Genomic DNA, 82420 nt, shown 5'->3' with positions numbered 1-82420 from the left:
CATGGTAGGAATGCAGCGGCCATTCGCATGTCGAGTCGTGTTTAGCTGCACTGCGCCCTTCATGGCGGAGTGCTTTTCAACAGCCTGCTAAAGGCGACGCGTTTCTTGCCACGCCCGGCGGCGCCTGGCTCCGCTACAAGGACGAACCGCAGCGACTACCAAGGCAACGAATACGTCTTGGTATTGGTGAAACTCTTCATCGCCTCCAACACCCCTTCCTTGTACCCCAGCCCAGAGTCCTTGATCCCACCGAAAGGCGTCAGTTCCAGCCGATACCCCGGCACCTCCCGCACATTGACGCTGCCAACCTTCAGCTCCCGCACGAAGCGCGTGATGTAGTCGAGCCGGTTGGTGCAGACCGACGAAGACAGCCCGTACGCAGTGCCATTCGAGATGCGGATCGCATCTTCAATGTCCCTGAAGCGGATCACCGGCGACACCGGCCCAAAGGTCTCATGCCTGGCCACCGTCATTTCGGGATCGACATGATCGAGCACCGTCGGCGAATACAGCGCGCCGCGCCGGATATTGCCGTAGCGCAACGTGGCCCCGGCGGCAATCGCCTCATTGACCACCATCTCGAACTGGATCGCGGCGGCTTCGTCGATGACCGTGCCCATGTCCACCTTCGGGTCCATGGGATCACCATAGCTGAGCGCTTCGGTCTTCGCCACCAGCAGATCGACAAAGCGGTCCGCCACCGACTCATGCACCAGCATGCGCTTGATCGCCGTGCAGCGCTGCCCGGAGTTCTTGTAGGAGCCGCTGGCGGCGAGCGTGGCGGCCTCCTCCAGGTCCGCGTCTTCCATCACGATGATCGGGTCGTTGCCCCCCAGCTCCAGCACCTGGCGCTTGTAGGTGGCCGTGGCGGCAATGTACTTGCCGATCGGCACGCCGCCGGTGAAGGTCACCAGGTCCACGTCCGGGTGCGTCAGCATCTCGTCGGCGATCTCGCGCGGGTCGCCGGTGATGACCGACAGCATCTGCGGCGGCAGTCCGGCCTCATACAGGATATCGGCCAGCAGGTAGGCCGCCAGCGGCGTCTTCTCGCTGGGCTTGAGCACCATGCGGTTGTTGGTGGCCACTGACGGCGCCACCTTGTGGATCACCTGGTTCAACGGGTGGTTGAACGGCGTGATCGCGGTGATCACGCCCAGCAGCGGCTCGCGCAGCGTATAGACCTTGCGGCTCTTGCCATGGTGGGTCAGGTCGCACGAGAACACCTGGCCGTCGTCGACCAGCGCCTGGTTGGCGGCAAACAGCAGCACGTCAGAGGCACGGCCCACCTCGTACAGCGAATCCTTGCGGCACAGGCCGGATTCCCGCGTGATCGTGCGCGAGATCTCGTCGAGGCGCGAGGCGATGATCTCGCCGGCGCGCATCAGGATCTTGTAGCGTTCATAGCGCGTCAGCGTGGGCTGGTAGTCGCGCGCGATGCGGTAGGCGCGGCGCACGTCGTCGAGCGTGGCCTTCGGCACGGTGGCGATGACTTCGCCGGTGTACGGATAGGTCACCTCGATCACGTCTTCGCGGTAGATCTTCTCGCCGGCGATGCGCAACGCTTCGTGGCGAATTTCGGGGATGGCTTGCAATGCGGTCATGATCTTGCCCTCTCGGGTCTTGAGCAGTGTCGGGAAAAGGGTTGCAGCCGTGGCGGGCGGGCAGGAGTCATGCCGGCCCTGCGCACTCAGCGGCGAATGAATGCCGCGATGACGGCGCTGATGATGCAGCTGGTCGCCACGATCGGGAACACCAGCGAGGTATTGCCGGACTGGTCCAGGATGCGGCCGATAAGCGGCTCGCCCAGGCCCGCAAGCAGGTACGAGAAGAAGTTCAGGATGCCGGTGGCAGTGCCTGCGCGCTTGGCGCCCACCAGGTCCGGGCACAGCGCCCAGAACGACGAGGCCGGGCCGTAGACGAAGAATCCGGCAAGGAACAGCGCGACGATGGCGCCCATGCCCGTGGGCAGCTTGTACATGACCATTGACGCCACGGCACCCAGGACCATGTACAGCATGATGGCCTTGCTGCGGCTGGAGCCGAACAGCCGGTCGGAAATCCAGCCGTTGGACAGCGCGCCGAAGGCCATGCCCACCGGCAGCGCCACCGAGATCCACGCCGGGTCGATCAGCGTCTCGGCGCTTTTCCAGTTCTTGCCCAGGAAGTGGACCGGTACCCAGACGATCAGGCCATAGCGCGCGGCATTCTGGAAACCGATCGACAGGCCCGCGATCAGCAGCCGCGGGTTGCGCAGCACGGCCTTGTAACGCGACCAGGAGCTTTCGTCGGCATCGGTCTCTGCCGCTGCGGCCTTGTCCGCATCCTCGGCCTTGGCGACGCCGGTGTCGGGTGACTTGAAGCCCAGGTCTTCCGGCCGCTCGCGCACGATCAGGAAGAAGGTGATGCCACCCACCAGCATCAGCAGCACCGGCAGGCGGAAGATCCAGCGCCAGTCCAGGTGCAGGATATTCACAACCACGATCGAGGTGACGAACGACAGCACCGAAGCGCAGCCGGCCGCGAACACATAGAAGCCATAGACTTTGCCGCGTTCTTCGGCGCCCCACCAGTTCGACAGCAGCCGGCTGCCGGGCGCCCAGCCGAGCGCCTGGAAGTAGCCGTTGATGCCCCATGGAATCGCCAGGCTCTTGAAGCCCACGGCGAAGCTGACCACCCAGTTGGCCGCGCACGACAGGATCGCGCCGGCGGTCATTACCCGGCGCCCACCGAACTTGTCGCCCAGGTTGCCGTTGATGGCCTGCCCGATGGCGTAGCACCACAGCAGGCAGGTCGAGGCCCATCCCAGTGCCTCCTTGGAAAGCCCAAATTCCTGCTGGATGCCGGGAATGGCGAAGCCGAAGGTCTGCCGCCCCGTGTAGAAGAAGAAGTAGCAGAACATCGCGGCCAGCAGCATGCGCCACTGTGCCCGCCGGAACGATAGCTCGGCCGGGGCGACGAACGCCCCGGCCTGGATGCGATCGGCAGTTTCCATTTTTGTCTCCTCTTGTATTGTCGGCCCGTATTGCGGGCTCGTGTTGGCCGGCGGTACCGTCGGCCGGGGTCGTGCCACTAGGCCGACACAGCGCCGATGAAGTTCTTGCCACGGGCGCCGTCCAGCGCACGCGCGATCATGGCGCCGGCCTCGTCGTCGGTGACGCCGTAGTCGGCAAACTCGGTCTTCACGCCCAGGCCCTGCAGGAAGGCGCGCAGCCGTTGCTGCCCGTGGTCCAGTGCGGGCCCGAACAGCCTCTGCAGGGTGCGGTCGCGGTCGGGCCGGCGTGCCCACGCTTTTTCGAGCACCAAGGGCAACGTGAACGAGCAGGCGATGCCGTGCGGAAGGCCATGGCGCAGCGTCATCTCGTAGGAGATGGAGTGCGCAAGTGCCGTCTTGGTATTGGAGAACGCCAGTCCGGCCTTGAGGGCGGCCAGCGCCATGCGCTCACGCAAGGCAATGTCGTCCAGGTTGCGCACCAGTTCCGGCAAGGTGTCGAAGATGTCTTCCACCGCCGAAATGGCGAAGGTGTCGGAAATCGGGTTGGCGTTGACATTCCAGATCGATTCCAGCGCATGAGACAGGGCGTCAAGCCCGGTGGAGATCGTGGTGCCACGTGGCACTGACACCATCAGCTCCGCATCCACGATGGCCGCTTCGGGCCAGGTTGCCTCCAGGTGGAGCGAGTACTTCTTCTGGTTCGCGGCGTCCCAGATAGTCGCCCAGGGCGTCACTTCGCTGCCCGTTCCGGCCGTGGTCGGCACGGCGATCAGCGGCTTGACCCGCGCCGGCGTGAACGCCTTGCCGGTCGCCAGCAGGCTGATCAGCGAATCGAACCGCCCCGTCCTGGTCCCGACCATCAGCGCCTTGGCGGTATCGATGGCGCTGCCGCCTCCGACCGCAACGATGGCGTCGCAAGCGTCGGCGTCTTCCCAGAAGCGGTCATACAGGCCGGACAACTGGGTTACGTCGGGGTTGGGGTGCACGTCTTCAATCATCCCGACAAGGTCTGCACCCAGCAGGGCTTCAAGCCGCGCCACCAATCCCAGCGCGCGCGCTTCGGGAAAGGTCACGACGACGGCGCGCCGTCCGTGCAGCAAGGCCGGAAGCTGGTCAAGGCTGCCAGCCCCGCAATGGATCGACACGGGGTTGTGGTAGGCATGGATCATGGGGTCTCCTCACTTCTTTCCTGGGTAGCCTGGGCGGCGGCTTGAGCCGCGTTCCTTGGTGCCTGAAGTGTGGGAGACGCCAAACCCCCGATCCAATCGCATCTTTGACGGCGAGGTGCGCCAAAACCGATGGATCGCCGGGACGCTGCCGGCCTCGGGGAAACCCTGTACGCATCGGCACGCGTCTGTGGGAGACTCGCCGCACACGCCGCGCAGAACGGCGGCCAGCCCCCATCGAGACCCCATGTTCCACCAGTACTACAAGTCGATCCGCTGCTTCCATGCGGTCGCCCGGACGGGCGGCTTCACTGCCGCGGCGCAGTACCTGCATATCGGGCAGCCGACCGTGACCGACCAGGTCAAGGCGCTGGAGACGCGCTTCGGCGTGGAGCTGTTCCTGCGCGCAGGCCGCACCGTGCGCCTGACCGACACCGGCGAGCGGCTCTACGCCATCACCCAGGGATTGTTCGGGCAGGAAGACGAGGCCATGCAGTTCCTGCAGAGCGCGCACAAGCTCAAGACCGGGCTGGTGCGCGTGGGCGCGGTCTCGCCGCCGATCGCGCTGGGGCTGGCGCGCAGCTTTCGCACCGCGCACGCTTCGCTGGAACTGACAGTCACCATCGGCTCAGAGGCATCGGTGCTGCGCGGGTTGCAGGATTTCGACATCGACGTCGGCATCCTGGCGGAACCCGATCCCGTCGAGGGCCTGCATATCGCGCCCTATCGCCGCGAGCGCATCGTTGCCGTGATGCCGGCCGGCCATCCGCTGGCCGCGCGCCCTTCGATCACGGTGCAAGACGTCGCCGGCGAAGCCGTGATCCTGCGCGAGCCGGGATCGAAAACCCGGCTCCGTGTTGAACGCGCGTGCGCACAGCATGGCGTAGCGCTGAACTGCGTGATGGAAATCAACAGCCGCGAGGCCATCCTGCATGCGGTGGCCAATGGCATGGGCATCAGCTTCGTCACGCAGATCGAATGCATCCCGCTGCCGGGCCTGCAGGTGGTGCCGGTCGACGAGCCGCTGTTATCGATCGACTATTCGCTGTGCTGCCTGGAGGTGCGCAAGGAGCGGCCGCTGATTGCGGCGCTGTTCGCGGTCGCGCTGGGCGAGCACCACCCCGTCATCCGCCCCAACCTGCCTGCACCAGCGTAGCCACGCCCACGCCGACCAGGACGGCCCCGGTAAGCCGTACCGCAAGCCTGGTCACGCGCGCACCCGCCGGCATCCATCGTTCGAGCGTCATCGCCAACGTCACCGCTGCCATCACACGCAGGTCCATCACGCCCATGACGAGCAATGCCGCGGTCAGGCCCGCACAGCACCGGGTGCAGTGCAGGCCCAGCCGCAGGCCATGGCGCCACGCCGAGCCGGCATCCGCCGGCAGGGCGCGCGTGCGGCCCGCTGCGTTGGTGCAGCAGGCAAGCTGCCGTGCTTTCCACGCGGTGAACTGCAGCACGCCTGCCATCACCAAGACCACCGCAGCAGCGAGCGGCGCCGCGCGCGCCAGGCCCTGGGCCTGCGTGGCGATTGCTGCCAGCGCAGCGCCAACCGGGAAAACGGCGAGGCCCACCATGCCCCACACGATGAAGTAGCCGGCGCCCGCGAGCGCCATCGACATGCCCGGGCGGACCTGCCCTGCCGCCGCCAGCGCCTGGCGGTAGCGCCACAGCATCGGTGCCAGCGAGGGCAGCATCATCGGCACCATCATGGCGATCCACATGCCGAGGAAGACCATTGCCGTGCGGGCCCAGGTCTGGCCGCACATCCGCATCCACGCCATCGACATGGTCCAGCCGCCGGGCATCGGCGTCGCGCCCATTGCCGGCATGGACGCATGCCAGGCGAGTGTCGCCGCCACGCCGGCGATGAACAGCACGGCCAGGACGCCAAGGAAGGCAAGGCGCGGGCCGGCGCTGCGTGAGCGCGCCGGCCTGTGCGCGGTGAGTACGCTGGACACGGCCTGCCTCAGCCCTGCTCGTACTCATCATGCCGGCGCCACCAGACCCCGGCCTCGTTGCGTCCGCGCGGCGCGCGATCCAGCCACTGGTACATGCCCCACAGGCCATCCAGCCCGCGCGCATAGGTGGAATAGGTGTGGTACACAACGCCATCTTCCAGTGCGAAGGCGCTCATGCCGGGCCGGTCGCGCTGGTACGTCGCGGCATCGGTGCCGCACATGGCAGCAAACCTGGCCTCGGCCGCTGCGCCGCCGGCCTCCAGCTCAGGGCGCCAGGCGAATGCCGCCTCGCGCCGGTAGTTGTAGTCGATATCGCCCTGGCGTTGTTGTGCTTCGCTGAACCAGACGTTGAAGTCCGTGTTGAAGTCGCTGCCCTGCGACGACGCCCACGGGAAGGTCCAGCCCATGCGCCGCTGGTACGCCTGCAATTTCGCCAACGGTGCCCGCGACACCGCGGCCAGCGTGACGTCGTGATGCGCCAGGTGGACGGTGAATCCGTCAAACCCGTCTGCAATCGCGGAGCAGGACGGGCAACCTGCCTGGTAGTCCGGGCCGAACATGAAGTGGTAGACCAGCAGTTGCGAACGTCCCTGGAACAGGTCTGCCAGCGAGGCGCTGCCCGCCGCGGTCTCGAACCGGTAGGGCTTGTCGATTCGAACCCACGGCAACGCCTGGCGCTGCCGTGCCAGTTCATCGCTGCGTCGGGTGAGATCCTTCTCGGCCTCGAGCAGTTCACGCCGCGCGGCGAGCCATGCTTCACGGGTTCCGGTGCTGTGTGTGGTCATCGTGCATCCCTCCGTTGGTTGGTGTTCGTGTGCTAGATTAGGCGCCGGCTTCCAACGGTGGGAGTGACAAGTGTGGCGGGATTTCTGGCGGGATTCGGATGGACTCACGCATTGCCGCCGCGGCGCTCGCGCTTGCCGCGGGTGATCCGCTTGGCGCGCTGAACCGGGTTGCCCTGCGCGACGATCCGCCGGCGCTGGCGTTGCGCGGCATCGCCATGGCGCAGCTGGGCGACTTCATCCGCGCCCGGGCACTGTTGCGCAGCGCGGCGCGCGCCTTCGGTCCGCGGGAAGCCGTTGCGCGCGCCAGGTGCGTGGTGGCCGAAACGGAGATCGCCTTTGTCTCGCGCGACCTGGGCTGGCCGGCAAAGACGCTGGACAGCGCGCGCGCCACCCTTGAAGCGCACGGCGACTGGGTCAACGCCGCCCATGCGCGGTATCTGGCGATCCGGCGGCTGCTGCTGATCGGCCGCATCGACGACGCCGAGCAGGCGCTTGCCGGGCTTGACCCCACCCCCTTCCCGCCCGCGTTGCGCACAGCCCATGCCCTGATCGTGGCGGGCATTGCGATGCGGCGCGTGCAGACCAGGCCGGCGCGCAACGCGCTGGCACAGGCCGCGCGCGCGGCGCAGCGCGCCGGCATCCCATCCTTGAGCGCCGAGGTTGAAAGCGCGGCCCTGGCGCTGCACAGCCCCGCGGCACGCCGCATCGCGCGCGGCGAGGAACGGCCGCTGCTGCTCGAGGAAGTCGAAGCGCTGCTGGCGTCGAAAGCGTTGGTCGTGGATGCGTGCCGCTATGCCGTGCGCTGCGCGGGCACCGCGGTCTCGCTCGCCAGGCGACCGGTGTTGTTCACGCTGGTGCGCGCGCTGGCCGAGGCCTGGCCCGCCGACGTGCCCCGGGACACGCTGATCGCGCACGCCTTCCGCACCAGGCACGCCGATGCTTCGCACCGCGCGCGGCTGCGTGTCGAGATCGGGCGGCTGCGCACAGTGCTTGGCGCATTTGCCGGCGTCACCGCAACCGGGCGCGGCTTCGCGCTGGTGCCGCACCGCGCGCGCGAGGTGGTGGTGCTGGCGCGGCCCGTGGAAGAGAAGCACGCGGCGGTGCTAGCCTTGCTTGCCGATGGCGAGTCATGGTCCAGCTCTGCCCTCGCGCTGGCGCTGGGTGCCAGCCAGCGCTCGGTGCAACGGGCACTTGAAACGCTGGCGGCCGCGGGCAAGATCCAGTCCCTTGGCCACGGGCGCGCGCGCCGCTGGATGACGCCGCCGGTGCCGGGATTCACGACGACCTTGTTACTCCCCTCGCCGCTGCCGATTGACTAGCATGTAGCCATCCCCAAGCCACCAGGACGACAGCATGAAACGATCACAAGCCGAAGTGCTTCGCGAGTATGGTCCCTTCCCCGGGGTCGAGAACGTCCACGGTGTCAGCTATGACGGCCAGCGGGTCTGGTTTGCCAGCGGAGACAAGCTCAATGCCCTGGACCCGGTCACCGGCAGGACACTGCGCTCGCTCGATGTCGCCGCCCATGCCGGAACGGCTTTCGACGGCCAGCACCTGTACCAGATTGCCGAGGACCGCATCCAGAAGATCGATCCGCAAAGCGGCCGCGTGCTGGCCACGATCCCCGCGCCGGGCGGCGGCGGCGACTCGGGGCTTGCCTGGGCCGAAGGCACGCTGTGGGTAGGCCAGTACCGGGAGCGGAAGATCCACCAGGTCGATCCGCAGACGGGGGCGATCCTGCGCACCATCACGTCCGACCGCTTTGTCACCGGCGTCACCTGGGTCGATGCCGAGCTCTGGCACGGCACCTGGGAAGGCGACCAGAGCGAGCTGCGGCACATCGACCCGCAATCGGGCGCGGTGCTGGAATCGGTCACCATGCCGGCCGGCGCGGGCGTGTCGGGGCTGGAGTCCGACGGCGGCGACCAGTTCTTCTGCGGCGGCGGCAACAGCGGCAAGATCCGCGCGGTGCGCCGGCCCAGGCCAGCCGGGAAGCGCCCCGCCGACGCCGCGGGCAAGTAGCCGGCATTCACCCTGAGCGGACAACTTTCACTATTCCTTACAGACAACGGCGCTGCCACCATCTATTCTCCTGTCGCAAACGGAATCCCCCACAACAAGGAGAATGCGATGAAATCCGCTCTGGCCCTTCTGGTCGCCTGCAGCGCACTGCTGGGCGGCTGCGTGGTAGCCCCTTATGACGGCTATGGCAGCGGCCCCCAGGGCTGCCCGCCGGGGCAGGCAAAGAAGGGCAACTGCCGCGTCGACCCGTATGGCAACGAGTCCTTCTGCCCGCCGGGCCAGGCCAAGAAAGGCCGCTGCTGAGCCAGCGCCAGCGCCGCACTGACCGGCCGGTCCCGGCTGGCGCCCCCCGGCGCCAGCCGGTGTTGCACGGGCCGGCCTGACGGACGGAGAATGGCGGGATGCGGGCATCTCGTCCGCAGGAGAGCGCCATGCAATCCCGCACGCCATCCCGGTATATCGGCAAACTGTGCGTTGCCGCTGTCGTGCTCGCCTCGCTCGGGGCCTGTGCGACCTTGCAGCCGGAACAGACCGGCAAGCAAATGATCGGCAGCCCTGAAAGTGCCGTACGCAGTACATTCGGATCCCCCACCGAGACCTACCGCCTCGCCGACGGCACCACCCGCTGGATCTGGTCGCGCCAGCCCCTCGGCCATGAGGTCTATGCCGCTGATTTCGACGCCGGCGGCAAGCTCACCAACTATCGCCAGATGCTGACCGAGACGGAGATCTACCGCGCCCAGGTCGGGACCTGGACCAAGAAGGACGTGCAGGAGCGCTTTGGCCTGCCACGCGAGCCCATCCAGTACTACTCCCTGATGAAGCGTGAAGCCTGGTCCTGGCGCATGTACAAGGATGGCTTGCAGACCGCGCATTTCAGCTGCTACTTCGATGACGCCGGCGTGCTGCGCCAGACCATGATCATCGTCGACCCGCTCGGCGGCGACTCGCGCCCCTCGCGCTGAAGCGAGGCCGGCAAGGCAGCCGGTGCCATTGCCGGCAGCAGGGGCTCCCCGGCCCACGGGCCTTTTTGCGCGCAGAATGGTGGCGATGCGGCAACCGCCGCCAACCCTCCATGCGGAAAACGAACGTGACCACTGCGATCCTGCTCGAGAACATCCACCAGAGCGCCAACGCCCGGCTGGCTGAAGCCGGCCTGCAGGTCGAGCGCCGCACCGGCGCCCTGGCCGGTGCCGAACTGCGCCAGGTGCTGGCCAGCCACGACGTGGTCGGCATCCGCTCTGCCACCCACCTGCGCGCCGACGACATCCGCAGCGCGCCCGGGCTGCTCTCGGTCGGCTGCTTCTGCATCGGCACCTCGCAGGTGGACCTGGAAGCCGCCACCACCGCCGGCATCCCGGTGTTCAACGCGCCCTTCTCCAACACCCGCTCGGTGGCCGAGCTGGTGGTGTCCGAAGCGGTGATGCTGCTGCGCCGGATTCCGGAGAAGAACACCCTGGCACACGCCGGCAAATGGGCCAAGGGCGCCGCCGGCGCATTCGAGGCGCGCGGCAAGACCATTGCCATCGTCGGCTACGGCAATATCGGCTCGCAGGTGGGCGTGCTGGCCGAATCGATGGGCATGCGCGTGGTCTACTACGACGTGCTGGCGCGGCTCTCGCACGGCTCCGCGCGCGCTGCGGGATCGCTGGAAGAAGCCGTGTCGCAGGCCGAAGTGGTGACCCTGCATGTGCCAGCCACGCCGCGCACGCGCAATATGATCGATGCGCGCATCCTGGCCGCCTGCAAGCCGGGCGCGATCCTGATCAATGCCTCGCGCGGCAGCGTGGTGGACATCGCCGCGCTGGCCGCGGCGCTGCGCGAGAAGCGCCTGGGCGGTGCCGCCATCGACGTGTTCCCGGAGGAGCCGAAGACCAACAACGACCCCTTCGTCAGCGAACTGCAGAACCTGCCCAACGTACTGCTGACCCCGCACGTGGGCGGCAGCACCGAAGAGGCGCAGGAGAATATCGGCACCGAAGTGGCGGCCAAGCTGGCGCACTTCCTGGCCACCGGCGGCACCATCGGCGCCGTCAACTTCCCCGAGGTCGATCCCGGCCCGCTGCACGCGCCGGCGCGGCTGCTCAACGTGCACGGCAACGCGCCGGGCGCCCTGGCGGCACTGAACACGCTGCTGGCGCAGGAAGGCGTGAATATCACCGGCCAGCACCTGCAGACACGCGGCCACACCGGCTATGTGGTCACCGACCTCGACCGCGTGCCGTCAGACCAGTTGATGCAGGCGCTGCGCACCCATGCAGGCTTTGCCCGCTCGCGGCTGATCCTGCGATAGGACAGCGGCCGTCCCCAAGCTCAATTGTCACAAGAGTGTCACAACTCTTAAGAATGTTCTGAAACCGTCGCTATGATGAATGTGGCAGCCCACGCGCGGATCCGTGGGCCTGCACTGTGCCGGTTCTCAGTGGCGGCCTGCCTCAGCGCCACGCTGACAATAAGAGAGAGTAGCCATGAAAGCGGTCGAACTCAGCAGGAAGGCCGCCGGCGTTGCCGGCAGGCTGGTCGCAGCAGGTCTTCTGGCAGCCGCGGGTGCCGGCCCCGCTGCCGCGCATACCGGCACCATTACGTTCCTTGGGGGAATCTCGTACCCGTCCTGCGGCTTCAGTCCGTCCGCCGGACTGTTGCAGGCGAGCTGCCAGCAGCCGTCGGGGCAGATCGTCTCGGCCCCGTTGCCGATGTCGCCTGCGCGGATGCCCGGGCAAGCCCGCATCGGCGTGGCAAGGCTGGACGTCGAGCCCGCCCGTGCCGGGCACCGCGGCACGCCGGACGCGTACGTGGTGGTAGTGACCTACCAGTAAACGGCACGGCAGGCAGGTGCCCGCACAAGCCGGCCCTGCCTGCCGCCATCCCCTGCCGGCGCCGCGTCAGTCCAGGCGGATATTGGACGCCCGGATCGCTTCAGCCCAGTAGGTCTGCTCCACCTTCACCACATCGGCAAAGGCCGCGGGGGAGCTTCCCTTGACGATAATGCCGAGATCGACCAGCCGCGTGTGCAGCTCGGGGTTCGCCAGCACGCGGTTGACGTCGGCAGACACCTTGTCGACCACCGCGCGCGGCGTCGCCGCCGGCGCGAACAGGCCCAGCCAGCCCTGGCGCTCCAGCCCTTGCACGCCCGCCTCCTGGAAGGTCGGCACATCCGGCAGCAGCGGCGAGCGCGACTGCCCGGCCACGGCGACTACCTTGAGCTTGCCGGCGCGCGCATGCTGGCGCGCGGTGACCGCGGCCACGATGCCGGCTGGCAGTTGCCCGCCAAGCAGGTCGTTGACCAGCGGACCCTCGCCCTTGTAGGGCACGTGGGTCAGCTCGACCCTGGCGTTGCGGCCGAAGACCTCCATCTGCAGATGCCCGCTGGAACCCAGCCCGTAGGTGCCGTACGGCAGCGGCTTGCCCAGCTTGCGGATGTAGTCGATCAGTTGCTTCACGTTGGCCGCCGGCACGTCGGGCTGGACCACCAGCGCCAGGTTGGAGGTCGCCAGCTCCGAGATCGGCGCGAAGTCACGCACCGCGTTGTAGTTTGCCTTGCTGTACAGGAGCGGGGCCTGGACCAGGCCGGTCAGCGCGAACAACAGCGTATAGCCGTCCGGCTCCGCCTTGGCCACCATGTCCGCGCCGATCATGCCCCCGGCGCCCGGCCGGTTGTCCACCACCACGGCCTTGCCCCATGCCTTGGCAAGGCCGTCCGCGACCATGCGCGCGACCACGTCGCCGGTCCCCCCCGCGGCGTACGGCATCACGATGCGCACCGTGCGTGCCGGGAAATCCACCCCCGCACCACCCTGCGCCCGCGTGCCCAGCCCAACCCCTGCCAGCGCCGCACCCGCGACGCCCAGACCCATTTGCTGCAAAACCCTGCGCCTGCCGTGCTGCATACCTTGTCTCCTGTGTCTCGTCTCCGGCAGCCGGCCTCGTGCCGTGCCGGCATCCTGCCACGCCATGCCCGGCCAGCCTCTGCGGGCCGCTGCCGGGAGCGCGTGCGGGCCACTGTAGGAGGCTCGGGCGCCGGTGTCGTCTGCCAAAGGGAGGAAATTCGGCAAGCCGCCAGAATCGTCCAAACGAACTAGGACGCAACCCTTAGGGCCATGGAACAATCGCCCGGACCTGATGCCCTTGCGCCAAAATATTGCCGATACAGCACTTATGATCCTGTCCACCGCATGCGGGCCAGGGTGGCGGTGACGGGCATCGCCCCACCCCAGGAGAGTGCATTGCATCCCTTTGCCAACCACGCCGTGAGCGGCGGCCCACTGCCGCTGCCGACGGTGCTCGCCTCCAAGCTCGCGCCCCCCGTGGCGCACCCCGCCACGATCGGCCGGCCGCACCTGGTCGCGCGCATGGCGCAGGACCGCGCGGCCCGCGTGATCCTGGTGCGGGCCGCGGCCGGCTTTGGCAAGACGACGCTGATGCAGCAATACGCGGAGTATTGCGCAGCGCAGCAGCAAGCCACGGTGTGGCTGCGCCTGGATGCGGGTGACAATGACCTGGAACGGCTGCTGGTCCACCTGGACGCCGGCCTGGCCGCGCTGCGCGGCGGCAAGCGGCGCGGGGCCGCAACGCAGGAGCCGGCCAGCGGACCGCGCCTGGCGCACCGCATCCTGGGGCTGGTGGGCGCCGCGGCGCAGCCGTTCGCGATCGTGCTGGACGATTTCGAGACCTTGCAGAGCCCGCCGGCGCTGGATCTGGTGCAGCAGCTGATCGAGGCGATGCCGCCCTGCGGCACGCTGGTGATCGGCTCGCGCACCGCACCGGAAATCGGCCTGGGCCGGCTGCGCGCGCGCGGGCAGTTGCTGGAGATTCCGCCCGCCGCCCTGCACTTTTCTGTCGACGAGGCCGCGCAGCTGCTGCGCGGGCGCTGCGGCCTGCCGCTGCGCGACAGCGACATTGCCACGCTGCACCGCCGCACCGAAGGCTGGGCCACCGCGATCTACCTGGCCGCGCTGTCGCTACAGCAGCGCAGCGACCACGCCGCCTTCGTCGCCGCGTTCTCCGGCACCCACCTGGAGCTGGGTGAATTCCTGGCCGAGGACATCCTGGCGCGGCAGTCCGACGCATGCCGCGCCTTCCTGCTGGAAACCAGCGTGCTGGGCCAGCTGAGCGCGCCGCTGTGCGACGCCCTCACCGGCCGCGCCGACGCGCGCGAGATGCTGGATCACCTCGAACGCGCCAACCTGCTGCTGTTCCCGCTCGATGCCGAACGCACGTGGTACCGCTACCACCGGCTCTTTGCCAGCTTCCTGCAGCACCGGCTGGCCGTGCAGGCGCCGGAGCGGGTCGCGCCGCTGCACCTGGCCGCCGCGCACTGGTACCTGGAGCACGGCTACCCCATCCCCGCGGTGGACCACCTGCTGCAGGCGGGCCGGCATGACGAGGCGCTCAGCGCCATTGCCAGCCAGTCCGACTCGCTGCTGGGCACTGGTCGGGTGCGCCTGCTGTTGCGCTGGTTCGACCAGATCCATCCCGCAACGCTGGCGCGGCAACCGGCGCTGGCGCTGACGCGCGCGTGGGTACTGCTGCTCAACCGGCGCCACGCCGAGGCCATGGCCGCACTGGCCTCCTTCCAGCCCGAACTTGAGCAACTCGGCGACGACAACCAGCGCGCGCGCCTGGGGGTGGAAGCACAGACCATCCACTGCGTGCTGCTGGCCATGACCGACCAGGTCGAGACCTGCCGCGATGCCGCCGGCGCGCACCTGCGCCGCCTGGCGCCGGACGAGCCCTTCCAGTACCGCATCCTGGCCAATTCGCTGGCCTACGCGCTGATCTGCACGCACCGCTACGACGAAGCGCGCAGCGTGCTGTCGCGGGCGACGCTGCGCGCGCAGCAGCCGCAGTCGGTACGCGGCCTCAGCGACACGCTGGAAGGCGTGATCGACCTGGTGCAGGGACGCCTGGGCAACGCGCTGGCGCGCCTGCGTGCAGCGTCCGGCGACAGTCCGGGCAGCGACGTGTTCTGGGCACTGGCGCTGTATGAGCACGATGCGCTGGAAGAGGCCGGGCGCCTGCTGGCCAATGCGCTGCCCTACAGCAAGGGCAACGGCCCGCCCGATTCGATGATCGCCTGCCACGTGCTGAGCGCGCGGCTGGCGCTGGCGCGCGGGGACCGCGGCCAGTGGCTGCAGCGCCTGGCTGAACTGGAGCAACTGGGACAGCAGTCCGGCACCGCGCGCAGCGTGTGCTCGGCCTGGCTGGAGCGCGCACGCGTCGCCACGCTGGAAGGCAAGCTGGAAACGGCATTGCAGGCATTGCAGGCGGCCGACCTGTACGGCGGCTGGGAAGCGCTGGACGCCACCGGCCATGCCAACGATATCGACCGGCCTTCCATCGCGCGCTGCCGGCTCGACATCGCGCGCGGCAATATCGCGCCGGCGCTGTCCGCGCTGGATGCCGCCATCGCGGCCGCACTGGCATGCCAGCGCTACTGGCGCCTGATCCGGCTTCGCATCCTGCGCGCCACCGCGCTCGACGGCATGCAGCAGCGCGATGCCGCCCTGCAGGAAATCACCGAAGCCCTGCGCCTGGCCAGCCATGAAGGCTTCCTGCGCTCCTTCCTGGAAGAAGGCGAACGCGTTGCCGTGCTGCTGCGGGCCTGGGCAGGCGCCCATCTGGCACAGGCAGCAGCGCTTGGCGTGGCCGAGCCTTTTGTCGCCAGCCTGCTCGCGCGGCTCACCGGGCCAGGCTCAGCGAAGCCGGCCGCAGAACAGCCCGCGGAAACGGCGCACCAGCCCGACCCGCTGACCGGGCGCGAACTGGAAGTGCTGCGCATGCTGTCCGCGGGCTACCGCAATCGGGTGATCGCGCAGAAGCTGTTCCTGTCCGAGCTGACCGTCAAGTCGCACCTGCGCCGCATCCATGCCAAGCTGGGCGCGCAAAGCCGCACAGAAGCGGTGGCACTGGGCCGCGCGCGCGGCCTGATCCCGTGAGCCGTGGGCACGGGCAAGCGAGTGCAGTCTTGACACCCTGGTTCCTGCTTCCTTTAATGGTGTAACGCATCAGGTGCCGCGCCTGATCACTTTTGCCGATTACTTCAAACCATGATGGAAACCGGTGAAGCCCGCGATCCGCAGCGCAAGCAAGAAGAACTGCGCAGTTTCCTTTTCCTGACCGCCGTGATGGTGCCGGTACTCTCCGTCATCATCGTGGCAGGCTATGGGTTCATTGTCTGGATGACCCAGCTGATCAGCGGTCCGCCGTCACATTGAGCGGCCCGGCAAGCCCGGTGCGCAATACTTGCCGCGACCGGGGCGGCATTTGACAGATAAAAAAAGCTGCAGCACAGACTGAAACGGCATCGAACCGGAGCTTGCGCATGCCCGCAGCAAGACGTGCCATCCCCATCCAGCCGCTGCCCGCGAGCGAAGAGTGGCATATCGCCGGCATCGTCGTGCATGCCATTCCCGACAGCCTGGCGCAGGTACGCGCCGCGATCGAAGCCATCACCGGTGCCGAAGTCCACGCAGCCAGCGATGCCGGCAAGCTCGTGGTCACCATCGAAGCCCCCACCTCGCGCGCCATTGCCGCGCACCTGACGTACCTGCACCAGCTCGAGGGCGTGCTGTCGGCCGCGCTCGTTTACCAGCACAACGAAGACGCCGAGGCGATGCACGAAGCAATGGACCCGGCAATGAACGAGGAGGCAGGCACATGACCATCTCTCGTCGTGATTTCATCAAGCAGACCGCTGTCGCCGCGACCGCATCGGTTGCCGGCGTGACGCTGCCGGCCGGGGCCGCCAACTTTGTCACCGACAGCGACATGACCAAGCTGAAGTGGTCCAAGGCGCCCTGCCGCTTCTGCGGCACCGGCTGCGGCGTGACCGTGGCGGTCAAGGACAACAAGGTGGTGGCCACGCAGGGCGATCCGCTGGCCGAGGTCAACAAGGGCCTGAACTGCGTCAAGGGCTATTTCCTGTCGAAGATCATGTACGGGCAGGACCGGCTGACCAAGCCGCTCTTGCGCATGAAGAACGGCAAGTACGACAAGAACGGCGAATTCGCCCCGGTCACGTGGGAGCGCGCCTTCGACGAGATGGAACGCCAGTTCAAGCGCGTGCTGAAGGAAAAAGGGCCGACCGCGGTGGGGATGTTCGGTTCCGGCCAGTGGACGGTGTGGGAAGGCTATGCCGCCTCCAAGCTCTACAAGGCGGGCTTCCGCTCCAACAATATCGACCCCAACGCGCGCCACTGCATGGCATCGGCCGTGCAGGGCTTCATGCGTACCTTCGGCATGGACGAGCCGATGGGCTGTTACGACGATTTCGAGGCCGCCGATGCCTTCGTGCTGTGGGGCTCGAACATGGCCGAGATGCACCCGATCCTGTGGACCCGCATCACCGACCGGCGCCTGAGCTACCCCAAGACGCGCGTGGCGGTGCTGTCCACCTTCACGCACCGTTCCTTCGACCTGGCCGACATCCCGGTCATCTTCAAGCCGCAGACCGATCTGGCGATGATGAACTACATCGCCCACTACATCATCAAGAACAACAAGGTCAACAAGGACTTCGTCAACAAGCATACGGTCTTCAAGGAAGGCGTGACCGACATCGGCTATGGCCTGCGCCCGGAACATCCGCTGCAGAAGGCGGCCAAGAACGCTGCCGATCCCGGTGCCTCGCGCCCGATCACCTTCGATGACTTCGCGCGCTTCGTGGCCAAATACGACGCCGACTATGTCAGCAAGCTGTCGGGCGTGCCCAAGGCCAAGCTGGACCAGCTCGCCGAGCTCTATGCCGACCCCAACATCAAGGTGATGTCGCTGTGGACCATGGGCTTCAACCAGCATACGCGCGGCAGCTGGGCCAACAACATGGTCTACAACCTGCACCTGCTGACCGGCAAGATCGCCACGCCGGGCAACAGCCCGTTCTCGCTGACGGGGCAGCCGTCGGCGTGCGGCACCGCGCGCGAAGTGGGCACCTTCTCGCACCGGCTGCCGGCCGACATGGTGGTGACCAACCCCAAGCACCGCGAAGAGGCCGAGCGCATCTGGAAGCTGCCGGCGGGCACCATCCCCGACAAGCCGGGCTACCACGCCGTGCTGCAGAACCGCATGCTCAAGGACGGCAAGCTCAATGCCTACTGGGTGCAGGTCAACAACAACATGCAGGCCGCTGCCAACCTGATGGAAGAAGGCCTGCCGGGCTACCGCAACCCGCAGAACTTCGTGGTGGTGTCCGATGCCTATCCCACCGTGACCGCGCTGGCCGCCGACCTGATCCTGCCCAGCGCGATGTGGGTGGAAAAGGAAGGCGCCTACGGCAATGCCGAGCGCCGCACGCAGTTCTGGCACCAGCTGGTCGATGCGCCGGGCGACTCGCGCTCTGACCTGTGGCAGCTGATGGAGTTCTCCAAGCGCTTCAAGGTCGAGGACGTCTGGCCCGCCGAGCTGATCGCGAAGAAGCCGGAGTACCGCGGCAAGACCCTGTTCGACGTACTCTACCGCAATGGCCAGGTCGACAAGTTCCCGCTCAAGGAAGTCAACGCCGAGTACCACAACGCCGAGGCCAAGGCATTCGGCTTCTATGTGCAGAAAGGCCTGTTTGAAGAGTACGCAACCTTCGGCCGCGGCCACGGCCACGACCTGGCCCCGTTCGACGCCTACCACGAGGCGCGCGGGTTGCGCTGGCCGGTGGTCAACGGCAAGGAGACCCGCTGGCGCTACCGCGAGGGCAGCGACCCTTACGTGAAGGCCGGCACCGGCTACCAGTTCTACGGCAACCCCGACGGCAAGGCGGTGATCTTCGCCCTGCCCTACGAGCCGGCCGCGGAATCGCCCGACAAGGAATACCCGTTCTGGCTGGCCACCGGCCGCGTGCTGGAGCACTGGCATTCGGGCTCGATGACGCGGCGCGTGCCGGAGTTGTACCGTTCCTTCCCCAATGCAGTGGTGTTCATGCACCCGGAAGACGCCAAGGCAATGGGACTGCGCCGCGGCGTGGAGGTGGAAGTGGTGTCGCGGCGCGGGCGCATGCGCTCACGCGTGGAGACCCGCGGGCGTGACGCGCCGCCACGCGGGCTGGTGTTCGTGCCGTGGTTCGATGCCAGCCAACTGATCAACAAGGTGACGCTGGACGCCACCTGCCCGATCTCGCTGCAGACGGACTTCAAGAAGTGCGCGGTCAAGATCGTCAAGGTCTAGCCCGGAATCGAACAGGGAGACGCCATGAAACCAAGCCGATCCTGGATGCCCCTGCTGGCCCTGTGTGCGCTGCTGCTGGCCGTGCTGGCAATGCCGGCGCACGCCCAGGGCCTGGTCGACGCGATGCGCGGGCCCACGCCCATCGCCAGCGAGAGCAAGGCGCCGCTGCTCTACCCGACCGAGAACAAGGACATCCGCCGCACCCGCAACTACACCATGCAGCCGCCGACGATCCCGCACAAGATCGACGGCTACCAGGTCGACAAGGACTTCAACCGCTGCATGTTCTGCCACGCCCGCACGCGCACCGAGGAAACCCAGGCGATCCCGGTCAGCATCACGCACTACATGGACCGCGACAACAACGTGCTGGCCGACGTCTCGCCGCGCCGCTACTTCTGCACGCAATGCCACGTGCCGCAGGCCGACGCCAAGCCGCTGGTGGGCAACACCTTCATTGACGTCGAGCAGCTGCTCAAGCGCAAGCCCGGCGTCAAGGGCTCGTCCAACTAGCGGATGCGCGCCATGCTCGACCTGATCAAGCGTTACTGGCGAACCATCAACCGGCCCAGCGCGTATTTCAGCCTGGGCTTCCTGACCCTCGGCGGCTTTATCGCCGGCGTGGTGTTCTGGGGCGCGTTCAACACCGCGCTGGAACTGACCAACACCGAGCAGTTCTGCACCGGCTGCCACGAGATGCGCGACAACGTCTACCAGGAGCTGCAGGGCACCATCCACTTCACCAACCGCAGCGGCGTGCGCGCCAAATGCTCGGACTGCCACGTACCGCACAACTGGACCTCCAAGATGGCGCGCAAGATGCAGGCGTCCAAGGAGGTGTGGGCCAAGATCTTCGGCACGGTCGACACCCGCGAAAAATTCCAGGCGCACCGGCTCACCCTGGCCCAGCACGAGTGGGCGCGCTTCAAGGCCAACGATTCACTGGAATGCCGCAACTGCCACGACTACCAGTCGATGGACTTCACGCGCCAGAGCCCGCGCGCGCAGGCCATGCATTCCACCTACCTGGCCAACAAGGAGAAGACCTGCATCGACTGCCACAAGGGCATCGCGCACCACCTTCCCGACATCTCCAAGGCCGAGGAGAAATGACGCGTGCAAGTCCGCTCGCCCGCGCCGCCATCCGAGCTTCTGCCTGAATCCCCACGTTGCGCCGCCCCCGTGCTGAGCGCCAGCGGGCTGGCCATCTCGCGCGCCGGACGCCCGGTGTTGCGCGGCATCGACCTCGACCTCGCCCCCGGCGGCTTGTTGCAGGTACTCGGCCCCAACGGCAGCGGCAAGACCAGCCTGCTGCGCGTGCTGTGCGGGCTGGCCATGGCCGATGCCGGCACGCTGCACTGGCGCGGCCGCCCGGTGCGCGCCGCCGACCCTGACTATCAGCACGCGCTGGCCTATGTCGGCCACACCAACGGCATCGACCCTGACCTGAGCCCGGCAGAAAACCTGCGCTTTGCCGCGCGACTGGCCGGATCGAACGACAGTGCCGATGGCGTCGCGCGCGCCCTCGCCGCGCAAGGGCTGGAGCGGGTCGCAAACGCGCCGGTGCGCACGCTCTCGCAAGGGCAGCGGCGGCGCGTCGCGCTGGCGCGCCTGTCGCTGGCGCAGCGCGCCCTGTGGCTGCTGGATGAACCGGTCATCGCGCTGGATGCCGATGCCTGCGCGCGCTTCGATGCCCAGCTCGACGCGCACCTGGCCGCCGGCGGCATGGCCGTGATCGCCACGCACCAGCTGCTGCCCGCGGGCGGCGCGGTGCTGCACCTGGGGGCGCCGGCATGATGCGCACGCTCGCCGCCATCGTCGCGCACGATGTCTCGCTGTCCTGGCGGCGGCGCGGCAGCCTGCTTGGCGGCGTGGTGTTTTTTGTCATTGCCGCCAGCCTGTTCCCGCTGGCGATCGGCCCCGAGCCGCAGCAGCTGCGCGCGCTGGCGCCGGGCATCCTGTGGGTGACGGCACTGCTGGCGTCGATGCTGTCGCTGTCGCGGCTGTTTGCGCAGGAGCACGCCGATGGCAGCCTGGACCAGCTGCTGCTGTCGCCGCATCCGCTGGCACTGCTGGTGCTGGCCAAGATCGCCGCGCACTGGCTCACCAGCGGCCTGCCGTTGCTGCTCCTGACGCCGCTGCTGGCGCAGCAGTACGGGCTGCCCCTGAGCGCATCGCTGCTGCTGGCGGCGTCGCTGCTGGTCGGCACGCCGGCGCTGAGCCTGATCGGCGCGGTGGGCGCGGCGCTGACGCTGGGCGTGCGCGGCGGCGCGGTGCTGCTGTGCATCCTGGTGCTGCCGCTGTGCGTGCCGGTGCTGGTGTTCGGCGCCAGCGCAGCGGCCGCTGCCGATGCGGGGCTGGACGTGATGCCGCAGTTCTCGCTGCTGGGCGCCTGCCTGGCGCTGTCACTGTTCCTGTGCCCGTTGGCCACCGCCGCCGGGCTGCGCATTGCCATGGAGACGCCGGCATGAGCCAGCCGCTGCCATCCGTCCACCCCGCTGCCGCGCCGCGGCCCCCCGTCCGCGGCGGCTGGCTGGCCTATGCGGCGCCGGTGCGCTTCTATCCGCTGGCCGGGCGCATGGCGCCATGGTTCTTTGCCGCGGCGGCGCTGTTCGCGGTGGCGGGACTGTGGCTCGGCTTTGGCGTGGCCCCTACCGATGCGCAGCAGGGCGAGGTCTACCGGATCATCTTCATCCACGTGCCGGCGGCGTGGATGTCGATGTTCATCTACCTGGTCATGGCCGGCTACTGCGCGCTGGCACTGGTGCTGCGCACGCGGCTGTCGTCGATGATGGCCTCGGCGCTGGCGCCCACCGGGGCGCTCTTCACCGCGCTGGCGCTGTGGACCGGCGCGCTGTGGGGCCAGCCCACCTGGGGCACCTGGTGGGTCTGGGATGCGCGGCTCACCTCCGAGCTGATCCTGCTGTTCCTGTACCTTGGCTTTATCGCGCTGGAAGCCGCCATCGACGAGCCGCGCCGGGCCGAGCGCGCCTGCGCGGTGCTGGCGCTGGTGGGGGTGATCAATATCCCGGTGATCTATTTCTCGGTGCAGTGGTGGAACACGCTGCACCAGGGCGCATCGGTCAGCCTGACCGCGGCGCCGTCGATGGCGGCCACCATGCTGGCTGGCATGCTGCTGATGACGATGGCGTACTGGATGTACACGGTGGCGGTGGCGCTGGTGCGCGTGCGCTGCATCCTGCGCGAACGCGGCGAGGTGCCGCACGGCCCGGCCATGGTTCCCGGAGAAACCTCATGACGCTGTCCTCGCTGCTGCCCTACGGACATCACGGCTTCTTCATCGCCGGCGCCTTCGGCGTGAGCGCGGTGCTGCTGGCGCTGGAGCTGGTGCTGCTGGCCCGCCGCTGCCGTGCCACGCGCCAGGAAGCCGGCCAATGACACCACGCCAGCGCCGCTTCGGGCTGCTTGCCGCGGCGCTGGCCTGCTGCGGCATCGCGGCGGCGCTGGTGCTCAATGCCTTCCGCTCCAACCTGGTGTTCTTCTTCAGTCCCAGCCAGGTCGCCGCGCAGGAGGCGCCGGTGGCACGCAGCTTCCGGCTGGGCGGGCTGGTGGCACCCGGCTCGATCCGGCGCGAGGGCGACGGCATGACGGTGCGCTTCGTGGTCACCGACACGGCGCGCCAGGTGCCGGTGCTGTACCGCGGCCTGCTGCCCGACCTGTTCCGCGAAGGCAAGGGCGTGGTGGCGCGCGGCCAGCTGCAGGCGGACGGCACCTTCATCGCCAGCGAGGTGCTGGCCAAGCACGATGAAAACTACATGCCGCCGGAAGCCGCCGACGCACTCAAGCAGGCCGAACAGGTGAAGCGCCGCATGGCCGAGGCTGCGCCGGCCCAGGGAGTGCGCCAGTGATCGCGGAACTCGGCCATTTCGCGCTGATCGTGGCGCTGCTCGTCGCGCTGGTGCAGGCCGTGGTGCCGCTGGCCGGGGCCGCGCGCGGCCAGCTGGCGTGGATGGCGCTGGCGCGCCCCGCCGCGCGCGTGCAGTGCCTGCTGGTGGCGCTGTCCTTCGCCGCGCTGACCTGGTCCTTCGTCAGCAACGACTTCAGCGTGCGCTATGTCGCCGCCAACGCCAACAGCGCGCTGCCGCTGGCCTACCGCGTCGCCGCGGTCTGGGGCGGGCACGAGGGCTCGATGCTGCTGTGGACGCTGATGCTGGGCCTGTGGTCGCTGGCCGTGTCGCTGTGCAGCCGGCAGCTGCCGCTGGCCGCCGTGGCCCGCGTGCTGGCCGTGATGGGCGCGATCAGCGCCGGCTTCCTGGCGTTCCTGCTGTTCGCCTCCAACCCCTTCGTGCGGCTGCTGCCGCCGGCGATGGAAGGCCGCGACCTCAACCCGCTGCTGCAGGACCCGGGCATGGTGTTCCACCCGCCCCTGCTCTACATGGGCTATGTGGGCTTCTCGGTGACCTTTGCCTTTGCCGTGGCGGCGCTGCTGGCCGGGCGCGTCGATGCCGCCTGGGCACGCTGGTCGCGGCCGTGGACCACGGTGGCGTGGGCCTTCCTGACGCTGGGCATCATGCTGGGCAGCGCCTGGGCTTACTACGAGCTGGGCTGGGGCGGCTGGTGGTTCTGGGACCCGGTCGAGAACGCCTCGTTCATGCCGTGGCTGGCCGGCACCGCGCTGATGCATTCGCTGGCGGTCACCGAGAAGCGCGGCGCCTTCCGCGCCTGGACCGTGCTGCTCGCCATCTTCACTTTCTCGCTGAGCCTGCTGGGCACCTTCCTGGTCCGTTCCGGCGTGCTGACCTCCGTCCACGCCTTCGCCGTGGACCCGAAGCGCGGCGTCTTCATCCTGGCGCTGCTGGGGCTGGTGACCGGGCTGGCGCTGGCGCTGTATGCATGGCGCGCGCCACGGCTGGCGCGGCGCGTGGCGTTTGCGGCGGTCTCGCGCGAGTCGATGCTGCTGGCCAACAACGTGCTGCTGGCGGTGGCCGCCGCCACGGTGCTGCTGGGCACGCTCTACCCGCTGCTGGTCGATGTACTGGGGCTGGGCAAGATCTCGGTCGGCCCGGCGTATTTCGAGCAAGTCTTCGTGCCCTTGATGGCCCCCGCGGTGCTGCTGATGGGCGCCGCGCCGCTGGCGCGCTGGCGCCACGGCAGCCTGCCCGACATGGCGCGCCGCCTGCGCTGGGCCGCCATGGCCAGCGCGGCCATCGGGCTGGGGCTGCTGCTGGTGCTGCGCAATGCGTCGGCGCTGAGCGGGCTGGGGCTGCTGCTGGCGGCCTGGTGCGTGCTGAGCGCCGTGGCCAGCCTCGCGGCGCGTTTGCGCCAACAGCAAGGGCGCCGCCTGGCCGCGCTGCACCAGTTCACGCCCAGCTACTGGGGCATGCTGCTCGCCCACGCCGGCGTGGGCGTCTTTATCGCCGGCGTGACGCTGGTATCCGGCCAGGAAAGCTTGCGCGAGTTGCCCATGCGCGCCGGCGACAGTGTCAGCGTGGGCGGCTATGACTTCCGCTTTGCCGGCGTGACCCAGGCCGGCGGCCCCAACTACGACGCGCTGCGCGGCACGCTGGTGGCCTCGCGTGACGGCAAGCGGGTAGCACTGCTCCACCCGGAGCGCCGCATCTACCGCAGCCAGGACATGCCCACCACCGAGGCCGCGATAGACAGCGGCCTGGCGCGCGACCTCTACGTGGCGCTGGGCGAGAATGTCGATGGCAGCGCCTGGGCCGTGCGCATCCACGTCAAGCCCTTTGTCGACTGGATCTGGGCCGGCTGCGTGCTGATGGCGCTGGGCGGGCTGCTGGCCGTCTGCGACAAGCGTTACCGGCTGCGCCGCCGTGCCGCCAATCCTGCCGCCGCGCCAGCCGCGCCGGATGCGCCCGCAGTGCCGGCATTGGCCTCCGTCCATGAGGAGACGCCCGCATGACGCGCTTCCTGCTGCCGCTGGCCGCCTTCCTTGCCCTTGCCGTCGCGCTGGCCGCCGGGCTGCGCCACGACCCGCGTGAACTGCCCTCGCCGCTGGTCGGCAAGGCCGCGCCGGCGTTCCGCCTGCCGCTGCTCGAACCCGAAGGCCGCACGCTGGCCAGTGCCGACATGCGCGGCAAGGTCTGGTTGCTGAACGTGTGGGCGTCGTGGTGCGCGGCCTGCCGCACCGAGCATCCGTTGCTGGTGGATTTTGCCGCGCGCTCGCCGGTGCCGCTGTATGGCCTCAACTACAAGGACGAGACCGGCGCCGCGCGCGACTGGCTGCAGCGGCTGGGCAACCCCTATGCGGCTTCGCTGGTCGATGCCGACGGCCGCGTCGGCATCGACTACGGCGTCTACGGCGTGCCCGAGACCTTTGTCATCGACCAGCACGGCGTGGTGCGCTACCGCCAGGTGGGCCCGGTCACGCGCGAGGTGCTGGAGCGCAAGCTGATCCCGCTGATCGAGCAGCTGGAACGGCAGGGAGGCAGCCATGCGTAGCCGGATTCGCGCAACGCTTGCCGTGTGGCTTTGCTGCGTTTCGCTGCAGGCGATGGCGCTGACGGAAGCCGAACTCGATGCCCGCGTGCACGCGCTCTCCAACGAGTTGCGCTGCCTGGTCTGCCAGAACCAGACCCTGGCCGACTCCAACGCCGACCTGGCGGTCGACCTGCGGCGCCAGATCCGCGCGCAGTTGCGCGGCGGCGCCAGCGACGAGGCGGTGAAGGACTACCTGGTCCAGCGCTATGGCGACTTCGTGCTGTACAAGCCGCCGCTGCGGCCGCTGACGTGGCTGCTGTGGTTCGGCCCGCTGCTGCTGGTGGCCGGCGTGGCGGCCGCGATCCTTCGCGCGCGCTCGCGCAATCGCCAGGCGGATGCGACGCTGGACGCCAGCGCGCAGCGCCAGCTTGCGGACTTGCTGGACGAATCGGCCGCAACACCCGTACAGCACCGCCAGCCATGACCACCTTCTGGCTGCTCGCCGCCGCCCTGATCGCCGCCGCCACGGCCTGCCTGCTGTGGCCGCTGCTGCGCCGCCAGGCAGCGCCAGACCCGGGCACGCCGGAGCGCACCTTGCTGGTTGACCTGTACCACGACCAGCTGCGCGAGCTGGACACCGACCTGCGCGGCGGCACCCTCACCGCGGCGCGCCACGCCGAAGCCCGCGACGAACTCGGCCGCCGGCTGCTCGATGACGCCGCCGTCGCCGCCACCGGAACGGGACGGGCCGGCACCTCGCCCCTGCTCGCCGCGCTGCTGCTAGCATTGCTTCCCAGCGCCGCCATCCTGCTGTACCTGCACCTGGGCAACCCGGTCGCCCTCTGGCGTGCCGACGACCTGCCCGAAGCCAGCGGCAGCCAGCACCAGCTGAGCGGCGCGCAGGTCGAGGGCATGGTGAACCAGTTGGCGCAGCGCCTGCGCGAGTCGCCCGGCGATGCGCAGGGCTGGGCCATGCTGGCGCGCTCATACAGTGTGATGGAACGCCATGCCGACGCCGCCGCGGCGTACGCGCGCGCCGTCGAACTGGCGCCGGACGTGGCCGCGCTGCGCTCCGACTACGCCGATGTGCTGGCCAGCCTGAACGGCGGCTCGCTGGAAGGCCCGCCCATGGCGCAAATGCGCCAGGCCCTGGCGCTGGACCCGGACGACCCCAAAGCACTGGCGCTTGCGGCCAGCGCCGCGGCCGAACGCGGCGACAAGCAGGCGGCGATCGGATATTGGGAACACCTGTACCGGCTGCTGCCGGCGGATTCGCAGACCGCGGCGCGCATCGCCGCCAACCTCGCCGCCGCGCGCGGCACGGCTGCCGCGGCGCAAACCCCGAAGATCACCGGCATGGTCACGCTCAGCGAAAAGGCCGGGCGCACGCCGCAACCCGGCGACACGCTCTTTGTCTATGCGCTGCCCGCTAACGGGTCACGCATGCCGCTGGCGGTGCTGCGTCGCCAGGCGCGCGACCTGCCGCTGTCGTTCACGCTGGATGATGCGATGGCGATGCGGCCCGACCACCGGCTGTCAGGGCAGCAACAGGTCATGCTGGAAGCGCGGATTTCGGCCAGCGGCAGTGCCTTGCCGAAGGCCGGGGACCTGGTGGGGCGCACCGGACCGGTGGCAGTCGGCACCGAGGGCATCCGCATCGCCATCGACGGCGCGATTGCCCCGTAGCGGCTCAGGCGGGCAGCGTCGCCTTCAGGTTGGCCAGCATGTCCGCCACCATCTCCTTCAAGCCGTACTCTGCCTTCCAGCCCCAGTCCGCGCGCGCGACCGAATCGTCGATCGAATCCGGCCAACCCTGCGCAATCGCCTGGCGATAGTCGGGTTCATAGCGGATCTCGAAGCCCGGCACCTGCTCGCGGATGGCCGCTGCAATCTGCGCGGGCGTGAAGCTCATGCCGGCGATGTTGTAGCTGCCGCGCTCGCTCAGCTTGTCGGCCGGCGCTTCCATCAGTTCGATGGTGGCGCGGATCGCATCGGGCATGTACATCATCGGCAGGGCCTCGTCTTCCTTCAGGAAGCAGGTGTAGGGCTCGCCCTTCACCGCCGCATGGAAGATGTCGACCGCATAGTCGGTGGTGCCGCCGCCGGGCGGGGTCTTGTGCGAGATCAGGCCGGGATAGCGCACGCTGCGCACATCCACGCCGTGGTTGGCGTGATACCAGCGGCACCAGCCCTCGCCCGCCTGCTTGGAGATGCCGTAGACGGTGGTGGGCTCCATCACGGTCTTCTGCGGTGTCTGTCCGGCAGGCGTGGTCGGGCCGAAGGCTGCGATCGAGCTTGGCCAGAACACCCGCTCCAGCCCGGTCTGCCGCGCCAGTTCCAGCACATTGAGCAGGCTGGTCATATTGAGGTTCCAGGCCCACTGCGGCGCCTTTTCACCGGTGGCGGACAGCGCGGCCGCCAGCAGGTAGACCTGCGTGATGCCATGGCGCTCGACCACGGTCGCCAGCTCGCCGCGGTCGGTGGCGTTGAGCATCTCGTGCGTCAGGTGCACATGGCGGCCGGTGGGCACCACGTCGGAGGTGATCACATTGGTGCGCCCGTAGCGCTCGGCCAGCGCCAGTGCCAGCTCGGACCCGATCTGGCCGTTGGCGCCGACGATCAGGACCTTCGGTTTGCCATCTTCCATCAGATCAGCCCCAGTTCGCGGCCAGCCTGGCCAAAGGCATCCAGCGCCGCCTGCAGCGCGGCCTCGTCATGCAGCGCGCTCATCTGCACGCGGATGCGCGCCTGGCCCTTGGGCACCACCGGGTAGAAGAAGCCCACCACGTACACGCCCAGTTCCAGCAGCCGCTGCGCGAGCTGCTGCGCCTTGTCGGCGTCGTAGACCATGATCGGGATGATGGGGTGGTCGCCCGCCTTGACGTCGAAGCCCAGCTGGTCCAGCCCCGCGCGGAAGAACCTGGTATTGACCTCCAGCCGGTCGCGCAGCTCGGTGCTGGCCTCCAGGATATCGAGCACCGCGATCGACGCGCCCACGATGGCCGGCGCCACCGTATTGGAGAACAGGTACGGCCGCGAGCGCTGGCGCAGCAGCGCCACGACTTCCTTGCGCGCGCTGGTGAAGCCGCCGGAGGCGCCGCCCAGCGCCTTGCCCAGCGTGCCGGTGATGATGTCGATCTTGCCGAACACGCCGCGCGCCTCATGCGTGCCGCGCCCGCGCTGTCCCATGAAACCGGTGGCATGGCATTCGTCGATGCCCAGCAGCGCGCCGTACGCATCGCAGATCGCGCGCATCTCGTCCAGCCGCGCCACGGTACCGTCCATCGAGAACACGCCATCGGAAAACACCAGCGTGTAGCGCGCACCGTCGGCCCGCGCCTGCTCCAGCTGCACGCGCAGGTCGTCCATGTCGTTGTGCTGGTAGCGGTAGCGGCGTGCCTTGGACAGGCGGATGCCGTCGATGATCGAGGCATGGTTGAGCGCATCGCTGATGACCGCGTCTTCCGCGCCCAGCAGCGTTTCGAACAAACCGCCATTGGCATCGAAGGCCGAGCCATAGAGGATGGTGTCCTCGGTGCCGAGGAAGGCCGACAGCCGCGCCTCCAGCGTCTTGTGCAGGTCCTGCGTGCCGCAGATAAAGCGCACCGAGCTCAGCCCGAAGCCATGCGTGCGCAGCGCTTCGTGCGCGGCCTCGATCACCTGCGGGTGCGACGACAAGCCAAGGTAGTTGTTGGCGCACAGGTTGATGACCTCGCGGCCGTCGGTGGTGCGCACCCGCGCACCCTGCGGCGTGGCGATCACGCGCTCATTCTTGAACAGCCCCGCCGCGCGGATGCTTTCGAGTTCAGTACGGATGGATGCATAGAATGCCTCGGCATTCGACATGGCTTGGCTCCCGGTGGTGGCGGTGTGCTAGGCGGGCGTGCTAGCATCTGATCGATAAATCGAACACGTTCTGTATATCGAACATTTTGCGCAATATAACGAACATTCTCCCATGACGCAAGCCCTTGCCCAGATGCCACAGGCCGACGGGCCGCCCGCCGTCGGCATGGCGCTGCAGGCGCTGCGCCAGCAGCAGCGCCTGTCGCTCGATGAACTGTCGCGCCGTGCCGGCGTATCCAAGTCGATGCTGTCGCAGATCGAACGCAACCTGGCCAACCCCACCGTGGCGGTGCTGTGGCGCCTGGCCAATGCGCTGGGCGTGAGCCTGACGGATTTCCTGGCCGGCGGCGCGGCAGAGCGGCCGGGCGGCGGCATCACCGTGATCCAGCCGCATGCCACGCCGTCGCTGAAAAGCCCCGATACCCGCTGCGACCTGCGCATCCTGGGCCCGATTGACCTGGCCGGGCGCTTCGAGTGGTATGAGCTGACCATCCAGGCCGGCGGCGTGCTGGCCTCCGAGCCGCACGAGGCCGGCACCCAGGAACACCTGTCGGTGCTGAGCGGATCGATGACGGTGCGCGCGGGCGCCGATGAGAAGAAGCTGAGGCACGGCGAGACCGCGCGCTATGCGGCCGATGTCGCACATGCGATCTCCAATGGCGGCAAGACCACTGCCACCGCACTACTGGTTGTAGTGCATCCGGGCTGACGCGGGCAAGGGTTGCGACAGCCCGGCGGGCGGGTTCAGCGGGCGCCGAACCACCGTTTGACCCGCTCCCACAGCACGCCGAAGAACATCGCCACGGGATTGAGGCGTACCGCCTGGTTGCGTTCGGCATCGCTCAGCGTCGGGTCCATCCGGCGCGCCACCGACTTTCCAAAATCGGCGATCATGCGCCGCACGAAATCCCGCACCAGCCCCGACCGCGAAAACTGCGCCAGCGGCCCTTGCAGCGAATACTGCAGGTCGACCGCGACTTCGGTCTCGCGCGCGGAGAGCGCCTTCAGCTGGTAGGCGATGTCGCCCGCGGCCTTGGAGTTGCTGAGCGAGTCCTGACCCGCGCCCTTCAGCACGCCGCGCTTGAGCGCGTCGTCGCGCTGCAGGCGCGCGGCGCCGTCGAACCTCGCGGACATCGGGCCGAACTTGATGGCAATATGGCCCTTGACCTTCTCCCCCGCCATTTCAGTGAGCACCGCACCCGGCAGGCAGCCCGCCACGGCCGGCAGGTCAGCCATGAAGGCCCATACCGCGTCGAGCGCGTAGGGGACGGTGAAGCTGCCTTCGATGCGCGACCAGCCCTTGCGGTCGGCTGACCGTTCCGCCTCGGCGCCGGTGCCGGCGGCCAGGTGCGGCAGCGTGCCGAGCGCTTCGTCCGCAACGGCAAAACCGGTGAACGGCGCTTCGGCCGGCGCCGCGCCCGCGACGTGCCGCGCAATCACGCCGGCTGCGTCGCGGCGTGCGTCCAGTACGGAGCGGATGGCGGCGACGATTCCCATATAGCCAGTGCAGCGGCACAGGTTGCCCGACAGCTCATGGCGGATGGTGGCGTCGTCCGCATCGGGCAGGCGCAGCACGATGTCGCGCGCGGTCGCCAGCATGCCCGGCGTGCAGAAGCCGCACTGCAGCGCGTGATGCTGGTTGAACGCGGCGCGCAGGTCGGCCATGACGGCATCGTCCTGGTAGCCTTCGACGGTGACGATGTCGGCGCCCTGGCAGGCGGCGGCGAAGGTGATGCACGACCGCACCGGCTTGTCGTCGAGCAGCACGGTGCAGGCGCCGCACACGCCGTGCTCGCAGCCTAGGTGGGTGCCGGTCAGCCGGTGCGTGTCGCGCAGGAAGTCGCCCAGGTGCGTCCGGTCCGCGCACGCGCCGGAAACCCGGCGGCCGTTGACATTGAATTCGATGGTCTGCACGGGCACTCCTCAGTTCAGCATTTGCGTGACGCAGCGCATCACGACGGTACGGTAAAGCTTGCGGTCGATGGCGTCCTTGCCCGGCGCGGCCTGCGCCACCGCTTCTTCCACGGCACTGGCCGTGAGCGCCGCTGCGCCTTGTGCCGCAACCGCGCGCGTGAGTCCGGGCAGCACCACCGGCGGCCCGTCCAGCGCGCCGAGCACGATGCGTGCGAAGCGGCGGCTGGCATCGAAGTACGCGGCGCAGCTGGCTTCGGCAAACTCGCCGGTCTTGCGGCACAGCTTCTGGTAGCCCCAGCGGCTGTGCGCGCTGGCATGCGGCACGCGCACGGCGGCGATCAGCTCGCCGTCGGCCAGCACCGTGGTGTAGGCGCCGATCATGAAGGCCTCCATGGGCACCTCACGCGTGCCGGTGCCGGATGCTATCTCGATGCGCGCACCCAGCGCGGTCATCGCCACCACCCAGTCCGCGGCCGGGTCCGCATGGGCCAGGCTGCCGCCCACGGTACCGCGGTTGCGGATCGCGCGGTAGGCAATGCCGCCCGCCACGGCCTGCAGCATGGTGCCGCGCAGCGGCGCGAACACGCCGTCCTCGATCTGCGCATGGGTCACGCAGGCGCCGATGCGGATGCCATCGGGGGTGGACGCGACTTGCCGCAGTTCGGCCAGCCCCGACACATCGACCACCGTGTCGGGACGGGTCAGCCGCAGGTTCAGCATCGGGCCGAGCGACTGGCCTCCGCCCATGGCCTTGGCCACATCGGTGCCCGCGCCAAGGCGGGCCAGCGCCTCCGGCAGCGAGCCGGGCTCATGATAGGAAAAAGCGACGGCTTTCATCGGTCAGGCTGCCTTCTTGCTTTGTGCGCCGGCTACTGCCGCATCCAGCGCTTCAAGGATCTTTCTCGGGGTCAGCGGCGTTTCCTGCAGTTCGACGCCGAAGTCGCGCAAGGCGTCGTTCACCGCGTTGAAGATCGCCGCCGGCGGTGCGATGGCACCGCCCTCGCCCATCCCCTTGGCGCCGAATTCCGTATGCGGCGACGGCGTCTCGAAATGATGGATGCGGATCGACGGAATCTCGGTCGGCCCGGGCAGCATGTAGTCCGCCAGCGTGGAGGCCAGCGGCTGTCCGTTGCCGTCATAGCGCATCTCTTCGAACATCGCGGTGCCGATGCCCTGCGCCACGCCGCCATAGGTCTGGCCCTCGACCACCATCGGATTGATCATGGTGCCGCAGTCTTCCACCACCACGTAGTCCAGGATCTCGACATGGCCGGAATCGATGTCAACTTCCACCGCGACCGCGTGCGTGGCGTAGGTGAAGCTGCCGGTATCGACCGCGGGCTTGAAGCCCATGGTGACCTCCAGCCCTTGCGCATCCACATCGGGCGGCAACAGGTGGGGATTGATGTACCAGGCGTCGGCAATGCGGCCGATATCGATGGCGGCGTCGCTCGCGCGCACCTGGCCGGCGGCGAACGTCACCGCCTCCGCAGGCTGCCCGAGCATATGCGCGCCAATCTTCCGCAGCCGCGGCAGCAGTGCCTTGCATGCCCGCGATACCGCGCCGCCCGACATCACCAGCGAGCGCGAGGCATAGGTGCCGGTGGAGAACGGCGTCAGCCCGGTATCGCCGTGCACCAGCTTGATCCGTCCGATATCGATGCCCAGGATCTCGTGGGCAATCTGCGCGAACGTGGTCTCCATACCCTGGCCATGCGAATGCACGCCGACACGCACTTCGAGCCCGCCGTCCGGCGTGATGCGCACCGTGGCCGAGTCAAAGCCGGGGATCACCGGCGTGCCCCAGGCCGCGAATACCGAGGTGCCATGCGCCGACTGCTCGGTGTAGGTGCCAAAGCCCACGCCGACATAGCGGCTGCCCTGCGGACCCGCCTGCTGCCGCGCGCGGATCGCGGGCAGGTCGATCATCTCCATCGCCTGGCGCACGCTGGCCGGGTAGTCGCCGCCGTCGAAGTGCTTGTTGGTCACGTTGACGTAAGGCATGGCCTGCGGCGGCACCAGGTTTTCAATGCGCACTTCCCACGGCTCGCGCCCCACCTCGCGCGCGATCGCATCGATCATCAGTTCCATGGCGAAGCAGACGCCGGTCCGGGCCACGCCGCGATACGGCACGAAGCCCGGCTTGTTGGTGGCCACGCAAGTGGTTTCGCAGCGGTACCCGTCAAAGGCATAGGGCCCGGGCAGGTTGCCGATCGCCTGGCCTGGCTCGAGCCCGATGGTGAAGGGCCAGACGGAATAGGCCCCGCCGTCGATGGCGATCTTCGCGTCCAGCGCCAGCAGGCGGCCGCGGGCATCAGCATAGGCGGTCAGATCGTAGTGGTGCTCGCGCGAGTTGGCGCCGGCGGTCAGGTGCTCGCGTCGGTCCTCGATAAAGCGGAACGGCCGCTTGTAGGTCAGCGCCAGCCAGGCAATGCAAAGCTCTTCCTGCTGCAGCACGCATTTGTAGCCGAAGGCGCCGCCCACGTCCGGCGAGATCACCCGAACGCGCGCCTGGTCCAGGTCCAGGCAATGACTCAGGATGGTCCGGATCATATGCGGCACCTGGGTGGCGCTGTACACCACCAGCTGGTCGAACTGGTGGTCCCAGTAGGCCAGCACCGCCTTGCCCTCCATCGGCACCATGCACTGGCGCGCCAGGTTGACCTTGCGGTGGACGACGACGGATGCCTCGCGCTGGCGCGCCTCGAAGTTCTTGTCGACATTCAGCGTCAGGAAGGTGTTGTCGCGCCAGTGTTCGTGCACGCGCACCTCGCCGGCGAGCTGGCGGGCCTGCGCCACGTCGGTCAGCGCGGGCAGCTCGTCGAACTCGGCCGCCACCTGCTCGGCGATGTCCTCGGCTTCGGCGCGCGTGGGGGCAAACGCCATGGCAACGGGCTCGCCGACAAAGCGCACCTTGCCGCTGGCCAGCGGCGCCTGCGCCGACGGCTGGTAGGACGGGAACGCCGAATCCGCGACGATGTCCCGCGCCGCCGCCATGTCTTCGCGCACGATCACCGCTTGCGCGTGGCGCGCGGGCTTGGTCACGGACAACAGCCTGGCATGCGCCACGGGGCTGCGCAGGAATGCCACCTCCTGCAGGTCCGGCATGGCAATGTCCGCGACAAAGCGCCCCTTGCCGTGCAGGTGCCTGGCGTCTTCCTTGCGCGCCACCCGGGCTCCCACGCCCTGGCCGCGCCCTGCCTCTGAATGATCCGGTTCCGTCGAACATGTCATGGTTTTGTCCGCCCTGATGACGCCGTCTGATGATTCACGCAAGCGCTCATTCGCGCACCCCGATGGCCGCCAGCCCTTCTGCGCGCGTGGTGACCGTCGCATATTTCTGTTCCATGTCGAACAGGTTGGCTTCGTGCGGTCCAAGCGCCCGGTCGCCGACGCAATCCGACAGCACCAGCGGCCGGAAGCCGTACTGCATGGCGTCCACCACGCTGGCGCGCACGCAGCCGCTGGTCACCGCGCCGGCCACCACCAGCGTGCGCACGCCGCGCTGCGTCAGCCAGGCGGCCAGCGACGTGCCGAAGAATGCCGACGGCACGGTCTTGCGCACCACCAGCTCGCCGGCCCGGGGCGCCAGTTCTTCGACGATGGCGCTGTTGCGCGCGCGCTCCTTCAGCGACAGCATGTTCGGCACCTTCATGGAGAAGATGTTGTGGTCCGATCCGTCGTCTGCAAAGACGATGCGGCTATGCGCAATCGCCCAGCCTTCGCGCCGTGCCACGGCCAGCAGCGGCACGGTGTTGGCGATGGCCTCGCGGATATTGCCGCCGCCGAACACCTCCGGATCGGCAAAGCCGTTGACGAAATCGACCACCAGCAGCCCGAACGGGCCCGCCAGTTCCAGGTCGTTGCCGAAGCCCTGGCGCTGGTACGCGCCGATCTCCTTGTCCATGGCTACTTCTCCTCCGGGTAGCGGAACCCGTCCGTGACCTTGCCGCGGGTCACCACATCCACGCCGTCCAGGCGGACGGTGCAGTTGCGCACGGGAATATCGATATGGCAGGCCGTGGTGCGGCTGCCGCCGGCTTCGTTATTGGGGCCGAGCGAGAACAGGAAGTTGCCCTCGAAGGCGCGCGCGTCCATGCCGATGGTGGCCTCGCGATCGTACAGCCCCAGCGTGGACCAGTGCGCGCGCGGCTGCAGCCCCCAGCCGATATGCGAGATGGCATAGGCCTGCGGGTCGTTGAAGGAGGCCATGTACTCGCTCAGCAGTTCGGCGTGCAGGCCGCCTTCGATGCGCGTGGCGAAGCCGCCCTCCACCGTCAGCGTGACCGGCTCGGTGACGTAGGTCTTCTGCGGCAGCAGGATGTCGCCGCGCTCCAGCACGATGGTGCCGTTGGCAGCGCCTTCGTTGGGCCAGGTCAGCGCGAAACCGCTGGGCCAGTGATCCCAGCGCCCGGGCTCGTCGACAAAACCGTACTCGCTGATGGCCGGGAACTCGCCCAGCGGGCAGCGCAGGTCGGTGCCGGCCGGCGACACCACATGCATTTCCTTTGCGCGGGCGAGCCGCTCGGAGGCGGCCTTGACGCGCTCGCGGTCGGCCTCGCAAGGCACCAGGCGCACCAGCACCTCGGGCGGCTCGACGGCCAGCAGGATCCTGGTGCCGCCCTTCAGGATGTCGTGCTGCTCGGGGGAGAACAGCAGCGTCATCAGGTCCAGCACCAGGTCGCTTTCCCTGAGCGCGGCAATCGCGGCACGGTTGCCCGTGAGCGGGGTCGTGCCCAGGTAGGCCAGCGCGTCGCGGCTCAGCGCCTTCTCGCCGTTGACGGGCGGCAGGTCGAGCCGGTTGACGATGGCACCCATCGCCTGCGTGGCGATCAGCGCGGTGGAGAGCGTCTGCGGGTGGGTAGCGGCACTGGTCAGGATGGTGACGGTCTGTCCCGGCTCCAGCCGGGACAGCTTCAGCACCTTGCGCCAGGCCTCGATCATCTGGTGGTCACTTACCGGCATGTCGGCTCCTTGAGGGTCATCGCGTCAGCGGCGCGCCGAGGAAATCCCCCAGCGCCGCGTAAAAGCCCGCTTCGTCATCCCACGGGATCATGTGGCCGGCGCCGGCAACGTGGCTGACCAGCACCCCCGGCAGCAGCGTGCGGATCTCCGCCACGTCTTCAGCGCGCACCACGTCGCCACGCCCGGCGGTCACCAGCAGCGTCGGCACGGTGACCCGGGGCATGTCCGCATGGATGTCGTCGCGATGGAAATCCTCGAAGCTGCGCACCACGGCGTCTTCGTTGCAGGTATGCAGCCATTCGGCGCGCAGGCGCAGCTGTTCGTCGGTCCAGGTCGGGCAGAAGCGGCGCATGCCTTCCACATCGGTGCCCTGGCGCGACAAGCGGATGGAATCCACATACCACGGCAGTTGCGCGGGATATGCGCGGCGCCCGGGCCCCGACACCGGCGGATCGACCAGCACCAGCCTGGCCAGGCCGTCAGGCCGGCCCGCCGCGGCGCGCACGCCGATGCGCGCGCCCATCGAATGGCCGACCACGCTGTAGCGGCGCAGGCCGAGCGCCTCGGCAAGGGCCACCACGTCGCGGGCCTGGGCGTCGAGGCTGTAGTCCAGCCCGGCCTCGGCCGACGACAGGCCACGCCCGCGCACGTCCAGCACATAGGTATCGAAGCTGGAGCCAAAGCGCTCGCCGACGAAGCCCCAGGTGATTGCCGGGCTGGTGATGCCCGGCACGATGATCACGGGATCGCGCGCGGCGCGTGCGCCGTCACTTCCGCCATAGCGCAGGTAGTGCTGGCGAATGCCGTTGGTATGGACGTGGCCGCCATAAAGGAAGGTGGTCATGGCATGCCCTCAGTAGGCGCCCGACAGCAGCGCGCCGGCGCCAGGCACGACCGGCTCCAGGTCCAGCGCCTTGAGCATGGCGTAGGTGGTGGCGATGGCCGCGGTGATGACCGGCTTGCCCGTCATGGCCTCCACCTTTGCCACGGCCGGCAGCGACGGCATCTGCACGCAGGCCGACAGCACGATCGCATCGACATCCGCCAGGTTCATCTGCGACACGATGCCCGGCAGCCGCGCCGGGTCGTGGCGGCCCACTTCCAGGTTGTCCGGGATCTCCAGCGCGCGGTAGTCCACCACCTCATAGCCTTCGTTGCGGATGTAGTCCACCACCAGCTCTGTCAGCGGCTTCATATACGGCGCCACCACGGCGATACGGCGGGCGCCGATCACGCGCAGCGCATCCACCAGCGCACCGGCACTGGTGATGACCGGTGCGTCGCCGCCATTCTCGATGGTGTGGGCCTTCAGCCGCTGCTCCGACTTGCGGTGATAGCCGTGGCCCATGGCCATGATCGCGACCAGGCAGGCGTAGCCGAGCACGTCGACGCGGGCGTCGCTGAGCTCCACCGCGCAGCGGTCGGATTCGGCATCCATGGCGGCCAGCTCTTCCTTGACCACCTTCTTCATGCGCATGCGGCTGGAGTGGAAGGTAAAGCGCTCGGGGCGGATCTGCTGGCGCGCCAGCAGCATGGCGGGAATCTCGGTTTCCATGGTCGTATTCGAGCTGGGAACGATCTGGCCGATGCGAAAGACTTTTTGCATGAGGGTCCTCGGATTGTACGGTTACAGCTTGAGCAGGCGTTGCGCGTTGCCGTGGCAGACCAGCGCGCGCGTGGTGGCGTCGAGCGGCGCGTCTTCGATGAACTTCGCCGCGGCTTCAGTGGATTCGTACGGATAGTCCACCGAGAACATCACCGCCTCCGGACCAAGTTCCGCAATGGCGCCGGCCAGCGCACCGTGCGAGCACACGCCCGAGGTGGTGATAACGATGTTGGTGCCGATATATTCCGAAGGCGCGCGCGCCAGCCGGACGCCGTGCGAATAGACCGCAAAGCGGCTGTCGAAGCGCCAGCGCTGGTACGGCAGGCCCTCGCCCATATGGCCGAGGATGATCTTCAGACGCGGGAAGCGGTCGAACACGCCGCCGAACAGCAGCCGCAGCGCGTGCGATGCGGTCTCCACGCCCCACCCCCACGCGGCACCGGTCAGCTCGGGGTGGCCGGCCAGGACCTGCGGCTGGATGAACGCATCGGTCGGGTGCAGGTACATGGGCACGTCCAGCGCCTGCATGCGCGCCCAGAAAGCATCGTACGCAGGATCATCGTAGTAGCGCCCATGGGTATGCCCGTTCACCAGCGAGCCCTTGAAACCGAGCTCGCGCACGGCGCGCTCCAGTTCGCACGCGGCCTGCTCCGGGTCATGCATCGGCAGCGCGGCAAAGCCGGCAAAGCGCGTCGGGTGGCGCGCGATCTGCGCGGCCAGGAAGTCATTGCTCTCGCGCGCCCGCGCCACGGCAAGGCCGGCATCGGGCTCGCCCTGCACGCCCGGACCGGTCTGCGACAGCACCGTGATATCGATGCCGGCGCGGTCCATCTCGGCGAGGCGGTCCTCGTCGAAATCGGCGAGGCGGCGGCCCAGCTCGGCAAACACCGCCGGATCGATATGCTGCGTGAACGCCTTGGAATAGACCTGGAATCCCGGCGTCATGAAATGCTCTTCGAGGGCGATCTTCTTCACTTTGGTCATGCTGGTGGGGGCTCCTGATTGGTGAAATCGCTTCGCTGCGGGCGCGTCCTGCATGGCATGCGGCGTGCGCCAATGCAATTACTCAGTACACTGATTAGTTTCGGATTCTAGTCAGCGAAATTCCAAAAGTCTAGAAGCGGCGCGGAGGGTTAACACCTATAACGATGGCCATATACCCTCAGTACACTGAGCCCAGATGCTCAGTATGCTGACGATATTAAAAGACCATTTAAATAGGCGATTTCGGGCACTCCGGCACATTGTGGACTGGCCCACATTTTGCTCAGCATACTGCGCTTCTCATCAGCATACTGACTGATGCACCGGAAGGATGCGGCGCTGCACTACGCGAGGGACCGACAAGCCCTGGCCAGCGGCGCCGGCACCGCCGGGACGAGCAGACATATAGAGACAATAGCTACACCAAAGGACCCCCGCCATGACGATCAGCCTGACTCGCAGCGAGACGCGCGCCCCCGCTTCCGGCATGACTGCCGAGGAACGCAAGGTCATCCTTGCCTCTTCCTTCGGCGCCCTGATGGAGTGGTACGACTTTTACATCTACGCCGCACTGGCGGTGTACTTCGGCGCACTGTTCTTCCCCAAGGGCAATGAGACTGCCGCTTTCCTGGCCAGCCTGGCCACCTTCGGCGCAGGCTTCCTGATACGGCCGGTGGGCGCGCTGCTGTTCGGCCGCCTGGGCGACCTGATCGGGCGCAAGTACACCTTCCTGGTCACCATCCTGCTGATGGGTGTTGCCACCGTCGGCGTCGGCGTGCTGCCCACGTATGAGCAGATCGGCATCACCGCCACCGTGCTGCTGGTGTTGCTGCGGCTGCTGCAAGGCCTGGCGCTGGGCGGCGAGGTCGGCGGCGCGGTCACCTACGTGGCCGAACACTCCCCCGTGCACAAGCGCGGCCTGTACACCAGTTCGCTGCAGACCACGGCAACCCTGGGCCTGCTGTCCTCGTTGCTGGTCGTCTACCTGCTCAAGAGCTTCCTGACCGAGGCCGAATTCCGTGACTGGGGCTGGCGCATTCCGTTCATCGTGTCGCTGGTGATGCTGGTGATCTCGGTCTACATCCGCGGCAAGCTGCACGAATCGCCGGTCTTTGCCCGGATGAAGGCTGCCAACACCACCTCCAAGGCGCCGATCCGCGAGAGTTTCACCAACTGGAAGAACCTCAAGTCCGTGCTGCTGCTGTTCGTGGTGGCGGCGGGCCTGGGCGCCATCTTCGGCACCGGCCACTTCTACTCGATGTTCTTCCTCAACAAGACGCTGCATGTGCCGCTCGAAACGGTCCACATGCTGATCGGGATCGCGCTGGTCGTGGCCACCCCGTGCTACCTGCTGTTCGGCTGGCTGTCCGACCGCATCGGCCGCAAGTACATCATGATGGCCGCCTGCCTGCTGGCGGCGGTGTGCATCCAGCCGGTGTTCAAGGGCCTGACGCACTATGCCAATCCGGCACTCGAGCAGTTCCAGCAGCAAGGCGCCGTGCAGGTGACGGCCGGCGACTGCAAGGCGCGCCTGTTCGGCGAGCCGGTGTCCGCCTGCGACAAGATCCGCGGCTACCTGACCGACCTGGGCGTGGGCTACACCTTCGTGCCGGCCACCAATCCGGCGCAGGCCGAAGTGCGCATCGGCGACCGCACGCTGCAGGGCTTTGACCGCGACGCCATCAAGGGCGCCCTGGTGGCGGCCGGCTGGCCGGAGCGCGCCGACCCCGCGAAGATCAACACGCCGATGGTATTCGTGCTGCTGCTGGTCCCGATCCTGTTCCTGGCCATGGTGTACGGGCCGATGGCGGCCTTCATGGTGGAACTGTTCCCGGCCCGGGTGCGCTACACCTCGCTGTCTCTGCCCTTCCACCTCGGCGCCGGCTGGGTCGGCGGCATGCTGTCCTTCGTGGTCACGGCCATGAACGTGGCCAGCGGCGACGTCTACTTCGGCCTGTGGTACCCGGTGATCATCGCCGGCCTGGCCTTCGTCATCGGCATGCTGTTCGTGCCAGAGACGCGCGGCCGCGACCTGGCCACCTGAACCGCGCAACCGCGCGCGGCTGAAGGGCGGAGAGATCCGCCCTTTTTCCCGGCCAATTATTCAGCATACTGAGTTTATCAGCGGGACCGCGGTGCAGCGATGGCGCCGCGGTCTGCCGACGCAGCCATCGCAATCATTCGAATCCTTCGCGTAGACAACCTGGAGCCCCTGATGTCCACCTCTCGCATCCTCCGCACCCTCGCCGCGTCTTCGGCCCTGCTGGGCATGGCTGCCGCCACGCCCGCACTGGCCGACGCCAACGGCGTGAAGATCGGCGTCATCACCGATATGTCCGGCTCCTATGCCGACCTCTCCGGCAAGGGCTCTGTGCTTGCCGCGCAGATGGCAGTGGAAGAGTTCGGCGGCAAGGCCCTCGGCAAGCCGGTGACAGTGCTTTCCGCCGATCACCAGAACAAGGCGGATATCGCCTCGTCGCTGGCGCGGCGCTGGTTCGATACCGACGGCGTCGACATGGTGATCGACTTCCCCAACTCGTCGACGGCGCTGGCCGTGCAGGAAGTTGCGCGGCAGAAGCAGAAGATCGACATCGTCTCGACCGGCGGCGCCATGGCGCTGACCAACCAGAACTGCTCGCCCACCGGCTTTCATTGGGCCTGGGACACGTATTCGGTGTCGTATCCGCTGGTGCGGCGCATGATCGACCAGGGCCGCAACAGCTGGTACTACATCACCGTGGACTACGCCTTCGGCCAGTCGCTGGAGGCAGATTTCCGCAAGGCCGTGGACGCCGGCGGGGGCAAGAACGTGGGCGCCACCCGGCATCCGCTCAACGCCAGCGATTTCAGCAGCCCGGTGGTCGCCGCCTCGGCTTCCAAGGCCAAGGTCGTGGTGCTGGCCAACGCCGGCAATGACATGATCAACGGCGTCAAGGCGGCCGGCGAATTCGGTCTGATCAAGGCGGGCCAGACGGTGATCACTCCCTCCACCTTCATCACCGATCTCAAGAGCCTGGGCCTGAACGCTGCGCAGGGGCTGACCTATGTCGACCCGTTCAAGCTCGACCTGGATGGCAAGTCGAAGGACTTTGTCGAGCGCTACTACAAGCGCCACAAGGCCTATCCCACGCACGGCCAGATCGGCGTCTATTCCGGCGTGCTGCATTACCTGAAGGCGGTGGAAGCCGCCAAGACCGTGGAAGGCCCGGCCGTGGCGGAAAAGATGCGTGCGCTGCCCGTGAACGATGCCTTTGTGCGCAACGGCAAGGTGCGTGTCGACGGCCGCATGGTGCATGACATGTACCTGGCCCAGGCCAAGACGCCGGCCGAGTCCAGGGGCCCGTGGGACCTGGTCAGGTACATCGGCACGATCCCCGGCGACGAGGCCTTCCGTCCGCTGTCGGCCAGCGAATGCCCCCTGGTAAAGAAGTGAGCGCGCCATGCCTGACACCGATGCAATCCTGCAGACGCGGGGACTGACCAAGGCGTTCAAGGGCTTTACCGCGGTCAGCGATGTCAGCCTGTCCGTGCGGCGGGGCTCGATCCATGCGCTGATCGGCCCCAACGGCGCCGGCAAGACCACCTGCTTCAACCTGCTGACGAAGTTCCTTGCCCCTTCGTCCGGCTCGATCCACTTCAACGGCACCGACATCACCGCGCTGCGGCCGGCCCAGATCGCCCGCATGGGGGTGATCCGCTCGTTCCAGATCTCGGCGGTGTTCCCGCAGCTGACGGTGCTGGAGAACGTGCGCATCGCGCTGCAGCGCAGGCTGGGGACCTCCTGGCATTTCTGGCGCGGCAAGCGTTCCCTGTCGCGACTGGACGCGCGGGCGATGGAGCTGCTGGATGCGGTCGGCCTGGCCGGCTTCGCGCACTTGGGCACGGCCGAGCTGGCCTACGGGCGCAAGCGCGCGCTGGAGCTTGCCACCACGCTGGCGACCGATCCGGAACTGATGCTGCTGGACGAGCCCACGCAGGGGATGGGCCATGAAGACGTGGAGACTGTCACCGCGCTGATCAAGCGCGTCTCCGCCGGGCGCACCGTGCTGATGGTCGAACACAACATGAGTGTGGTGTCGTCCATCGCCGACCGCATCACGGTGCTGCAGCGCGGCGCGGTGCTGGCCGAGGGGACGTATGACGAGATCTCGCGCAATCCGCAGGTAAGGGAAGCCTATATGGGAACCACCGAAGAACCCGAAGACCGCCCCGCAGCCGCGGCGGCGACCACCATGGAGGCATCATGAGCCTGAGTGCCTCCCCTGCCCTCGAACTGCGCGGCCTGCACGCCTGGTACGGCGAGTCGCACATCCTGCATGGCGTGGACCTGGCCGTCAACCCGGGCGAGGTGGTGACACTGCTCGGCCGCAACGGCGCCGGACGCACCACCACGCTGCGCGCCATCATGGGCCTGGTCGGCACGCGCAAGGGTTCGGTGCGCGTGCACGGCCAGGAAACCATCGGCATGAAGACGCACCGCATCGCGCCGCTGGGCCTGGGCTACTGCCCGGAAGAACGCGCGATCTTCGCCAGCCTTTCCTGCGAAGAGAACCTGTTGCTGCCGCCGGTATTCGAAGGCGCTGCGGGTGCCGTGGGACTGCGCGAGCCGATGACACTCGGCGAGATCTACGAGATGTTCCCCAACCTGCATGAGCGGCGCAAGAGCCAGGGCACGCGCATGTCGGGCGGCGAGCAGCAGATGCTGGCAGTGGCGCGCATCCTGCGCACCGGCGCCAGCGTGCTGCTGCTGGACGAGATCTCGGAAGGCCTGGCGCCTGTGATCGTGCAGAAGCTGGCCAGGATGATCGCCATGCTGCGCCGCCGCGGCTACACCATCGTGATGGTGGAGCAGAACTTCCGCTTTGCGGCCCCGCTGGCGGACCGCTTCTTCGTGATGGAGCACGGCCGGATCGTGGAGGCGTTCGCCGCCGATGAGCTCGAACGAAAGATGCCCACGCTCGGCGCATTGCTGGGCGTTTAAGGAGATTTTCCATGGAACTGTTTGGAGTGCCCCTGCCCGCGCTGCTGAGCCAGTTGCTGCTGGGGCTGGTCAACGGATCGTTCTACGCGATCCTGAGCCTAGGGCTGGCCGTGATCTTCGGCCTGCTCAACGTGATCAACTTTGCGCACGGCGCGCTGTTCATGCTCGGCGCGGTGCTGGCCTGGATGGGCCTGAACTACCTCGGGCTGAACTACTGGCTGATGCTGGTGCTGGCACCGGTGGTGGCCGGGGCGCTGGGCGTGGTGCTTGAACGCACCATGCTGCGCCACCTCTACCGCTTCGACCACCTGTACGGGCTGCTGCTGACGCTGGGCATCTGCCTGCTGATCGAAGGCGCGCTGCGCTCGGTCTACGGCGTCTCCGGCCTGCCCTATCCCACGCCGGAAGCATTGTCCGGCGTGAGCCACCTGGGCTTCATGGTGCTGCCCAACTACCGCGCATGGGTGGTGCTGGCGTCGCTGGCGGTGTGCTTTGCCACCTGGTTCATGATCGAGAAGACCCGGCTGGGCGCCTACCTGCGCGCCGGCACGGAGAATCCGCGCATGGTCGAGGCCTTCGGCGTCAACGTGCCGCTGCTGGTGACGCTGACCTACGCTTTCGGCGTGGGCCTGGCGGCGCTGGCGGGCGTACTGGCCGCGCCGGTGATGCAGGTCTCGCCGCTGATGGGCCAGAACCTGATCATCACGGTCTTCGCCGTGGTGGTGATCGGCGGCATGGGTTCGATCCTGGGCTCGATCTTCACCGGCCTTGGGCTGGGTGTCTTCGAGGGCATCACCAAGGTCTACTACCCCGAAGCCTCCGCGACGGTGGTCTTCGTCGCCATGGTGTGCGTGCTGCTGGTGCGCCCCGCCGGGCTATTTGGAAAGGAAAAATGATGGCAAGCGGAAATATGGCAAGCGCAAGGCGCGCAACCTTGGCCTACGGACTGCTGCTGGCGGTCCTGCTGCTCGCGCCCTGGCTGGGCGCCTACCCGGTGCTGGTGATGAAGCTGCTGTGCTTCGCGCTCTTTGCCTGCGCCTTCAACCTGCTGCTGGGCTACACCGGGCTGGTGTCGTTCGGCCATGCGGCCTTCTTCGGCGGCGCCGCCTATGCCTGCGGCTATGCAATGAAGTTCCTGCAGCTGACACCGGAACTGGGCCTGCTGGCCGGCACCGCGTTCGGGGCCCTGCTCGGCCTGGTGTTTGGCGCACTGGCGATACGCAGGCAGGGCATCTACTTCGCCATGATCACGCTGGCGCTGGCGCAGATGTTCTACTTCTTCTGCGTGCAGGCGCCCGCAACCGGTGGCGAAGACGGGCTGCAGGCGGTGCCGCGGGGCGACCTGTTCGGCGTGCTGCCGCTGGCGTCGGACCACACCATGTACTACGTCGTGCTGCTGATCACCGCCGCGGCCTTCCTCGGCATCATGCGCATCGTCAACTCGCCGTTCGGGCAGATCCTGCGCGCGATCAAGGAGAACGAGCCGCGTGCCATCTCGCTGGGCTATGACGCGGACCGCTTCAAGCTGCTGGCGTTCGTGCTGTCATCGGCGCTGGCCGGGCTGGCGGGCGCGCTCAAAACCCTGGTGCTGGGTTTTGCCACGCTCACCGACGTGCACTGGATGATGTCGGGCACGGTCATCCTGATGACCCTGGTCGGCGGCATGGGCACGTTGTCGGGCCCGCTGGTCGGCGCGCTGGTGATCGTGGCACTGGAGAACAAGCTGGGCGATGCCGGCAACGCGCTCGCGGCCATGACCGGCATCGGCTGGTTCGAAGCCCTGGGAGAATCGGTCAGCATGGTGACGGGGCTGATCTTCGTGGTGTGCGTGCTGACGTTCCGCCGCGGCATCATGGGCGAGATCCTGGCTCGCTGGCAGGCCCGCCCGTCGCTGCAGGCCGCGGCCCCCGCGGTCGGAGCGGCCAGGCCCGGCGCGGCCAACCCCGGCCAGGGTTAACCAGAATACTTCGTGCCCAAAACATCAGTACACTGATCTTATATGCTCAGCATACTGACAAATTATATTCACGGAGATCGCCATGGCATGGATTGAAATCGACGCCGCGCACGGCCTGCAGAACGACGAGGTGATGCCGCTCACGCTGGGGGACCGCCAGCTCGCCGTCTATCGCAGCGACGATCAGTACTTCGTCACCGACAACGTCTGCACGCACCAGTACGCGCTGCTGTCCGACGGCTACCTGGAAGACGGCTGCATCGAGTGCCCGCTGCACCAGGCCCGCTTCGACATCCGCTCCGGCAAGGCCATGTGCGCGCCTGCCACCAGCGACATCCGCACCTACCCGGTCAAGTTCGAAGACAGCCGGGTGTGGGTCGAGCTTTGAAGGAGCCGAGCATGCCGCAAGACACGCCCATCCTGATTGTCGGCGCCGGCCAGGCTGGCGCGATGGCCGCTGCCGAACTGCGCAGGCTCGGCCATCGCGGCCGCATCGTCATGGCCGGCGGCGAGCGCCATGCACCGTACGAACGCCCGCCGCTGTCCAAGTCCGTGCTCGCCGACGCCGCGCAGGACGGCAAGATCGGCGTGCACCCCGCCGGCTTCTATGCCGGGCAGGAGATCGAACTGCGGCTTGGCGCCACGGTCACCACGCTGGACCCCGCGCACGGCGTGGCGCACTGCGCCGATGGCGAGGCCATTCGCTACGCCGCCTGCCTGCTCGCCACAGGCGGCAATGCGCGCGTCCTGCCCGCGCTGCCGCCGGGCACGCCCCACGTGCACTACCTGCGCACGCTCGACGACGCCGCCCGCCTGCGCGATGCGATGCAGCGCGCGCGTGAGGTAATTGTGATCGGCGGCGGCTTCCTTGGCCTGGAAACGGCCTCGACCGCGGCCGGCCTCGGCCTCCAGGTCACGCTGATCGAAAGCGCCGACCGGCTGCTCGGCCGCGCGCTGCCGCCTGAGCTTGGCAGCTGGCTGGCGCAGCGCGTGCTTGCGCAAGGCGTTGAGCTGCGGCTCGACTGCGGCATCGCGGCCCTGGTGCCGCAAGCCGATGGCGTGCAGGTCCGGCTTGCGGATGGCGCGGCGTTGCAGGCGCCGCTGGTGGTAGTCGCGATCGGGCTGACGCCCGAGGTGGCGCTTGGCACCGCCGCCGGCCTGGCGCTGGACCCCGCCAACGGCGGCATCCGGGTCGACCAGCAGGGCCGCACCAGCGCGGCCGGCATCTATGCCGCGGGCGACTGCTGCAGCCAGTACCAGCCCCAGTTCGGCGCCCACATGCGGCTGGAATCCTGGCAAAGCGCCAACGAGCAGGCGCGCATCGCCGCCGCGGCCATGCTGGGAGTGCAGGCCGAACCCGCGGCGATGCCGTGGTTCTGGACCGACCAGTTCGGCTGCAACGTGCAGATGCTCGGCGCGGCCACTCCCGATACCCGCTATGCCTGGCGCGGCATCGCCGCCAGCGACGCGCCCTCCCCCAGGTTCATGCTGCTCGGCACCCGGCACGGCCGGCTCAGCCACGCCATTGCCATCAATGCCGGCGGCGACTTGCGGCCGTTGCGCGCGCTCTTCGGCCATGCCGTCGAAGACCTGCTGCCACGGCTGTGCGACGACGCCTTGCCGCTGCGACAGCTGGTGCGCGACCTCCCGACGCCAGCGGCCAGCCCCACTACATTCTGAAAGGACTCCCACATGTACCAGACACAAGCGGTGATCCAGCACACGCTGGGCAAGAAAGACGCCAGCCTGGCCGACTGCCGTTGGCCCGAAGACAGCCTGCACTACATCCCGGACTGGGTCTACACCAGCAAGGAGGTGCATGACCTGGAGCTGCAGAAGATCTTTCGCGGACGCTCCTGGAACTACGTCGCGCTCGAAGCGGAGATCCCCAACGCCGGCGACTACAAGCGCTCCTATGTCGGCGCGACGCCGGTGGTGGTGTCGCGCGCCGAAGACGGCTCGGTCAACGTCTTCGAAAATCGCTGCGCGCACCGCGGCGCCGAATTCTGCCGCCACAGCCAGGGCAATGCGAAGGAATTCGTCTGCCCCTATCACCAATGGTCCTACGACCTCAAGGGCAACCTGCAGGGCGTTCCGTTCAAGCGCGGCGTCAATCGCGCGGGCGGCATGCCCAAGGACTTCCGCAACGAGGACCATGGCCTGGTCAAGCTGAACGTGGCCACGCGCAACGGCGTGGTCTTTGCCTCATACGCGGCTGACATGGAGAGCCTGGAAGACTACCTGACGCCGGAGATCCTCAAGGACTTCGACATCGTCTTCAACGGCAAGCCACTCAAGGTGCTCGGGTACTACAAGAACGAACTCCCGTGCAACTGGAAGATGTACCACGAGAACCTCAAGGACCCGTACCACGCCACGCTGCTGCACTCCTTCCTGGTGGTGTTCGGGCTGCTGGTGGCGGGCAATGAAAGCGCCATGATCGCCGACCCGGTGCACGGGCGGCACGGCACCATGGCGTCGGCGAAAAAGGAAGACAAGTACGCGGCCGTCAGCGACGAGAACAAGAAGGAGATGCGCTCATACCATGAAGGCATGCGCCTGGAAGACGAACGCTTCCTGGAGTATGTGAAAGAGTTCGATTCGCCGTGGTCGGTGACGATGCAGACGATCTGGCCGAACCTGATCGTGCAGCGCGAAATGAACACCCTCGGCGTGCGCCAGATCGTGCCCAACGGCCCGGACAGCATGCTGATGCTGTGGACCATGTTCGGCTACGAGGACGATACCGAGGAGATGACGCAACACCGCCTGCGCCAAGGCAACCTGATGGGCCCCGCAGGTTTCCTGGGGCTGGAGGACAACGAGGCGATGAAGTTCGTGCAGGAAGGCGTGCGGCGCTCCAGCAGCGACCTCAACGTGCTCAAGCTCGATCCCGGCCAGATCGGCACATCCAGCTCCCTGATCTCCGAATCCGCCATCCGCGCGATGTACCAGTATTACCGCGGCGTGATGGGGTTCTGAAGGACCAAACAACGGGATTTCCCGAACATGAAACCGATGAACTACTCCCTGTATCGCGAAAGCGCGCTCGGTGCCGCACGCGCCATCGAGCTGCGCCTGGAGATCGACGCCTTCCACGCAGACTACTGCGCCGTGCTCGACGCCGGCCTGGTCGAGCAATGGCCCCGCTTCTTCACCGAAGACGCCCTCTACCGGATCACCGCGCGCGAGAACGCCGAACGCGGGCTGCCGGTGGGGCTGGTCTATGCGGAGGGCATCGGCATGATGCGCGACCGCGCCTCAGCCATTGCCAATACCCAGATGTTCGCGCCGCGCTACAACCTGCACCTGGTGACCAACACGCGCGTCAGCGACGAAACCGCGGACGGCGATATCCTGGCACAGGCCAACTACATGCTGCTGCAAACGCTGGTGGAGGGCCCCACCACGATCCACCTGGCGGGAACCTACTACGACCGGTTCCGACGCCAGGGTGGCAGGCTGCTGCTGCGCGAGCGGCAGGTCGTCTACGATACCACCATCATCGCCAACGACCTGGTCTACCCGGTCTAGGCCACTTTCCCGCGGCGGGCCTTGCGCCCGCCGTCGGGCTTACATGCTGCGCAGCACGGTGCGGCTGTACTGGTTGTTGGCTTCCACCAGCGTCGCCAGCAGGTCCATGAACACTTCGCGCTGAGCGGGCTTCAGCGGCGCCAGCATGCGCTCCTGCGCACGCGCCATGTCGGCACGCAGCGCCGTAACCACGCTCTTGCCTTCCCGCGTCAGGTAGACATGGCGGGTGCGCCGGTCGGCGGGGTTGTCGCGGCGCTCTACCAGCCCGCGCTCCTCGAGGCGGCGCACGACGTCGGCGGTCGTGGTCCGGTCCAGGCCGACCTCCTGCCCGAGCGAAGTCTGGTCCAGTCCCGGCAGCACCGACAGCACCGTCAGGATGGCATATTGCACGGGCGTGATATTGGGCGACTTGCACTCCTCGAAGAACATCGCGACGTGGATCTGGTGCAAGCGCCGCACCAGGAACCCCGGACGGGCCCAGAGCAATTCCTTTGCCGGATCGGCATCCGCCACCTCATTGCTGCCGCTCGTTGGGTTGCGTTTCGCTCTCGCAGACATCGCTCTCACCATTTTGTATGCACACTGACAGTATATATGAGGCAGGCGAGAGCGAGCCGCCTTGCGGTGCCAGGTTCAGCGTGCACCAGCAGCAACCAGGATTTGCTCGATCTGCGTATAGCCGCGCTGGCGCGCATGCTGCAGCGGCGTGACGCCGTCGCCGTCGGCCAGGTTCACGTCGGCGCCCGCCTTGACCAGCAGGCGCACGATCTCGGCATGGGCCTGCCCGCCGTTGCCAAGGATGATGGCCTCTAGCAAGGCTGTCCACTTGAGCTTGTTGACATGGTTCACCGCCACGCCGGCCGCGATCAGCGTGCGCACGGTCTCGACATGGCCGCGCTCGGCGGCGGGAATCAGCGCGGTGCCGCCGTAGCGGTTGGTGCTGCGCAGGTCCGCGCCGTGGGCCAGCGTCAGGCGCAGGATCTCGTTGTAGCCGCGCGCGCCGGCGTACAGGTAGGGGCTGTCGTGGATGGCATCCTTCGCATTCACGTCGGCGCCGGCATCGATCAGGACCCTGGCCGCCTGCACGCGGTTGTGGTGCGTGGCCAGCAGCAGCGCCGTGCGTCCCTGCGCATCGCGGTCATCGATGCTGGCGCCCTGGCCAAGCAGTGCGGTGACCTGCGCGGCGTTGCCGCTGGCCGCCGCCTCGCGCAGTTGTTGTTCGGGCGGGCCGCCGGCGGCGGCCGTGGTGGGTGTCAGCATGGCAATGACCAGGGCAAGGCAGATGGACAGGCGCGCCGCCAGCATGTTCTTTCCTCCGTGCGGATGCGTCAGGTGTAAGGGGATATCGATGCGGTCCGGCGCATTCTGTCATGCCGGCCACGCCGCGCGAAGTTAAGGATTCGAATGCGCGCCAGTGCCATCGCCAATAGCCGGTGCTGCACGCGCACGGCCCAAATACGCCTTATAACAACCGACGCCACCATGCCGGCGCGCGCTGGCCTATATTCCCGAGGCCCGAACCATCGTCCGCCTGCACGGGCCAGGCCTCAATGGAGACAACGCGTGTCCACGACAGAAGCCTATCTGCTTGATTCCATCCGCCTCGCCATGGAGAACGTGCGCGAACGCAATACCTGGCCCTTTGGCGCCGTGGTCGTCAGGGACGGCGAGGTGCTGGCCCGCGCGGTAAACGAGGTGGAGGCCAACTGCGACCCGAGCGCACACGCCGAAATGCAGGCGGTGCGTGCCGCCAGCCGGGCGCTGGGCAAGCCGGACCTGAGCGGCTGCACGGTGTACGCCAGCGGCTACCCCTGCTCGATGTGCCTGTCGGCGATGTACCTGGCCGGCGTGAAGGCGGTCTACTATGCCTACTCCAATGAAGACGGCGAACCCTACGACCTGTCCGCCGAGCGCGGCTATAGCGAGCTGGCCCGGCCGCTGGAGCAAAGGGAGATGACGCTGGCCTACGTGCCGGCGCGCGACGAGGGCATCGACCTGTACGAGGCGTGGCGCGAGCAGCAGGACCGATAGACGCCACCATGCGGCGCAAGCGGTGCAGCCGGTGCAAGGGGCGGGAGGCTGCCGCCCCGATTGCACGGCATCGGCATGGCCATCACATTGTCATCGTGACAGGTTAATAGTGAATCACGATGACGGCGGTGCGACGCCCGGTCACATGTAACGGTGAGCCGTTGCACGGAACCGCGTGCCGCCGGCCTCGTCAAACGAATTAGTCGCCGGAGACAGGATGCCGCGCTGCAGCATTTCACCGCGGTGCAGCACATGCACGCGGCATGTGCCGCATCGTCTCCAGGACTTTTTTTCTTCTTCCCGCGCCGGCGCTGCTGCGCCGCGCAGACTCCCAGCAAACGCCCCCCTCTAGCCAAGGAGACGAACGTGCTGAGCCCGCATGAACTTGCCACACTGCTATTGTTGAGCGATGGTCCGGATTCCCTCGATTCCAGCGATTCCCGCCAGATCGATCCCATCGACCTGAAGGCACTGGTCGAAAAACAACTTGTACAACTTGAGGTCCTGCACGGCTGCCGGCAGGAGCCGCGCATCACCAGCCACGGCTACTCGATGCTCAAGGCAATGGGGCGCTGACGCCCCGGAGCCAGCCCGGCAGCACCACGCGCCGCAAGGCGCACCCGGAACACCACGGAGCCCACGATGACGGTGCGCCCAGCAATTGGCGCCGACAGCGCGGCAGATACCGACTCGGCGCGCCGCCGCTTCCTGCATGAGCTGGGAGGCCTGCTTGCCGCGGCCGGCATCGCGCCCGCCACGGCAGCAGCCACCCCTGCCGCCTGCCTGCTGACGCCTGCCGCCACCGAAGGCCCCTTCTACCTTGACGACGCCCTGGTGCGCGCCGACATCCGCGACGACCGGCCCGGCCAGCCCTTGCGGCTGCGCATCCGGGTGGTGGACGCGGGGCGCGGCTGCACACCGGTGCCGGGTGCGCTGGTCAGCATCTGGCACTGCGATGCCGACGGCAGCTACAGCGGCGAGGGCCGCGGCAACCGCCAGGCGCGCTTCCTGCGCGGCGTCCAGCCCACCAGCCAGGACGGCGTGGCCACGTTCATGTCGATCTATCCCGGCTGGTACGCGCCGCGCGCCATCCATATCCACTTCAAGGTGCTGCTCGGGCGGTCGGAAGCCCTGACCAGCCAGCTGTACTTCAGCGATACCCTGAACCGCGAAGTGCTGGGCAGCCACCCGGCCTACCGCGCGCGCGGCGTGCCGTCGCGCGCCACCACGCAGGACCCGATCGCAGGATCCCACCCGAACCAGATGCGCGTGCGCCAGGCCGCCGATGCAGCGGGGCTGCTGGAGGCCGAGTTCACGGTTGGCATCGCCCGCACCTGAGCCGCCCAGTCCCAAATCCGCGGCATCGGCCGGCTCCGCCACAAAGTGCGCAGGCCCACACCGCGCGGGTAATCCCTAGATTGTGGTTCCCTGTCCCTTTCCTACCATGAAGGGAATCACGGGCCACCTGCACGCCCGTCCCTGCCGCGCGGCCACTGGCCCGGCATGCTCCAGATTTCCCGACTTTTCCGATGTTCGCGTCAGTGGCGAGTTGTCTCGGCCCCCGTGGCCGGCGCTCGTGGGTAGTCACACACACAGCAAATGGAGGCGGTCATGGCATCCAGGACAAGGAAAGCAGGCGCGGCAAAACCTGAAACGGAAACCAAGCCAGGCGTTTCCCGGCGCGGCTTCCTTGGCGGGGCCGCCGGTGCGGCCGCGGGCGCCGCGGCAATGGGCTTCCCGGCCATCGTCAAGGCGCAAGGCCCGGTCACGATGCGCTGGCAGAGCACCTGGCCCACCAAGGACATCTTCCATGAGTTCGCCGGCGACTTCGTCACCAAGGTGAACGACATGTCGGGCGGCGACCTGAAGATCGAGCTGCTGCCCGCGGGCGCGGTGGTCAAGGCCTTCGACCTGATCGACGCGGTCAGCAAGGGCACGCTGGACGGCGGCCATGGCGTGATCGCGTACTGGTACGGCAAGAACTCGGCGCTGGCGCTGTGGGGCTCGGGCCCGGCCTGGGGCATGGACCCGATCATGCTGCTGGCCTGGCACAAGTACGGCGGCGGCAAGGAGCTGCAGCAGGAGATCTACCGCAGCCTGAACCTGGACGTGGTGTCGTTCCTGTATGGCCCGATGCCGACCCAGCCGCTGGGCTGGTTCAAGAAGCCCATCACCAAGCCGGAAGACTTCAAGGGGTTGAAGTTCCGCACGGTGGGGCTGTCGATCGACATCTTCACCGGCCTGGGCGCCGCGGTGAACGCGCTGCCGGGCGCGGAGATCGTGCCGGCGCTGGACCGCGGGCTGCTCGATGCGGCCGAGTTCAACAACGCCAGCTCCGACCGCGCGCTGGGCTTCCAGGACGTGTCCAAGATCTGCATGCTGCGCAGCTTCCACCAGCCCTCGGAGCAGTTCGAGATCCTGTTCAACCGGAAGCGCTATGACGCGCTGCCGGCCAAGCTCAAGGCGCTGATCGCCAACGCGGTCGAGGCTGCATCCGCGGATATGTCGATGAAGGCGATCGACCGCTATTCGAAGGACTATCAGGCGCTGCAGAAGCAAGGCGTGAAGTTCTACGCCACCCCCAACTCGGTGCTGCAGGCGCAGCTGAAGGTATGGGATGAGATCGTGGCGCGCAAGGAAAAAGAAAACCCGATGTTCAAGAAGGTCAATGATTCGATGAAGGCCTTCGCTGAGCGCTCCACCCGCTGGCAGAACGACACCAACGTCGACTACCGGCTGGCATCCAGCCACTACTTCTCCAAGCGCAGCTAAGCCGCGCCGGGACGCACGCCGTGCAACGCCTGCTGCTGGGCATCGACTGGCTCAGCACCTTCATTGGCCAGGCCGCCTCGTGGCTGATCATCGGGCTCACGCTGATGATCAGCTACGAGGTGTTCTCGCGCTATGCCCTGGGCACGCCGCACGCCTGGGTGTTTGATGCCAGCAATATGCTGTACGGCACGATGTTCATGCTGGCCGGCGCCTACACGTTGGCCAAGCGCGGCCATGTGCGCGGCGACATCCTGTACGGCTTCCTGTCGCCGCGGATGCAGGCGAGCATCGACCTGGTGCTCTACCTGGTCTTCTTCTTCCCCGGCGTGATCGCGCTGGCCTGGGCCGGCATCGATTTCTTCGAGGTCTCGCTGGCGCAGAACGAACACTCCTCCATCGCCGCCGAAGGCCCGCCCATCTACCCGTTCAAGGCGGTCATTCCCGTGGCCGGCGCGCTGTTGCTGCTGCAGGGCGTGGCCGAGACCATCCGCTGCATTCTGTGCCTGAAGAGCGGGCACTGGCCGCTGCGCGAGGGCGACGTCGAGGAAGTCGATGTCGAGCAGCTCAAGGAGATGGTGCAAGGCACCCCTACCGCTGAGCTGGCCGAGTCCCCGCCACCCCGCGACGACCAGCCTGGAGCCGGGCGATGAGGAAGGAACTGTGGTTCGGCGCTTCCCTGATGGTGCTGATCGTCGGCGCTGTGGCCTGGTTCATGCCCGCGCCGGCGGACTGGACCAACGGGCATCTCGGCCTGCTGATGCTGGCGCTGATCGTGGTGGCGATCATGCTGGGCTTCCCCACCGCGTTCACGCTGATGGGCATGGGCGTGCTGTTCGCCTGGCTGGCATATCGCGATGCCAACCCGGAGATCGCGGTGCAGCAGACGCTGGACCTGATGGTGCAGCGGGCCTATGCCGTCATGACCAACGACGTGCTGATCTCGATCCCGCTGTTCGTGTTCATGGGCTACCTGGTCGAGCGCTCCAACCTGATCGAGAAGCTCTTCCGCAGCCTGCACCTCGCGCTGGCGTGGATTCCCGGCTCGCTCGCGGTCGCCACGCTGGTGACCTGCGCGATCTTCGCGACCGCCACCGGCATCGTCGGCGCCGTGGTCACGCTGATGGGGCTGCTGGCCTTCCCCGCCATGCTGCGCGCGGGCTACAACACGTCGCTGTCGGCCGGCGCGGTCACCGCGGGCGGCTGCCTGGGCATCCTGATCCCGCCGTCGGTGCTGCTGATCGTCTACGGCGCCACCGCGGGCGTGTCGGTGGTGCAGCTCTATGCGGGGGCGTTCTTCCCGGGGCTGATGCTGACCGGTCTCTATATTGTCTACATCCTGATCCTGGCCAAGCTCAAGCCTGCGCTGGCGCCGCCGCTGCCGGAAGCCGAGCGGGTGGTGCCGCTGCCGCCGGTGGCGCGCACGCTGGAAGCCCGCGGCGCCACCCATGCCTTGCCTGCGCTCGGTGCCGGCCTGATGCGCGCGCTCAAGGGCCCGCGCAACGCCGACCTGCCGACGGCAGTGTTCGCGCGCCAGCTGGGCATCGTGCTGCTGCCAGCGATCGCCGTCGTGTTGGTGATGGGAACGATATACGGCGCGGTCACCGCGCCCGCCGCCAGCGTCGCGGTGGAAGCACCGCTGTCGCTGGGCGGCGCCGAGGAACGCAGCGCGGCACTCGACGACCTGCAGGCACCGCCGGTGGAAGAATCCGCTGCGCCCGCCGCACCGGCCGCCCCCGCCGCTGCTACCCCTGCACCCACGACCGCAGCGCAAGCCGGGGCGCAGCCAGCGCCGGCGGCGGCTGCGGTATCTGCACCCCGCTGGTTCTGGATCACGCTGGCGGCGGTGGCGGCGGTGCTGGTGTACTTCTACTGGCGCTTCAGCTTCGCGCGGCTGGAAATCTTCAAGATGCTGCTGTCGTCGTTCTTCCCGCTGGCGCTGCTGATCCTGGCGGTGCTGGGCTCGATCGTGTTCGGGCTGGCCACGCCGACCGAGGCCGCGGCGGTGGGCTCGCTCGGCGGCGCGCTGCTGGCGGCCGCGTACCGGCAGCTGAACTTCCGCGTGGTCAAGGAATCGGTGCTGCTGACGGCCAAGACCAGCGCCATGGTGTGCTGGCTGTTCGTGGGCTCGTCGATCTTCTCGGCCGCGTTCGCGCTGCTGGGCGGGCAGGCGCTGGTCGAGCAATGGGTGCTGTCGCTGGACCTGTCGCCGGTGCAGTTCATGATCCTGGCCCAGTTGATCATCTTCCTGCTCGGCTGGCCGCTGGAATGGACCGAGATCATCATCATCTTCATGCCGATCTTTATCCCGTTGCTGGACAACTTCGGCATTGACCCGCTGTTCTTCGGGCTGCTGGTGGCACTGAACCTGCAGACCGCCTTCCTGTCGCCGCCGGTAGCGATGGCCGCGTTCTACCTGAAGGGCGTGGCGCCGCCGCATGTCACGCTGAACCAGATCTTCCTCGGCATGCTGCCGTTCATGGGCATCCAGCTGATTGCGCTGGTGCTGCTCTACGTCTTCCCCGGCATCGGCCTCTGGCTGCCCACGGTGCTGTACCGCTGAGCGCGGCGGCACCCGTTTGCACCCGTTTCCTATACTGGTTGGCAATGCCAACCGATACCGACCTCGCCAGCCTTCCCGTCGACACCGCATTCCGCACCGACATTCCGGGGCGGCTGGACCGCCTGCCATGGTCGCGCTGGCACTGGCGCGTGGCGATTGCGCTGGGCGTTGCCTGGGTGCTCGATGGCCTGGAAGTCACGCTGGTGGGCTCGGTCGGCGCCGTGCTGGAGCGCCCCGATACGCTGGGCCTGACCGCGACGCAGGTGGGCTGGTCGGGCTCACTCTATATCGCCGGCGCGGTGCTGGGGGCGCTGGTGTTCGGGCGCATGGCCGACCGGCTCGGGCGCAAGCGGCTGTTCCTGGCCACGCTCGCGGTCTACATGGTGGCGACGCTGGCAACCGCGTTCTCACCCGGCTTTGCCTTCTTTGCGGCCTGCCGCTTCTGCACCGGCCTTGGCATCGGCGGCGAATACGCGGCCATCAATTCCGCCATCGACGAACTGATCCCGGCGCGCGTGCGCGGGCGCGTCAACCTGGCCATCAACGGCAGCTTCTGGCTGGGCGCGGCGCTGGGCGCCGGGCTGAGCCTGGTGCTGCTCGATGCGCGCGTGTTCGGCCCCGTCTGGGGCTGGCGCGTCTGCTTCGCGCTGGGCGCGGTGCTGGCCGTGGCAATCGTGCTGGTGCGCAAGCATGTGCCGGAGAGTCCGCGCTGGCTTGCCACCCACGGCCGGCTGGAAGAGGCCGAGCGCGTGATCGCCGCGATCGAGGCCGAGGTGCGCGCCCGCCACGGCCCGCTGCCGCCGGTGGCACCCGATTGCGTCGCGGTGGCCATGCGCCGGCGCGCCGCGCCGGGCGTGGGCGAAGTCATGCGCCTGCTGTTGCGGCGCTTCCGCCGCCGCAGCGTGATCACGCTGGCGCTGATGGTGGCGCAGGCCTTCTTCTACAACGCGATCTTCTTCACCTATGCGCTGGTGCTGACGCGCTTCTATGCCGTGCCGGAAGCGCGCGTGGCGCTGTATATCTTCCCCTTTGCGCTGGGCAACGCCCTGGGGCCGCTGCTGCTTGGCCCGCTGTTCGACCACATCGGGCGCCGGCGCATGATTGCCGCCACCTACGTGCTGTCCGGCATCGGCCTGACACTGACCGGCTGGGCCTTCGTTGAAGGCTGGCTCGATGCGCGCGCCCAGGCGCTGTGCTGGTCGGCGGTGTTCTTCCTGGCCTCGGCCGCGGCCAGCTCCGCCTACCTGACTGCCAGCGAAGTATTCCCGCTGGAGATGCGCGCGCTGGCGATCTCGGTGTTCTATGCCGTGGGCACCGGCACCGGCGGCTTTATCGCGCCGGTGCTGCTGGGCGCGCTGATTGAAAGCGGCAGCCGCGAAGCCGTGGCGGCAGGCTACGGCTTCGGTGCGGTGCTGATGATCGTCGCCGGGCTGCTGGCATTGCGCTTCGGCATCGACGCCGAACGCCGGCCGCTGGAGCAGATCGCACCGCCGCTCGCTGCCGATGACTAGCCGCGTGATCGCATCGCGCGTCAACAGCCATCACTGCCAGATTCAACACCTTCACCAGCGTTATCAAAACCCCATCAATGTGTGCCGCATTCGTCGTGCACGGCATGCCATGTTACTGCCGTATTAAGCAGTGCTACAGCCTCCCCTTACACATTTTTACAGCAAGGGACGAGGCAACTGACTAGCCTTTAACTCACACGCGGTGGCCTGAGTGCATGAATCTTTGCGTCAGCGGGCTGCCACTTCTTGGCCATTGAGTGGCCATTGTTCAACTCTGCCCGGATGAAGCCGGGCTAATCCACGGGCCGCTTGTCGGCCCGATTGCAAGGTGCGCCGATACGGCCTGGCCACATCGCGCGTGCTGCAGACAACAAGCTGAATTGGGGACATGCAAGCCGGGCATCGCGCGACAGCCCTTGCGCGACGCTACCCGCTTGCCTGCGAATACGCTCGACCGACTGCACCATGTGCAGCCGGCGGGGATGCTTTTTGACTTTGCTTGCCGGAGAAGACCACCATGGGCGACCAGCACAATAATCCGCCACCCAGACAACACCCGCTGACACCGGCACCGCTGCGCCAGCCCCACGGCGACGGCCTGGTGCAACGCCCGCAACCCGTTCCCGTGCCGCTGTGGCATATCGTGCCCCGCATGGCGGGCTACGGCGTGGTGCTGTTCATCATCTGGGCCGTGCTGACAATCATGTTTCCAAATGTGTTTACGCGCTCGTCGGAGCGGGCCGTGGTGAACAGCCCGGTCAGCCTGGTGACGTCTCCCGTGGAAGGCATCGTGATGAAGCAGATGGTGGCCGCGGACCAGCCGTTCTCGGCCAACCAGGCGCTGATGATCGTGCAGAACCCGAACATCGACCGCTCGCTGCTGGTCGACCTGACCGGCAAGAAGCTCGACAACCAGCAGCGCCATGACTCCGCCAAGGCGCGGCTGGAAAGCAACCGCCGGCTGATGGCCGCCACCGAGCAGGACCTGCAGCGCTACAACAGCGCTGCGCAACGCGAGCACGGGACGCGCGTACGCGCCCTGGAGGCGCGCCTGGCATCGGCCAGGGCACAGGAAGACCAGCAGCAGGAAGTGGTCAACCGCAACCAGAGCATGCAGTGGGCCGGGGCCGTCAGCGAGGCCTACACCAATGCCTCGCGCTACCAGCTGTCGATGCTCTCCAATGCCAAGGCAGCGGCCAAGGCCGAGCTGGATAACGCCGTCGGCGTGAGCGAGGCCGCGCGCAACAAGGTCTATGCCTCGTCCACCGACGGCCCCAGCGCCACGCTGGCCCAGCGGCGCCAGGTACTGGGCGCGGAATCGGCACAGCTGACGGCAGAGCTGGAACAACTGGAGGCCTATGGCAAGTCGGTCGACGAGATGATCGCCACGGAACAGGAACGCCTCGAGCGGCTCTCGAACCTGGAGATCCGCTCGACCGAACCCGGCACCATCGAAGACCTGATCGCGCAGCCCGGCATGCGCGTGGCCGCCGGCGCCACCCTGGCGCGCGCCAGCAACTGCGCGCAGACGCGCGTGGTGGCGGTGTTCCCGCGCAGCCTCAGCGACAACCTGCTGCCCGGTGCACGGCTGAACGTGCATGTCGACGGCGTGCCCACGGCGTTGCCGGCATCGGTGGCAGAGGTGCTGCCGCGCGCGCCGGACGGCGACCAGGCGCGTTACTTCGTGCCATTCCCGCCGATCGAGAAGAACGAGATCTATGTGATCGCCAAGCTCGACCGCCCGCTGGGCAACGTGGCCGGCAAGGCTGGAGCTGCTTCAGGGACAGCAGCACGGGCGGCGGCAGGGCCAACGCAGTCCGGCCATTGCGGCATGGGCCGCTGGGCGCGCGTGACGCTGAACCAGAGCTGGCTGGGCCAGCTGCGGGCATCGCTGACATAACCGCCGACGCAGGCAAAGGAGACCCGGATGCGACTGCCGATCCCGACTGCACGCCTGCCCCGCCTGGTTGCCGGCGCGCTGCTTCCCGCCGTGCTCGCGCTGGCGCCAGGCGCGGCGCGCGCTGCCGAGCCAGCCCAGCAGACGCTGCTGGCCGACGGCTGCAGGACGCTGGCCGAGCGCGTCAGCCGTGAAAGCGGCAACGGCCCCTTGTTTCTCGCCAGCTATGAGCCGGCGCCGGGCGGCGAGCCGCTTGCCCCGGCGTTGCGCAATGCCGCCTTCGTCTACGACAACGCGCTGGCCGGCATCGCGCTGGTGGCCTGCAAGCGTCCCGCCGAAGCGCGCCGCATTGCCGACGCCGTGCTGCAGGCGACCCGCCAGGACCGCCACTTCCGCGATGCGCGCCTGCGCAACGCCTACCGCGCCGGCCCGCTGCCGGCCGGACCGGTGCCGCTGCCAGGCTGGTGGGACGAACCCAGCAAGCGCTGGTTTGAAGATGCCTACCAGGCCGGCACCGCCACCGGCAACGTGGCCTGGGCCGCGCTGCTGCTGCTGGCCGTGCATGACGCCACGCGCGATGCGCGCTACCTCGATGGCGCCGCCGCGCTGATGGGCTGGGTGCATGCCACCGTGCCCGACACGGGCGCGCCCGCCGGCTATATCGGCGGCTTCTTCGGGCATGAGCCGAAGCAGACCCGCCAGGGCTGGAAATCGACCGAGCACAACGTCGATACCTATGCCGCCTTCAGCTGGCTCGCCAGCCAGCGCAACGATCCGCGCTGGCGCGATGGCGCGGCGCGCTCGCGCGGCTTTGTCGGCGCCATGTGGCAGGCGCGCGAGGGCCGCTTCATCATCGGCACGCGCGACGATGGGCGCGCGCCAAACGCCGGCCCGTCCGCGCTGGATGCGGTGCTGTGGCCGCTGATCGCGATCCCGGATCCGCCGCAGGACTGGCGCCGCAACCTGGCGTGGGTAGAGGCCAAGCACCGCGCCGGCGCGGGCTACGGCTTCAAGGGCGGCCCCGACGGCATCTGGACCGAAGGCACCGGGCAGGCCGCGCTGGTGCTGCAGGCCACCGGGCAGGCGCAACAGGCGCAGCCACTGTGGCAGCTGCTGCTGTCGCAGCGGGCGCCGTCCGGGATGCTCTACGCCACGCCCGAGGCGCGCATCAGCACCGGGCTGTCGATCGGGCCCACCTCGACCACGGAAGACTTCCACTACTTCCACCTGCCCCACCTGGGCGCCACCGCATGGGCCGTGCTGGCCGCGGCGCGCTGGAACCCCTTCCGTCCGGGCGGATGCCTGGAGCCGTCCTGCCCGCCGCCGGCCATTGCGGCCGCGGCACCTGCAACCGCCCCTACCAACACCGCCGCAAAGGAGTGACGATGTTCGCCCTGTTTCTGGAAAACCAGACGCTGCTGGTCATCAACGGCGGCGTGCTGCTGGCGATGGTGCTGCTCTCGATGCTGTGCCGGCATGACCGGCCAGCGGACCGTGTGCTGTTCGGCGGCGTCACTGCCTTGCTGCTGGCGGTGTACCTGACCTGGCGCATCCGCGAAACACTGCCCGACTGGCAGATGACCTTCGCCAGCGTGTGGGCCCATGTGTTCTTTGCCTTCGAATGCATGACGCTGACCTATACGCTGCTGTCGATCGTGGTGCTGGCGCGCACCAGCAACCACACCCCCGACGCCGACGCGGGCGAGGCCGCCTTGCGCCGCGCGCAGCAGGTGCCGCCGGTGGACATCTTCATCGCCACCTACAACGAAGGCCTGGATATCCTGGAGAAGACTATTGTCTCGGCACTGGCGATCGACTACCCGGACTTCCGCGTCTGGGTGCTGGACGACACCCGCCGCGACTGGCTGCGCGAGTTCTGCGAAGGCGTCGGCGCGCACTACGTGACGCGCCCGGACAATGCCCACGCCAAGGCCGGCAATCTCAACAACGGCCTGCGCCACAGCGCCGCGGCCGGCGGCGCGCCCTACATCCTGGTGCTGGACGCCGACTTCGCGCCGCATCGCAATATCCTGCTGCGCACCGTGGGCCTGTTCAGCGATGCGCGCGTGGGCGTGGTGCAGACGCCCCAGTTCTACTACAACGCGGATCCGATCCAGTACAACCTGCGCGCCACCGAATGCTGGGTCGATGAGCAACGCGCCTTCTTCGACGTGATGCAGCCGGCCAAGGACGCCTGGGGCGCGGCGTTCTGCATCGGCACCTCGTTCGTGGTGCGGCGCGACCTGATCGACCTGATCGGCGGCTTCCCCACCGGCACGGTGACCGAGGACATCCACCTGACCTACCGGCTGCTGCCGCACGGCTATATCACGCGCTGGCTCAATGAGCGCCTGAGCGTGGGCCTGTCCGCCGAAGGCCTGCCCGAGTACATCAGCCAGCGCAGCCGCTGGGGGCTGGGCACGATCCAGGTGGCGCTGACTGCGGACGGGCCGCTGCGCGGGCGCGTCTACACCGGGATGCAGCGGCTGCACTACGTGCACGGCCTGTTGCACTGGCTGTCGCGGCCGTTCACGCTGATGCTGCTGGCAGGGCCGCTGCTGTACTGGTACTTCGGCGTCTCCACGCTGTACGGCGAGCCGCTGCAGTTCCTCGCCTACGGCCTGCCGGCGCTGGTGGCGTACTGGGCGTACAGCATCTGGATCACCGGCCAGCGCGCGCTGCCGATCTTCACCGAAGTCACGCAGATCGTGGCGGCGCTGGCCGTCACCGCATCGCTGGTGAGCGCGATGTTCAAGCCGTTCGGGCGGCCGTTCAAGGTGACCAACAAGGGGCTGGACCGCTCCAAGCTGGTGATCCACGGCAAGTTCGTTGCGCTGTACGCGGGGTTGCTGGGCTTCTCCGCGCTGGGACTGGGCCGCGCACTGGTGGTGGACCCCGATGCGCAAGGGCTCGCCTTCAACACGATCTGGACCGGGGTGGCGCTGATGCTGTACCTGGCCTCGCTGCTGGTCTGCGTGGAACTGCCGCGCCCGCGCAAGGAAGAGCGCTTCCCGCACCGCGCGGCAGCGCTGCTGCGCGTGAATGACAAGGAATACCGCGTGACCACCAGGGATCTTTCCTGCAACGGCGTTGCCGTCACCACGCCGCTGGCGCCGGCCTTCCCCGCCGGCACCGAGGGCGCGCTGTGGCTCGCGCAGACCGGCTGGATCCCGTGCCGCGTGGTGCGCCGTGACGGCCAGTTGCTGGGCATCGCCCTGAACGCCGGCATGGCGGCACGCCACGCGCTGATCCGGCTGCTGTTCACCGATCCCGCACACAACATCGCCCAGCAGGGGCAGCCCAAGCTGGCGCTGTCGCGCTTTGTGCGGCGCGCGCTGCTGGGCTGAACCATGCCAGATAACAATCACCACTCTCCGGAACCATCCATGCGAAGCTTGCCACGCCCCCGTACCCTGCCCCCGCCGCGCCTGCTGCTGCCCGGCGCACTCGTGCTGGCCCTTGCGGCCTGCACGCTCGAGCCGCAGTACCAGCGCCCCGACGCGCCGGTCCCGTCGGCGTGGCCGGAGGGCGCTGCCTACCGCACCCCGCAGGCCGGTGCGGCACAGCCGGGCCAGCCGGCCCAACCCGCCGGTCCTTCGGCCGCGGACCTGGGATGGCGCGATGTTTTCGTCGACCCGCAACTGCGCCAGCTGATCGAACTGGCGCTGGCCAACAACCGCGACCTGCGCATGGCCACGCTTGCCATTGACGAAGCGCGCGCGCTGTACCAAATCGAGCGCGCGGCGCAATTCCCCACGGTGGAAGGCAATGCCGGCATGGTCTCGCAGCGGCTGCCGCAACGGCTGCGCGCGGCGGGCCAGTCGCCGCAGATCACCACCTACAACGCCGGCATCGGCTTCACCGCATTCGAGCTTGATTTCTTCGGCCGGGTGCGCAGCCTCAAGCATGCCGCCCTCGAGGAATACATGGCCACGGAAGAAGCGCGCCGCAGTGCGCAGATCAGCCTGGTGTCCGAGGTGGCCAACGCCTACCTGACGCTGCTGGCCGACCGCGCGCTGCTGAAGCTGTCGCAGGACACGCTGAAGACGCAGCAGGACGCGGCGGAGATGGTGCGGCGCGGGCGGCAGGTCGGTGCGATGGCGCAACTGGACCAGCATCGCGCGCAAACCCAGGTGCAGACCTCGCAGGTGGGCGTTGAGCAATACACGCGGCAGGTAGCGCAGGATGAGAACGCGCTGTCCTTGCTGATCGGCGGCCCGTTGCCGAAATCCGTGACCGATGCCGGCGCGGCAACTGCCAACGCCAACGCGGCCGCGCAAGATCCGCTGGACGCGCGCACCCTGGTGAGCGAGTTCCCCGAAGGGCTGCCGTCCAGCGTGCTGGTGCGCCGCCCCGACATCCTCAACGCCGAGCACCGCCTCAAGGCGGCCAACGCCAATATCGGCGCGGCGCGCGCGGCGTTCTTCCCGCGCATCTCGCTGACCGGCGCGCTGGGCGTGGCCAGCAGCAGCCTGGCGGGGCTGTTCTCCGGCGGCTTGGCATGGGTATTCGCGCCGCAGCTGACCGTGCCGATCTTCGACGCGGGGCGCAATCGTGCCGGGCTGGATGCGGCCAATGTGCGCAAGGACATCAACATCGCCAACTACGAGAAGACCATCCAGACCGCGTTCCGCGAGGTCGCCGACAGCATGGCGGCACGCGCCACCTATGAGCGCCAGGTGCAGGCGCAGGAAGCCCTGGTGCGCGAAGGCAGCGAGACCCGGCGGCTGTCGGAAATGCGATTCAAGAACGGCGTGGACGACTACTTCGGCGTGTTCGACGCGCAGCGCCAGCTCTACACCGCGCAGCAGGCGCTGATCACGTACAAGCTGGCCGGCCTGACCAGCCGCGTATCGCTGTACAAGTCGCTGGGCGGCGGCTGGCGCGAGGTGACCGAGGCCGCCCCGGCGGCCAATGGCGGCGCACGCCAGGCACCCGCCGCGCGGCCGCAAGCCGCGGCACAGCCCCAGGCGGCAGCACGGCCTCAAGCCGTGGCGCAACCTCAGCCCGTGGCACAACCTCAGGCCGTAGCGCGGCCCCAGGCCGCCGCACAGCCTCAAGCCGTGGCACCGACTCAGGCCGCCGCCCAGCCCCAGGCCGTGGCGCAACCTCAGGCTCCGGCGCAATCCCCGGCGGCGGCACAGCCGGCACCCGTCGCGGCTACGCCGCGCTGAGCCGGGGCGTGCAGGACCCAGGCGCTGGTCAGAAGTACTTCAGCCAGCGCCAGTCCCGCCGCCTTGCCTTCAGCGCCGCGAACCAGCGCACCGCCGGCCACAGCACCAGGGCCAGCACGGCCGCCCCCAGCCACAGCTGCCAGACGTGGTCGAGACCGAACACCTTGCCCTGGTTCAGGCCCCAGCGGTGCACGCAGGCCTGGTACAGCCCCTGCAGCACGTAGAGGTGCAGCAGGTAGAAGAACATCGGCACGGCGCCGAACACGGCCAGGCGCCGCGCGATCCAGCTGCCTTGCGCACACTCCAGCCACGCCAGCAGCAACCAGCCCACACCCAGCGTCAGCAACAGGAACAGCAGCGACGGCGGGTATTTGGTGACGTTGAAGAAGCTCATCGCGGTGTGCAAGGCGTCGTTGCCCGCCAGCCACTTCTGCTCCTGCCCGTAGCCGTTCAGCGCGCGCAGGACCGCAAAGCCTGCCAGCGCCGCCAGCCCGCATCCGGCCAGCCGCCGCTGCCGTACCCCGGCAGGCACCATGGCGGCAAACCACGGCCCCGCCGCATAGCCCAGCGCAATCACGCCGATCCACGGCAGCACCGGGTATGAGATGCGCACCCTGAAGCCATCAGCCACCTCGATCCAGGTGCGGTCGTGCAGGATGGCCCAGGGCACGTGCCAGGCGCTGTCCACCGGGAAATGCAGCGGGCTCAGCAGGTTGTGGCCGGCCACCAGCGCAATGCCCGCGGCAATCAGCACCGCCCGTGGCAGCCACACCAGTGCCGCCAGCGCCATCATGCTCAGGCCGATGGCCCAGATCACCTGCAGGTAGATCACCTGCGGCGGCAAGGTCCCGGTCCAGGCAAAGCCGACCAGCGTCACCTCCAGCAGCACCAGGAACACGCCGCGCTTGAGCAGGAAACCGCTGACGGCGCGCCGGTCGTGGCCGGCGGCACCGTAGAGCCACGCCGATACGCCGGCCAGCCAGATGAAAACCGGTGCGCACAGATGCGCGGCGAGCCGGCTGAAGAAAAGTGCCGGGGAGGTCGTGGCAACATCCATGGGATCGGCCACCTGGACGTGCAGGAAGAACATATCCCGCACGTGGTCCAGCAGCATGATCAGGATCACCAGTCCGCGCAGAGCGTCGATGGACAGCAGCCGGCCGCCGGCCGGCCGCGCGACCGCGGCAGAAGGGAAGACTGTCGGAGAGGACAGAGGCGCGGCAGTGCGCGCCTTGGCTGGCAGCATCGTCAATAGCTCAGTTGCACGCCCAGGCGCACGGTGCGGCCCGCGCCCGGCGCAATCCACAGGCTGCTGTACGAGCTGGCGTAATAGGTCTTGTCGAACAGGTTGCCCAGGTTGAGCGACACGCGCACGTTGCGGCTGTATTGCCAGTAGCCATGCAGGTCCACCAGCACATAGGCTGGCAGCGAGAAGCTGTCCTGCACATCGCCCGGACGCCGCCCCACGTAACGCAGGCCGGCACCAACGCCATAGCGCTGGCCCACCGGCGCGGCATCCTCATACACCGCCAGCACGCTGCCGCTGGTGCGCGGCACGTTGGACAGCGGCGTGCCGGCGGCAAGTCGCGTGTCCTGCGTGATCTCGGCATCGGTCAGCGCAAAGCTGCCCGATACGCGCCAGTGGGTGCCAAGCTGCCCGGCCACGTCCAGCTCCAGGCCGCGGCTGCGCGCTTCGCCGGCGGCGATATAGAAGGACGGATCGGACGGGTCGGCGGCCAGCACATTGCGCTTGCGGATCTCAAAGATGGCCAGCGTGGCGCCGGTGCGGCGGTCCTCGCTGTCGAACTTGATGCCGGCCTCCACGGCGCGGCCGCGTTCAGGGTCGAACGGCCGGCCCGCGGCGTCAGCGCCGGCATTGGGACGGAATGACTGGCTGGCATTGGCAAACAGCGACACGTTCTGGCTGGCCAGGTAGCTGACGCCCACGCGCGGCGACACCGCATTCTGGTGCTGCGTGGTGCGCGTGCCGCGCAGGCGGTCGTCCAGCGACTGGTCGAAGGCGTCGAAGCGCACGCCGGCCAGCACGCGCCAGCGCTCGCCCAAGCTCAGCTGGTCCTGCGCGTAGGCGCCGATATTGCGCTGGCGCTCGTACGTGTCCATGTTCCACGGCATCGGCGGCGCCGGCTGGCCATAGGCCGGGTCGTAGATGTCAATCGCGTACGGCGCCGCGGCGCTGGGGTTCTTGCGCAGGATCGCCATGGTATTGCCAAAGCGGTAGGCATCCACCCCCATCAGCAGTTCATGCCCGACCGGGCCGGTGCTGAACTTGCCGGTCACGCTGGCCTGCAGCGAGACATCGTCCGACTGGAAGTCGCGGTAGCGCCGCTGGCGCCAGAGCGTGCGGCCATCGGCGGCCAGTGAAGTCGCCTCGCTGCTATGCCCCGTCAGCGCGCCGCCGCGGTACGACAGGCCGAGCCTGCCCTTCCAGTTTTGATTGAACTGGTGCTCCACGCTGAGCTGGTGCGCCTGGCTGTCCAGCCGCATGTCGCCGTCGCCGGGCTCGCCCAGGAAGCGCGAGCGCGGGATGCGGCCCAGCTGGCCGTTGACGGCCACCACGCCGCGGTCCATCGGCGTGGTGTAGCGCTGGAATTCGGCCGCGTACTGCAGCACGGTGTCGTGGCCCAGCGTCCAGGTGAACGACGGCGCCACCAGGTAGCGCTGGCTGTTGATGTAGTCGCGCGTGCTGCCCTGGTGGTCGGCCACGGCGATCAGCCGGCCGGCCACGTTCTCGCCGAGCGGGCCGGTGACGTCGGCCGTGACACGATAGCCGTCACGCGTGCCAAGCTCGAAGCCATAGCGCTGCGCGGGCCGGAACTGCGGCTGGCGCGTGACCACGTTGAAGGTGCCGCCCGGCTCGCTGGTGCCGTACAGCGATGACGTGGGGCCCTTGAGCACTTCCACGCGCTCGATGGTGGCCGCGTCCATCGGTGCGGTATAGCCGCGGTTGGCAGCAAAGCTGTTGACCAGGTAGCCCGCGCCGGTGTTCTCATGGCCGGTGAAGCCGCGCATGGCGAAGTTGTCCCACAGCCCGCCGAAATTGTTCTGGCGCGCGATGCCGCTGACATAGTCGAAGGTCTGGTCAAAGCGGGTCGCGGCGATATCGTCGAGCATGGCGCGCGGCACCACGCGCACCGACTGCGGGATCTCGCGCAACGGGGTGTCGGTGCGGGTCGCGCCGGAGGCTTCGCGCGGGTTGTATGATGCGGAGGCCGTGCCGACCACCGACACCGCCGGCAGCGTAATATCGGAGGCCTCGGCGGTATCCGCCGCCTCGGCCAGGCCGGACATCGCCAGCATCAGGGCGGCCACCGGCCGCAGTGAACGCGCCTGGACCGGGCGCAAGTCTGGCACAACAGGCAGGAACGAAAACGGCGCGCGGCGCCGGGCACGGCTGGGCTGCGCAAGCAGCATAAGGAACACCCCGAAAAGACGAGTCGCCGCGGCGGCCATCCGACTGGCAAACCGCAGCGACTCACTAATGATAATAATTTCTCATTAAGATTTTAGGCATGGAACGCATGACCCGTCAACGCGGCGCCGTCATCGACGCGCTGCGCGAAGCCGGCCGGCCCCTGAGCCCGGCCGAGATCCTGGCCGCGGCACAGCGCCAGGTGCCGTCCCTGGGTCTGGCCACGGTCTATCGCAACATCCGCACCCTGCTGGACGATGCGCAGGTGCATGCGGTGGAACTGCCGGGCCAGCCCGACCGCTATGAACTGGCGGGCGAACCCGGCGCCGTGACGCACCGCCACTACTTTCAGTGCCTGACGTGCGATCGCGTATTTCCGCTGGAAGGGTGCCCCGGGCACATGGAAGACATCACGCCGCCGGGCTTCGAGGTGGAGCACCATGAGCTGACGCTGCTGGGCCGTTGCCCGGACTGCGCCAGCAAGCCCGGCAAGCGGCGCAAGGCGGCGGCGCGGGACCACTGAGCAGCCCCGTGCTCCGGGCCTGGCCAACTGTACTGAGCCATCGGCCCGCACCTGTATATGGCGCCCGTGCCGCGCTTGCCGCATGATGCGGCAGCATTGCACAGGCCACGCCATCAAACAGGATCCCCAAATTGCCGCAAACCCCCGCCCACCGACGCTCGACCCTGATCGCCGTGCTGGCCCTGACCGGCTCGATGGCGTCGCTGTGCATCGGCACCTCGTTTGCCAAGAGCCTGTTCTCGGCGCTTGGGGCGCAGGGCACCACGGCGCTGCGGGTGAGCTTCTCGGCGCTGATCCTGCTGTGCGTCTGGCGCCCGTGGCGCATCCCGCTGACGCGGACCAACGCGCGCGCGATCGCGCTGTATGGCGCAGCGCTGGGCGCGACCAACCTGCTGTTCTACATGTCGCTGCGCACCATCCCGCTGGGGCTGGCGATCGCGATCGAGTTCACCGGGCCGCTGGCGGTTGCGGTGCTGTCGTCGCGGCGCGCGATCGATTTCCTGTGGATTGGCTTTGCGGTGGCCGGGCTGCTGCTGTTGCTGCCGGTGGGCGATGCCGCCGGCACGCTGGATCCTGTGGGCATCGGCTATGCGCTGGCCGCGGGGGTGGGCTGGGCGCTGTATATCGTATTCGGGCAGATGGCGGGCAACGCCCACGGCGGGCAGGCCACCTCGCTGGGGCTGACCATGGCGGCCCTGGTGGTGCTGCCGTTCGGGCTGGCACATGCGGGCACCGCGATGTTCAGCCCGACGCTGCTGCTGTTCGGGCTGGCGGTGGGCATCCTGTCGAGCGCGATTCCCTATTCGCTGGAGATGGTGGCGCTCAAGCGCCTGCACCGGCGCACCTTCGGCATCCTGCTGAGCATGGAGCCGGCCATGGGCGCGCTGGCCGGGCTGGCGTTCCTGCATGAGCAACTGAGTGCGGTGCAATGGCTGGCGATCGCCAGCATCATCACGGCCTCGGTCGGTTGCACCATGACCTCGCGCGGCAAGCGCGAAGCCAGTTGACCGTTGGGATCAGGCCGCGCTGAACCAGTCCGCCGGCAGCCGCAACTCGCCGCGCGCCGGCTGGCCAAGCGCCAGCGTGACTTCATGCAGGTAGCTGTCCTCCGGATTGCGGCGGCTGGCAAAGCCGAAGCCGCGCAGGATGGCCAGCATGCGGCGGTTCTCGCTGAGCACGTCGCCGCGCAGGGTGCGCAGGCCGCCCGCGCGGGCCAGCTCGCACAGCTTGGCGATCAGGCGCCGCCCCAGTCCCTGCCCTTGCCAGCCGTCGGCAACGACCACGGCAAATTCCCCGACCTGCCCGGACACCACGTATTCCGCGCTGGCGACAATGGCTGATACACCATCTTCGTCGGGCGCCTCCACCACCAGCGCCACGCCGCCCGGCCCGGGCGCGGCCAGGCCGTCGACAATCTGGTCCACCACGCGCCCGCCGGTCAGGAAGCGGAAGTAGCGGCTTTCACGCGAGAGCCCGTCCACCAGCGCGCGCAGCGCCCCGCCATCCTGTGGCCGCGTGCGGCGCAGCGTGACCTGCACGCCCCGCCCCACCGTCCAGCTTTCCGCCTTGCCCCTGCGGGCTTCGCTTTGATCATCCATCCTGGCACCATCTGGATTCAAAATTCGTAGTCAGAGTATAGGAGATAACCTGACTTTTGCAAATGAAGTCAGCGTGCTATGCTTGCCGGCATCATGACCTTCAATGCGTCCGACCTCCGCCACTGCTCGATTGCCGCCACGCTGTCGCTGATCGGCGAAAAGTGGACGATCCTGATCTTGCGCGACGTCTTCCACGGCGTGACGCGCTTCGACGACTTCCTGCGCCGGCTGGAATGCTCGCCCGCGGTGCTGTCCGCGCGCCTCAAGACGCTGACCGATGCCGGCCTGCTGCGCAAGGTCGGCTACCGCGAGCCCGGCGAGCGCGAACGCTTCGAATACCGCCCCACCCGCGCCGCCGTGGAGTTGCTGCCGGTGCTGGTCGGCCTGATGCAGTGGGGCGACAGCCACATGGCCCCGTCCGGCGAAGGCCCGGTGCAGATCCGCTCGCGCGCCAGCGGCAAGCTGGTGCGCGCGGCACTGGTTGACGAGGACGGCGCGGAAGTATCGCCGCGCGATATGCGGATCGCTCCCGTCAACGCCCACTCCCCGGCTTCGGACCAGTAGCACCGACCACGGTGCTGCATAGCACCAGCGCAGCCCACCGCACTGCACCATGAGTGTGCCACCAGCCCGGCGGCCGCCCCACCACAGCGCATCCCCGCATCACTCCGCCGCACCTCAGCGCAACAAACCCCCATTCACCGTCACATACCGGCCTGGCACACCCCTTGCGTAACAGGGTACGGGCCCGTCAACGGCGACCGGCCCACCCCACATACGCAGCCCCTATCCCATGTAGTGGCTGTCAGGACAACGGCGTCCCCTGAACTGGCCTGAACGGCCTGGTTTGCGGGACGCCATTTGTTTTTGGAGCCAAGGACGATGACCGCCAAAGCCACCCGCATCGAGCTGCTGAGCTTTAAGACCCCGCAGATGCGCGCCTTCCACCTGACCTGGATGGCGTTCTTCGTCTGCTTTTTTGCGTGGTTTGCCTGCGCGCCGCTGATGCCGGTGCTCAAGGGCGAGTTCGGCCTGACGCCGGGACAGATCGCCAACATCAATATCGCGGCGGTGGCGGTGACCATCCTGGTGCGCCTGGTGATCGGCCCGATGTGCGACCGCTTCGGCCCGCGCAAGACCTACACCGGCCTGCTGGCGCTGGGCGCGCTGCCGGTGCTGGGGGTGGCGCTGGCACAGAACTACGAGACCTTCCTGACCTTCCGCCTGCTGATCGGCGCAGTCGGCGCCAGCTTTGTGATCACGCAGTACCACACCTCGGTGATGTTCGCGCCCAACGTAGTCGGCACCGCCAACGCGGCTGCGGCAGGCTGGGGCAACGCCGGCGGTGGCGCCGCGCAGGCCATCATGCCGCTGCTGCTGGCCGCCGTGCTGATGCTCGGCGCCGACCACGCGTTCGGCTGGCGCTTCGCCCTGCTGGTGCCGGGCGTGCTGATGCTGATCATGGCCGTCATCTACTGGCGCTTCACCCAGGACTGCCCGGAAGGCAACTATTCGGACCTGCGCGCCCGCGGCATCGCCATCACCGGCAAGGACGGTGGCAAGGGCGGCGGCTGGGCCAGCTTCCGCGCCGCCAGCGCCAACTATCGCGTGTGGCTGCTGTTCATCACCTACGGCGCCTGCTTCGGCGTGGAGATCTTCATCCACAACATCGCCGCCTCGTATTACGTGGACCGCTTCGGCCTGAGCCTGAAGGCCGCCGGCATGGCCGCCGCGAGCTTCGGCCTGCTGGCGCTGTTTGCCCGCGCCCTGGGTGGCTGGCTGTCGGACAAGGCGGCGCGCCGCCGCGGCCTGGACGCACGCGCCACGCTGCTGTTCGTGCTGATCCTGGGCGAAGGCCTGGGCCTGCTGTGGTTCGCGCAGGCCGGCAGCGTGACCCTGGCCGTGGTCGCGATGCTGCTGTTCGGCCTGTTCACCCACATGGCCTGCGGCGCGACCTACGCCCTGGTGCCCTTTATCGACCGCAAGGCGCTGGGCGGCGTGGCCGGCATCATCGGCGCGGGCGGCAACGTTGGCGCCGTCGCCGCGGGCTTCCTGCTCAAGGGCCTGGGCGACCTGCAGCACACGCTGTCGGTGCTGGGCGTCCTTGCCACCATCGCCGCACTGTGCGCCATCGCCATCCGCTTCAGCGCCGAGCACAAGGCCCAGGAGCAGGCGCTGTACGACAGCGCGCTGGCCAACTGAATCCCCTGCATCGCCCCCACAGCACAACAAGCAGCAAAGACTGACTACGGACAAGGAAAGCATCATGAAACTGATCATCGTCGGCCACGGCATGGTGGGTCACAAGTTCCTGGAATGCCTGGCGGAAGCCGGCGCCCAGAACGTGGAAGTGACCGTGCTGTGCGAAGAACCGCGTCCCGCCTACGATCGCGTGCACCTGTCCGAGTTCTTCGCCGGCAAGTCGGCCGAAGACCTGTCGCTGGTGCCCGCGGGCTTCTTCGAGCAGCACAACAACATGCTGCTGCGCCTGAATGCCCGCGCCGTGGAGATCGACCGCGCCGCGCGCACGGTGAAGGTATCGACCGGCGAGACCCTGTCCTATGACAAGCTGATCCTCGCCACCGGCTCCTACCCCTTCGTGCCGCCGGTGCCGGGCAAGGACCGCAAGGACTGCTTTGTCTATCGCACCATCGAAGACCTGGAAGCGATGCGCGAATGCGGTGCGCGCTCCAAGACCGGCGTGGTGGTCGGCGGTGGCCTGCTCGGCCTGGAGTGCGCCAAGGCGCTGCGCGACATGGACCTGCAGACGCATGTGGTGGAATTTGCGCCGCGCCTGATGGCGGTTCAGGTCGACGAAGGCGGCGGCCGCATGCTGCGCCAGAAGATCCAGGGCCTGGGCGTGACCGCGCATACCGGCAAGAACACCGTTGAAATCGTCGACGGCGAAGACGGCACGCACCGCATGGTGTTTGCCGACGGCACCCACCTCGACACCGACATGATCGTGTTCTCGGCCGGCATCCGCCCGCGCGACGAACTGGCCCGCGCCAGCGGCCTGGCGGTGGGCGAGCGCGGCGGCATCGTGGTGGACAACCAGTGCCTCACCTCGGACCCGGACATCTACGCCATCGGCGAATGCGCGCTGTGGCAAGGCAAGATCTACGGCCTGGTGGCGCCGGGCTATGACATGGCCCGCGTCGCCGCGCGCCACCTGCAAGGCGAAAGCGCGGAGTTCGGCGGCGCCGACATGAGCACCAAGCTCAAGCTGATGGGCGTGGACGTGGCCAGCATCGGCGACCCGCACGGCACCGTGCCGGGCACGCGCATTTACCAGTTCAGCGACGACCGCAAGGAGGTCTACAAGAAGCTGGTGGTGTCCGACTGCGGCAAGTACCTGCTGGGCGGCGTGCTGATCGGCGACGCCAGCGAGTACGGCACGCTGCTGCAGATGATGCTGAACAAGATCGAGCTGCCCGAGTCGCCCGAGTTCCTGATCCTGCCCGACAGCAGCGGCAAGGCCAGGCCCGCGCTGGGCGCCGACGCCCTGCCCGACACCGCCCAGATCTGCTCGTGCAACAACGTCTCCAAGAGCGAGATCTGTGCGGCCGTGTGCGACGGCGCCACCAGCATCGGCGCGCTCAAGACCTGCACCAAGGCCGGCACTGCCTGCGGCGGCTGCGTGCCGCTGGTCACGCAGATCATGAAGGCCGAGATGAAGAAGCAGGGCATGGCCGTCAACAACCACCTCTGCGAGCACTTCCCGTACTCGCGCCAGGAGCTGTATCACCTGGTGCGCGTGGGCAAGTTCAAGTCCTTCGATGCGCTGCTGGAAGCGCATGGCAAGGGCATGGGCTGCGACATCTGCAAGCCCGCGGTGGGCAGCATCCTGGCCTCGTGCTGGAACGAGTTCGTGCTCAAGGAAGAGCACGCCAGCCTGCAGGACTCCAACGACTACTACCTGGCCAACATCCAGAAGGACGGCACCTATTCGGTGGTGCCGCGCATGCCGGGCGGCGAAGTCACGCCCGAGGGCCTGATCGCGGTCGGCCAGGTGGCCAAGAAATACGGTCTCTACACCAAGATCACCGGCGGCCAGCGCGTGGACCTTTTTGGTGCACGCGCCGAGGAACTGCCCTTCATCTGGGAAGAACTGATCGCCGCCGGCTTTGAGTCCGGCCATGCTTACGGCAAGGCGCTGCGCACGGTGAAGTCGTGCGTGGGCTCCACGTGGTGCCGCTATGGCGTGGGCGATTCGGTGGGCCTGGCGATCGAGCTGGAGAACCGCTACAAGGGCCTGCGCGCGCCGCACAAGATCAAGTTCGGCGTGTCCGGCTGCACCCGCGAATGCGCCGAGGCGCAAGGCAAGGACGTTGGCGTGATTGCCACGGACAAGGGCTGGAACCTGTACGTGTGCGGCAACGGCGGCATGAAGCCGCGCCATGCAGAGCTGCTGGCCAGCGACCTCGACCACGACACCCTGGTGCGCTACATCGACCGCTTCCTGATGTTCTACGTGCGCACCGCCGACCGCCTGCAGCGCACCAGCGTCTGGCGCGACAACCTGGAAGGCGGCCTGGACTACCTGAAGGCCGTGGTGCTGGACGACAAGCTGGGCATCGCCGCCGAGCTTGAAGCCGAGATGCAGCACGTGGTCGACACCTACGAAGACGAGTGGAAGATGGCCGTGACCGATCCCGAGACGCGCAAGCGCTTCCGCCACTTCGTCAACAGCGACCGCCGCGACGACAACGTCGCCTTCATCGAAGAGCGCGGGCAGATCCGCCCGGCCACGCCGGAGGAACGGAAATTGCATCGTTCCCGCCTGAGCCAGATTCCCGTGGTTGCCATGCCCGCAAAAGCAGCCTGACCGTGCCCGCAAACAAGGAGAACGTGATGAGCCATCCCCACCATCCTGAGACCTGGACCGCCGTCTGCACCGTACGCGATATCGTGCCCAATACTGGTGTGTGCGCGCTGGTGGACGACAAACAGGTCGCCGTGTTCCGCATCGGCCGTGGCGACGAAGTCTACGCCATCGACAACTTCGATCCCAACTCGCAGGCCGCGGTGCTGTCGCGCGGGCTGGTCGGCAACCTGGGCGAGCGCCTGGTGGTGGCTTCGCCGATCTACAAGCATCACTTCGACCTGCGCACCGGCGAGTGCCTGGAAGCCCCCGAGCATTCGGTCAACGCTTACGCCGCACGCGTCTATGACGGCAAGGTCTGGATCGCCGCCGGCGTGGCCGTGAGCGAGGCCGAGGAAGAACTCGCCGCCTGACACCGGCGCCCATTTGATGTTCCCCCTGTCCTCAAGCCACGCCAACGGAGATGCCGGCATGACGCCTTCCGCCAACCCCCAAGCCCGCCCGCGCCTGGTCGTCGTCGGCAACGGCATGGCCGGCATGCGCACCGTCGAGGAACTGCTCAGGCTCGCCCCGGACCTGTACGACATCACGGTGTTCGGGGCCGAGCCGCACGGCAACTACAACCGCATCCTGCTGTCGCCGGTGCTGGCCGGCGAAAAGTCGGTGGCGGACATCATGCTGAATACGCGCGAGTGGTACGCCGAGCGTGGCATCGAACTGCTTGCCGGCGATCCGGTGGTGGCCATCGACCGCCCGCGCCGCATCGTGCGCTCGGCCTCCGGCCGCGAAGTGCGCTACGACCGCCTGCTGCTGGCCACCGGCTCCAAGCCCTTCATCCTGCCGGTGCCGGGGCACCAGCTCGACGGCGTGATCGCCTTTCGCGATATCCAGGACGTGGAGACCATGCAGCAAGCCGCGCGCGACCACCGCCATGCGGTGGTGATCGGCGGCGGCCTGCTCGGCCTGGAGGCGGCCAACGGGCTGCTGCGCCAGGGCATGGACGTGACCGTAGTTCACCTGCCCGACAGCCTGATGGAGCGCCAGCTCGACAAGCCCGCTGCCACGCTGCTCCAGAGCGCGCTCGAACGCAAGGGCCTGCGCTTCCTGCTGGGCGCGCAGACTGCGGAGATCCTCGGCACGGACCGTGTCACCGGCGTGCGCTTCAAGGACGGCAGCGAGATCCCCGCCGACCTGGTGGTGATGACCGCGGGCGTGCGCCCCAATATCGAGCTGGCCGCCGGCGCCGGCCTGCACTGCGAGCGCGCCATCGTCGTCGACGACACGCTGCAGACCTACGATCCGCGCATCTACGCCGTGGGCGAGTGCGTGCAGCATCGCCAGGCCACCTTCGGCCTGGTGGCGCCGATCTGGGACCAGGCGCGCGTGTGCGCTGCCCATCTCGCCGGCGCTGGCCATCGCCACTACGTGCAGCAGGCCACCGCGACTAAACTGAAAGTGACCGGCGTCGACCTGTATTCCGCCGGCGACTTCATCGGCAGCGAAGGCAGTGAAGACCTGGTGCTGCGCGATCCGCGCCGCGGCGTCTACAAGCGCCTGGTGCTGCAGGACGGTTACCTGGTCGGCGCCGTGCTGTACGGCGACGTGCAGGACGGCCCCTGGTACTTCGACATGATCCAGCGCCGCACGCCGGTGGGCGCGCTGCGCCAGCGCCTGCTGTTCGGTCAGGCGCAGTGCGAAGCGCTCGCCGCATAAGCATCACCGTAAGCCATATAACGCCCCCGCACGGAGAACGCGTGAACCTGTCCGACATCCCGGTCGTTTCGGCTACCCCGACCATCACCACCGCCACCACCTGCCCGTATTGCGGCGTCGGCTGCGGCGTGCACGCCACCGTGCGTGCCGACGGCCAGGTCGAGATCGCGGGCGACGCGCAGCACCCGTCCAACTATGGCCGGCTGTGCGTCAAGGGCTCGGCGCTGGGCGAGACGGTGGACCTTGAAGGCCGCCTGCTCCACCCCAAGCTGCGCGACGCGGACGGCAGCCTGCAGGAAGTCTCGTGGGACCGTGCGCTGGACACCGTGGCTCAGGGCTTCTCGGACATCGTCCGCCGCCACGGCCCGGATTCGGTCGCGCTTTATGTCTCGGGCCAGCTGCTGACCGAGGACTACTACATCGCCAACAAGCTGATGAAGGGCTTCATCGGCAGCGCCAATATCGACACCAACTCGCGCCTGTGCATGTCGTCGGCCGTGGCCGGCCACAAGCGCGCCTTCGGCGAAGACCTGGTGCCGGGCAACTACGAAGACCTGGAACTGGCCGACCTGGTGGTGCTGGTGGGTTCCAACACCGCGTGGTGCCATCCGATCCTGTTCCAGCGCCTGTCCCAGGCCAAGGAAGCGCGCCCCGAGATGAAGATCGTGGCGATCGACCCGCGCCGCACCGCCACCTGCGAACTGGCCGACCTGCACCTCGCGATCCGCCCGGGCACCGACGTGTGGCTCTTCAACGGGCTGCTGAGCTACCTGGCGCGCGAAGGCCGCACCAACGCCGCCTTCGTCGCCGCCAGCACCGCGGGGCTGGACGAAGCCCTGCAGGCCGCGGACGCGGACTGCGCCGATCCGGCTGCCGTGGCCCGCGCCTGCAAGCTGAACGTGCAGGACGTGCTGGCGTTCTACCAGCTGTTCGCGGAGACCGAAAAGACCGTGACGGCCTTCTCGCAAGGCGTCAACCAGTCGTCGGCAGGCACCGACAAGGTCAACAGCATCATCAACTGCCACCTGCTGACCGGCCGCATCGGCGCCCCGGGCATGGGCCCGTTCTCGCTCACCGGCCAGCCCAATGCAATGGGCGGGCGCGAGGTCGGCGGCCTGGCCAACATGCTGGCCGCGCACATGGAGCTGGCCAATCCGCTGCATCGCGACGTCGTGCAAAGCTTCTGGCAATCGCCGGTGGTGGCCGACCGCCCGGGCCTGAAGGCGGTGGAACTGTTCGAGGCCATCGAAGCCGGCCGCGTCAAGGCGGTCTGGGTGATCGCCACGAACCCCGTGGTGAGCCTGCCCGACGCCGACCAGGTGCGCCGCGCGCTGGCCAAGTGCGAACTGGTGGTCACCAGCGACATCATTGAGCGCACCGACACCAACGCCGCCGCGCACGTGCTGCTGCCCGCGCTGGGCTGGGGCGAGAAAGACGGCACCGTTACCAACTCGGAACGGCGCATTTCCCGCCAGCGCGCGTTCCTGCCCGCGCCTGGCGAGGCGCGCGCCGACTGGCAGATCCTGTGCGACGTCGCGCGCCGCATGGGCTTTGACGGCTTCGACTATGCGGGCGTGCATGAAATTTTCGACGAGCACGCGCGCCTGAGCGCCTGGCGCAACGATGCCGCACCGCGCGTGTTCGACATCGGCGGGCTGGTCGGCCTGGACCAGGAGCACTATGACGCGCTGGAGCCCGTGCAATGGCCGCTGCCCGCGGGCGCACCGGCCGGCGCCGGCACGCAGCGCCTGTTTGCCGACGGGCGCTACGCCCATGCCGACGGCCTGGCCCGCTTTGTCGCCACGCCGCCGCGCGCGCCGGCCCACGCGCCCGACGACGATTTCCCGCTCATCCTCAACACCGGCCGCGTGCGCGACCAGTGGCACACCATGACGCGCACCGGCAAGTCGTCCAAGCTGGCCGACCACCTGCCCGAGCCCTTCGTCGACATGCACCCGCAGGACGCGCTGCTGTCCGGCGTGGGCGAAGGCAAGCTCGCACGCGTCAGCACGCGCTGGGGCGCGATGGTGGCACGCGTGCGCCATGGCGGCGGCATCCCGCGCGGCAGCGTGTTCGTGCCGATCCACTGGAACGGCCAGTTCAGCTCCGACGCGCGCGTCGGCGCGCTGGTCAATCCGGTGGTGGATCCTGTATCCGGCGAGCCCGAGTTCAAGCACACGCCGGTGCGGGTGGAGCCATTCGGCGTGAACTGGCACGGCTTCGTGCTGAGCCGCGGCGCGCTGCCCGCGGAAGCGCTGACCTACTGGACGCGCGTGCAGGGCCGACAGTTCCAGCGCTATGAATTCGCCGGCCGCGACACCGTGGCCGACCGCACCGCCTGGGCCCGCGCGCTGCTCGGCGTGACCGACCCGGACGCCGACTGGCTCGAGTATGAGGACCGCACCGCCGGCGTCTACCATGCGGGCTATGTCGTCAACGACCGGCTTGAAGCGTGCGTCTACGTGTCGACGCGGCCCGAGCTGCCCTCGCGCGCGTGGCTCGCCGGCCTGTTCGGCCGCGAGCGGCTGGAAGACGCCGACCGCATCGGCCTGCTGCTCGGCCAGCCGATGGAGAAAGGCGCCGACACCGGCCCGACGGTGTGCTCGTGCTTTGGCGTGGGCCGCAACACCATCTGCGACGCGGTGCGCAAGCACGACCTGAAGACGCCCGCGGAGATCACCGCCTGCGTCAAGGCCGGCGGCAACTGCGGCTCGTGCGTGCCGGAACTGAAGAAGCTGCTGGTGGAAGTGCGCGTGGCCGAAGTCGCCTGAGCGGTGCAGTGGCGGGGCAACCGGGTTAGCATAGCTGCCCGGATCCGGCAGGCTGCCCGCAGCTTCCCCGGATCGCCCCGACCCGGAGCGAGCCTTGACCACTGCACCGAACCTGCGTTTCTCTGTCTTTATCGCCACCAGCCTCGACGGCTTCATCGCCCGCGCCGACGGCGACCTGGACTGGCTGCTGTCCGCCACCACCTCCAGCGATGACCACGGCTACGCCGCCTACATGCAGTCGGTCGACACGCTGCTGCTGGGGCGCAATACCTACGAGAAAGTGCTGACCTTCGACCCCTGGCCCTATGCCGGCAAGCGGGTGATGGTCATGAGCAACACCCTGGCGGCCGACGCCGTCCCGCCAGCCCTGGCCGACGATGTGCGCCTGCTGCGCGGCACGGTGCGCGAAGCCGCCGCGGCACTGGCCGCAGCCGGTGCGACCAGTGTCTATGTCGACGGCGGCAAGCTGATCCAGTCCTTCCTGGCCGATGGCCTGATCGATACGCTGACAATCACCCGCATCCCGGTGCTGATCGGCCATGGCATCGCGCTGTTCGGCGATGCCGGACACGACATCCAATTGGCTCACCTGCGCACCACCACCTACGAGAGCGGTTTCGTGCAAAGCACATACCGCGTGGTCGCCACGCACGGCCAGCCGGCCTGATCTTTCATCAGGGATTAGGCACCCTTCACGAGAACCAGATTGTGGTCGCTGCGGCATGCCCCCATGCTAGCCGCGCAACCCCGACAAGCCGCCCCGGACTCACGGTGCGGCACCAATCTGGAGACAGCAATGAAGGATGCGAAGTATTTGCACGCCGGGCCACGATGGCTGGCGGGCGTGATGGTGATGGCCTCGGCGCTGGCTGGCACAAGCGGCGCGGTGGCGGCTGACGCCTACCCCGGCAAGCCGATCACGCTGGTCGTCCCCTACTCCGCCGGCGGCCCGACCGATGTCGTGGCACGCACACTGGCGCAGGCAATGTCGCAGGATCTCGGCCAGAGCGTGGTGGTGGAAAACCGCACCGGCGCCGGCGGCACCGTTGCTGCCGCCTTTGTCGCCCGCGCACAGGCAGACGGCTATACACTGCTGATCCACCATAACGGCATGGCGACCGCGCCGGCACTGTACAAGAAGCTGTCCTACGCGCCGCTGAAGGATTTCGAGTATGTCGGCCAGGTGGCGGACGTGCCGATGACCCTGATGGGCCGCAAGGACCTGCCAGCCAAGACCGTGCCGGAACTGATCCGCTACGTGACGCAGAACAAGGACAAGGTGTCGCTGGCCAATGCCGGGCTGGGCGCCGTATCGCAGCTATGCGGCGTGCTGTTCGAGCAATCGGTCCACGTGAAGCTCAATGCGATCCCTTATCAGGGCGCCGGCCCCGCGCTGACCGCGCTGCTGGGCGGCCAGGTCGACCTGCTGTGCGACCAGACCACGGCCACGCTGCCGCATATCCAGGCCGACCGCGTGCGCCTGTTCGGCGTGACCACGCCGGCGCGGATCAAGGCTCTGCCCAGTGCGCCAACGCTGCAGGAAGGCGGTCTCAAGGGCTTTGACGTCAAGGTCTGGCATGGCATCTACGCGCCGAAGGGCACGCCGCCCGCTGCGGTGGCGCGGCTAACCAAGGCCCTGCAGAAGGGGCTGCAAGATCCCGTGGTGATCAAGAAGCTCGATGGCCTGGGCGCGGAAATCGTGCCGGCCGACAAGCAGACGCCGGAAGGCCTGCGCACGCTGCTCAAGGCTGAAAGCGACAAGTGGCAGCCGCTGCTTAAGTCGATGCAGATCGAAGCCGATTAAGCATTTGGTTGGGTATGCCGCCTTTGCGTGCTCGACTCCGCGGCGGCATTCAATTTCCGCATTTGCTCACTGTTAGCCGATGATGCCGGTCTTTTGGCGCCACATTTGCGCATGTTTGATCGGCACTCCCACAAAACCTCAATGGTGGAATCCGAGGAGGATTCGCACGCGAAAGGCTGGGTTCGCGAGGATGCCGGTTTGGAGCTTAGCGCCATGGGGTCGTCTTGTGGCCCTTGGCGGGGGTGGTTGTTTCGCCGGCGTAGCCGGCGAGTCACTTTTGTTGCTCGGGCAAAAGTGACTCGCCCCTTTGGGGGCGAAACCAGGGGCTCTCCAAGGACCACCCACCCGCAAATCTGCGAAGAACTTCTTTATCCGTCGCTACCGGCTTGGTATTACGCCGGAGCGGCGGCGAGCCATTGCATTTCCGCCGCGCCAAAGCAAAAACCCCCAGCCTTTGGGGCTGGGGGTTCTGCGGTATAAGAGCCTGGCGATGACCTACTTTCACACGGGTATCCGCACTATCATCGGCGCGGAGCTGTTTCAC

75 protein-coding genes are annotated in these 82420 nt (G+C 68.0%); 54 read left to right on the top strand and 21 right to left on the bottom strand.

Translation table 11 applies throughout. The features are described from left to right. Positions 1–155: 155 nt before the first annotated feature. From phnY to psrA, 3 genes are all read right to left on the bottom strand, one after another. Complete coding sequence (phnY, locus tag ACW4E8_RS34065) at positions 156–1601, bottom strand: phosphonoacetaldehyde dehydrogenase (protein WP_456808532.1); 1446 nt, start codon at positions 1599–1601, stop codon at positions 156–158. Positions 1602–1687: 86 nt separating this feature from the next. After that, on the bottom strand, positions 1688–2992 hold the full coding sequence (locus ACW4E8_RS34060) for an MFS transporter (protein ID WP_456808531.1): 1305 nt from the start codon (positions 2990–2992) through the stop codon (positions 1688–1690). Between the two features lie 77 nt (positions 2993–3069). Further along, entirely contained in the window at positions 3070–4161 is a 1092-nt protein-coding gene (psrA, locus tag ACW4E8_RS34055; RefSeq protein WP_456808530.1) for an iron-containing alcohol dehydrogenase PsrA, read from the bottom strand. 244 nt (positions 4162–4405) lie between these two features. Between psrA and ACW4E8_RS34050 the strand changes: the two genes are divergently transcribed. After that, complete coding sequence (locus ACW4E8_RS34050) at positions 4406–5314, top strand: LysR substrate-binding domain-containing protein (RefSeq protein ID WP_456808529.1); 909 nt, start codon at positions 4406–4408, stop codon at positions 5312–5314. Here ACW4E8_RS34050 and ACW4E8_RS34045 read toward each other — a convergent pair. Both ACW4E8_RS34045 and ACW4E8_RS34040 read right to left on the bottom strand, forming a co-directional pair. Continuing rightward, a complete protein-coding gene (locus tag ACW4E8_RS34045; protein WP_456808528.1) occupies positions 5283–6119 on the bottom strand; it encodes a DUF2182 domain-containing protein in 837 nt (278 codons plus the stop codon). The two genes, ACW4E8_RS34050 and ACW4E8_RS34045, sit on opposite strands and share 32 nt — an antisense overlap. 8 nt (positions 6120–6127) lie before the next feature. Next, positions 6128–6904, bottom strand: a complete 777-nt coding sequence (locus ACW4E8_RS34040; RefSeq protein WP_456808527.1) for a DUF899 domain-containing protein — start codon at positions 6902–6904, stop codon at positions 6128–6130. 98 nt (positions 6905–7002) lie between these two features. On the opposite strand from ACW4E8_RS34040, the gene ACW4E8_RS34035 reads away from it, so the two are divergent. The 6 genes from ACW4E8_RS34035 (at position 7003) to ACW4E8_RS34010 (ending at position 11742) form a co-directional block, all read left to right on the top strand. Next, on the top strand, positions 7003–8223 hold the full coding sequence (locus ACW4E8_RS34035) for a helix-turn-helix domain-containing protein (RefSeq protein WP_456808526.1): 1221 nt from the start codon (positions 7003–7005) through the stop codon (positions 8221–8223). A gap of 34 nt (positions 8224–8257) precedes the next feature. Continuing rightward, entirely contained in the window at positions 8258–8926 is a 669-nt protein-coding gene (locus tag ACW4E8_RS34030) for a Vgb family protein (protein ID WP_456808525.1), read from the top strand. A 108-nt stretch (positions 8927–9034) separates the two neighbouring features. Next, positions 9035–9229, top strand: a complete 195-nt coding sequence (locus tag ACW4E8_RS34025; protein WP_456808524.1) for a hypothetical protein — start codon at positions 9035–9037, stop codon at positions 9227–9229. A 128-nt stretch (positions 9230–9357) separates the two neighbouring features. Continuing rightward, positions 9358–9891: a hypothetical protein gene (locus tag ACW4E8_RS34020; protein ID WP_456808523.1), complete on the top strand. Its 534-nt coding sequence runs from the start codon at positions 9358–9360 to the stop codon at positions 9889–9891. Positions 9892–10001: 110 nt separating this feature from the next. Further along, on the top strand, positions 10002–11219 hold the full coding sequence (gene serA / locus ACW4E8_RS34015; protein ID WP_456808522.1) for a phosphoglycerate dehydrogenase: 1218 nt from the start codon (positions 10002–10004) through the stop codon (positions 11217–11219). Positions 11220–11394: 175 nt separating this feature from the next. Further along, the gene (locus ACW4E8_RS34010; protein ID WP_456808521.1) at positions 11395–11742 is read left to right on the top strand and encodes a hypothetical protein; all 348 of its coding nucleotides are present in this window, start codon (positions 11395–11397) and stop codon (positions 11740–11742) included. A 66-nt stretch (positions 11743–11808) separates the two neighbouring features. Here ACW4E8_RS34010 and ACW4E8_RS34005 read toward each other — a convergent pair whose 3' ends face one another. After that, positions 11809–12813, bottom strand: coding sequence for a Bug family tripartite tricarboxylate transporter substrate binding protein (locus tag ACW4E8_RS34005; RefSeq protein ID WP_456808520.1), 1005 nt, complete (start codon positions 12811–12813; stop codon positions 11809–11811). A 336-nt stretch (positions 12814–13149) separates the two neighbouring features. Between ACW4E8_RS34005 and ACW4E8_RS34000 the strand changes: the two genes are divergently transcribed. The 15 genes from ACW4E8_RS34000 (at position 13150) to ccmI (ending at position 27166) form a co-directional block, all read left to right on the top strand. After that, positions 13150–15861, top strand: a complete 2712-nt coding sequence (locus tag ACW4E8_RS34000) for a LuxR C-terminal-related transcriptional regulator (RefSeq protein ID WP_456808519.1) — start codon at positions 13150–13152, stop codon at positions 15859–15861. A gap of 111 nt (positions 15862–15972) precedes the next feature. Then, a complete protein-coding gene (napE, locus tag ACW4E8_RS33995) occupies positions 15973–16140 on the top strand; it encodes a periplasmic nitrate reductase, NapE protein (protein ID WP_369798867.1) in 168 nt (55 codons plus the stop codon). Positions 16141–16247: 107 nt separating this feature from the next. Then, positions 16248–16586, top strand: coding sequence for a chaperone NapD (locus tag ACW4E8_RS33990; protein ID WP_013952464.1), 339 nt, complete (start codon positions 16248–16250; stop codon positions 16584–16586). After that, a complete protein-coding gene (napA, locus tag ACW4E8_RS33985) occupies positions 16583–19078 on the top strand; it encodes a periplasmic nitrate reductase subunit alpha (RefSeq protein ID WP_456808518.1) in 2496 nt (831 codons plus the stop codon). The genes ACW4E8_RS33990 and napA overlap by 4 nt, the downstream gene beginning before the upstream one ends. A gap of 24 nt (positions 19079–19102) precedes the next feature. Continuing rightward, positions 19103–19591 (top strand): nitrate reductase cytochrome c-type subunit, encoded by a 489-nt coding sequence (locus ACW4E8_RS33980; RefSeq protein WP_456808517.1) that lies wholly within the window; start codon positions 19103–19105, stop codon positions 19589–19591. Between the two features lie 12 nt (positions 19592–19603). Beyond that, a complete protein-coding gene (locus tag ACW4E8_RS33975) occupies positions 19604–20191 on the top strand; it encodes a cytochrome c3 family protein (protein ID WP_456808516.1) in 588 nt (195 codons plus the stop codon). Between the two features lie 3 nt (positions 20192–20194). After that, complete coding sequence (ccmA, locus tag ACW4E8_RS33970; RefSeq protein ID WP_456808515.1) at positions 20195–20875, top strand: cytochrome c biogenesis heme-transporting ATPase CcmA; 681 nt, start codon at positions 20195–20197, stop codon at positions 20873–20875. Continuing rightward, positions 20872–21549 carry a heme exporter protein CcmB gene (gene ccmB, locus ACW4E8_RS33965; protein WP_456808514.1) on the top strand — a complete coding sequence of 226 codons (678 nt, stop codon included), beginning with the start codon at positions 20872–20874 and terminating at the stop codon, positions 21547–21549. Before ccmA ends, ccmB begins: the two co-directional genes overlap by 4 nt. Next, positions 21546–22337, top strand: coding sequence for a heme ABC transporter permease (locus ACW4E8_RS33960; RefSeq protein WP_456808513.1), 792 nt, complete (start codon positions 21546–21548; stop codon positions 22335–22337). The genes ccmB and ACW4E8_RS33960 overlap by 4 nt, the downstream gene beginning before the upstream one ends. Continuing rightward, positions 22334–22477, top strand: coding sequence for a heme exporter protein CcmD (gene ccmD / locus ACW4E8_RS33955; protein WP_456808512.1), 144 nt, complete (start codon positions 22334–22336; stop codon positions 22475–22477). The genes ACW4E8_RS33960 and ccmD overlap by 4 nt, the downstream gene beginning before the upstream one ends. Next, positions 22474–22947, top strand: coding sequence for a cytochrome c maturation protein CcmE (gene ccmE, locus ACW4E8_RS33950; protein ID WP_456808511.1), 474 nt, complete (start codon positions 22474–22476; stop codon positions 22945–22947). The genes ccmD and ccmE overlap by 4 nt, the downstream gene beginning before the upstream one ends. After that, positions 22944–24962: a heme lyase CcmF/NrfE family subunit gene (locus ACW4E8_RS33945; RefSeq protein ID WP_456808510.1), complete on the top strand. Its 2019-nt coding sequence runs from the start codon at positions 22944–22946 to the stop codon at positions 24960–24962. Before ccmE ends, ACW4E8_RS33945 begins: the two co-directional genes overlap by 4 nt. Next, on the top strand, positions 24959–25501 hold the full coding sequence (locus ACW4E8_RS33940) for a DsbE family thiol:disulfide interchange protein (protein WP_013952454.1): 543 nt from the start codon (positions 24959–24961) through the stop codon (positions 25499–25501). Before ACW4E8_RS33945 ends, ACW4E8_RS33940 begins: the two co-directional genes overlap by 4 nt. Further along, complete coding sequence (locus ACW4E8_RS33935; RefSeq protein WP_456808509.1) at positions 25494–25964, top strand: cytochrome c-type biogenesis protein; 471 nt, start codon at positions 25494–25496, stop codon at positions 25962–25964. The genes ACW4E8_RS33940 and ACW4E8_RS33935 overlap by 8 nt, the downstream gene beginning before the upstream one ends. Further along, positions 25961–27166, top strand: a complete 1206-nt coding sequence (gene ccmI / locus ACW4E8_RS33930) for a c-type cytochrome biogenesis protein CcmI (RefSeq protein ID WP_456808508.1) — start codon at positions 25961–25963, stop codon at positions 27164–27166. Before ACW4E8_RS33935 ends, ccmI begins: the two co-directional genes overlap by 4 nt. 4 nt (positions 27167–27170) lie before the next feature. On the opposite strand, the gene ACW4E8_RS33925 is transcribed toward ccmI, so the two are convergent. Together ACW4E8_RS33925 and kbl are read right to left on the bottom strand one after the other, a co-directional pair. Continuing rightward, positions 27171–28127: an L-threonine 3-dehydrogenase gene (locus ACW4E8_RS33925; protein WP_456808507.1), complete on the bottom strand. Its 957-nt coding sequence runs from the start codon at positions 28125–28127 to the stop codon at positions 27171–27173. Further along, positions 28127–29326 (bottom strand): glycine C-acetyltransferase, encoded by a 1200-nt coding sequence (kbl, locus tag ACW4E8_RS33920; protein ID WP_456808506.1) that lies wholly within the window; start codon positions 29324–29326, stop codon positions 28127–28129. Before kbl ends, ACW4E8_RS33925 begins: the two co-directional genes overlap by 1 nt. Before the next feature lie 112 nt (positions 29327–29438). On the opposite strand from kbl, the gene ACW4E8_RS33915 reads away from it, so the two are divergent. Next, complete coding sequence (locus ACW4E8_RS33915) at positions 29439–30035, top strand: helix-turn-helix domain-containing protein (RefSeq protein WP_018311761.1); 597 nt, start codon at positions 29439–29441, stop codon at positions 30033–30035. 35 nt (positions 30036–30070) lie between these two features. Here ACW4E8_RS33915 and ACW4E8_RS33910 read toward each other — a convergent pair whose 3' ends face one another. The 8 genes from ACW4E8_RS33910 to ACW4E8_RS33875 are packed head-to-tail and all read right to left on the bottom strand — an operon-like array spanning position 30071 to position 38795. After that, a complete protein-coding gene (locus ACW4E8_RS33910) occupies positions 30071–31240 on the bottom strand; it encodes a xanthine dehydrogenase family Fe-S subunit (RefSeq protein WP_456808505.1) in 1170 nt (389 codons plus the stop codon). 9 nt (positions 31241–31249) lie between these two features. After that, complete coding sequence (locus tag ACW4E8_RS33905) at positions 31250–32077, bottom strand: FAD binding domain-containing protein (protein WP_456808504.1); 828 nt, start codon at positions 32075–32077, stop codon at positions 31250–31252. 3 nt (positions 32078–32080) lie between these two features. Continuing rightward, positions 32081–34474, bottom strand: a complete 2394-nt coding sequence (locus tag ACW4E8_RS33900) for a xanthine dehydrogenase family protein molybdopterin-binding subunit (RefSeq protein ID WP_456808503.1) — start codon at positions 34472–34474, stop codon at positions 32081–32083. Between the two features lie 46 nt (positions 34475–34520). Further along, positions 34521–35147, bottom strand: a complete 627-nt coding sequence (locus tag ACW4E8_RS33895) for an N-carbamoylsarcosine amidohydrolase (RefSeq protein WP_456808502.1) — start codon at positions 35145–35147, stop codon at positions 34521–34523. Between the two features lie 2 nt (positions 35148–35149). Next, positions 35150–36205, bottom strand: a complete 1056-nt coding sequence (locus ACW4E8_RS33890; RefSeq protein WP_456808501.1) for a 2,5-dihydroxypyridine 5,6-dioxygenase — start codon at positions 36203–36205, stop codon at positions 35150–35152. Positions 36206–36221: 16 nt separating this feature from the next. Beyond that, complete coding sequence (locus tag ACW4E8_RS33885; RefSeq protein ID WP_456808500.1) at positions 36222–37049, bottom strand: alpha/beta fold hydrolase; 828 nt, start codon at positions 37047–37049, stop codon at positions 36222–36224. A gap of 9 nt (positions 37050–37058) precedes the next feature. Beyond that, a complete protein-coding gene (locus ACW4E8_RS33880) occupies positions 37059–37811 on the bottom strand; it encodes a maleate cis-trans isomerase family protein (protein ID WP_035819453.1) in 753 nt (250 codons plus the stop codon). Between the two features lie 21 nt (positions 37812–37832). Beyond that, a complete protein-coding gene (locus tag ACW4E8_RS33875; RefSeq protein ID WP_456808499.1) occupies positions 37833–38795 on the bottom strand; it encodes an amidohydrolase family protein in 963 nt (320 codons plus the stop codon). A gap of 439 nt (positions 38796–39234) precedes the next feature. On the opposite strand from ACW4E8_RS33875, the gene ACW4E8_RS33870 reads away from it, so the two are divergent. The 10 genes from ACW4E8_RS33870 (at position 39235) to ACW4E8_RS33825 (ending at position 49267) form a co-directional block, all read left to right on the top strand. Continuing rightward, entirely contained in the window at positions 39235–40839 is a 1605-nt protein-coding gene (locus ACW4E8_RS33870; protein WP_456808498.1) for an MFS transporter, read from the top strand. A 171-nt stretch (positions 40840–41010) separates the two neighbouring features. After that, a complete protein-coding gene (locus tag ACW4E8_RS33865) occupies positions 41011–42228 on the top strand; it encodes an ABC transporter substrate-binding protein (RefSeq protein ID WP_456808497.1) in 1218 nt (405 codons plus the stop codon). 7 nt (positions 42229–42235) lie between these two features. Further along, complete coding sequence (locus ACW4E8_RS33860) at positions 42236–43042, top strand: ABC transporter ATP-binding protein (protein ID WP_456808496.1); 807 nt, start codon at positions 42236–42238, stop codon at positions 43040–43042. After that, positions 43039–43776 carry an ABC transporter ATP-binding protein gene (locus ACW4E8_RS33855; RefSeq protein ID WP_456808495.1) on the top strand — a complete coding sequence of 246 codons (738 nt, stop codon included), beginning with the start codon at positions 43039–43041 and terminating at the stop codon, positions 43774–43776. The genes ACW4E8_RS33860 and ACW4E8_RS33855 overlap by 4 nt, the downstream gene beginning before the upstream one ends. A gap of 11 nt (positions 43777–43787) precedes the next feature. Continuing rightward, entirely contained in the window at positions 43788–44672 is an 885-nt protein-coding gene (locus ACW4E8_RS33850; protein ID WP_013952436.1) for a branched-chain amino acid ABC transporter permease, read from the top strand. Between the two features lie 14 nt (positions 44673–44686). After that, positions 44687–45733 (top strand): branched-chain amino acid ABC transporter permease, encoded by a 1047-nt coding sequence (locus ACW4E8_RS33845; protein WP_456808494.1) that lies wholly within the window; start codon positions 44687–44689, stop codon positions 45731–45733. 82 nt (positions 45734–45815) lie between these two features. Beyond that, positions 45816–46121 carry a non-heme iron oxygenase ferredoxin subunit gene (locus ACW4E8_RS33840; protein ID WP_013952434.1) on the top strand — a complete coding sequence of 102 codons (306 nt, stop codon included), beginning with the start codon at positions 45816–45818 and terminating at the stop codon, positions 46119–46121. 11 nt (positions 46122–46132) lie between these two features. After that, complete coding sequence (locus tag ACW4E8_RS33835; RefSeq protein WP_456808493.1) at positions 46133–47413, top strand: NAD(P)/FAD-dependent oxidoreductase; 1281 nt, start codon at positions 46133–46135, stop codon at positions 47411–47413. A gap of 12 nt (positions 47414–47425) precedes the next feature. Beyond that, positions 47426–48715: a Rieske 2Fe-2S domain-containing protein gene (locus ACW4E8_RS33830; protein WP_456808492.1), complete on the top strand. Its 1290-nt coding sequence runs from the start codon at positions 47426–47428 to the stop codon at positions 48713–48715. 36 nt (positions 48716–48751) lie between these two features. Further along, a complete protein-coding gene (locus ACW4E8_RS33825; RefSeq protein WP_456808491.1) occupies positions 48752–49267 on the top strand; it encodes an aromatic-ring-hydroxylating dioxygenase subunit beta in 516 nt (171 codons plus the stop codon). A gap of 39 nt (positions 49268–49306) precedes the next feature. Here ACW4E8_RS33825 and ACW4E8_RS33820 read toward each other — a convergent pair whose 3' ends face one another. Both ACW4E8_RS33820 and ACW4E8_RS33815 read right to left on the bottom strand, forming a co-directional pair. Beyond that, the gene (locus tag ACW4E8_RS33820) at positions 49307–49825 is read right to left on the bottom strand and encodes a MarR family winged helix-turn-helix transcriptional regulator (RefSeq protein ID WP_456808490.1); all 519 of its coding nucleotides are present in this window, start codon (positions 49823–49825) and stop codon (positions 49307–49309) included. A gap of 75 nt (positions 49826–49900) precedes the next feature. Then, positions 49901–50572, bottom strand: a complete 672-nt coding sequence (locus ACW4E8_RS33815; RefSeq protein WP_456808489.1) for an ankyrin repeat domain-containing protein — start codon at positions 50570–50572, stop codon at positions 49901–49903. Between the two features lie 258 nt (positions 50573–50830). On the opposite strand from ACW4E8_RS33815, the gene ACW4E8_RS33810 reads away from it, so the two are divergent. The 11 genes from ACW4E8_RS33810 to ACW4E8_RS33760 all read left to right on the top strand — a co-directional run bounded on the left by ACW4E8_RS33810 (position 50831) and on the right by ACW4E8_RS33760 (position 65212). Beyond that, on the top strand, positions 50831–51298 hold the full coding sequence (locus ACW4E8_RS33810; protein WP_456808488.1) for a nucleoside deaminase: 468 nt from the start codon (positions 50831–50833) through the stop codon (positions 51296–51298). 366 nt (positions 51299–51664) lie between these two features. Then, on the top strand, positions 51665–51874 hold the full coding sequence (locus ACW4E8_RS33805) for a hypothetical protein (protein WP_456808487.1): 210 nt from the start codon (positions 51665–51667) through the stop codon (positions 51872–51874). 66 nt (positions 51875–51940) lie between these two features. Beyond that, the gene (locus ACW4E8_RS33800) at positions 51941–52636 is read left to right on the top strand and encodes an intradiol ring-cleavage dioxygenase (protein WP_456808486.1); all 696 of its coding nucleotides are present in this window, start codon (positions 51941–51943) and stop codon (positions 52634–52636) included. 390 nt (positions 52637–53026) lie between these two features. Further along, on the top strand, positions 53027–54070 hold the full coding sequence (locus ACW4E8_RS33795) for a TRAP transporter substrate-binding protein (RefSeq protein WP_456808533.1): 1044 nt from the start codon (positions 53027–53029) through the stop codon (positions 54068–54070). A gap of 20 nt (positions 54071–54090) precedes the next feature. Next, positions 54091–54720: a TRAP transporter small permease subunit gene (locus tag ACW4E8_RS33790; RefSeq protein WP_456808485.1), complete on the top strand. Its 630-nt coding sequence runs from the start codon at positions 54091–54093 to the stop codon at positions 54718–54720. Further along, positions 54717–56630, top strand: a complete 1914-nt coding sequence (locus ACW4E8_RS33785; protein WP_456808484.1) for a TRAP transporter large permease — start codon at positions 54717–54719, stop codon at positions 56628–56630. The genes ACW4E8_RS33790 and ACW4E8_RS33785 overlap by 4 nt, the downstream gene beginning before the upstream one ends. 44 nt (positions 56631–56674) lie before the next feature. Continuing rightward, positions 56675–58141, top strand: a complete 1467-nt coding sequence (locus tag ACW4E8_RS33780; RefSeq protein ID WP_456808483.1) for an MFS transporter — start codon at positions 56675–56677, stop codon at positions 58139–58141. A 517-nt stretch (positions 58142–58658) separates the two neighbouring features. Beyond that, a complete protein-coding gene (locus ACW4E8_RS33775) occupies positions 58659–60041 on the top strand; it encodes an HlyD family secretion protein (protein WP_456808482.1) in 1383 nt (460 codons plus the stop codon). A 27-nt stretch (positions 60042–60068) separates the two neighbouring features. Continuing rightward, complete coding sequence (locus ACW4E8_RS33770; protein ID WP_456808481.1) at positions 60069–61421, top strand: hypothetical protein; 1353 nt, start codon at positions 60069–60071, stop codon at positions 61419–61421. Positions 61422–61423: 2 nt separating this feature from the next. Further along, positions 61424–63385, top strand: a complete 1962-nt coding sequence (locus ACW4E8_RS33765) for a glycosyltransferase (protein ID WP_456808480.1) — start codon at positions 61424–61426, stop codon at positions 63383–63385. Between the two features lie 39 nt (positions 63386–63424). After that, a complete protein-coding gene (locus ACW4E8_RS33760) occupies positions 63425–65212 on the top strand; it encodes an efflux transporter outer membrane subunit (RefSeq protein ID WP_456808479.1) in 1788 nt (595 codons plus the stop codon). Positions 65213–65240: 28 nt separating this feature from the next. Here ACW4E8_RS33760 and ACW4E8_RS33755 read toward each other — a convergent pair whose 3' ends face one another. Then, entirely contained in the window at positions 65241–66458 is a 1218-nt protein-coding gene (locus ACW4E8_RS33755; RefSeq protein ID WP_456808478.1) for a DUF1624 domain-containing protein, read from the bottom strand. 2 nt (positions 66459–66460) lie between these two features. Further along, positions 66461–68644, bottom strand: a complete 2184-nt coding sequence (locus ACW4E8_RS33750) for a TonB-dependent siderophore receptor (RefSeq protein WP_456808477.1) — start codon at positions 68642–68644, stop codon at positions 66461–66463. A 98-nt stretch (positions 68645–68742) separates the two neighbouring features. Between ACW4E8_RS33750 and ACW4E8_RS33745 the strand changes: the two genes are divergently transcribed. Continuing rightward, entirely contained in the window at positions 68743–69165 is a 423-nt protein-coding gene (locus ACW4E8_RS33745) for a Fur family transcriptional regulator (RefSeq protein WP_456808476.1), read from the top strand. A gap of 131 nt (positions 69166–69296) precedes the next feature. Then, complete coding sequence (locus tag ACW4E8_RS33740) at positions 69297–70172, top strand: EamA family transporter (RefSeq protein ID WP_456808475.1); 876 nt, start codon at positions 69297–69299, stop codon at positions 70170–70172. A 9-nt stretch (positions 70173–70181) separates the two neighbouring features. On the opposite strand, the gene ACW4E8_RS33735 is transcribed toward ACW4E8_RS33740, so the two are convergent. Beyond that, positions 70182–70763, bottom strand: coding sequence for an N-acetyltransferase family protein (locus ACW4E8_RS33735; protein WP_456808474.1), 582 nt, complete (start codon positions 70761–70763; stop codon positions 70182–70184). 78 nt (positions 70764–70841) lie between these two features. Here ACW4E8_RS33735 and ACW4E8_RS33730 point away from each other — a divergent pair, with 78 nt between their 5' ends. From ACW4E8_RS33730 to ACW4E8_RS33695, 8 genes are all read left to right on the top strand, one after another. Further along, positions 70842–71327 (top strand): winged helix-turn-helix transcriptional regulator, encoded by a 486-nt coding sequence (locus ACW4E8_RS33730; protein ID WP_456808473.1) that lies wholly within the window; start codon positions 70842–70844, stop codon positions 71325–71327. Between the two features lie 318 nt (positions 71328–71645). Next, on the top strand, positions 71646–72965 hold the full coding sequence (locus ACW4E8_RS33725) for an MFS transporter (protein WP_456808472.1): 1320 nt from the start codon (positions 71646–71648) through the stop codon (positions 72963–72965). 64 nt (positions 72966–73029) lie between these two features. Then, complete coding sequence (gene nirB, locus ACW4E8_RS33720; RefSeq protein ID WP_456808471.1) at positions 73030–75591, top strand: nitrite reductase large subunit NirB; 2562 nt, start codon at positions 73030–73032, stop codon at positions 75589–75591. 26 nt (positions 75592–75617) lie between these two features. Then, complete coding sequence (nirD, locus tag ACW4E8_RS33715) at positions 75618–76001, top strand: nitrite reductase small subunit NirD (protein ID WP_035819518.1); 384 nt, start codon at positions 75618–75620, stop codon at positions 75999–76001. Between the two features lie 58 nt (positions 76002–76059). Further along, entirely contained in the window at positions 76060–77301 is a 1242-nt protein-coding gene (locus tag ACW4E8_RS33710) for an NAD(P)/FAD-dependent oxidoreductase (protein ID WP_456808470.1), read from the top strand. A 41-nt stretch (positions 77302–77342) separates the two neighbouring features. Next, positions 77343–80072, top strand: coding sequence for a molybdopterin-dependent oxidoreductase (locus ACW4E8_RS33705; protein ID WP_456808469.1), 2730 nt, complete (start codon positions 77343–77345; stop codon positions 80070–80072). Between the two features lie 94 nt (positions 80073–80166). Further along, entirely contained in the window at positions 80167–80739 is a 573-nt protein-coding gene (locus tag ACW4E8_RS33700; RefSeq protein WP_456808468.1) for a dihydrofolate reductase family protein, read from the top strand. Between the two features lie 129 nt (positions 80740–80868). Continuing rightward, entirely contained in the window at positions 80869–81876 is a 1008-nt protein-coding gene (locus ACW4E8_RS33695) for a tripartite tricarboxylate transporter substrate-binding protein (RefSeq protein WP_456808467.1), read from the top strand. Positions 81877–82420: the final 544 nt, after the last annotated feature.

It is taken from the genome of Cupriavidus sp. CP313, assembly GCF_054072015.1.
This window is presented reverse-complemented; position numbering and strand designations above follow the sequence as displayed.

Coding starts and splice junctions, on each gene's coding strand:
- ACW4E8_RS33870 (WP_456808498.1), top strand. CDS start 39,235: ATGACGATCAGCCTGACTCGCAGCGAGACGCGCGCCCCCGCTTCCGGC.
- ACW4E8_RS33735 (WP_456808474.1), bottom strand. CDS start 70,763: ATGGATGATCAAAGCGAAGCCCGCAGGGGCAAGGCGGAAAGCTGGACG.
- ACW4E8_RS33725 (WP_456808472.1), top strand. CDS start 71,646: ATGACCGCCAAAGCCACCCGCATCGAGCTGCTGAGCTTTAAGACCCCG.
- psrA (WP_456808530.1), bottom strand. CDS start 4,161: ATGATCCATGCCTACCACAACCCCGTGTCGATCCATTGCGGGGCTGGC.
- kbl (WP_456808506.1), bottom strand. CDS start 29,326: ATGTCGAATGCCGAGGCATTCTATGCATCCATCCGTACTGAACTCGAA.
- ACW4E8_RS33745 (WP_456808476.1), top strand. CDS start 68,743: ATGGAACGCATGACCCGTCAACGCGGCGCCGTCATCGACGCGCTGCGC.
- ACW4E8_RS33875 (WP_456808499.1), bottom strand. CDS start 38,795: ATGACCAAAGTGAAGAAGATCGCCCTCGAAGAGCATTTCATGACGCCG.
- ACW4E8_RS33765 (WP_456808480.1), top strand. CDS start 61,424: ATGTTCGCCCTGTTTCTGGAAAACCAGACGCTGCTGGTCATCAACGGC.
- ACW4E8_RS33960 (WP_456808513.1), top strand. CDS start 21,546: ATGAGCCAGCCGCTGCCATCCGTCCACCCCGCTGCCGCGCCGCGGCCC.
- ccmD (WP_456808512.1), top strand. CDS start 22,334: ATGACGCTGTCCTCGCTGCTGCCCTACGGACATCACGGCTTCTTCATC.
- ACW4E8_RS34035 (WP_456808526.1), top strand. CDS start 7,003: ATGGACTCACGCATTGCCGCCGCGGCGCTCGCGCTTGCCGCGGGTGAT.
- ACW4E8_RS33915 (WP_018311761.1), top strand. CDS start 29,439: ATGACGCAAGCCCTTGCCCAGATGCCACAGGCCGACGGGCCGCCCGCC.
- ACW4E8_RS33880 (WP_035819453.1), bottom strand. CDS start 37,811: ATGCAAAAAGTCTTTCGCATCGGCCAGATCGTTCCCAGCTCGAATACG.
- phnY (WP_456808532.1), bottom strand. CDS start 1,601: ATGACCGCATTGCAAGCCATCCCCGAAATTCGCCACGAAGCGTTGCGC.
- ACW4E8_RS33770 (WP_456808481.1), top strand. CDS start 60,069: ATGCGACTGCCGATCCCGACTGCACGCCTGCCCCGCCTGGTTGCCGGC.
- ACW4E8_RS33905 (WP_456808504.1), bottom strand. CDS start 32,077: ATGAAAGCCGTCGCTTTTTCCTATCATGAGCCCGGCTCGCTGCCGGAG.
- ACW4E8_RS34005 (WP_456808520.1), bottom strand. CDS start 12,813: ATGCAGCACGGCAGGCGCAGGGTTTTGCAGCAAATGGGTCTGGGCGTC.
- ACW4E8_RS33890 (WP_456808501.1), bottom strand. CDS start 36,205: ATGCCGGTAAGTGACCACCAGATGATCGAGGCCTGGCGCAAGGTGCTG.
- serA (WP_456808522.1), top strand. CDS start 10,002: ATGCGGAAAACGAACGTGACCACTGCGATCCTGCTCGAGAACATCCAC.
- ACW4E8_RS33990 (WP_013952464.1), top strand. CDS start 16,248: ATGCCCGCAGCAAGACGTGCCATCCCCATCCAGCCGCTGCCCGCGAGC.
- ACW4E8_RS33835 (WP_456808493.1), top strand. CDS start 46,133: ATGCCGCAAGACACGCCCATCCTGATTGTCGGCGCCGGCCAGGCTGGC.
- napA (WP_456808518.1), top strand. CDS start 16,583: ATGACCATCTCTCGTCGTGATTTCATCAAGCAGACCGCTGTCGCCGCG.
- ACW4E8_RS33885 (WP_456808500.1), bottom strand. CDS start 37,049: ATGACCACCTTCCTTTATGGCGGCCACGTCCATACCAACGGCATTCGC.
- ACW4E8_RS34060 (WP_456808531.1), bottom strand. CDS start 2,992: ATGGAAACTGCCGATCGCATCCAGGCCGGGGCGTTCGTCGCCCCGGCC.
- ACW4E8_RS33975 (WP_456808516.1), top strand. CDS start 19,604: ATGCTCGACCTGATCAAGCGTTACTGGCGAACCATCAACCGGCCCAGC.
- ACW4E8_RS34040 (WP_456808527.1), bottom strand. CDS start 6,904: ATGACCACACACAGCACCGGAACCCGTGAAGCATGGCTCGCCGCGCGG.
- ACW4E8_RS33850 (WP_013952436.1), top strand. CDS start 43,788: ATGGAACTGTTTGGAGTGCCCCTGCCCGCGCTGCTGAGCCAGTTGCTG.
- ccmB (WP_456808514.1), top strand. CDS start 20,872: ATGATGCGCACGCTCGCCGCCATCGTCGCGCACGATGTCTCGCTGTCC.
- napE (WP_369798867.1), top strand. CDS start 15,973: ATGATGGAAACCGGTGAAGCCCGCGATCCGCAGCGCAAGCAAGAAGAA.
- nirD (WP_035819518.1), top strand. CDS start 75,618: ATGAGCCATCCCCACCATCCTGAGACCTGGACCGCCGTCTGCACCGTA.
- ACW4E8_RS33940 (WP_013952454.1), top strand. CDS start 24,959: ATGACGCGCTTCCTGCTGCCGCTGGCCGCCTTCCTTGCCCTTGCCGTC.
- ACW4E8_RS33900 (WP_456808503.1), bottom strand. CDS start 34,474: ATGACATGTTCGACGGAACCGGATCATTCAGAGGCAGGGCGCGGCCAG.
- ACW4E8_RS33710 (WP_456808470.1), top strand. CDS start 76,060: ATGACGCCTTCCGCCAACCCCCAAGCCCGCCCGCGCCTGGTCGTCGTC.
- ACW4E8_RS33980 (WP_456808517.1), top strand. CDS start 19,103: ATGAAACCAAGCCGATCCTGGATGCCCCTGCTGGCCCTGTGTGCGCTG.
- ACW4E8_RS33780 (WP_456808483.1), top strand. CDS start 56,675: ATGCCAACCGATACCGACCTCGCCAGCCTTCCCGTCGACACCGCATTC.
- ccmE (WP_456808511.1), top strand. CDS start 22,474: ATGACACCACGCCAGCGCCGCTTCGGGCTGCTTGCCGCGGCGCTGGCC.
- ACW4E8_RS33795 (WP_456808533.1), top strand. CDS start 53,027: ATGGGCTTCCCGGCCATCGTCAAGGCGCAAGGCCCGGTCACGATGCGC.
- ACW4E8_RS33935 (WP_456808509.1), top strand. CDS start 25,494: ATGCGTAGCCGGATTCGCGCAACGCTTGCCGTGTGGCTTTGCTGCGTT.
- ACW4E8_RS33830 (WP_456808492.1), top strand. CDS start 47,426: ATGTACCAGACACAAGCGGTGATCCAGCACACGCTGGGCAAGAAAGAC.
- ACW4E8_RS33825 (WP_456808491.1), top strand. CDS start 48,752: ATGAACTACTCCCTGTATCGCGAAAGCGCGCTCGGTGCCGCACGCGCC.
- ACW4E8_RS33815 (WP_456808489.1), bottom strand. CDS start 50,572: ATGCTGGCGGCGCGCCTGTCCATCTGCCTTGCCCTGGTCATTGCCATG.
- ACW4E8_RS33845 (WP_456808494.1), top strand. CDS start 44,687: ATGGCAAGCGCAAGGCGCGCAACCTTGGCCTACGGACTGCTGCTGGCG.
- ACW4E8_RS33695 (WP_456808467.1), top strand. CDS start 80,869: ATGAAGGATGCGAAGTATTTGCACGCCGGGCCACGATGGCTGGCGGGC.
- ACW4E8_RS33865 (WP_456808497.1), top strand. CDS start 41,011: ATGTCCACCTCTCGCATCCTCCGCACCCTCGCCGCGTCTTCGGCCCTG.
- ACW4E8_RS33925 (WP_456808507.1), bottom strand. CDS start 28,127: ATGGAAGATGGCAAACCGAAGGTCCTGATCGTCGGCGCCAACGGCCAG.
- ACW4E8_RS33860 (WP_456808496.1), top strand. CDS start 42,236: ATGCCTGACACCGATGCAATCCTGCAGACGCGGGGACTGACCAAGGCG.
- ACW4E8_RS33755 (WP_456808478.1), bottom strand. CDS start 66,458: ATGCTGCCAGCCAAGGCGCGCACTGCCGCGCCTCTGTCCTCTCCGACA.
- ACW4E8_RS33750 (WP_456808477.1), bottom strand. CDS start 68,644: ATGCTGCTTGCGCAGCCCAGCCGTGCCCGGCGCCGCGCGCCGTTTTCG.
- ACW4E8_RS33820 (WP_456808490.1), bottom strand. CDS start 49,825: ATGTCTGCGAGAGCGAAACGCAACCCAACGAGCGGCAGCAATGAGGTG.
- nirB (WP_456808471.1), top strand. CDS start 73,030: ATGAAACTGATCATCGTCGGCCACGGCATGGTGGGTCACAAGTTCCTG.
- ACW4E8_RS34025 (WP_456808524.1), top strand. CDS start 9,035: ATGAAATCCGCTCTGGCCCTTCTGGTCGCCTGCAGCGCACTGCTGGGC.
- ACW4E8_RS33730 (WP_456808473.1), top strand. CDS start 70,842: ATGCTTGCCGGCATCATGACCTTCAATGCGTCCGACCTCCGCCACTGC.
- ACW4E8_RS33760 (WP_456808479.1), top strand. CDS start 63,425: ATGCGAAGCTTGCCACGCCCCCGTACCCTGCCCCCGCCGCGCCTGCTG.
- ACW4E8_RS34010 (WP_456808521.1), top strand. CDS start 11,395: ATGAAAGCGGTCGAACTCAGCAGGAAGGCCGCCGGCGTTGCCGGCAGG.
- ACW4E8_RS33800 (WP_456808486.1), top strand. CDS start 51,941: ATGACGGTGCGCCCAGCAATTGGCGCCGACAGCGCGGCAGATACCGAC.
- ACW4E8_RS34020 (WP_456808523.1), top strand. CDS start 9,358: ATGCAATCCCGCACGCCATCCCGGTATATCGGCAAACTGTGCGTTGCC.
- ACW4E8_RS33855 (WP_456808495.1), top strand. CDS start 43,039: ATGAGCCTGAGTGCCTCCCCTGCCCTCGAACTGCGCGGCCTGCACGCC.
- ACW4E8_RS33785 (WP_456808484.1), top strand. CDS start 54,717: ATGAGGAAGGAACTGTGGTTCGGCGCTTCCCTGATGGTGCTGATCGTC.
- ACW4E8_RS33895 (WP_456808502.1), bottom strand. CDS start 35,147: ATGGACAAGGAGATCGGCGCGTACCAGCGCCAGGGCTTCGGCAACGAC.
- ACW4E8_RS33775 (WP_456808482.1), top strand. CDS start 58,659: ATGGGCGACCAGCACAATAATCCGCCACCCAGACAACACCCGCTGACA.
- ccmI (WP_456808508.1), top strand. CDS start 25,961: ATGACCACCTTCTGGCTGCTCGCCGCCGCCCTGATCGCCGCCGCCACG.
- ACW4E8_RS34030 (WP_456808525.1), top strand. CDS start 8,258: ATGAAACGATCACAAGCCGAAGTGCTTCGCGAGTATGGTCCCTTCCCC.
- ACW4E8_RS34050 (WP_456808529.1), top strand. CDS start 4,406: ATGTTCCACCAGTACTACAAGTCGATCCGCTGCTTCCATGCGGTCGCC.
- ACW4E8_RS33840 (WP_013952434.1), top strand. CDS start 45,816: ATGGCATGGATTGAAATCGACGCCGCGCACGGCCTGCAGAACGACGAG.